We start from the raw sequence: 112728 nt of genomic DNA, 5'->3' as shown, positions 1-112728 counted from the left end.
CCTCGCCCTTTGGATTGGTGATTGAATCAACGTCTCGCAGTCTTCGAGGTCTGGCGGGCGAGTTGGGGCTGCACTTTCTCTCGCGGTCGCGCCTGGGAATCAAGGAATCCGAGGCGACGACCAAGAGCGAATGGGACGAATTCCTCTGACTTTTCGTCCCTAATCGATTGGGGCAAACACCTAACCGCCTATATGGGCAGGGCTCTCGCCGTGGCAATGTCCCCGATGATGCCTCTGGCCGTGTCTGACCGCTCTACCCCAGACACCCGCCGTTCACAAAGAACGTCCGCTATGCCGGGTCAGTGCCAATTTGAGCCGTCCGCAATGGCTTGGCTTCCAGCACCAAACTTTGACACACCTCTAGAACCAAAGTTGTTTTAACGTCGGCATCAGGCGACAAGCTTGTCCCGGAGAAATATAGCAAGGGGCTTGTCATCCTTGACGATGTGGTGTCGAAGCCATGAGGTGATGTAGTTGAACATCTCAGATTCAGCATCGGGATTTTTGAGTTCGACAGCACGTAGCAGCTCGCTCATACGATCAATAAATAACTTGTGGCTACCGCGATGGTCATCGGCACCAGCGTAGCAGTGCCGAGCCATTTCCTCCTCTTCTTCACCAAAATGCTGCTTCATTCGCTCAGCGACATCTAAGAGTAGGACGAGCGAATTCTGGCCGCCATCACCCGACATCATCTGGCGATAACATTCATTCACTTGATTAAACGAACCCCGATGATGCCGGTCGATGGCTTCAATGCCAGTGTCGAAGGAGACATCCCACTCCAATAGGGTCATGTGCTTCTTGTCGGCCCGCACTTGGGTTAGAAACCGGCCAACCTCGTGACGAAGGAACTCTGCCTGTTTGGAGAGGTCGGCAGAGGATTCTGCTATCTGCTCGGCGGCGGCCCCAGTGTCCCTGGCAGCCATCTCGACCGAACCGATGTTTCTCGATACCTCGTCCGTGCCGACTGCCGCCTGCTCAACGTTGCGGGCGATTTCGCCAGTCGCAGCAGTCTGCTGATGGACCGCCGCCGCCACAGCCGAACTCGTCTCACTCATTTCCGCGATAATCTTTGCAATGCGCTCGATGGCTCCGACAGCAGCATGCGTGCCTTCTTGAACTGCCAGGATTTGACCAGTGATTTCGCTGGTCGCTCTCGCGGTCTGGTTGGCCAAATTCTTGACCTCACCAGCGACGACGGCGAAGCCCTTGCCTGCTTCACCAGCCCGAGCCGCTTCGATTGTGGCGTTGAGTGCGAGAAGATTGGTCTGAGCGGCGATGTCGTTGATCAGTTGGACGACTTCTCCGATTTTGCCGACGGTATCAGCCAGCGCCAATACCTGTGCCGTAGTCTCTCCTACTTCTTCGCTGGCACGATCCGAGACGGTGAGGGAGCGTTCAACCTGATGTGCTATCTCATTGATCGATGACGTCAATTCCTCGGTCGCGGCAGCGACGGTTTCGACGTTGGCCGATGCCTGCTGGGCCGCCGACGCGACCGTGGTCGCCTGTGCGCTGGTCTCGGCTGCTGTGCCCGCCATCTGGCTCGACGCGGCTTGTAGTTCGGTAGCTGCCGAAGTGACGGTGTGGATTACCTGACCGACACTTTCCTCGAACGTGTCAGCCAACTGGTGCATTGCGGCATGCCGGTCCGCCTCGGCTCGACGTTTTTGCTCCGCTTGGTCGGCCTCTAGTTGCTTGACGCGCCCCAATTGATCCTTGAAGTGGCTGACCGACTTGGCCATGGCCCCGATTTCGTCGCCACGCTCGGTGAAGGGCACCATGACCGATATGTTATTGCCCGCCAACTCACCCATGACCCTCGTTATGCCCTCAATGGGGCGAGATACGGAGCGTGTAATCGCAGTCCCGATAATCACCATGGCTGCAAAGCCGACCAGCATGACAAGGTTCAGCATTCGGCTAACGGCATTGCCAATCGACTCAGCTTGATCTGTCGATGCGACCATCCCGGCGTGTGCCTGTTCCACCAGTTCTGTGATGACAGGAGCAATAGCCGCGTAGCTCTCGCTCAGGGATTTGGTCGTGGCAACGAGATCGAGAAGCCCAGCAGCAGCAGCCTTGAAATCCCGCTGGTAACTGCCGATCCGATCAAGCACGGTCGGGCGTATGTTAGTCGGAATTACCGAAACTGAGAGGGCCTTTCCAAACTCGGCAACCCGGGTGTCAATCTCGTCAATGTATTTCGGATCAAGTCTGGCAAGAAAATCCTTCTCGTGACGACGCATCATCAGCATGAGGTTGGCCAACCGCAGGTCGTCATGGTCTTTTAGGATGGTTTCAGCATCATGGACAGATCCCCGAAGGGTTCCCATCAGGCCGTCCTTTTCCGTTAGACCCACTCGGGTCCAGCCCGCAGCAGTCTTGGCGAACAGATTTTCATAGTTGGCGAGACCTCGGCGCACCGTCTCGACCTGTCCTCGTCGTGGGTCCTGTGGAGCCATAGCCGACACCATGGAATCCAGGGCTGCATGAGCGAGTTTTAAGGATTTGCCATGCTCTGCGACATACTTGGCATCTTTACGCAGCAGAAAGTCCTTTTCGTGGCGGCGGGCATTGAGCAAGGCGCGATCCATCTCCGCTGCCTGCCCACCTATAATGCTTTCTTTGGTAGCCACAGCCTTTGAGGCTTCAATGGATGCTCCTCCAATCCAAAGAGACGCGGCACAGACCAGTAGGATGATACCGGCCAGACCGACAAGTGAGCCAATCTGCATTTTCAGCGAAAATTTGCTGAGAATGCTGCCCATTCCCCCACTTCCCGTCATGTCACTTCCTCGCACTCAGGTCATCTTTTGGATTGAAACCCTATATAAACCATTCGTATTAACCCGGTATATTGCGGTGGTAAATACCTATTAAATGATGACAAGCCGTCAGGCAAAGGGAATGCGCCCCATTGCGTGAGGATTGCTGCAAGATATATTGTTATAGTTGATAGTATTTGGCGCAGTATCGAACCAAAACGCCTCACTCGGTGTCAGTAACGCTGCTGCGTTGCTGATCAAAGGCCGAATTGGGTCATCAACCGGCATAGCGGCCGTTCTCACCGGACGGCCGTTGTCGGCGGGGAAGCGGTCTACGCCGAGGCTCATCGACGCCAAAATTGTCGCCATTGTCGAGGCTATGGCCAAGGGCTGATCATGACCTTCCAGCTCGATGCTGTCGCCCTGCCCCTGGAAGGCATGACCGCCTGCGTCGCTTATGCCGCTATCGACATGGGCGCGCGTGGCGTCTACCTCGACCCTACCTATTCCGACGCCCTGGCCGAGCTGCAGGCCCTTGGCTTCGCCTTCGAGGCCGCCGGGCCGTCATACCCTGGTGGCCGGTGCCGGTTCCGCCTGCGGCGACATTGCCGGGGCTGGGAGCTGCACCGACCCTGGCTTACGGAATCGTGGTGGCGCGAGGCGGTCGGAGCTTGACTACATCACCTGAATCACGGGCACGCTTTTCCCAACCCCGTGCACGGCCATGACAACGGTGTTGTTTTTGGTGTTCCAGATATCAAGGTTATAGCTCGCATCAACGGACTTGAAGGCGCTGACCAGTAGGCGAACGACCTCTTGGGCTTCGACTTCGCTCTCAGTTCCACGCCGACCGCTGATAGTGATTTCATACTGCATGATATGCCTCCACCATGACTCTACGCCCTATTGGGCCGAGACGGTGGGAATACCGAGGTCGCCTTGATGCCGCCGAAATTTCCGCTCAGGGTCAAGGGCGGAAAAATTGACCCCGTCGCCTAGTGGGACATTTGATCATGCGCTACCCCTCCGCCCTTGCCGTCGCTGTCCTGGCCCTGCTGATCGCCGCCCGCGTTTTCGGGGCCGATCTGCCTGCCGTGGGGACACGGACCATTGGGAATCAGCACTATCTCGTTGACCGCAACGGCAACACGGTCGGCCAGCTTAAAGAGCTGTCGCCCGGCAACTGGCATGTGGTCGATACGCGCGGCATGACCGTGGGCACCGTCACCGGGTCGCCGGGGGTGCCGCCAGTGGTGACGGGGCCGGTTCGGCGGTAGCGGCCGCTGTTACCTATAAGGCCGTGTTACCTGTAGCGTTACCTATTGGGTCTCAATTAGGCCGAAAACGACCCTAAAAACGAGCCGATTCGGGCAAGGAAAAACCCTGCTAAGTCATTGACCTAGCAGGGTTTTCTGAATTTGGTGGGCGCACAAGGACTCGAACCTTGGGCCAGCTGATTAAGAGTCAGCTGCTCTACCAACTGAGCTATACGCCCTCAGTGTCTCCGGTTTCGGGCCAGAGGCCCCCGCCGGAGGGCCGCTTTATAGGTCGAACGCGGGGAGTGTGCAAGTGAAAAATTCAGGCTTGCGCGCACTCTTTGCAACGGCGTCATCCAAGCGTAAAACCATGTCCATAATATCACGTCCCGAAAGGGAAGGGGGAGTTCTGACATGACCGAGAGCACCAAGTACCTGCTGTCCGAGGACCGCTTGCCCAAGGCCTGGTACAACCTGAATGCCGATCTGCCTGTTCCGGCCCCGCCGCCGCTTCATCCCGGCACCGGCCAGCCCATCGGTCCCGATGATCTGGCGCCCATCTTCCCCATGGCGGTGATCGCCCAGGAGGTGACCGCCGAGCGCTGGGTTGATATCCCCGAACCGGTGCGCGAGGTCTATCGCCTGTGGCGTCCCTCTCCCCTGATCCGGGCGCGCCGCCTGGAAAAGGCTTTGGGCACGCCCGCCAAGATCTATTTCAAGTATGAGGGCGTTAGCCCGGCGGGAAGCCACAAGCCCAACACCTCGGTGGCGCAGGCGTTCTACAACAAGCAAGAGGGCGTCAAGCGCATCGCCACCGAGACAGGCGCCGGGCAGTGGGGGTCTTCCATGGCCTTTGCTGGCTCGCTGTTCGGCCTGGAGGTCGAGGTCTTCATGGTCAAGGTCTCCTATGACCAGAAGCCCTATCGCCGGGCTCTGATGGAGACCTATGGCGCCACATGCATCGCCAGCCCCTCCAACCTGACCCATGCCGGGCGCGCCATCTTGGAAAAGGATCCCAATTCCAACGGTTCGCTGGGTATCGCCATTTCCGAGGCGGTGGAAATCGCCGCTTCGCGCGATGACACCAAATACGCGCTGGGCAGCGTGCTCAACCATGTCTGTCTGCACCAGACCATCATCGGCGAGGAAGCCATGATGCAGATGGAGATGGCCGATGACAGCCCCGATGTGGTCATCGCCTGTACCGGCGGCGGCTCCAACTTCGCCGGTCTGGCCTTCCCCTATATCCGCGAGAACCTCAAGGGCGGCAAGACCCGTGTCATCGGTGTGGAGCCCGCCTCCTGCCCGACGCTGACCAAGGGCCTCTACGCCTATGATTTCGGAGATACGGGCAAGCTGACACCTCTGGTCAAGATGCACACGCTCGGCGCCACCTTCATGCCGCCGGGTTCCCATGCCGGTGGGCTGCGCTATCACGGGATGTCTCCCATGGTCAGCCATGTCAAGGAACTGGGCCTGATGGAGGCCCGCGCCTATCACCAGACCGAGTGCTTTGCCGCCGCCGTACAGTTCGCCCGCGCCGAAGGCATCGTGCCTGCGCCTGAATCCTCCCACGCGGTCAAGGGCGCCATCGACGAGGCTCTGCGCTGCAAGGCCGAGGGCAAGGCCGAGACCATTCTGTTCAACCTGTCTGGCCACGGCCATTTCGACATGCAGGCCTATACCGACTACTTCGCTGGCAAGCTGAAGGACAACACCTATGCCGAGGCCGACCTGCAGGCGGCCCTGGCGGAATTGCCGAAGGTGGGGTGAGGTTCCTCATTGGGCTATCGCCCAAACCCATCCGGGGCCAATGCCCCGGACCCCATTTTAATTCATGAATGGGGTTTGGGGCCCTTGGCCCCGTGCAGCCCCAACAGGGCAAACGACGCACTCTTAAGTGCGGTCCCGAAGGGACGAGCGAAGCGAGCAAGCGGGTATGGGCGGCAGCCCATGATGAATGGGAGTTACTCCTTCTTCTTTCCGAAGGCGGAGAACAGGCCGCGCAGGGCATCACCGGCCTTGAACTTCTTGGGGGCGTCGGAACTCTCTCCGGCGCCCTTGGGATTCAAGGCCTTGCCCAGGCCCTTTTCCACCAGCCAGCGCTGAAGGTCGTTGATATCCACGGCCTTGTTGGGCGAAGCCAGAGGCCCGTCCAGGCGCAGTCCCAGGGCCGGAGCGCCGGGCGCGGCCAGCTTGAAGGCGATCTTGGAGGAAATGGTCTCCTGCGGCAGATCAATGGTGGCGATGCCGGTGGCGCCGCCGCCTTCGGCCACCAGGGTCAGATCGCGGCTGACCACGATCCCCTTGTCGGCGTTGAAGGTTCCCGACAGGCTGGAAAAACGCGATTTCCCCCCGGACAGCCCGGCCTGGACCAGCCCCAGCAGGCTGCCCAGATTTTCCATGTTGCGCATGCGGGCATCCATGGCGGCGAGATCGAAACCGGCGACTTCGCCATCATTGACGTCCACCCGGCCATTGCCGCTGAGGCTGGCGACCAGGGCGGCGGGGGAGGTTCCGGCCGCGGCGAGACGCAGATCGGCGCCCAGGGTCCCTTTTTCCAGCTTCAGGCCGCCAGCAGCGGGCTTGACCTGGGCGAGGTCGGCGCCCTTGAGATTGGCCGAGAGCGTCAGGCCATTGGCGGCCAGCCGGGCGGCGGCGGCCATCTCACCCCCCAGCAGACGGGCCGAGAAGCGGTCGAGATCGGCGATTCCCTTGGCCAGGCCCAGATGGGCGCGTGGCTGATCCAGACGCCAGCCCGATACGGTGACGGTCTTGGCCTCCAGGCTGAGATCGGCGTCCAGGGATTGCAGCCAGCCCAGGTCCAAAGCTGTCCTCGACCAGGAGGATGAACCGCTGGACAGGGCTGCGGGAATGATGGGCGGCGGCGGCGGGGCGGCATAGCCGGTGCGCCGCCGGGGTTTGCTCTCCTCGCCCTTGTCTTGGTTGGGGGCGGGCAGAAAGGGGTCGAGGCCGATGGCATTACCCGCGAGATTAGCGGTCAGTTTGGGCTGTCCCTCCAGGGAGAGGCTGGCCTTGCCGGTGATCTGGGCCTCGCCAGCCTTGGCCTGAAGATCGGTGAGGGTGATCAGGCCGTTGGCGCCCTCCACATGGGCGCTGACCGCCAGTTCCCCGTTGCCGCGCGGATGGTAGCCTGGCGCCAGGGCGCGGATGGCCTGGGCGAAGCCTGCGGCCCGCAAACTGGCGCCGCCATCGATCCTTCCATCGCTCAACACGCCGTCGAAGCCCAGCGCCAGTCCGGGCAGACCCAGTTCCGCCTTGAGCGGGATGGGAAGGGCCAGACCCGCGCTGATCATGCCGGTGACGCGGCGCTCGTCCAAATCCAGGGTCAGGGCATTGAGCGCCAGCCGGTTCTCGGCCAACTGGACCTTGCCCTCCAGTTTCCCACGGATCGGGGCGGCGGAGGAGCCGAGGCTCAGCCACTTGCGTAGTTCGGGCAGGTTGCGGCTTTCGGCTTTCAATGTGCCGTCAAAACGCGGGCGGCCCTCGGGCGTGACCATTGAGCCGGTCAGCTTGATGAATCCGGCGCCGGGTAATTTGGCCGAGGCCTGGGACAGGGTCAGACGCTCGCCCTCCAGCAGGGCGTTGATCTGGATGTTGGAAATAGTCTCGCCCCGCCATTTCAGGCGGCCGATGCCCACATCCAGATTGGCGGCAAGGCCGTGGGGAAGCTCGAAGGGCTGGGAGGCGGCGGGGGAGGGCTGCGCGGTCTGCTGCGGTTGGGACGCGGGCGTGGCCGTGGTTGTGGCCGTGGCGGATTTGGGCTGCTCTGTTTTGGCGGAGATTGCCGCGCGCCGGGAGTCCAGGTCGAAGCTGTCGGCCCGCAGTGTGACATCCATCAGGGCCGGTGCCGTCAGGCTGGCGACCACGCTGCCGGTGATGGTCGACTCGCCTAAGATCACGCCCAGATCGGAAATCACCACTTCGTCGGGCGACAGGCGCAACTCGGCCTGGGCCGACAGCGGGGCATCGGGTAACTGGGCCGAGCCGGTGAAACGGGCCAGCGAGGCCAGGGACACGTCCAGCTTGCCGCTCAAGGCCCCCTTGCCGAAGCTTCCGTCGAAACTGGCCCCACTTTCCAGGCTGGGCAGGGAGACGGCGGCCTTTAGCGGAGCCATGGACTCGGTGGAGGTGGGGCGCCGTCCCTTGGCTTCCAGAGTGGCGGACTTGCCCCACAGCCGGGCGCTGCCACTGATGGCGAAGCTTTCGCCAGTGGTGACGGCGCGCAGGCTCAAATCCACCAGGGGACCGACCCGGCCGCCCTCCATGACGACGTCGTCCAGTTGGGGCCGTCCGGCCAGCAGGGAGCCCAGGGAGAGGCCCAGGCGCACCCGGTCGAGTGAGGCGGTGCCTTCCACGGCCACCGCAGCCAGTGTGACGGCGGGGCTGGGCAGGATGCGCAAGGAGATGGGCCCGGCCACGGTGACCTTGCGCCGCAGCAGGGCCGAGGCCTCGGTCTCGATGCGCCCGCGCCAGGCATCTCCATCCATCAGGGCGGGGGCCGCCAGGACAAGGGCCAGCCCACCGGCGATGAGCGCGGCGGCGATGGCGGTGGGGGGGCTGACCGGCAAGCGGGACAAGGGGAGCCTCACAGGATCAGGGACGGGGCAATCATCCATACCCCGAGAAGGCCCGCTCCGACCAGAACGAAGCGGCGGTTCCAGGTTCGAGATACCGTCTTGACCGATAGATTGCCGCCGCTCCCACCGGAGTGGTGCAGATGGACTGGGCCCACGCACCCAGCATGCCGCCGGTCACGATGACGGGGCGGCGAAGCGTGAACGCGGCGCGGGCAGGATTTTGGCCGGGCGCGGCAGATCCTTCATCAGGCCGGGCCCGTTCATCATGGCGAAACCGCCCAGCACGGCGCCGACCACCACCTTGCGCCGCCGCACGCCCCACACGCTGACGCCCAGGTCCAGGGCGGCGGCTTCGGTCTTCACGCGGATGAGGGCGGCCAGCAGATGGTCGTCGTCGGTCTTGTCGGCATTGGGCAGTTCCGCCAAATCGATGCTGATGCCCGAAGCCCCGGCCAGGGCGGCGCGGTTCAAGACCGGATTGCTGAGCGGCACGCGGATCATGACCTCGCGGCACAACGGGCGGATGGCGGTGACGGCCTCGGACAGGGAAACCGGCGCCAGATTGGCGGGCAGCCCGAAAAGGTCGATGATCAGGCCTTGGGTTCTGACCTCTTCGGGAATGTCGGCGAAGGGGCCCAGGACGGACAGGCGGGCGCTGGTGCCCAGCGAGCCCCAATGCAGCGGCACCACGATGCGGACCGGGCTGGCCTCGGCCATGGCCGCCTTGATGCCGCGCACCGCCGCACCCGCCACGAAGCGGTCGAGGATCGGGATGCAGTCCTCGCCCAGGGCGGGATAGGCGCGCGAGCCCTCATAGGCCGGACGCCCCGGCTCGTCAACGCGCAGCACCTGGGCGCGGTAGGCGCCGATCACCTCGCCCTCTTCCATCCAGGTGGGGCGCCAGACCATGGACAGGGCGGCATCGCCCGGCATGGGCGGGGTGGCGTCCAGCCCCGGATCAATCGTGGAGGGGCCACGCTCCGCGGCCACGGCCTGCCAGTTGGGATCGCTTCGGCTCTGCTCGCCCGTTTGCATGGCGGTCCACTGGGGGCCGGACTGACGGGCTCGGACCGGATCGTCGGAAGAAGGGGCAATGGGGGCGCGCTCCGGCTCGGCCTGTTCGGCGATCACGGCGCGTGTTTCGGTTACGGCACTGGCCAGGGCTGCCAGATTCAACTGGCCGTCCTCGGTCAGGGCGTCCTTCAAGGAAATTTCCGCCGCCAGGGCCAGGGGGCGGTCGTGGCCGGTGAACTGGCTGCCCACCAGACGCGTCCCCAGATCCTGGGCGATGCGCACGGCGTGGCGTCTTGCCTCGGCGGGGGGTGTGTGGCGGAACACCAGGACGAACAGGTCCGAGCCCTTGCGGCCATAGACATTGCCCGCGCCCAGGTGAAGATTGATGACACCTTCGGCGATCAGCATCACCTTTTCGGCGATGCGGGCCCATTTGTCGCCCACCGCCTCGTGGAACTCCACCAGGGAGATCAGGTGCAGCTTGGTCTGGAAGTCGCCGTCATCCTCGCCCAGCAGCCCTTCCAGGGCCAGGGAGAAGGAATCGTCCACCAGGGATGCCGGGCTGGCCGCCACAGGCTTGGCGACCGGTTCCGGAGCGGGCTTTGGCCCACCTATCAGGCGGCCGATGGCGGCCAGCGGCCGGGTGAAGGCACTCAGCACGCCAGTATTGCCGGATGCCTTCCCCTTCTTGACCATGAGCCCGGCCTCAAGCCTTGAAGTATTTGGCGGCCAGTTCGGCGTATTTTTCGGCCGAAACTGGGAAGAAGGCCATTTCCTCATCGCTTAGGGAGCGCAGCATTCGGGCCGGATTGCCGCCCCACAACTCGCCCTTCTTGACGCGTTTGCCCGGCGTCACCACCGCGCCAGCCGCCACCATGCCTCCGGTTTCCACCACGGCGCCGTCCAGCACCACGGCGCCCATGCCCACGAAGCAACCGTCTTCCAGGGTGCAGGCGTGCAGGATGGCGCCATGGCCGATGGTGATGTCCGAGCCGATATAGGTACCCAGCTTGCCGCCGGTGACGTGAATGATGGTGCCGTCCTGGATATTGGTGCGTTCACCGATGCGGATCTCGTGCACGTCGCCCCTGATCACGCAATTGAACCACACCGAGGTTCCGGCCCCGATCACCGTATCGCCGATCACCACGGCGGTGGGGGCGACGAAAACGTCGGGGGCGATGGTGGGGCTGACGCCCTGGAAGGCAAGGATGGTGCCGCTCATCAAATCCTCACGGGAACATGGGTTGCTGGGCAAGCGCGGTGGCCTCGGGGAGGCCGAACATCAGATTCATGTTCTGCAGCGCCTGGCCCGACGCGCCCTTGACCAGATTGTCGATCACCGAGGTGATGATGATCCGCCCCGGCACCCGGTCGTCGAAGGCGTTGATCAGGCAGTGGTTGGAGCCGCGAACATGCCGAGTATGGGGCACCACGCCCTCGGGGACCACCCGAACGAAGGGCTCTCCGCCGAAGGTCTTGCTCAGATGGGCCCGCAGATCGGCGGCCTTGGCGCCGTTCTTTGTCTTGACGTAGATGGTCGACAGCATGCCCCGGCTCATGGGGATGAGGTGGGGCGTGAAACTGACCAGGACCGGCTTGCCAGCGGCTTGGGACAGGCCCTGTTCGATCTCGGGGGCGTGCCGGTGGCTGGCCACGCCATAGGCGTGCATGCCCTCGGTCACCTCGGTATAAAGATTGGCCTCCTTGGCGGCGCGGCCCGCGCCCGACACGCCCGACTTGGCGTCGATGACGATGTCGCTGGCCTCGATCAGCCCGGCCCGCAGCAGCGGTATCAGCGGCAACTGCACCGAGGTGGGATAGCAGCCGGGATTGGCCACCAGCCGCGCCTTGGCGACGCTATCGCGGGCCAGTTCGGTCAGGCCGTAGACCGCCTGCTTCTGCAATTCGGGAGCCCGGTGCTCATGGCCATACCACTGGGCATAGGTGTCCACATCGAACAGCCGGAAATCCGCCGACAGATCCACCACCTTGACCGAAGCGGGCAGGGCGGCGATCACCTCCTGGGTGGTGCCGTGGGGCAGGCAGCAGAACACCGCGTCCACGGAGCTGAAATCCACCTGATCGATGGCGACCAGATTGGGAAGCGACAGCCCGCCCAGATGGGGGAAGACCGAGTCCATGGATTGGCCCGCCTTGCGGTCGCCGGTCATCACCTTGATCTTGAAGGAGGGATGCAGGGCCAACAGGCGCACAAGCTCGGCGCCGGTATAGCCGCTGGCCCCTAGAATGGCGATGGATACGTCCTTCATGATGACCCTACTTCCTTGAAACACGGGGGATCGGACGATAGCAGGCCCAATTCGGCGCGACAACCGCGCGAACTTGACGTCTCCATTGCGGTGTTGTGAGTCCATGTTTGATGACACTTTCGCCATCGGCTGCTGATGTGCCTCCCGGGCGGGAGGAAAATTCCGGCCGGGGCCTCGTATTTTGGAATGGGCCTTTGGCAAGTCTCGCGCTACCGTGGCCGAGAACTGTTCCAAATCGGAGGGACCCTATGGCTAAGATTTTTTTCGCGCTGACTTTGGCTTTCGGCGTTCTGGTGGGAAGCATGGATGCCCGTGCGGCGGGCGCCATAGCCGTCGATGACGCCGATGCGACCAAGGCCAGCGAAGTTGGCTTCGGCGTCGGCACCGGCGCTACCCGCGAGGAGGCCGGCATCGACGCGGTGCGCGAGTGTAAGAAGGCTGGCAACAGCAGCTGCAAGGTGGCGGTGCGTTACGACACTTGCGGCGCCTATGCCACCTCCAAGGACTACACCGGAGTGGGCTGGGGCAGCACCGAGGGCGAGGCCAAGGCGAACGCCCTCGAAGCTTGTGGCAAGGGATGCAGGGTGGCCGTTTCCGACTGCCAATAAATCCTGATCACTGCTTTGTCGGACGGGGCATGGGTGGCTCTTCGGCTGCTGGCCCCGTTTCGATTTTTTGGGCCTCCACCTTGGGCGCTTTTTCCGGGGCCGCCTTTTCCGGTGCGGGCAGGGGCTTGGCCTCCACCTGGGGCAGAGGCACAGCGCTGTCATTGGGGGCTGGCCTGGCCTGAGCCGGGGCAGGCGTCTCCGTCTGCGGCGTCACCGGGGCCGGGGCGAGGGGCGTGGGTGCGGCCGGTTCGGTCTTGGCCACGGGGATGGCGCCGCTTTCCAGGCGGGGCAGCATGGCACTCATCACATTGGTCGCCAGATTATGGGCGATGACCGCCAGCTTGGGCGGTTTGCGGCGGCGTTCATAACCACTGGACGTGGCCTTATAGCGTTGGTCGGCGCGTTCGGGGCCGAAGCTGTCGTCATCCTCGTCGGGAAGGTCGAAGCCGCGCGCCGAGGCGGTGGCCTTGCCGGTCTTTTGCCATTCCTTGAGCGAGCGGCTGTTGACCATGCCGAGAATCCGTCCCGTCTTGACGTCGACGATGCGGGCGCGCAATTCGTAGCCCGTGGTGGACTGGGCCGAATTGGCCACCAGCACCTCGATCATCACATCGGCCATGGTCTGCATGGCCATGACTTCCACCGTCTTGGGGTCGATCTCCTCGGCGCCCGCGCCCATGATCCGGGTGATGGTGGTGCGGTCGACGATCTGGGCATCGGCTTGCAGGAAGGGCGCCATGAAGCCGTCCTGGAACTCCCAGTCCCAGGTCTCGTCGCGGGCCGGGCGTTCGGCTGTGTCATCGGCGCGGCGCTGGGTCTCGGTGACGCTTTGGCGTCCGCCCGACTGTTTGAGGGTGAGGTCGCCCTCGGTGGAATTGCGGGTCTTGTCGGCGGTGACGGTGCGGCTTTCCGAATACCACTGAGCCAGGGTATCCGACAATTGCCGGTTCCACCAGATGGTCAGGCGCGGCCGCCCGCCCTGGGCATAGGCATCGCGGAAGCGGGCGATGACGTCTTCCTGGGGGGCGAAAGGATTGGGCCTGGGCTGGGTCTGCTCCGTGACCTCGCCGCCGTCGCGTACCGGAGGCGCGATCTTGGGCGGGGCCTCGTAGGGCGGGACCTTGGCGCCCACGGTCTGGGCCGAGGCGGGAAGGGCGACCAGCAGGGCGAGGGCCGAAACGGCCAGAAGACGGGTGATCATTTGCCTTCCCTCATTTCAATCATGTAGCCGTCCACACTCTTGTCGCCCAGGGATAGCTCGCGATAGGTGTTGGAGGTGCGTGCGGGCAGAATCAGACGGCGCCAGGCGCTGACCGGTTCGCTGGCCGCGCCGTCATTGGCGTAGAACTGGGTGCGGGCCTCGGCATTCAAGGGGAAGTCGGTGCAGTTGACCACCTGGGCCACCACCTCCACCGTCCCCGTCTGGGTACGCCGGGCCGCGATGGAGCGCACATAGAGCTTCCGGATAATGTTGGGATCGGTGATGTTCACCGAGTTCATGGGCATTTCCTTCAGCGGCGAGGTGGAGTCTTCCACCATGGCCGGGCCAGGGACCAGATCGCGTTGGCTGGCCACGCGCGACATGTCGCAATGGGGCGCCGGGTCCAAAGAGGCGCAGCCGCCGAGCAGCAGAAGGCCGAAAGCGGGAACGAACAGGCGCTTCATGAGACTCACTCCTTAGACTTGGCTTCCGCCGCGGCAGCCTTGGCTTCCATGGCGGGAATGATGATGGGCGAGGCCATCACATCGGGGGGAACGCTGTTGGGAGCGCGGGGATTGCGCGGAATGGCCGATCCGTGCCGCGCCCAGGCGATGCCGCATTTGCCGACGCGCCGGATGGGGCTGTGCACGGTGTCCAGCGTGGTGCCGCCGGGCGACTGGAATTCGACGGAGAGGGTGGTGACCTTCTCGGGCAGGGCTAGGGTCAGGCCCTGGACCCGGTCCGACAGATTGTCCCAATAGCGGGTGTCGGCCTGGGATTCCACGGCGCTGGCGAACAGCTTGGACAGACCGCCGATGACGGCGAGGCCAGCGCCTGCCATGGCGGCGCCTGCCTGGACCTGTTCGCGGGCCTGACGCTGTTCCTTGGTCTCGCGCCGTCTGGGTGGGCCGTTATCGACGGCAACCTTGGCGGCCAGAACGGCTCCGATCAACGCCACATTACCCACCGTGTCGGCGGTGTCCTTGAATTCGGCCTTGCCTTCCAGGATGGAATCGAAGGGCCGCCCGCCGCGTGTCGAGGCCTGGCGGAAGATGTCTTCCAGCAATATGGCCGATTCCTGAGGGTGGTCCTTGGGGCGGTCGGGATCTGTCCAACTGATGCGGGCGGTCTCGGTGCTGCCGCTGCGCTTGATCTTGAGACGCGGCCCGTCGGAAATCTTCACTGGCGCGGTGCCGGTCTCCACCAGGACCAGCACATTGTCCTTGGCCCGCGGCAAGGGGGCGTCCTTGTTGATGGCGCGGAATTCGGCCCAGTCCTCGGCGGCCAGGGATTCGTTGTCGCGGCAATGGGCGGCCCAGCCTTGCAGGAAGGGCATCAGGGCGAAGTCGGCGCGGTATTGGCTTTCCTCGGCGAAGGCGTCTTGCAGCATGCCGCCCTTGAAGCTGGCCCGCGCATTGTCGTAATCGCCCGCCCGCAGATAGAGCAGGCCGCGATAGTAATAGGCCATGGCCCGCTCATAGGGCTCGCCTTTGAAGTCCTTGACGGCCTCCTTGGTCCACAGGCCGCGCGCCTTGCGGGCCTCCTCGTTGTCGGCGTAGATGGCCTCGATGCCCTGAAGGGCGTCGTCGAGCAATTCCGCCGCCAGCGGGTCCCGGCCCATGGCGAAGCTGGCCAGCCCCAGGCGCATGTCGTTGAGCACCCTGTTGCGCTGGCCCTGGGCCTGGGCGATGAAGAAATGGCGGCGCAATTCCGTGGGTTTGTCGTCCAGATAGGCCTGGACCACGGCCGGGGCCGGGCTGGCCTCCTGCTCACGCGTGGTGACGCAGCCCGACGCAAGGCCCGCGATGACCATGACGCTTAACCAGATGGGCCGGGCGGCCATGGGAGTGATCCCTAGCGATAGATGATGTCGTCCTGGGCGGCCTTGGCGAATTCGTAGATGCCGCTCCAGACGATGTCCGAGGATTCCAGGTCGACCATCTCGAAGATGATCTGGTTGTAGCGCTGCATCATCCCGGTCTTGGGGTCGCGGGAATCCAGCGAGGTGATGCGTCCGCCCAGTCGGTAGTCGCCGCCCTTGGGGGCATGGGCCGAGGGCAGGGTGGCCTTGTCCACCACGCCCTGGCGCTTCAAGTCGCGTTCCTTGGCCACCATGTCGGCATAATGGCGGCCGACGAACTGCATGCGGCCAGCGGCCGCGCGGTTGAGGCCGACGCGCAGCCGGTCGGTGATGGAGTTCTTGTTCAGCCGCGACGAGCTCTCGTTATAGAAATACTCGGAATCGATGATCACGTTGGGCGGTGTCTGGGCATTGGCCAGACGGGGCTGGGACAGCATGTCGCGCATCATTTGATCGGTCATGCCGATGATGTCCTGGGACTCGATCCCCACGCCCTTGACCGGGCCGACGCTGCCAGGATCGATATAGACGCTGGGGCTTCCGGCGGTGTTGTCGACGCTTTGACAGGCGGACAGGGCCAGTCCGGCGACGAAGACGGAAGCAAGGGCGGGCAGGCGGCGCATGGCGAAAGTCCTCGATGCTTGGGAACCGATGATAGAATCACCTGGAATTGGGGCGATGATATGGCATTCCCCGCTCTCACGCATCACGCTTCCGCAAACCGGCGCGGGCGGTTAGTATCGGGGCCATGGACCGGGCGGAGTCCGAAGATCGAGGGGATGGCGGCACCGTGTCGGAAACAATGTTCGCTCTGCTGGTCGAGGATTCGGCGACTCAGGCCCTGCTGACGCTTGCGGAGCTGGAGAAGGTTCCCAACGTCAAGGTTGACCATGCCGTGTCACTGGCCTCGGCCTTGGAATTCATTCACTCCAAGCGTTATCACGTCGTCTTTCTCGATCTGACCCTGCCCGATTCCGTGGGCGATGAGACCGTGCGGCGGTTCTGCGGAGCCGCCCCGGAACTGGCCGTGGTCGTTCTGACCAACCACGATGACGACCAGCAGGCGCTGATGGCGCTGGAACAGGGTGCCCAGGACTATCTGCTGAAGGCCCGGCTCGACGCGGAATCCCTGTCGCGGTCCTTCCGTTATGCCATCCACCGAAAGCGTGCCGAGATTCTGGTGCGCGAAGCCCGCGATGCGGCGCTGGAAGCCAATCGTCAGCTCGAACGCCGCATGCGCCAGATCGATTGCCTGTACAGCGTGTCGCGCATCCTGGAATCGCCGGAACTGCCGTTGCAGGTGGCGTTGGAGCAGGTGGTGGCCAAGGCGCCCTCGGCCTGGCTCAAACCCGAAACCATCGGTGTCCGTCTCACCTGCCTGCCCGGTCTGCTGCCAGCCGGTCTGGTCCAGACGCCCGATTTCAGGGAAACCGCCTGCCGTCTGGAAGCCCAGGTGTTCGCGGGCAGCCGCCCGGCTGGGCGCATCGAGATCTGTTGGTTCGAGGCGCCGCCCGCCGAAGGTGACGAGGCCTTTTCCACGTCCGAACGCGAATTGGTGCGCGAACTGGCGCGCCGCATCGGACTGGCGCTGGAGCGCGCCGTGGTCCAGAAGGAACTGATCCAGCTTGCCACCACTGACTTCCTCACCGAGGCCTGCAACCGGCGGCATTTCATGCAGAGCACGGGGGCGGAGATTCAGCGCGCCGGGCGCTATGGCCGTCCCATGTCGCTGCTGATGATCGATCTCGATCACTTCAAGCACATTAACGACGAGCGCGGCCACGCCGCCGGTGACGAGGCGTTGAAAGCCTTCGTGGTCATGGCCCGCGACCTGCTGCGCGATCAGGACATTATCGGCCGCATGGGGGGCGAGGAATTCGCCATCGCCCTGCCCGAAACCGCCATGAACCCCGCCCTGGTGGTGGCCGAGCGTCTGCGTATCCGTTTGGCCGGTTTGCAGGTGCCTGTGGGGGGCGGCGAGCCCATCAAGCTTTCCGCCAGTTTCGGAGTCGCCGAATGCAAGGTGGGAGCGGGCGAGGGGCTGGAGGCCTGTCTCAGCCGGGCCGACGCGGCCCTCTACCGGGCAAAGGCCCTGGGCCGCAACCGGGTGGAGCCCGCCGAATAGGGCGGATCAGGTTGCCGTCGTTCCAATGGTGAAGACGAAGCAGGTACCACCACCGGCATTGTCCTCGATGCGGATGCGCCCCGCATGGTGTTCGACGATCCGCTTGCACAGGGCCAATCCGATGCCGCCGCCAGGAACGGCATCTTGGGTGTGCAGGCGCTTGAAGATGACGAAAACCTGCTCGCGATAAGAGGGCTCTATGCCGATGCCGTTGTCGCAGACGCGGAACTCGGCGGTACCGTCGGACAGGATTTTACCGGAAACGGAGACGCGTGGCGGGCGGTCCGCCGATCGGTACTTGATGGCATTGCCGATCAGGTTCTGGAACAGCTGGGTGATCTGCAACTGGTCGCCGATGATGGGCGGCAGGGGGGAGACGTCCACCTCGGCCCCGGCCTTGCTGATCCGGGGGGCCAGTATATCCAGGACCTCGGCGAGGATGGTCTGGGTATCGACCGGCTTTAAGCGGCGATCTCCGGCATCGATGCGGGCATAGTCCAGCAGGCCCTCCACCTGCCGCATCATCTGCTTCACTCCCTTGAGGATGAAACCGAGAGCTTCGCCCCCGTCATGGCCCAGCGATTCCCGGTGCCGACTGTCCAGAAATTGGGAGTAGCGCACCACCATGGTCAGAGGTTCGCGAAGATCATGGGAAGCGGCATAGGCGAAGCTTTCCAGATCGGTATTGGACCGGGTCAGCGCCTCGACGGTGCGGGTCAGCTTCTCTTCCGTCTCCTTGCGCTCGGAAATATCGCGGACCACCACCAGGACACGCTCCACATCACCATCCAAACAGGCGCGGCGAATGCCGACCTCGGTCCAGAACAGCGATCCGTCCTTATGACGGGAGTACCACTCGAAGACCTGCGGCTCGATGGCCGAGCGCGCGATCCTGTCCAGTGCGTGTTCCTGATCATAGGGCGCCACCCCCTGGCTGAACCGTTCCACGGGAAGGGTGCGGAACTCGTCGGCTGTCCAGCCGTACATTTCCTCCGCCCGGCGGTTGACCTGCAAAATGGCCCCGCTCTCGGCATCGTGAATGAAGATGGCGTCGTTGATATTGTCGAAGATGGTGCGGAAGCGGGATTCGCTGGTGGCCAGATCGCGGGTCCTGGCGGCCACCTGGCGGCGCAGAGCCCAGACCCAGGCCGTCAGCAGCAGGCCGAAGGCCAGGACGGCCAGGCCGGAAGTGCGAAGGTTGCGCAGAAGCTCAGGGCTCATGGGGGCCGTGATGCTTTGGCCCTGCCAACGGTCCTCGATGGTGCGGCGTTCGGCGGCGGAGATGAGGCTGAAACCCGATTCGACCGCTGCCTTCAATTCCTCGCGGTTCTTGAGTATGGCCCAGTGAAATTCCCCGGAATAAAGCGGTTCCGTCGTCCGAAAGCGATCGTGAACACCTTTCTTGATCATGAGATAGGTGGCTGGCGGCTGGTCGACGCAGAGGGTCTTGACCTCACCCTTGGCCGCCGCGTCGATGAGTGTGTCGTAACTGGAATAGCGGCGGAACGAATCGATCGCCCTGTCGCGCAGATATTCGATGCAGGCGTCTCCGTCCTTGACGCCGACGGTGAATCCCCGCAGCGAGGGAACATCGGAAATTCCCGACAATTCGGCGGAAAAATAGATGGGAACCGGGATGGTGGCGTAGGGGGACGAGAAGTCGAAGAACTTGTCGCGCTCCGGGGTGCGGAACAGGGTGTCGATGATGTCGGCTTCGCCCGCGCCAATGCGCCGCTGCGCCTCGGCCCAATCGGTGGCCTCGATGATGAGCTCGATGCCGGTCTTTCTGGACCACAGGGTCCACAGATCCGGCAAGATACCCTTCAGCCGGTTTTCGGAATCGCGAAAGACATAGGGGGGATAGTTGTCATCCATCACCACGGTGAGGGCTTTTGCCTGGGCCGGGACAGCAGACAGCAGGCACAGGGCCAGCGCAAGGCCGATCAGGCGAAGGATTCGCCCCCACCCTGTCTCGCCTTCGCCGTTTGCGTGGGCCGCGACCAATGCCATCTCCATTCCCTTGGTATGGGATCGTACATGAGACGACCAGGGCCGGTCAAAGACGGCGCAAGGTCAACCATCCGGTGCGGATATAAAGCCAGGGATACTGGTCGGCCATGCGGCGCACCTGCGTCAGGCGCCAGGCCAGCAACCCGATGACGCAAAGCACGGCGCTGTCCAGCAGCCAGCCGCTCAGGGACAGCAACTCACCCTCGAACAGGGCGAAGCCGAGGAAGCGGTCGGCGCATCCCAGCATCATCGTATAGGGAATGACTTGCCGGTACGGGCGCCAGGTGACGGCCAGGGCCTGTCCGGTCATGAAGGCGCAGCCACCGAACAGGACCAGGGTCAGTCCGATGAAGACGGGGATGGAGGTGATCATCCGTGTCCTCCCCCCAGATAGTGGGCGCGGATTTCCTCATTGGCCAGCAGCTCGGCGCCGGTGCCGCTCAAGCTCACCTTGCCGTTGACCATGACATAGCCGCGATGGGCCAGCCGCAGGGCGTGGAAGGCGTTCTGTTCCACCAGGAAGACGGTGACGCCCTGTTCGCGGTTGATCTCGGCGACGATCTCGAAGATCTGGCGGACCACCAAGGGCGCAAGGCCCAGCGACGGTTCGTCCAGCAGCAATATCTTGGGCCGGCTCATCAGGGCGCGGCCGATGGCCAGCATCTGCTGCTCGCCGCCCGACAGGGTCCCGCCGCGCTGATTCAACCGTTCCTCCAGGCGGGGGAAAAGGCTCAGCACCCGCTCCAGATCCTTGGCGAAATGGGCGGGGTCGCCCATGGCCGCGCCCATCTGCAGGTTTTCCAGCACGCTCATGCGGGCGAAGATGCGGCGTCCTTCCGGCGAATGCGCCAGGCCGCGCCGCATGATGTGGTGGGTGGGCAGGGCGGTAATATCCTCGCCCGCCAGGATGACGCGGCCCGCAGTGGCGCGGGGATTGCCGCAGATGGTCATCAGCAGAGTGGTCTTGCCCGCCCCATTGGCGCCCACCAGGGCGACGATCTCGCCTTTGGCCACCGAGATATCGATTCCGTGCAGTGCCTGGATACGGCCATAGCCCGAATGCAGCCCCTCGATGCGCAGCATCAAACGGCCTCCTCTTCGTCCGGTTCGCCCAGATAGGCGCGGATCACCGCCGGGTCGGCCTTGATGGCTTTCGGCTCGCCCTCGGCGATTTTCTTCCCGTAATCGAGCACCACGATATGGTCGGAGATCTCCATCACCACGCTCATATCATGCTCGATGAGCAGCAAGCCGATGCCGTTCTCGTCGCGGATGTCGAGCAGCAGGCGGTTCAATTCCGCCGATTCGCGCGGGTTCAGTCCGGCGGCGGGCTCGTCCAGGCACAGCAGGACCGGCCCGGTGCACATGGCGCGCGCGATCTCCAAGCGGCGCTGATGGCCGTAGGGCAGGCTGCCCGCTTCCTCGTCGGCAAGGGAGGTGAGTCCGACCTTGTCCAGCCAGTGCCGCGCCCTTTCCACCGCCTGGGCTTCGGCGTGCCGGTAGCGCGACAGGCCCAGAAGCCCGGCCAGGGAAAAGGCCGAAGCCCGCATCAAGGTGGTGTGCTGGGCGACGATCAGATTTTCCAACACGCTCATTCTCGCGAACAGGCGGATGTTCTGGAAGGTACGCGCCACGCCCGCCTTGGCGGCGATGGCGAAATCGTCCAGGCGCTCCAGCAGAACGGGGCCCGAGGGGTGATCCAGCGTCATGCGCCCCACCTGGGGCTTGTAAAAGCCGGTGATGCAGTTGAACAAAGTGGTCTTGCCCGCCCCATTGGGGCCGATCACCGCGGTGATTTCCTTCGGCTTGGCCGAGAACGACAGATCGTTGACGGCGAACAGGCCGCCGAAGCGCATGGTGACGTGTTCGACGGTGAGAAGCGGGGCGCTCATTTCGCCTCACCCAGCCGGATGGTGGGCTCGCGCGTCGACAGCAGACCGGCGGGCTTCCACAGCATGATCAGCACCATGGCCCCGCCGAAGGCCAGCATGCGAAATTGCTGCAACTCGCGGAACCATTCGGGCAGGCCCACCAGCAGCAGGGCGGCCAGCACGATGCCGATCTGGCTGCCCATGCCGCCCAGGACCACGATGGCCAGGATCACCGCCGATTCGATGAAGGTGAAGCTTTCCGGGCTGATGAAGCCCTGGCGGGTGGCGAAGAACGATCCAGCGAAGCCCGCGAACATGGCACCCGTGGCAAAGGCCGAGAGTTTCACCAAGGTGGGGTTGATGCCTAAGGACCGGCAGGCGATCTCGTCTTCGCGCAGCGCCTCCCAGGCCCGGCCCACCGGCAGGCGGCGGATGCGAAGCGTGATGACATTGGTCAGCAGGGCCAGCGCCAGGATCAGGAAATACAGAAAAGTCACCCGGTGATCGGCGGAGTATTCCAGGCCGAAGAATTCAGCGAAACCCCGGCTGCCTTCGGGCGGAACCATCTTGAAGGACAGGCCGAAGAACGAGGGGCGCTCGATGCCGGAAATGCCGTTGGGGCCGCCGGTGACGTCCTGCCAGTTCTGCAAGATGACGCGGATGATCTCGCCCAGACCCATGGTGACGATGGCGATATAGTCGCCGCGCAGCCGCAGCACGGGAAAACCCAGGACCAGGCCGAAACTGGCGGCCAGCAGCCCGGCCAGGGGCAGGCAGACCCAGAAGGACAGGCCGAAGGTCTGGCTGAGCAAGGCATAGGAATAGGCCCCCACCGCGTAGAAGGCGACGAAGCCCAGATCCAGCAATCCGGCCAGTCCCACCACGATGTTCAGGCCCCAGCCCAGCATGACGTAGATGAGCACCAGTGTGGCCTTGTCCACCAGATTGCGGCCCGAGAAGGGCAGGAAGGGCAGGACCAGGGCAAAGGCCACCATGGCCCAGCCCACATAGACCATGGCGGCACGTGGCGGCGCGGGCAGGTGGGGTCCGCGACCGGCCAAGGCCAGACGGAGCAGACCCATCAGCAACCGGGCCAGGGCCACCAGACCGGCCGCCCAGACAACCCAGTCGAGGCGTCCGCTTAAACTGAGGCCGGTGGCTCCGTCTTCGAGGCGCACGCCCAGCATGGGCAGCGCCATGGCGGCGGCCACCAGCCCGCCCAGCAGGGCATCCACCACCAGGGTGCGGATGGTCTTGCCCGCCATGTCAGATCTTCTCCACATCCGGACGGCCCAACAGGCCGGTGGGACGGAAGACCAGAACCGCCACCAGGATGCTGAACGTGGCCACATCCTTGTATTCGATGGAGAAATAGGCCGACCAGAAGGCCTCGATCAGTCCGATCAGCAGCCCGCCCAGCATGGCGCCGGGCAGCGAGCCGATGCCGCCCAGCACGGCGGCCGTGAACGCCTTGATCCCGGCCAGGAAGCCGATATAGAAGTCGATCACCCCGTAATAGAGAGTTACCATCATCCCGGCCACGCCCGCCAGTCCGGCGCCGATGACGAAGGTGGTGGAGATTACCCGGTCCACATCGATGCCTAAGAGCGAGGCCATCTTCATGTCCTGCTCGCAGGCGCGCTGGGCGCGGCCCAAGGCGGTGCGGGTGATGATCCAGGTGAACACGGCCATCAACGCCAGGGTCAGCGCCATGATGACCATCTGCATCCAGCTGAGGCTGACTACGAAGCCGCCGCCATCCATCAAGGTGATTCCGCCCTTGAACACCGGCGGCAGCGGCTTGGCCCGTGCGCCCTGGGCTTGGGCCACGAAGTTCTGCAGCATGATGGACACGCCGATGGCCGAGATCAGCGGCGCCAGGCGCGGCGCCGAGCGCAATGGCCGATAGGCCACCCTTTCGGCCGTCCAGCCCCACAGCGCGGTCAAGCCCATGGCGGCGAACAGGGTCAGGACCAGGGCCAGGGGAACCGAGGTTCCGAGAAGCGTGGTGGCGGCCAAAAAGGTGATCAGCGAAATGAACGCGCCCACCATGTAGATGGTGCCGTGAGCAAAATTGATCATGCCCAGAACGCCGTAAACCATGGTGTAGCCAAGCGCCACCAGACCATAGATCGCGCCCAGCGTCAGGCCATTGATCAACTGTTGGAGAAAATACTCCATCCACCCCCCAGGCTGCGGCACTCATTTCACGCGGAATGCTAGGAACCTACTCGGACGGGCGGGCGTGTCAACTGTGAAGGCCCGTCCCATGGTCGAGCATGTGGTTTTTGCCCCTTCTAATCCATACCAAAGATATATTCCATTAGTAATTGTGGAAGAGTAGCATCTGAAATACTGGTTTTGTGGAAGGGTCAATCCATGTTCGATCGCCTCACCATCGCCAGGAAGCTGGCCGTTGCCTTTGGCCTGATTTTGGCCGTGGTGATGGGCTTGTCCTTCTTTGCCATCAACCGGCTTGCCGCCGTCAACCAGTTATCCACGGACATGGACGAGAACTGGCTGCCCAGCGTGGATGCCTCGCGGGAGCTGGACGGCCTGCTGGCCAAGCAGCGGGCGACCGTGTTCCGTCACATCCTCACCACCGATGACGCCCAGATGGCCGAGGTCGAGAAGATTCTGGCCGCCCAGCACAGCGAATTCGTCAAGGTCAGGGACCGATACGCCAAACTGATCTCCTCGCCCGAGGAAAAGGCCAATTTCGACGCCTGGGTCAAGGTGATGGGCGACTACGATGCCATGACGGCGCGGACGCTGGATTTGTCACGCAAGAACGAGAACGACAAGGCGAAGGAGGTTGTACTCGGCAGTCTCCAACTCTATGCCGATGCCCAGAAACACGCCACGAAGGCGGTGGAGATCAATCTTCAGGGCGGCAAGGACGCGTCTCATGCCGGGGACATCATGTATGACCGCTCGCGGCTGATCATGATCATCGCCATCGTTGCCGTCGTCGTCTTGGTGGCTGTTTTCGGCATGATGCTGCGCAACAGCATCGCAACTCCCATCATCGCCATGACGGCGGCCATGGGACGGCTGGCCGAGAAGGATTTCGCGGTGGTCATTCCTGCGGTCGGGCGCACTGACGAGGTGGGCGGCATGGCCGCCGCCATGCAGACCTTCAAGGAGAATATGCTTCGCTCAGAGCAGTTGGAAGCAGAACAGCGCGCCGCCCAGGAGAGGAATCTGGCGCGCGGCAAAACCATCGAGAGTCTGACGCGCAATTTCGATGAGGCGGTTTCCTCCATGCTGAACGCGGTGTCGGTGGCCTCCACCGACATGGAACACGCCGCCCAGGGCATGAGCGCCACCGCCGAACAGACCAGCCGTCAGGCGGTGATGGTGGCCGCCGCCACCGAAGAGGCGTCGTCCAGCGTGCAGACGGTGGCCTCGGCCGCCGAGGAATTGTCGTCTTCCATCCACGAGATCGGCCGTCAGGTGACCCAGTCCTCCCAGGTGGCCCGGATGGCCGCGGACGAGGCGTCCAAGACCAATCAGACGGTGACGGGGCTGGCCGAGAGCTCGGCCCGCATCGGCGACGTGGTCAAGCTGATCAATGATATCGCGTCGCAGACCAATCTGCTGGCTCTCAACGCCACCATCGAGGCGGCCCGTGCGGGCGATGCTGGCAAGGGCTTTGCCGTGGTGGCTGGCGAGGTCAAGAATCTCGCCAACCAGACCGGGCGGGCCACCGAGGAAATCAGCCAGCAGATCTCCGCCGTGCAAGAGGCCACCCGTCAAGCGGTGGACGCCATCGGCGGCATCGTCAAGCGGATCGAGGAGATCAACCAGATTTCATCGGCCATCGCCTCGGCGGTGGAGGAGCAAAGCGCCGCCACGGCGGAAATCGCCCGTAACGTCCAACAGGCGGCCTCGGGCACTCAGGAGGTGTCGGCCACTATCGGTGGAGTGACCAGGGCTGCGGAGGATACCGGAACGGCGGCTTCCAGCGTGCTGGGCTCGGCCAAAACGGTCAATCAGCAGGCCGATTCCCTGAAAGGCGTGGTGGCCAATTTCCTCAGCGGCGTGAAGTCGGCCTGATGATGTCATGCCGACGGCTTTGGAACCGCCGTGTTCTGATCATCCCGAGCGCAAGCGAGGGATCTCCGCCTGGAGCGCCGGTGCGGGTTCTGAAATACTCTGCCAGGACGAGATCCCTCCGCCCGTGGGCGTCGGGATGACAGGTCAAATCAAAGTGGCGTCCATCTTAGATGGGTCTTGACCTTCCAGTGACTGGAAGGTCAAGACTGGTGGCATGGATCGGAAAACCGAGGATGCCCCATGACCAGTCAAAGCCTGTCGCTTCCCGTCAAGGGCATGACCTGCGCCGCTTGTTCCACCCGTCTGGAGCGGGTGCTGGGCAAGGTGGCCGGTGTGGAACAGGCCCTGGTCAGTCTGGCGGCCGAACGGGCCGATATCCGCTTCGATTCCGACAAGGCGGGACCTGAGGATCTGGTCTCGGCCATCGTCAAGGCGGGCTTTCAGGCCGATCTCGCCCAGCAAGGCGACGAGGACCTTGACCGTGAGGAGGCCGAGCACGCCGCCGAATCCGCCCATCACCTGCGTTTGCTGCTGCTTTCGGCCCTGCTGACCCTGCCGCTGATCGGCCAGATGGTTCTCGACATGGCGGGGCTGCACGTCATGATTCCGCCGCTGATCCAATTGGCTTTGGCCGCGCCGGTGCAGTTCTGGATCGGGGCGCGCTTTTATACTGGAGCCTGGGCCTCCCTCAAAGGAGGCGCGGGCAATATGGACATGCTGGTGGTGCTGGGCACCTCTGCCGCCTTCGGCCTGTCGGCCTGGCATGTGGTGGCGGGCGATGCCCATCACGGCAATCTTTATTTCGAGGGCGCCTCGGTGGTCATCACCCTGGTGCTGCTGGGCAAACTGCTGGAGGGGCGCGCCAAGCGCTCGGCGGCGGGCGCCATCCGCGCCCTGATGCGGCTCAAGCCCGATACGGCGCGGGTGGAGCGCGACGGCGTGGTCATGGAGGTTCCCGCCGCCCTGGTGGCGGTGGGCGAAGTGGTGCTGATCCGCCCCGGCGAGCGCGCCCCCGTCGATGGCACGGTGGTGGATGGTCTCTCCCAGATGGACGAATCGCTGATCACCGGGGAAAGCCTGCCGGTACCGCGTGGCCCCGGCGATGAGGTGGTGGCCGGTTCGGTCAATGGCGATGGATTGTTGCGAGTCGAAGCGACGCGGGTGGGGGCTCAATCCACCATCAGCCGCATCATCCGCATGGTCCAGGGCGCTCAGTCCGCCAAGGCTCCGGTGCAAAAGCTGGTGGATCGCATTTCCAATGTCTTCGTGCCGGTGGTGACGGTGATCGCCGCTCTGTCCTTCATGGGCTGGTGGCTGATGGCGGGCGATATGCAGACCGCCTTCGTGGCGGCGGTGTCGGTGCTGGTCATCGCCTGCCCCTGCGCCCTGGGCCTTGCCACCCCCACAGGTATCATGGTCGGCACCGGTCTGGCGGCGCGGCATGGTATTCTGATCAAGGACGCCGAGGCGCTGGAACTGGCCCATAAGGTCCAGGTCATGGTGTTCGACAAGACCGGCACCTTGACCGAAGGCCGCCCGGCGGTGGCCGCCATCCGGGCCGCCGATGGTAACGAGGCGGAACTGCTGCGCCTTGCCGCTTCGGCCCAGCAAGGCAGCGAGCACCCCCTGGCCCGCGCTCTCCTGGCCGCCGTTCAGGAACCCGTGGCGCCGCTGTGTGCCTTCCGCAGCCTGCCCGGTCGGGGTCTGGAGGCGGAGGTGGAAGGGCGCAATCTGCTGATCGGCAGCCGCCGTCTGATGGCCGAGCGGGGCATCGCTGCGGGTGCCCTGGCCCTGCCCGCCGAGGCGGAGGAAGCCCTGGGCCGCACCCTGATGTGGGTGTCCGAGGGGCCGCGCATGCTGGGCTTCGTCGCCGTGGCCGATCCCATCAAGCCCAGTGCCGCAGGCGCGGTGGCGCGGCTTAAGGCCTTGGGCATCGAGACGGTGATGCTGACCGGCGACAATGCGCGTGCGGCGGATGCCGTGGCGCGGGCCGCAGGCGTGGACCGGGTGCTCTCCGAGGTGCTGCCCGAGGATAAGGAAGCGGAAATCCGCCGCATCAAGGATTCGGGCAAGGTGGTGGCCATGGTGGGCGACGGCATCAATGACGCGCCCGCCCTGGCCGCCGCCCATATTGGCATCGCCATGGGGACCGGCACCGATGTGGCCATGCAGGCGGCGGGGATCACCCTGGTGAAAGGCGATCCGGCCCGCTTGGCCGAAGCCATCGCCATATCGCGCGCCACCACCTCCAAGATCCGCCAGAACCTGTTCTGGGCCTTCGCCTATAATGTGGTGGCCATTCCGGCCGCCGCCCTGGGGTTGCTGACCCCGGTCATCGCCGGGGCGGCCATGGCCATGTCCTCGGTCTCGGTGGTCTCTAATTCCTTGTTGCTGCGCCGCTGGAGGATGACATGAATATTGGCGAGGCGGCCCGGCGCTCCGGCATTTCGGCCAAGACCATCCGCTATTACGAATCCGTGGGATTGATCCCCGAGGCTGGGCGTACCGCGTCGGGCTACCGCGCCTATACCAGCAATGAAGTGGAGACGCTGCGCTTCATCCACCGGGCCCGCTCCCTGGGCTTTTCCGTGGGCGACGTGGGCGGGTTGCTGGAATTGTGGCGCGACCGCAGCCGGGCCAGCGCCGACGTCAAGGCCATCGCCTTGAAGCATGTGGCCGAGATCGAAAGCAAGATCGCCGATCTCGATTCCATCCGCCGCACTTTGCTGGACCTGACCACGCGGTGCTGCGGCGATGATCACCCCGATTGTCCCATCCTGGAGGAGTTGGCGACCGCGCCATGAGGCTTTGCGCCTGCGACGGATTCGCCTTACAAGAAAGGCTGCTTCAAACGGGGTGACGACACAGTGGGACGGCGCGACGTCAGACGGATGCTGATGGGCAACAAGGTGCCGCTGTGGGAGCGTCCCTCGGTTTTGGTCGGCTTGATGATTGCCGTTCTGGTGGCCGGTGTCGGGATCGGTCTGGTCCTGGGCCTGTGGTCGGGGAAGTCGGCCAAGACGCAGATGGCCGGGGCCGAGCAGGCGCCCGCCCCGGTTATCTCCGAGACGACCTCGCCGCCTCCGCCTCCGCCGCCATTGCCTTCGGCCAATGAGGAGGCGGATGACGGCCGTCCGCTGTTGCAGCCGCCGCCACCCCGGCCCGATCCCGGCTCGTCCGAGGCGCTGGAATTCGGGCATGCCTCCGATGTGGTTTCTCTGGTTCCCGCGCCTGCGCAGCCCCCAGCCAGTCCAGAGGTCAAACTGCCTCCGGCCGGAGCGGCGGTGTGGCTGCGCAATGCCCTTCCCGTGCCCAAAACCGGGGGCAAGCCGGTCATCGCCATCATCATCGACGATCTGGGCGTCGATCGCCGCCGCAGCGAGCGCATGGCCCAGTTGAAGGGGCCTTTGACCCTGTCCTACATGACCTATGCCGAGGATGTGGCGCGCCAATCCCATGATGCCAGGGCGCATGGGCACGAACTGATGGTCCATGTGCCCATGCAGCCGCAAAGCGCTTCCTATGATCCCGGCGCCGAGGTGCTGGAAGTAGGCCTGCCGCCCGAAGAGATCCGCCGCCGTCTGGATTGGGGCCTGTCACGCTTTGACGGCTATGTGGGGATCAACAACCATATGGGTTCGCGTTTCACCTCCGATGCGGCGGGCATGCGGGTGGTGATGGCCGAGTTGCGCCGCCGTGGCCTGGCCTTCATCGATTCCGTGACCTCGGAACATACGGTGGGTGCGGAGACGGCGCGCCATTACGGTGTGCCTTTCGCGGCGCGCCATGTCTTCCTCGACAACGACCAGGGTGTGGCACATGTGCGCGCCCAATTGGCCAAGACCGAGGCCTATGCCCGCAAGCATGGGGCCGCCATCGCCATCGGCCATCCCCATGACGGCACCATCGAGGCCCTGGCTGGGTGGCTGCCGGGGCTGGAAGCCCGCGGCTTCGCGCTGGTTCCGGTCAGCACCATCATCCGCATGGGCAACGGGACGTCATCTTCCCCTTGACCTTCCATCGGCTGGAAGGTTCACACTGGCTGCCAGTGCAATCTTCATGAGGAATCCATCATGTCCACCACCTATCGCGTCACCGGAATGACCTGCGGCGGCTGTTCCAAGTCGGTGACGGCGGCCATTCTGGAAGCCGCTCCCGGTGCCAAGGTCGAAGTGGATCTGGGCAACAAGGCGGTCAGCGTCGATGGCGCCAGCGAAGCCCAGGTCAAACAGGCCGTCGATGCCGCCGGTTTCGGCTTCGAGGGCAAGGTTTAGCCTTCGGTCAGGCTGATGCTTTCGGTCTTGGCCAGACGGCGCAGCGCCTGCGCCATCTCTTCCAGCGCATCCATCTGATGGTCCAGCCAGGCCCGTCCCAAGGGACCATTGAGGGACCAGGCGGCGCAAGATGCGGTGCGCGACGCGATCTCGCAGTCGCAGGACCTCAGAATGGCGTCGATCTGGCGGCGGCGAACCACCGGCGGCGCCAGATCGAGGAAGGCCAGCTTCAGCCGTATTCCCACCTGTCCGAAGGGTGACAGCGGGGCCGTCAGGGGCTGGGCGACCAGATCATGAAGACGACGGCGGCCTTCACCCGTGATGGCCAATCGCGTGGAGCGTTCCACCGGATTGAGCAGTCCTTCTTCCAGCATCTGGTCGATGGCCTCGAACACCAGTTGCGAAACCGGAATCCAGGTGGAACCGGCCAGGGCGCCGACCGCGCTGGCGGCATCGTCCGTGGAAAGGGGGCCGCGCTCGACGGCGCCCAGGACCGCCAGCCAGATATAGTCCCTGGCCGTCATGGACTGACGTCCCAGGGTCGTCCTGCTTTCTATAAACCCCATCGCGCCCTCATAAATGCAAATGCGAGTGAATCGCAATATGTCGGAGGCCCGTGGGATTTGCAAGTTCCATCGCGGGCATTTGGCCTTTGAGGCGAAATGCGCCTATGATTGTTCTCCGTCAAGGAGAAGCTCCCATGCCTCCGTCCATGATCCTCTGGCTGGTCGTCGCCGTGGTGGTGGCGATCATTCTGGCGAAATCCATCTGCATCGTACCCCAGACCCAGAAAGGCGTCGTCCTGACCCTGGGGCGCTATACCGGCACGCGCGAGCCGGGGCTTCAACTGGTCATTCCCTTCATCCAGACCCTGTTGCCGGTGGATATCCGCCTGGCGGTGATGGAGGTGCCCACCCAGGACGTTATCAGCAAGGACAATGTCTCGGTTAAGGTGACGGCGGTGGTCTATTACCGGGTCAGCAATGCCATGAAGGCGGTCCTCGAAGTGGCCAATTACCGCGAAGCGGTCAGCCAGTTGGCGCAGATCACCACCCGCTCGACCCTGGGATCGCACAGCCTCGACCAGTTGCTGGGCCAGCAGGAAGATCTGAAACAGGCCATCCGCCGCATTCTCGACGAACGCACCGAAACCTGGGGCGTCGAGGTCCAGAACGTGGAAATCCGCAGTGTCGATCTCGATCCCAACATGATCCGCGCCATGGGCCAGGAGGCCGAGGCCGAACGCGGGCGCCGCGCCCGCATCATCACCGCCCAGGGCGAGTTCGAGGCCGCCACCAAACTGGCCGAAGCCGCCACCTTGATGGAGGGCAAGCCCGGCGCCATGCTTCTGCGCTATCTGGCGACGTTGAAAGACATCGCGGTGGAGCATAACTCCACCATCATCTTCCCCATTCCCTCTGACATCATGGCCCCGGCGGCCCAGGGGCTGAACGCCGCGGTCAATAAGCTGGTGGCGGATTCGGTGGGGAAGGGGTGAGGTCGTCTATTGGGCGGCCGCCCAAACCCGCTTGGAGGGGACCTCCAAACCTCCCTTATTCTTATCAATAGAATCAAAAGGGGGTTCGGGGCATCGCCCCGATTGGGGTTTGGGGCAAAAGCCCCAATAAACCCCTATTGCTTCACCAGCGTATAATCGATGGCGTCCTCGGCGGCGCGGACCAGGGCGCGGGCCTTGTTCATGCACTCTTCATGCTCGGAGAGCGGCACGGAATCGGCGACGATACCGGCTCCGGCCTGGACATACATGGTGCCGTCCTTGACCAATGTGGTCCTGAGCGCGATGCAGGTGTCCATGTTGCCGTTGCCGTCGAAATAGCCGATGGCTCCGGCATAGAACGAGCGGCGCTCGGTCTCCAACTCGTCGATGATCTCCATGGCGCGGATCTTGGGCGCGCCCGAAGTGGTGCCTGCCGGGAAACCGGCCATCAGGGCGTCCATGGCGTCGCAGCCCTCGCGGATCTTGCCTTCCACGTTGGAGACGATGTGCATGACGTGGGAATAGTATTCCACACCCATCTTCTTGGTGACCTCGACCGAGCCGATGGAGGCCACCCGGCCCACATCGTTGCGGCCCAGATCCAGCAGCATCAGATGCTCGGCCAGTTCCTTGGGATCGGCCAGCAGATCGGCGGCCAGTTCCTCGTCCTCGGCGGCGGTCTTGCCCCGGCGGCGCGTTCCGGCGATGGGCCGGATGGTGACCTTGTCGTCCCTGAGACGGACCAGGATTTCCGGACTGGAACCCACCAGCTGAAACTCGCCCAGATCCAGGAAGAACAGGAACGGGCTGGGGTTCAGGCGGCGCAGCGAGCGGTAGAGCGAGAAGGGCGGCAGCCGGAAGGGCACCGCCAGGCGCTGGGACAGCACCACCTGGAAGATATCGCCAGCGGCGATGTATTCCTGGGCCTTCTCCACCATGCGGCAGTAATGCTCGGGCGAGACGCTGGGAACCGGAATGGGCAGATGCTCGTTCCTGGGAAAGCCGAGATAGGTGTGGGGCAGGGGGCTTTCCAGGGATTCCACCACATGCTCCAGCCGCTCCCAGGCCAGATCCCAGGCCGCCTGGGCATCCATGCCCGCGCGCGGCCAGACGGGGGCGACGGCGGTCAGGGTGCCGTTGACGTTGTCGAACACCGCCATGATGGTGGGGCGCATGAAGATGCCGTCGGGCACCTTGATGGGATCGGGATTGGCGTCGGGCAGCTTTTCCGCCAGTCGCACCATGTCATAGCTCATATAGCCGATCAGTCCGGCCGACATGGGGGGCAGATGGGGCGGCGTTTCGATGCCGCATTCGGCCACCAGGGCGCGAAGTGAGTCGAGCGCGCCCGACTTGGCGGCGACGGGGCAGGGCTGGAACTCCCCGGTCTTGGATCGGGCGTTGCGATTGATCCAGGCCTCGTTGCCGACGCATTTCCACAGCAGATCGGGCTTCATGCCAAGGATGGAATAGCGGCCACGCACCGCGCCGCCTTCGACCGATTCCAGCAGAAAGGCGTTGGGCTGTCCCCCCGCCAGCTTCATGAAGGCGGAAACCGGGGTTTCCAGATCGGCCACCAGAACCCGCCAGACCACCTGGGGCCTGCCGCTGTCATAAGCTTCGGCAAAGGCGGAGAAGTCGGGCTGATGGGTCATGATAGGCAGGCTACTCTTCGCGGGTCAGTTGGGGACGGTCGACCTTGACACCGATGGAGGCGTTCAGCGCCGCGATGTACTGGTCGGCGATATCGGTGGCTACCGCCTGGGACACCCGCTGGCGCGCGGCCTGGGTCAGGGCGGGATTGGCATTGATGTCGAAAGCGATCACGGAATTGAGGCGGGCCACCACGGTGCCGCCCTGGACCGGGGCGGTGGCGACGCCGCCCGGCTGAGCCTTGAACAGTTCGGCGATGATGGTGGGGGGCAGGGAGGAGCCCTCGCCCGGCTCGCGGATGAAGGGCTTGGAGGTTTCCAGCTTGGCCCCAGCCGATTGCGCCACCTGGGAGGCCGATTCACCGGCCTTGATGCGGTCGGCCAGTTTCAGGGCCTTGTCGCGGGCCTGTTCCTGGCGGCGTTCGGCCTGCCAGGTGGCCACCACATCGGCCTTGATATCGGCCAGGGGCCGGGGCGCGGGCGCGGTGACGCCATCGACGCGCAGCAGGAAGTAGCCGTTATTGGGCACTTCGGTCAGCGGGCTTTCGGTGTTCTGGTCGGTGTGGAAGGCCACGTCCAGGAACTGGTCGGACTTGGGCAGATCGGCCACCGGCTTGCCGTTGGCACCGCGTCCCTGGGCATCCACCGCCGCGATCTTCATGGTCTTGAGATTGTGGCGCTTGGCCGCCTCCTCCAAGGTGGCGCCGCCGCCCAGCGCGTCTTCCACCCGGTTGGCAAGCTCGGACAGGCCGTCGGTGGCCTTTTCCTTGCGCATATCCTGTTCCAGCTGGACCTTGACCTCGTCGAAAGACCGGGTGCGGCCCGGCTGGACCTGGGTCACCTTGACCACATGCCAGCCCAGCGCGGTCTTGACCGGCTGACCGGTGGCGCCCGCGCGGAGCTTGAACACCGCCTCCGCCAGACCTTCGGGAAGGTCGTTCTTCTCGACAATGCCCAGTTCGATGATATCGGTATTCAGCGCCTTGGCCACAGCGGCCAGATCCTTGCCCCCGGTCACCATATCGGTGGCCTTGGCGGCGGCCGAGGATTCGTCGAACACGATCTGCGACACGGTGCGGCGCTCAGGGGTGGAGAATTCCTCGATGCGCTGCTGATAGGTCTCGCGCACCATCTCCTCGTCGATGTCGATGGCGTTGGCCACATCTGCGGGGCGCAGCAGCAGCACGGTCAGCGCCCGGTATTCAGGCGCCATGAAGCGGCTGAGATTGTCCTTGTAATAGGCATCCAGGCTGGCCGCGTCGGGCGCGGCGGGCAATGGTGTGGATTCGTCCCTGATCACGAAGGTTTCGGCCACCCGGCGTTCCTCGCGCCAGGCCAGCAGCGGATTGGTCAGCGCCTGGGGCGCGCTGATGCCCGCAGCGACGGTTTCCACCATCTGGTTGCGCACCATATTGGTGCGCTCGGCCTTCATGAAGCTGTCCTCGGTATGTCCCACACGGGCCAGGCGCGAGCGGAAGATGTCGCGTTCGAACTGGCCGGTGGGCCCCTTGAAGGCCGGGTTGGAGGCCACGCGGCGCAAAATGGTCTCGTCGGTGGCGGCCAGGCCTAAGGACCGCGCCGCCTCATCGATCAGGGTCCGGGCGATGAGAGAGTCGATGGTGCGGTCCAGCATGCCCATCTTGCGCGCGTCCTCAGGGGTCAGCTTGCCGCCGAACAGGGGCTGCAGACGCTCCACTTCGCGCTTGAACTCGCCCATCACCTCGGTGGCCGACATGGATGTGTGGCCGATCTCGATGGCCGGGCTGCGTCCCACGCCCCCGCGCACCACGTCGCCAGCACCCCAGGCCACGAAGCTCAGGGCCAGCAGGGCGAACAGCAACCTGACGATCCAGGTCTTCGAGGCAGTACGGAATACGTCGAGCATGGATTGGGCCGAGTCCGGAAATAGTTGTTGGGACGGGCCGGAAACCGGCCATCGCAGAGCAGCGCGCATAATAAGGAGGGGGCAGGGGGGCCGCAACATGGAAGTGGGGTCTCGGGTTCCGCATCGAACGGCATATTCAACGCCGAGGCGACGAAATCTTGTTGCGGAAAAACCCTGGAATCTGTGTATATAATAAAAATCGAAGGTAAGCCGGTTCTTATAAGCTGGCGCCAACCATAAGAATGCAGGGGAGCCCATGTCGTCCAAGCCGCTCTATGTGATGCTGTGCTCTGGGGAGCACGAAAAGATCCAGCTGGCCGCCATGGTGGCCTCGGTCGCCGCCGTCTCGGACCGGCCCGTGGAAGTGTTCGTCACCATGAACGCCATCCTGGCCTTCCAGCGGGGCAAAAGCCCTGCCGAGCGCTATTACGGCGGTCACTTCCACGAGATGTTCAAGACTCAGAACGTACCGGATGCCGTGGAACTGTTCGGCCAGGGCAAGATGCTGGGCGAGATGAAGATGTGGGTCTGTTCCATGGTGCTCGATATCAAGCATTGGGAATGGGACAAGGACCTGACCGAGGACCTGTTCGACGGGCCTTTGGGGCTGACCAAGTTTCTCGCCGATGCCGAGAACGGCGAACTCATCACCATCTGAACCACGTCCATACAAAGAAGGAAGAACATCATGGCCGAACGCCAGAAGATTGACGCCCGCGGCGCTTTTTGTCCGGGTCCGCTGATGGAACTGATCGCCGCTCTCAAGCTGGCCTCCATCGGTGACGAGGTTGACGTGTGGTCATCGGACAAGGGCTCTGCCGCCGATATTCCCGCATGGTGCGCCAAGGTCGGACATGGCGTGGTCGAAACCACCGAACATGACGGCTATTGGAGCGTCGTGGTGCGTAAGGCCAAATAGGCGTACAGTATCATACTAATTCCGCCTTAAAGGCGGGGCAAATGCCGCGAAGACGGCATGGATTAAATATTGCTACATCAATACTCTCGTAGGGAGGGAGTTCATGTCGAAGACGATTCTGATCGTCGGCGGGGGGCTTTCGGGCACCATCGTCGCCAATGGTATCTGCCGTCAGATGGGGGCGGAACTGCGTTCCGGTGCACTCAACATCACCATGTTGGGCACCACCGAGACCCATATGTATCAGCCGGGTCTGCTCTATATTCCCTTTGGCCGCATGCGCGAGGCGGAACTGTTCCGCGATCAGCGCAAAGTCCTGGACAAGCGCGTCAACTTCTTCGTCGATCCGGCCAAGAATATCGACGTGGAGAAGAATCAGGTCACCACCGAGGCCGGGCGTACCTTCAAGTACGACTATCTCGTCCTGGCCACCGGTTCGCGCATCATGCCGCAGAACATTCCCGGCATGACGGAGGGCGGCCATTGGTTCTACGACCTGGACGGCGCCCGCAAGCTGCGCAAGGCCTTGAACGAGTTCCAGGGCGGCAAGATCGTCGTCAACGTCAATGCTCCGCACAAATGCCCGGTGGCGCCGCTGGAAGTGGTGTTCATGCTCCACGACTTCCTCAAGGCCAAGGGCCTGTGGGACAAGACCGAGCTGACCTACACCTATCCCATCGGCCGTCTGCACGCCCTCGAACCCGTCGCCCATTGGGCCAAGCCGGAATTCGAGAAGTTGGGCATCAAGTCCGAGACCTTCTTCAACACGGAAAGCGTCGATCCCGAGAAGAAGACGCTGAAGTCCATGGAAGGCTCGGAACTGCCCTATGACCTTTTGATCACCATTCCGCCCCACCAGGGCTCGCAGGTGATCGACGATTCGGGTCTGGGCAAGGGCGGCTGGGTGCCGACCAACACCAAGACCCTGCACCGCGAGGGCTCGACCAATGTCTTCGTGGTCGGCGACACCACCAATATTCCCATCTCCAAGGCCGGGTCCACCGCCCATTTCGAGGCCGACGTCACCATCGACAATCTGGTGTCGCTCTGTCAGGAGGGGACCTTCGCCCGCGAATATGACGGCAAGGTGTTCTGCTTCGTCGAGACCGGTCTGGGCAGCGGCACCTATGTGTGGTTCAACTACACCACGCCACCCAATCCGGGTCCGCCGTCCCAGATGATCCACTGGTTCAAGCTTGCCTATAACCGACTGTACTGGCTGTCGGCCCGCGGCCTGCTCTAGGAGGGGCGTCATGAACGAACTGCCCAACGACATGGCCCGCCTGGCCCAAGGGGTAAAGGACGCTTTGTCCGATTCCATGGTCGAGCGCCTGACCAGCACCGCCGGCAATGCGCTGGAAGTGGTGGACAAGCTCAACGAGCCCGACGTCAAGGAAGGGATCATCTCCTTGCTTGACGCCGTCGGCACTTTGCAGCGCACCGGTGCCCTGCAAACGGTGATCGATGCCCTGTTCATGATCCACGCCATGCGCTCGGCGGCCACCGATTCCATGGTGGACCGCGCCTTCTCCTTCATCGAGCACATGGCCAACAATCTGGGAACCGAGGACCTGGCCACCCTGGCTCACGAGGCCAAGGGCGCCATGGAAGACGCCATCGATTCCTGCAACATTCCCGGCGGTGGTGGCGGCCTGCTCGGCACCATGCGCATGCTGTCGCAGAAGGAAACCCAGGAAGCGCTGCGCTTCATGCTTTCCTTCTCGTGTTCACTCAAGAAGCGCGCCGTCTATCTGGCGAAAAGCCCTCAGGTCTGAGAGCGATCCAGGCGACATGGCAAGGGGCGGGGCCGGAAAACGGCTCCGTCCTTTTTTGTTCGGTACGATGCCTGCCCGAAAGAAGCGTGCATTTACCGTTCCGCCACATATCGCAAAAACTTTGGTCATATTTAGTACGTATTGTCCGACGAAGCTAGGATGGCCGGAGGGACCGCGAAATGGGGCGTAATCAGTGGCGGGCGACCATTGCCAGGGTAGAGGCGGAACTGTCCGCCGAGCATGACGAGATGGCTGTGATGCTCTCCAGTCTCCGGTGCTATTTTGCCGCGGCCGAGGTCGGAGACGAAGCGATCCGCATTCTGCGGCGCCTCAGCGATTATTCCCGAGGGCATTTCGCCCGCGAGGAGGCGTTGATGGATCTTTGCCCGTCATATTCCGAAGCCTCGGTCCATCGGCAGGCCCACGAGCAATTCCTGACCCGTGTGGAGCGGCTGATGGAGATCCGCGATCTTTCCGGCGAACTCTCGGCGGATATGCCGCATATGATCGAGCAGTGGTGGCGCGGTCACGTGGATGTTGTCGACCGGATATTGATGGAACAATTGCAACAGCAATTCTCCGTCGATCCCCAGAGCTTGTGCGTATCGGGCTGAACCGACGCCATTGCATCCATATCCGGGCCTTGAACCAGGATCCGGCGGGGCCGGTCTAGGCCAAGCGCGCCGCCCGGCCCGTTGTAACTCCGGTCATGAGTCCTATTCGTTGTAGATTGCTCTTGCGTGCGGCGATGCCCGCGCCCACACTTCGCCCAACTTTGGGGGCCATGGGGCGGTGCGGTGAGCAAGGTTGAGATGACACCTGATGAGGTGTTGCGGATTGCCTCCATGCATGCGGTGCGCGGAGAGTACGAGACGGCCCTTTCGCTTCTGCGGCAGTTGCACGCTTTCATACCGGACGACATTCAGGTCATGCGTGCCCTTGGGATCGTCCTGGCCAATTCGGGGGACCATGAGGCGGCGCTGCCTTTCCTCCATCAGGTGGCGCAGCGGCAATGCACGCCCGATAACGTGATGGGGCTGATCAAGGTGCTGGGCGCGATGCGCCGCTTTCCCGACATTGATCATGTGTGTTCCGTTGTCTGGCCTCATATCGGCGATGAATTGGCGTTTCTGGGCGAATGGGGCTATGCCAACCTTTTGATGGAGCGTTTCGACCGGGCCTTGGAGATTCTGGGCAAGGCTTTGGCGCTCGATCCCCATTTCAGGCCTGCCTTGCACAACGGCGCATCCGCCTTGGTCCGCTCGGGACGGGGGGAAGAGGCGGTCAGCATGTATAGCCGACTGGGCCGGGCTTGGGCGTCGACGGAGGCCGTTGCGCGCGATTTCGTCGGAGAGTACGCCGCCCTATCGCAATCCTATGACGACAATCCCCTGCATCACTATTTCTCGGCGCGGCTGGTAAGGCTTGTGCAGGATGCGCGCCCCGAGGCCATGCCGGACTCCGTCCTCGAATTGGGGTGCGGCAGCGGGTTGCTGAGTCAGGCCTTGCCCCAGAAGCCGGACAGGCTGGTGGGAATCGACATTTCCCCCGACATGCTTGCCAGGGCGCGGACGCGGGGGGCCTATTCCTCCTTGTTGTGCGGCGATCTGGTGGAGGTCATGGCCGGTTTGGAGGAGCCTTTCGACGCGGTGATGTCGGCTGGCGTCCTTTGTTATCTTCCTGACCTGCGCAAAGTGTTCGCGAATGTGGCGCGGCTGTTGTCGCCGGGCGGGGTATTTGCATTCTCCGTGGATCCGGTGGGCGATGATATGGAGATCGCCGAAATGGAGCCCGGCGAGTTCGCCCATAGCCGCCCTTATCTTCGGGCCCTGGCGGCCGAGACTGGCCTGACCGAAATTCGGATCGATATCGACCTGCACCGGGGTGCGCCGGGCTTCTGGTGCTCCTTCGGAAAAGCCGGGTAGCCGCCCCAGCCTTTCTGGTGGTATATGGCGCGCAGTCATTTCGCTTGAGGCAAGGGGAGAGTCCGCCATGACCAATCGACGCAAGCTGATCGCCGGGAACTGGAAGATGAACGGGCTGAAGGCCGATGGTCTGGCGCTGGCCAAGGGCCTGGCCGACAAGCTGGCGTCGGCCTCGCCCAATTGCGACATGCTGGTCTGTCCGCCCTTTACCCTGATCGCCCCCGTCGCCGATGCCCTGGCCGGGTCCAAGCTGGCGGTGGGTGGCCAGGATTGCCACGCCAAGACCTCGGGCGCTCATACCGGCGACACCTCGCCCGCCATGCTGGCCGATCTGGGCTGCAAATACGCCATCGTCGGCCATTCCGAGCGCCGCACCGATCACGCCGAGACCGACAATGTGGTCAAGGCCAAGGCCGCCGCCGCCCTGAGCGCGGGCCTGGTGGCCATCGTCTGTATCGGCGAGACCCTGGCCCAGCGCGATGCGGGCCAGACCATCGAGGTCAACCGCTCCCAGCTCAACGGCTCCCTGCCCGAAGGCGCCAATGCCGCCAATACGGTTATCGCCTATGAGCCGGTCTGGGCCATCGGCACCGGCCGGGTCGCCACGCCCGCCCAGGCGCAGGAAGTGCATGCCGCTATCCGCGCCGAACTGGTCAAGCTGGTGGGCGCGGCCGAGGCGGGCAAGATGCGCATCCTCTACGGCGGTTCCATGAAGCCGGACAACGCCAAGGAATTGCTGGCCCTGCCCGATGTGGATGGCGGCCTGATCGGCGGCGCGGCGCTCAAGGTGGCGGATTTCTGGGCCATCGCCGAGAGCTGCTGAAGATCCCGGTTGGTGGGAAACGGCTTGCGCTGCTGAACCACGAAGGCGCGAAGGCGCATGAAGAAGAGATCGAATTCTCCTTCTTTTTTCCTTCATGCCTTCGTGCCTTCGTGGTGAATCTGCTGGCTGGGACGGCGAAGCGTCAACAGCACGGAACACTATCGTCAGCCTCCTGGGATGACAGGTGTATGTGCGAAAGCTGAGGATAAGAGGTGCGGGGAAGGAACTTTGCACTAGCCTTCCTCCCTCTCCGGGGCTAAAAACGCCTGCAACAAATCCTTCGCGCCCTCTGGCCGGTTCCGTATGGGGCCTGGTTCTGGGCGGCTAATTATCCGGTGGCTCATCCATGGACGTCTTTCCGATCATCCTCGTCATTCACCTGATCCTCGCCGTGACGCTGGTGGGCGTGATCCTGCTTCAGCGCTCGGAGGGCGGGGCCCTGGGCATCGGCGGCGGCAGCGGTGGCGGGCTGATGACTGGCCGGGCGGCTGGCAATCTGCTGACGCGGACCACCGGCATCGTGGCGGCGGCGTTCTTCGTGACCAGCCTAGGGCTGGCCCTGCTGGCCAATTCGCGGACCGGCGGCGGCTCGCCCTTCGACAAGCTGAACGAGACCACGGCCGTTCCCGCCGCTCCGGCGGCTCCGGTCGAGCCTGCGGCTCCCAGCGCACCGCTGTCGCGCTAGGGTCCGTCGGACCAAGATTTCAAGGGGGCGTCGCCGCCCGGCCAAGGGGCGGGCACGGCGTTTGGGGAAACGAAAAGCGAGGGCGAAAGTCCGATGACCCGTTTCATCTTCATCACCGGTGGTGTGGTTTCCTCGCTTGGCAAGGGCCTGGCCTCGGCGGCGCTGGGGGCGCTGCTCCAGGCGCGTGGCTTCAAGGTCCGCCTGCGCAAGCTCGATCCCTATCTCAACGTGGATCCGGGGACCATGAGTCCCTACCAGCATGGCGAGGTCTATGTCACCGATGACGGTGCCGAGACCGACCTGGACCTGGGCCATTACGAGCGCTTCACCGGCGTGGCGTCGCGCAAGAGCGACAACATCACCACCGGGCGCATCTATTCCAATGTGATCGCCAAGGAACGGCGCGGCGACTATCTGGGCGCCACCGTCCAGGTGATTCCCCATGTCACCGACGCCATCAAGGAATTCGTCAAAAGCGATCTGACGGACGAGGATTTCTGTCTGTGCGAGATCGGCGGCACGGTGGGCGATATCGAAAGCCTGCCCTTCCTGGAAGCCATCCGCCAGTTGGGCAACGAACTGGGCCGGGCGCGCACCATGTTCGTGCATCTGACCCTGGTGCCCTATATCCCCTCTGCGGGCGAGTTGAAGACCAAGCCCACCCAGCATTCGGTCAAGGAATTGCTGTCGGTGGGGATCCAGCCGGACATGCTGATGTGCCGTTGTGACCGGGAGATCCCCGAGGGCGACCGCAAGAAGATCGCCCTGTTCTGCAACGTGGCGCCTGCCGCGGTCATTCCGGCGCTGGACGTGGATTCCATCTATCAGGTGCCGGTTTCCTATCACGAGCAGGGCATGGATGCCGTCGTCTGCCGCCATTTCGGCCTGGACGCGCCCATGCCGGATTTGAAGCGCTGGACCACCATCGTCGAGCGCATCCGCCAGCCCGAGGGCGAGGTCACCATCGCGGTGGTCGGCAAGTATATCAGCCTGCTCGACAGTTATAAGTCTCTGGCCGAGGCGCTGTACCACGGCGGCATCGCCAATAACGTGCGTGTCAACCTGAACTGGATCGACAGCCAGATCTTCGAACAGGGCGACGTGGTCCAGCATCTGGAGCCCTGTGACGGCATTCTGGTGCCCGGCGGCTTCGGCGAGCGCGGCGCCTTCGGCAAAGTCGAGGCGGTGCGCTTCGCCCGCGAGCGCAAGGTTCCCTATTTCGGCATCTGCTTCGGCATGCAGATGGCGGTGATCGAGGCGGCGCGCAATCTGGCCGGTTACAAGGATGCCAGTTCCACCGAGTTCGGCCCCTGCGACAATCCCGTGGTCGGCCTGATGACCGAGTGGATGAAGGGCAATATGCTGGAAAAGCGGGCCGCGTCCGGTGATCTGGGCGGCACCATGCGTCTGGGCGCCTATGAATGCGACCTGAAGCAGGGCTCGCGCGTGCGCGAGATCTACGGCCAGGGCCGCATTTCCGAGCGCCATCGGCATCGCTACGAGGTCAATATGGGTTATCGGGCCGATCTGGAGAAGACGGGTCTGTCCTTCTCCGGCCTGTCGCCCGACGGTGTGCTGCCCGAGATCGTCGAGATTCCGGATCATCCGTGGTTCGTCGGCGTTCAGTTCCACCCGGAACTCAAGTCCAAGCCCTTCGATCCGCATCCGCTGTTCACCAGCTTCATCGCGGCGGCGGTCCGTCAGTCGCGTCTCGTCTAGAGGCCCGCTCCATGACCCAGACCCGCCATCACGTTGCCGTCAATGATGTCATTCTCGGCAACGATCTGCCTTTGGTGCTGATCGCCGGTCCCTGCCAGATGGAAAGCCGCGACCACGCCCTGGAATGCGCCGAGGCGCTGAAGACCGTCGCTTCCGAGGCCGGGATCTCGCTGATCTACAAATCATCCTTCGACAAGGCCAATCGCACCTCGCTGGCAGGCCGTCGCGGCGTGGGATTGGACAAGGCCCTGCCCATCTTCGCCGAGATCAAGGCCAAGTTCGGTCTGCCGGTGCTGACCGACGTCCATACCGAGGAACAATGCGTCATCGCCGCCAAGGCGGTGGACGTGTTGCAGATTCCCGCCTTCCTCTGCCGCCAGACCGATTTGCTGGTCGCCGCCGGGCGCACCGGGGCGGTGATCAATGTCAAGAAGGGCCAGTTCCTGGCGCCCTGGGACATGGCCAATGTGGCCGCCAAAATCGAAAGCACCGGCAATTCGCGCATCCTGCTGACCGAGCGCGGGGCCAGCTTCGGCTATAACACCCTGGTCACCGATATGCGCGGCCTGCCCATCATGGGTAAGACTGGCTGGCCGGTGATCATGGACGCCACCCATGCAGTACAGTCGCCGGGCGGACAGGGCAATTCCTCGGGCGGCGACCGCCGCTTCGCTCCCGTCCTGGCCCGTGCCGCCGTCGCCATCGGCGTCGCCGGTGTCTTCATCGAATGCCATCCCGATCCCGATCATGCGCCGTCCGACGGCCCCAACATGATCGCTTTGAAGGATATGCCAGCCCTGGTCGACGTGCTGATGAAGCTCGACGCCACCGCCAAGTCCTATCCCGTTTCCTTAGACTGATCCCAATAATTCCCAGGGGAGAGTTCCGATGACCGCCATTATCGATATCCACGGCCGCGAAATTCTGGATTCGCGCGGCAACCCCACCGTCGAGGTCGACGTCGTGCTGGAGACCGGCGTGATCGGCCGCGCCGCCGTTCCGTCGGGCGCCTCCACCGGCGTTCACGAGGCCTGCGAACTGCGCGACGGCGACAAGAAGCGTTATCTGGGCAAGGGTGTGCAGAAGGCCTGTGACTCGGTCAACGGCGAGATCTACGACGCCCTGTCGGGCATGGATGTGGAAGACCAGATCCTCATCGACAAGACCATGATCGATCTGGACGGCACCCCCAACAAGTCCCGCCTGGGCGCCAATGCCATCCTGGGCGTGTCCCTGGCCGCCGCCAAGGCCGCGGCCGAGGAATCGGGCCTGCCGCTGTACCGTTATGTGGGCGGCGCCTTCGCCTCCATCCTGCCGGTTCCCATGATGAACATCATCAATGGCGGCGCGCATGCCGACAATCCCATCGACATTCAGGAATTCATGATCATGCCGGTGGGCGCCTCGTCGTGCTCCGAGGCCATCCGCATGGGCGCCGAAGTGTTCCACGCCCTGAAGAAGACCCTGAAGGATGCCGGTCACAACACCAATGTGGGTGACGAAGGCGGCTTCGCGCCCAACCTGAAGAGCGCCGAGATGGCCTTGGACTTCATCATGAAGTCCATCGAGACCGCCGGTTACAAGCCGGGCGACGACATCATGCTGGCGCTGGACTGCGCCTCCTCCGAGTTCTTCAAGGAGGGCAAGTATGTCATGGCGGGCGCCAAGAAGACCTACGACCAGAAGGGCCTGGTCAAGTTCTACGCCAAGCTGGTGGGCTCTTACCCCATCATCTCCATCGAAGACGGCTGCGCCGAGGACGATCTGGTGGGCTGGGAACTGCTGACCGACGCGCTGGGCGCCAAGGTGCAGCTGGTGGGCGACGATCTGTTCGTCACCAACCCCGAGCGTCTGTCCATGGGCATCGACAAGGGCTTGGCCAATTCCATCCTGGTCAAGGTCAACCAGATCGGCACCCTGTCCGAGACCCTGGAAGCCGTCGATATGGCCCATAAGGCGGGCTACACCGCCGTCATGAGCCATCGTTCGGGCGAGACCGAGGATTCGACCATTGCCGATCTGGCGGTCGCCACCAATTGCGGCCAGATCAAGACCGGCTCGCTGTCGCGTTCCGACCGTATCGCCAAGTACAACCAGCTGATCCGCATCGAGGAGCTTCTGGGCTCGGCCGCCCGCTATGCCGGCCAGACCATCATGAAGCGTTAGGCTTTCACTGACCGAAATGCCGACGGCCGGGCAGGAAACTGCTCGGCCGTTCTCATCTGTGGCGAGGCTGAACCGGCCATCGACAGACACGGGTTCGGCCATATAATATTTCCATGATCCTTGAGGCCGGGCCGCCTTATGGTCGGTGCCCATTTCCGAATGGTTGGCAGATTGCGTTCCTCCGTCCTGATCCTCTTGTTTCTCGCGGCTGTTACGACGCGCGGGGCATTCGCCGCAGCCGAAACAAGTGATTCGGTCGGTCCGGCTGTCATCGTCGCCGCCTTCAATGATGCGCCGCCCATGGCCTACACCACGGCCAAGGGCAGGCTGGACGGCGCCCTGTACCGCGTCTCGCGCTCGCTGTTCGCCGCCGCGGGCATTCCCTGGAAGGGAGCCTCCTACCCAGCCCCGAGGCTGGTCAAGGGCTTGCAGGATGGAAGTTTCAATTTTTCCATGCTGGTGCGCATGCCCTTCCTGGACGAGTGTTGCCTGGTCAGTTCGGAGCCGGTCATCGTTCAGGAGCCAAGGGTCTATTTCCTGGGCGGTACCGCTCCGGTCGCGCGCAAGGAGGACCTTGCCGGGCACAGCCTGATCGTCGTCAACGGCTATACCTATGCCGGGATGATTTCCTATTTCCGGGACCCGGCCAATCGGGTGGAGCTCGAAGTCGCGGAAAACCTTGATTCCGCCTTTCGCATGCTGGCCGCCGGACGGGCGGAATACCTGCTGTCCTACGAGGCCAATGCGCGGGATTCCCTGTCCTATCGTCCCATCGCCACTCTGGATTCGCGGGTCATCGGCCGCACACCGGTCTATCTGGTCCTGTCCAAGACCTATCCCGATGCGGCGGCGACCATGGCTCGGCTGGAAAAGCTGGTCAAGGCCATGAATATTCGGGCTCTGATGGCTGGGGACTAGCCGCCTTGGCCTGGTTTAGCGTCCATGGGAAGCGGCGGGTGGGCGTCAGGATGGTGGTTCTCACCATCCTATTCAGTTCGGTCGCGACGCTGATCATCACCGTGGTACAGCTGTTTTCCGACTATCGCCAGCAGGTCGAGGATCTCGAGCGCCGTCTGGACGAGGTCAGGGTCTTGTTGCCGTCTTTCGCCGCCGGTGTCTGGACGTTCAATGACCGGCAAATTCAACTGGGGCTGAAGGCTCTGGTCGATTTGCCCGACATCGAGGCCGCCTCCATCGTCACCGTGACCCGAGACTCCCTCTGGAGTTTGGGAACCCCTTCATCGCCAGCGGTGGAACGCGTCTATGCGTTAGATTATGACGCCAACGGTTCCCGTCGGCCGCTGGGAACCCTGACGGTCCAGGCCAGTCTGGATTCCATTTATCTTCGCGTGGCGAAGCGCGCTCTGGTCCAGGTGGGGAGCAACGCAATCAAGACCTTCCTGGTGGCGGGCTTCATGCTGCTGCTGTTTCGCAAGCTGGTGACCGAGCGTCTGGTGCGGCTTGAGGGACGCATGGAGAATCTTGCGCCCCAGATGAATCTGCCGTCCCTCGACGGTGACCGGCCCATCCGCAAGGACGGGGATGAGATCGACCGGCTGGACGATGGATTCATCGCCATGGCCGATCGGCTGTCACGGGCAGTCCGCAGATTGGTCCAGGCGGAATCCGATCTGCGGCAAGCCAATGCCGACCTGAACCAGAGGGTCTCCGAGCGTACCCGCGACCTGGAAGCCGCCAACCATTGCCTGAGCGAAGCCAAACGTCGGGCGGAGGCCGCTGCCGAGGGCGAGCATCGTATGCGCCTCGAGCTTCGCAATTTTCTGGGCATGGTTTCCCACGAATTCCGACTTCCCCTGGCCATTATCGGCGCATCGGGCCAATTGCTGTCGCTGCAAGGAGAGCTTGGCCAAGACTCCAGGGAGGAGGTCGGCAAGATTCACCGCGCGGTGGGACGGCTTACCGCCCTACTGGACGTTTGTCTGACCGACGAGCGCCTTGACGCGGGTGAGATGATCCTGCACGCCCAGCCGACGGATATGGCGGCCCTGATCGGGGATCTGTGCCGCGATTTCGCCAGTGCCATGCCGGGCCGGATCTCTTTCTGTGGCGGTGACGCGCCTCTCGTTGTTGTGGCGGATGGCGCTCTGCTGCGGATTGCGGTTTCCAATCTCTTGGACAACGCCATCAAATATTCGCCATCGGATAAGCCGGTCACCGTCAGCCTGGATCGGAGGGGGACGGGACTATCCATCCGCGTCCAGGATCATGGAGTCGGCATATCGCCCGACGACAAGGACCTTATTTTCCATAAATACTTCCGCTCGACCTTGGTGAACGGGGTCCGGGGTGCCGGTCTCGGGCTCTATATCGTCAAGCGCATCATCGACCTGCATCAGGCCGCCATTGTCGTGGACAGCGAATTGGGGGGCGGGACGGCGGTAACCATTCATTTGCCCCACGCCGAGGGCTGCGTTACCGGAGCCTGAACATCACGGTGACGTCGAAAGCGATTTGATGCGTGCCTTCGCCGGATGTGGGGGGAGGATCGAACGGGGCCGCCTGTTCCACCGCCTGGCGGGCGGCCTGGGTCAGATGAACCGAGGCGACCGCGAGATTGACGATATCGAGCAGACGCCCGTCCTGTCCCATCAGGATGCGCAGGCGCACATCTCCCTCTTCCCGCCGCCGGAGGGATTGCGGCGGATAGACGCGATGGCGGGCGATGAGGTCGTGCAGGCGCCCGGCATAGACGCCGTAACTGATCGAAGACGCCTCTGCCGTCTTGGGGGGCGGGGCCGAGATCGGCGGCGCGGCGGCCTCCATGGCCGGGGCGGTCTCGCCCTGGGGAAAAGGCGCGGCGGAGACGGCTGGGCCGCCAGGGGCCGCGGGCGGCGGCGTGGCCGGTTTGGTTCGGACCCTGGCCGCCGCAGGTTTCGGCGTGGGAGCAGGGGGCTGGGCCTCGGGCTCCGCCCTTGGCGCCGCATGAGGGGATTCCTGGGGGCGGGGCGCTTCGGAAGCGATCTCGACGACCATGGATGCCGGGAATTCCTCGGGCGGTGCCGGTACCGCTTTATCGAGAAGAATCATGGCGGCGGCCAGATGAAGCGCGGCGGACAGGGCTATGCCCGCCTGGCCGAGCAGGGCCGGGGGGATCACGCCGCCGCGATCTGTGCACGCCATGCCCAACTCGTGGACCTCCGCAGTCATGGGGCCAATATGGCATGGCCCTAAAGCCGGGAGTATTCGACTTATGGGCACGAGCCCCCGCCCGGCGATGGCCTGGGCAATGGACCAATTGCCAATAGGCGTGACGGACGGGCTTGCCGATAATCGCCGCCATGAAAGCCGGGTCCGGGCCGTCGTCCATGACCCTTAGACAAGGTGGGTCGATGCTGGTCCTGGTCGCTGATCGTCATCCGCTGTTCCGCGAGGTTCTGCGCACCTTGATGGAGGTGGCGCTGCCCTCCGCCAGGTGCCTGGAGGCGGCCAGCGTTGCCGACGTTCTCGACGTGCTGGCTGCCGGTGATGGCGTCCGCCTGATGCTGGTGGATCAGGCGCTGAGTGATTCCGATGGGCTGACCGGACTGGTGCGCCTGTCCATCGCGGCGCCCGATGTCCCGGTGATTCTGTTTTCATCGGTGGAATCGGCGGCGGTGGCCTTCCACGCCCTGGTCTGCGGCGCCGCTGGCTTCATTTCCAAATCCCTGACCCGAGAAGAGATGTTGCAGGCCATCGCCGTGGTCCTTGACGGAAGCACCTATCCGCCGCTGGTGGATGCCAAGGGACGCCGCCGCTCGGAATCCGGCGAAAGGGTCGATACCTTGACCGTGCGCGAGCGCATGGTGCTGGAAGCCTTGGTTCGGGGGTGCTCCAATAAGCAGATCGCCTATGAATTGCAGGTTTCCGATACCACGGTGAAGGTCCACGTCTCCTCGGTGCTGCGCAAATTGCGGGTTCATTCCCGCACCCAGGCGGTGATCAAGACCAAGCGGATCGAAGACGATGAGGGCGGCGCGCGGATGACTGCCCAGAACACGGCGCGGGCTTACTGAAGCCCTCTCGCGCCTCGAGTCAGATGGGAAATCAGGGCCCGCAGACGGGCGGGCTGGACCGGCTTGGGCAGCATGGACAGCCCCAGCTCCTTGAGACTGGCCCGCAAGGCCGGGGTCCGGTCGCTGGTGACCACGAAGGCGGGAAGTCCGTTGCCGAAGCGGACCCGCAACTCACCGATCAGCATGACGCCGTTGCTGCCGTCGCCCAGATGGTAGTCGGCGATCACCAGTTGCGGTGCCGGTTGATCCGCCGCCAGCCAGATCTGCAGGTCCGCCCGTGACCGGATGGGGGTGACCCGGCATTTCCAGGCGCTGAGCAGGGCGGTAATGGCCTCGAGCCCGCTGGGATCGTCATCGATGGCCAGAACGGACAGGCCGCCCAGCGCATCGCGGTCGGCGGCCATGGTCGCCACCTGGCTGGGCAGCGCTTCCATGGTGGCGCGTTCGGCCACCGGCACGCTGATGGAGAAGCTGGAGCCCACGCCCAGGCGCGAATGCACCGTGATGGGATGGTCGAGCAGGCGCGAGATGCGCTCGACGATGGCCAGTCCCAGGCCCATGCCCTTTTCCCGGCGGCGGCCGGGCAGTGCGACCTGCTGGAATTCCTGGAAAATCTCGGCCAGCTTTTCCTCGGGCACGCCGATACCGGAATCCCAGACGCCGATGAGCAGGCGGTTGCCGCTGCGCTTGCAGCCCAGCAGAATCCGGCCCTTCTCGGTATAGCGCAGGGCATTGGACAGGAAGTTGCGCAGAATCCGGGCCAGCAGGCGCGGATCGCTGCGAATGGCGGCCCGGCAGGGCATGACCCTGAGATCAATGCCGTTGTCGCGGGCCTGGGGCAGGTATTCCTTGCGCAACTGATCCAGCAGGGGGGCGACTTCGAAATCGGCGAAATCGGCGGTCATCACGCCTGCGTCCAGTTTGGAAATATCGAACAAAGCCCGCAACAGACCGTCGATGGCTTCCAGGGCGTTGTCGATGCTGGACACCAGATCGCGGTTATTGCGGTCCATGCCGTCATGTTCCGCCAGGGCGGCCACGAACAGGCGCGCGGCGTTGAGGGGTTGATGCAGGTCGTGGCTGGCGGCGGCCAGGAACTTGGTCTTGGAGGCATTGGCCAGTTCAGCGGAAATCTTGGCCAGATGCAGCGCCTGATTGGCGGCGCTCAGTTCCGCCGTGCGCTGATCAACCCGGCGTTCCAGGGATTCGTTGGCCTGTTGCAGTTCACGGGCGGCGATCTTCAGGCGATGTTCGGAATCGCGCAGCCTGATATCGGCCAGCTTGCGTTCGGTGATCTCGCTATAGGTGTTGACGAAGCCGCCATCGGGCATGCGGTTGCTGGCCACATCGACGATGCGGCCGTCGGACAATTGCCGCTCGAAGGCGCGGGGAAGGTTGGTCAAGGCCGCCGCGATGCGGCCCGCCACATAATCGAGCGGATCGCCGGGGCCGTATTCGCCCCGCTCGGCATTGATCCGCAACACTTCGGAATAATGGGTGCCTTCGTGCACCAGCCCGTCGGGGAAGCGATGCAGATCGATATAGCGCTGGTTCCAGGCCACCAGCCTCAGGCTGCGATCGAACACCGCGACGCCCTGGGTCAGGCTTTCCAGGGTGGCTTGCAGCAGGACGGATTTTTCCGCCAGTTCGCGTTCGCGCCGCTTTTCCTCCATCTCCTTGATTTCGGTGATGTCGGTATATAGCGAGACGGTGCCGCCTTCCTGGGTGCGGCGTTCGTTGACCTGGACCCACCGGCCGTCATTGAGGCGGTAGATATACGAGCGGCCGGGATGATGGTGATAGGCGATGCGCTCGGCCGCCCATTCCTCTTCGCGGCCGATGGCGTCGCGGATGGCGCCGTTGGCGACGGCGGTATGGATCACCTCGGCGAAGGGGGTGCCGACCCGGACATTCTGGCCCAGGACCTTGAGCAGGCCCACGTAATTGCTGTTCCACAGCACCAGCCGGTCATCGGAATCGAAAAGGGCGAAGCCTTCCGGGACGGTCTCGATGGCATCTCGCAGGCGCTGCTGAGCCTTCTCGGCGGTTTCCTTGGCCCGCGACAGGTCGGCATTGACCGATTCCAGCTGGCGCAGGGCGGCTTCCAACTGAATGGTCCGTTCCTCGACCCGCCCTTCCAGGACGATGGAGGCTTGGAATAGGGAAAAGGCGTTGCCCTGCCAGTCGGTGGCGCGCTCGACACGGTCCATCAGAACCTTATTGATCTTGCGCAGCTTCTCGTTCTCGGTCCGCAGCCGAGCCAGTTCAGCAGCCTCGGCGGCAGCGGATTCGGGGGGCGCCGTCATCGCCGGGTGCGGCCCAAGGCCACGCCGGTGAAGGTCTGATTGACGTGCATGGCGTTGAACTGCTCGCCATAGGTGTTGAAGCCGACCACGTTATTGGCGATCAGCAACTCGCCCATGCGCTTTTTCATCTGGGTCCGCTCCATTTCCAAGGAGCGCAGCACGCATTCGCAGCCGATGATCAACTGCGGCGGCCCGATCTCGGCCTGAAGATCGTCGAAGACCTGGGCCAGATTGTCGTAGGGCTCCACGGTCTGGGCCACCGACAGGACCAGACCCTCGTCGATGGCGCAGAAGAAGGACAGCGAGCCGTCGGGATTGACCTTCTGGATGGAGCGGACGTAATCGGCGCCGCCCACCCGCACCACCACCGGATGGGTGGCGAAGATCATGGGGGTCAGCTCTTCCACTTCCATGCCCAGCATGCGGGCGAATTCGCGTCCGGCCGGTTCGGCGTTGATCTCGGTCACGATGCGGTGCAGCGGATCGGCGCCGGTAATCACCATCTTGGTGTCCGAGCCGACGAAATGCTGGGTCTTGAACACCCGGAAGGGATAAGGGGTGTGGACCAGGACCAGGGCCGCCATATCCGAATGGAAACAGCCGTCCTTGTAGACCCAGGTGCGCCGGAACTCGAGGTCGTCACCGGCCGAGCCACCGAACAGGGGGATTTCCCCCAACCCGGCATGCAGGGCGGACAGGACCGAATCCTCGGCGCTGGACATGCCGTCGATCATCAGCATGGCGAAGGTTCCGCTGGCGAAATCGGGCCCCTCGGTCTGGGCCATGCGGGCCAGAACCTCGCGCACGGAATCGAGGCCATGGCTGAAGGCGAATTCGGACAGGCGGTCGATATGCACCGCGTCGGCATGGCAGGCATCGCGGTTGAGGGACAGGCCGGTCAGCGATCCGGTGCAATAGCCCTGTGGGGTGATTTCACCGGCCGTGGTGCAGCCCAGCGTCAGCGTATCGCCAAAGGCCTCGGCGATGGCCGGGCCCAATTGCTCGAGGTCGTAGGCGGGCGAGCAGAACAACAGCACCAGCGCCGTGTCGGGCTGGTCGATCTGGGCGCGCAGTTCCGTCACGGCCTGGTGGGCGTCCGCTGCCTGACTGAACCCGCGCTTCACTCCGTATTCGGCGGAATTCACCTCCGCGCGCGCTCCCTCGCTCCGCCTGTTGGCTCCCGGCGGTTTCGCCGAATGTACCATGCCCTGGCGCAGAATAGTATTTCCGCGGTTGTACGGTGCGCGTTCATTGGGGGGCATGGATGGGGCGCCCTCAGTTCAGGAGAAGGCCGTGCGCCCCGCCGACCATCAGCCCAAGCAGCGGGATGGACAGCAAGGTGTTGACCCTGGCCGACAGGAACGTCACCCGCGAGCATCTCACCCGTTCTTCGAAAGGGGCGGCGACGAAGCCAAGGACCTTCTTCTGGTGGGGCCACAGGACCAGCCAGAGATTGGCGACCATCAGGGTCCCGATCCAAAAGCCAAGGCCGATGGGAGCGGCGGCGCCCGACAGGCTCAGCGCCTCGGTCACGATACCGGCGCGGGCCAGCATGGCCAGACCGGTGCACCACACCACCACCGAAGCCCAGCGGAAAGTCCCGTGTTCGCGCGCCAGGCGGGCCTGGAAGTCATGGCCCGTCGGATCAAGCCCCGAACCGTCCCCGGCGAAGGGGACGAAATGGGGGCGCGAGATGAAATTGGCGTAATTGTGCCCGATCCATATCAGGGCGCCGCCCACATGAATCCAGCGCAGGGCCAGATCGATCAGGGCGGAGGAAAGGGCCATCACGGATGGCCCAGGGCCATCAGGCGCAGGGCGATTCCCGCCACCAGACTCAGAGCCAGGCCGCAGGCCAGTGTCCCGCCAATGGAATCAAGGATACAGCGGTGCGGGAAGGGAGGAGGAGTCATAGAGCGGCTCTTCTCGACAAGGGCCATGGGAAGGGAGCCTGTGCGAACTCCCTTCCCACCAATCCTCAGCGCACGAAAACGTAGGCGGTGACTTCGAAGCCCATGCGCAGATCGCAGTAAGCCGGCTTTTCCCACTTCATGGCAGATCCTCACGGTTGGAGAGAGAGGGATACACGAGACGACTTTATGCCGGGTGGCCCAGGGCCGAAATTGCCAATAGGTCTAAGGCCATCTAAACGATGGGGGCGCCATAGCCCCAGGAATAGGGAACCGGGCCGGACAAGGCCACTTCGTCGCCATCGTCGAGTTCGCGGTCCAGATTGACCGGGGCGCCAAGCTGGCGGGTGACGTCCTTGCCGTTCACCAGCACCAGGAAGATCTTATCCCGAGGCACATGAAAACGGGCTGCAAGCTCGCCGATCACGGTTCCGGCAGGCACGTCCAGGCGCAGCGGCGCCGAACCACCGGCGTAAGGCGACAGGCTGTTGAACAGCTTCACCGTGACGCTGATGGTGGGAGCAAGGCCGGAATTGTCGCCAATACCAGGAGATGAAATGCATGTATTGAGGCGTGCCGTCATGATCGGGGTCATTCTCCTGCCGAACAGGGCTTGATGAAGGGGTTAGCCTGCGGCCCCGGCCTTGCGCATGACCAGCGGACGGGAATTGCGCTGGGGCCGGTGCGCCTCGATGATCGCCTGATTCACCATATGGTGGAAGGGCGATTTCGAGCAGGCCGGGTCAGGATTGGCGGCATCGCCTGTCAGCAGATAGGACTGGCAGCGGCAGCCTCCGAAATCCTTTTCCTTCTCGTCGCAGGACCGGCACGGTTCCTTCATCCAGCCGTCGCCGCGATAGGTCTTGAACGCCGGGGAGTCCCGCCAGATCCATTCCACCGAATGATCGCGCACCGACGGGAAGTCCAGACCTTTGAGGATTCGGGCCTCCTGACAGGGCAGGGCCAGACCGTCCGGCGCGATGGTCATGATGATGGCGCCCCAGCCGTTCATACAGGCCTTGGGGCGGCCGTTATAGTAGTCGGGGATGACGAAATAGACGGTCATCTTCTTGCCGACCCGCTCGCGGAAGGCGTTGATGGCGGCTTCCGAGGCCTTGAGCTCCTCCAGGGTCGGCATCAGTTCGTCGCGGTTGACCAGGGCCCAGTTGTAATACTGGACATTGGCGAACTCGACGTAATCGACACCCAGTTCCAGGGCCAGTTCCAGGAAGGCGGTGGCATGGGCGATGTTCTGGCGCACCACGGGAATGTTCAGCACCACGGGAAAGCCCTGGGCCTTGATCTCGCGGATCATCTCGATCTTGTGATTGTGCACCGGAGCGCCCACCAGGGCATTGGTGGTCGCCGCGTCATGGGATTGCAGGCTGACCTGAATCTGCTTTAGGCCCGCCTCTTTAAGCCGCGCCAGACGCTCGGCGCTGAGACCCACGGTGGAGGTGATCAGATTGGTGTAGTAACCCAGCCGGTCGGCCTCGGCCACCAGTTCCTCGAGATCGGGGCGCAGCGCGGGCTCGCCGCCGGTAAAGCCCAGTTGCAGGCTGCCCAGGGCGCGGCTTTCGGCCAGGACCCGCTTCCACTCCTCGGTGGACAGCTCGTCGGTGATGGAGCCGAATTCCAGCGGGTTGTTGCACCACGAGCATTGCAGGGGGCAACGATAGGTCAGTTCACAGACCAGCCACAGCGGTTTGCCCTGCCCATCAAGCCTTAACGCGGGTCCAGCACTTGTCATTGGAAATCTCCAGGAATGCCAGGATATCGGCGGCGATGTCCTCTTCGGGGCATAGCGCGCTGAGCTCGGTGATCAGCGCGCCGACTTGACGGCCGCCGACGCAGCGCTTCAAGATCTCGCCCGCCGACGAGTTCAGCTTGACGATGCCTTCAGGATAGAGAAGGACATGAGCCTGTTCCGACTCTTCCCAGCGCAGCAGGTATATTGGGTTGACCTCAATAATGTCCGTCATGAGTATTTTTGATTCGTCGGACATTAGTTGCCTCCGGCGCATTAGACCTATTGCGTATGGATGGATAATGGAATGATTCCTATAATCCAGCATCGCATTGGCCTGCATTGTGTTTGGCTGGCTGCCGGTGCGGCAATTGGCAATAGGTCTAAGGCCCAGGGAAATGGCGGAGACGCTTGAGTTTGCCGCGGCTTTGGCCTCGGTCATTGGGGGAGGGCTGGAACTGGTGCTGGCCCGTCGCGCCCTGATCTGGCTGGGGCAGCGCTCGGAGGGGCGCGTCCAGGCCCTGGAAAGCGCGCGGGTGCGGCTTGCGGCGGGGCGGGCCCTGGGCTTGGCCGCGCTGGCTTTGGCCGTGGCCCTGGGCGGCGCACGGCATATTGCCGAAATTTGCGGCCCCATCCTTGTTCTGCCTGCGGTGTTGGTTCTTCGCACCGTCCTCGACCTTCCCTTTGCCGCCTGGGGGTGGCTTGTGGCCGGACGGTGGAGCCTGGCGGGGTTTTGCCGCGAACAGGCGCGGCGTCTGGGCCGTGAACTGGCGGCGATGCTTCCCCTGGCGGCTTTGACCGGTGCGGCCGTGGAACTGGGCGGCGGCTGGCTTGCCGCCTGGGTGGGGCTGGCCCTGGCGTTGCTGTGGCGGGAATGGGTTCCCGCCGCTGGCCGATGCTTGAGCGCGGCGCCTTCTCCGCTGGCCGGACTGAGCCATCTTGAGGGGGTGACGGTCTGGCTGTCCGATGAAGGACGGCGAAGCGGACAACTCAACGCCCGTGCCGAGGGGATCGGCCGCCAGCGCCGCATCATCCTCAACGACACCCTGGTCGAAGCCTTGCCCTTGGATGAGGTGACGGCTGTCCTGGCCCATGAGGAGGGCCATCTCGTTCATCGTCACCGCGAGCGGCTCTTGCTCTGGCGGTTGGGTCTGGGGCTGGCGGCATTGTGGATTGCCGCGCCTGACGGTGTGGGGTTGGCCGTTCTGCTGGCCGCCTTGCCGATGCTCATCCTGCCGGTAAGGCCGCTGGAGGCGCTGCTGATCCGTCGCTGGGAGGGGCAGGCCGACAGCCATGCCGCGGATAAGGCCGGGGCACCGGCTTTTATGCGTGCGCTGGAGCGCCTTTACGGCGCCAATGCCACGGCACCGGCGCCAGAACCCCTCTGGGCCTTGTGGCACCATCCCCATCCCTCGCCCTCGGCGCGTCTGGCCGAACTGGGCCGGTATTCGACCAAGGTGGGGATTGCCGCCGCCGCCAGGCCGGGAGCAGGCTGAGCCCTCGCCGGGGAGGAGGGGATGCGACGTCTGCTGCTTGTGCTGTTGCCGCTGCTGATCTGTTGCCAGCCCGCCTGGGCGCGGCTGAACCACCGCGATCTTGCCGCCATGATCACGCCGCCGCTGCAACTGGGGGCGCCCGACCCGGCCTTGCCCATCTGGACCTTGCTGGACGGCGGCGGCGCCTTCACGGGATATATTTTCGAGTCGAAGGATTTGGCGCCCATTCCCGGTTTTTCCGGGGCGCCCATCAATCTCCTGATTTCCATGGACCGCAACGGCACCTTTTTGGATGTCCGTCTTCTCGACCAGAATGAGCCGGTCTTCGTGAGCGGGCTGGGGCCGCGTCCCCTGTACGAATTTCTGCGCCAGTACACCGGCCTGTCCCTGGCCCATAACATCAAGGTGGGCGGCGCCCACGACCAGGGCCGCGACACCAGCGCCAATACCTGGGTGGACGGGGTCAGCAAGGCGACCGCCTCGGTGCGCATCGCCAACGAGACCATCCTGGCCTCGGCCCTGATGGTGGCGCGCGAGAAGCTGGCGGCCATCGCGCCCAAGCCCGCGGGGCGGCCCCGCCCTGACGCCTTCAAGACCATGTCGTGGGACGATCTGGTGGCCGCCGGGCTGATCGGCCATCTGCGCCTGGGCCGGGCCGAGGTGGAAAAGGCCTTTGCCGGAACCGGCTTCGCCGAGGAGGGCGACGGCGCAGAGACGATGATCGATCTGTATTTCGCCGATCTGGGGCTGCCGGTGGTGGCGCGCAATCTGCTGACCGAGGATACAAGGCGGCGCATGGCCCGGCATGTGGAATCCTGGGAGGAGCCGGTGCTGGTTCTGGCCTCCGGCCCGCTCTCCATCACCGGCGAGGACTTCGTGCGCAATTCCGTCCCCGACCGGCTGATGCTGCGTCAGGCGGGCTTTCCCATCAGCCTGCGCGACGCTGATGTGGAGCCCGTTCTGCAACCGGGACTGCCGGGTTTCGCCGAAGGCCTGATCCTGCGGGTCGATACCCGCCTGGGCTTTGATCCGGCATCGCTCTGGAGTCTGGGCGTGAGAGTGGTGCGTCGGCACGGCTATATGCGTACCGAAGTCGCCGCCCGTGACTTTCCGGCCGCGTATCATCCCCCGTCCGAACTGTTCCTGATCCCCGAGGTGGTGGCCCCGGCGCCGCCCTGGCTGTCGTCCTGGAGCGGGCGCTGGAGTGAAATCACCGCTCTTCTGGGGTTTCTGGCGGCCCTGACCGCCGGTTTGGCCGGGCGATCGCCTTGGCTGGCCCGGGCGGGGCGGCTGTGGTCCTGGCGGATGGCGGCATTGCTGGTGACCCTGGTGTTCATCGGCTGGTACGGTCAGGGCCAGCTTTCCATCGTCAATCTGACCGCTTTGATCACGACGCTGCGCCAGGGCGGGTCGCTGGCCTTCTTCCTCTACGATCCCTTCACGGTGATCGTCTGGCTCTATACCCTGCCGACCCTGCTGGTCTGGGGGCGGGGAACCTTCTGCGGCTGGCTGTGCCCCTTCGGAGCCTTGCAAGAGGTGGCGGGCGAGTTGGCTCTCGTCCTGAAGCTTCGGCAGCGGCCCTTGCCCGCCCGTCTGGGCTTGGTGAAATACGCGGTGCTGGCCGTGGTCCTGGCCTCGCTGGGCTGGGAAGGAGCCACTGACAAGGCGGTAGAGGTCGAACCGTTCAAGACCGCCATCACCTTGGGCTTCGACCGATCCTGGCCCTTCGTCGCCTATGGGCTGGCGGTTTTGGCCTTGGGGTTGGTGGTCTACAAGGGATATTGCCGGGTGCTTTGTCCTCTGGGCGCCGCCTTGGCCCTGATGGGACATTTGCGGCGATGGGACTGGATATCCCGGCGCGATTCCTGCGGCACGCCCTGCCGACTGTGCGAGGTGCGTTGCCGCTATGGCGCCATCGCCCGTTCGGGTCGTGTGGCCTATGACGAGTGCTTTCAATGCCTGGATTGCGTTTCCATCCACGACGATCCCGGCACCTGCGTGCCGCTGGTTCTGGCGAAGCGCAAGGGACGGCCTTGTCCCTAGGTCTAATGGCTGCCCCCCCGAGGGCGGTGCTAGCCTCGCCGCAAATGGATGTTCATAGGGGAGACCTGGACAGATGAGACATTTGCGTGGTTGGGCTCTCGCTTCGGCGGCCCTGGTGTGCGCCGCCTTGCCCGTCCGGGCCGAGACGGTCGAGGAAGCGGCGGGCAGGCATGTGTTCGATCACTGCAAGGCCTGCCACTCCGCCGATCCGGGCAAGCAGGGCTTTGGCCCCAATCTGCACGGCGTGGTCGGCCGCCCGGCGGCCTCGTTACCCACCTTCATGTATTCCGAGGCGCTGAAGGCCTCCGGGCTGATCTGGACCGAGGACAATCTGCGCGCCTGGATCGCTGGCAATGACAAGCTGGTTCCCGGCACCCGCATGCGCCATGTGGCCATTACCGACCGCGCCGAGCAGGACTATCTGATCGCCTATCTCAAGACCTTCGGCGATTCCATGGGGCCGGAACAGGCGCGGGTGCTGTTGGACCGCGCCGTGGGCAAGGTGAAGAGCGACGGCCCGGACAAGGCCTTCGCCGCCTTCAACGATCCCAAGGGCGGCTTCGTCGCCCGCGATCTCTATGTCTTCGTGTTCGACATGAAGGGCAAGTACATGGCCTCTGGCGGCAATCCCAAGCTGACTGGCACCGACGCCTCCAAGCTTCAGGATGCCGAGGGCAAGGCCATCGTCAGCGAGATGATCAACATCGCCAATTCCACCGGCAAGGGCGAGGTGGATTATATGTGGCTGAACCGGGTCGATAATCAGGTGGAAAAGAAGCGTTCCATGATCCAGCGGGTCGGCGATTACATCGTCGGTGTCGGCTATTACTTCCACTGACGGCGTGCCGCGCGGTGCTTCAAGGCCCGCGCGGCTCCACCGGCACCAGGGGAAGATCGGCGAATTCCCATCCGTCGGTGCCGTCGGGATACCAATGGACCCGCGAATAACCCAGTTCCATGGCCCGGATGGCGGCGTTCCAGCTCATCCAGCAATCGATGATGCAAAAGAACATCAGTGGCCGGGTGTGGTCGCCGCCGCTCAGATCCCGCAATTGGGCCGCGAACCAGACCCGCATCTCGGGTGACAGATCGCCATAGCCGGTATTGGCCAGCCAGACCGCGCCGGGCAGGCTGAGATGGGGCCGGGGCAGCAGCCACGCGCCGCCATCGGGCCTGCGCGGCGCGGGCAGCACGTCGATGGCCACCACTGTGCCCGCTTCCATCAGGGCCTTGGCATCGGCGGTATCGACGGTGACGGCGCCGGGCAAGTCCAGCGGCGTCGGAGCGCGGTAATCGCCGCTGCGGTACTGCGCCGCCTGGGCGGGCGGGCAGAGCAGCAGGGCGGCGGCGAGAAAAAGTCGCTTCATGGGGCCATCATCTGGCGGGGAGGTGGGGCGCTCCCATTGGCAATAGGTCGAATACCGCCGTTTTGCGCCGCTGCTAGACTGGGGGCAGGAGAGTTCCCCCATGCGCCTGTCCATGATCGCCGCCCTGTTGCTGCTGATGGTTATGCCCGCCCGGGCAGCGGAGACCATCCGGCTGGGCCTGCTCAGCTTCGGCACGGTGCAGTGGGAGATCGAGACCATGCGGGCCCGCCGCCTCGATGCCGCCCACGGGCTTCGGGTCGAGCCTGTGGAACTGGCCGGAAAGGACAGTGCCTCGGTGGCGCTGCTGGCCGGTTCCGTGGACGCCATCGTCGGCGACTGGCTGTGGGTGTCGCGTCAGCGGGCCATGGGCCATGATCTCACATTCATTCCCTGGTCGGTGATGACCGGCGCCCTGCTGGTGCCCGAGGCCTCGCCGGTCACCTCCCTGGCCGATCTGGAGGGCAAGCGGGTCGGCATCGCCGGTGGTCCCCAGGACAAGGGCTGGCTTTTGCTGCGCGCCCTGGCCAGCCGCCGCCACGGCCTGGATCTGGACCGGGCGGTGGACAAGGCCTTCGCCGCGCCGCCGTTGCTGGCCCAGCAGATGGAGGCGGGGCGTCTGGACGCCTTGTTGACCTTCTGGCAGGCGGCGGTGCCCCTGGAGATCAAGGGAATGCGCCGTCTGGTGGACGTGGCCGCCATTCCCGCCCAATTGGGGATCGCCTCCAATCCCCCGCTGCTGGGCTGGATCTTCCACCGGTCCTGGGCCGATGCCCATGATTCCGAGATCAAGGCTTTTCTGGCCGCCGAGGCCGAGACGCGGGCCGCCATGTGCGCCGAGGGCTTCGACTGGTCCGCTCTCGATTCCCTGACGCGGGCCGCCGAGCCCCGGCTGCGCAACGGTTTGCGGGCCGGGTTCTGCGCCGGAATTCCCGCCGCCTGGGGGGAACAAGAGCGCCGGGAGGCGGAAAAGGTCTTCGCCATCCTGGCCCGATTGGGCGGCGAGGATCTGGTCGGCCCCTCGCCCATCTTGCAGCCGGGCACATTCTGGACCGCCCGGTGATGGGGCGGCGGCTGGGCTGGCAATTCCTGTCCTTTCTGTCGCTGGTCCTGGTCTGGCAGGGCCTGGCGGTCATGGTGCCCGCGGCCACATTGCCGCCGCCCGCCGAGGTGGCGGCGGTGCTAGTCAAGGCCTTGCTGAAGGGCGATCTCGGCCATCATCTCGCCATCACCCTGGCCCGTGTTCTGGCGGCCTTTTTCCTGGCGCTCGGTCTGGGTACAGCCATGGGCATCGCCCTGGGACGGTGGCGGGGGCTGGATCGGGTCTTCGACGCCTGGGTGGTGTTCTTTCTCAACCTGCCGGCCCTGGTGACGGCCATCCTGTGCTTCGTCTGGTTCGGGCTGACCGAAGGCGCCGCCCTGGCGGCGGTGGTGCTGAACAAGATTCCGTCGGTGGTGGTGACCCTGCGTGAAGGGGCGAGGGCCCTGGAACCCGCCTATGGCGATCTGGCGGACCTCTACCGTATCGGCCGCTGGCGATGCTTGCGTCATGTCGTGCTGCCGCAACTGGCGCCCTATCTCATGGTGGCGGCGCGGTCCGGTCTGGCCTTGATCTGGAAGATCGTCCTGGTGGTCGAACTGTTGGGGCGCAGCGACGGAATCGGCTTCAAGCTGCATCTGTTCTTCCAAGGCTTCGATGTCGCCGGAATCCTGGCCTATTCCCTGGCCTTCATCCTGGTGGTCCAGGCCATCGAACTGGCGGTGCTGGCCCCCCTGGAGCGAAAGGTCTCCCGCTGGCGTGACTGAGATGATCCTGGCTCATATCAGGGAAAAGCGCTTTGGCGGCCGGGTGGTTCTGGCCGGGCTGAACGTCGAGGTCTCGCCCGGCGAGGTGGTGGCCGTGATGGGGCCGTCGGGCTCGGGCAAGTCCACCTTGTTGCGCATCCTGGCGGGGCTCGACCGTGACTTCGTCGGCGAGGCCGTTCAGCCTTCGGTCCTGGGGATGGTGTTTCAGGAGCCCTGCCTGCTGCCCTGGATGAGCGTCGCCGCCAATATCGCCCTGGTGGCGCCGCGCCTGGGCCCCGAGGCCATCGAGGCGGGTCTGGCGGCGGTGGGTCTGGCCGGGAAGGGGGAACTTCTGCCCCGGCAGATGTCACTGGGCATGGCCCGCCGCGCGGCGGTGGCCCGTGCCCTGGCGGTGGAACCCCAGGCCCTGTTGCTGGACGAGCCCTATGTCTCCCTCGATGCGGAGTCGGTGCGGCTGACCCGTCGGGCCGTGGAGGATTACCGTGCCCGCCGCCATCCGGCGGTGGTCATGGTCAGCCATGACGCCGCCGATCTGGACGGTATCGCCTCGCGGGTGATTTCTATTCCATGACCCGCCGGGCCAGGAAGCCGCGCGACGGGTCATAGCCCCAGACCGCCAGGGCGGAAAACACCGCCAGACTGCCCAGGACCCAGGCCAGGGACGAAGGCGACACATCCAGGTAAAGGGCGAAGCGGATGGCCTCGACCGCATGGGTAAAGGGGTTGAACTGGGCGAGATGGGCCAGGAGCGGGCTGGATTCCGCCACCTTCCACAAGGGATACAGGGCCGAGGACAAGAAGAAGGCGGGAAAGATCACGAAATTCATCACGCCCGCGAAATTCTCCAACTGACGGATGGCCGAGGACAGAAACAGGCCCGCCGCGCCCAGCATCAGCCCGGTCAGGAACAAAACCGGCAGCGCCGCCACATAGCCCAGCGCCGGAACCTCGACCCCGAAGGCCAAGGCGGCCAGCAGGAAGACATAGACCTGGACCAGGGAGACCAACGCGCCTGCGATCAGCTTGCAGGCCAGCAGCCACCAGCGCGGCAGCGGGCTGGTCAGCAACACCCTCATACTGCCGGTCTCGCGGTCATAAACCATGGAGAGCGAGGTCTGCATGCCGTTGAACAACTGCACCATGCCCACCAGACCGGGCAGGATATAGACCTCGTAGGTGATGTAGCTGTCATAGGGCGGCGTGATGGCCACGCCCAGGGCGGCCCGGAACCCGGCGGCGAAGATCACCAGCCACAGCATGGGCCGCAGCAGGGCCGAGACCATGCGCTCTTTCTGACCCATGAAGCGCAATCCCTCGCGGATCAGGATGCCCCACAGGGAGATCAGCCAGATCATGACGGTCCCTCCGACAACAGCCTTTGGACGGCGCCTTCCAGATTGGCGGCGCCGGTGCGCTCCATCAGGGCGCGCCCCTTGCCTTGGGCGCGGATCCGGCCCGATTGCAGCACGATCACCGGATCGTCGGCCTCGGCCTCGTCCATGAGATGGGTGGTCCATAGCACCGCCAGACCCTCGTCGCGGCACGATCGGCGCAGATGGGCCAAAAGCGAGCGCCGCGAGGCGCTGTCCAAGCCGACCGTCGCCTCGTCGCAGACCAGCAGCGCGGGCTGATGCAGCAGGGCGCGGGCCAGTTCCAGCTTGCGGCGGTTGCCGCCCGACAAGGCGCGGGCCGGGCTGGACCACGCGTCTTCCAGGCCGAAGCGGGCCAGGGCCAAGGTAAGGGCTGCCTCGGCCCGGCTTCCTCCCATGCCGTGCAGCGCGGCGGCATAGCGCAGGTTCTGGGCGAGCGTGAGGTCGAGATCCAGGGTGGATTGCTGGAACACCACGCCCAGCCGGGCCAGGGCTTTGCCGGGATGGCGGCCAAGGTCGTGGCCGCCGATGGCGATGGAGCCCGAACTGGGGGCGTACAGGCGGGTGATCAGGTTGACCAGGGTGCTCTTGCCCGCGCCATTGGGGCCCAGCAGCATGGTGAAGCATCCGGCCGGAACCGACAGGCCGATATCGTCCAGGGCGAAGCCCGAGCGATAGCGGTAGCCAAGCTGGGACAGGGCCAGGGCGTCGGTCATGGCCTGATCGCCACGCCCCAGGGATAGCGCCCGACGGCGATGGTCTTGACGACGCCAAGGCTCTTGGTGTCGATCACCGAGACGTCGCCAGAAATGCCGTTGGTCGCCAACAACTTGGAGCCGTCGGGGGTCAGGGCCAGATGCCAGACCCGGCGGCCCACCAGAATGTATTTCACCACCGTCAGGGTCTTGGTGTCGATCACCGCCACATGATTGGCCGGGCCCAGCGCCACGAAGGCCAGGGCGCCGTCCGCCGAGAGTCTAAGGCCCACCGGCTGAATCTTGTCCTTGGCTATGCCGGGAATGGCGAAGGAGATAGTCTGGCGCTCGGTCCGGCTGGCCGTGTCGATGACATGGACGGTACCGCCGATCTCGGCGGTGACCCACAATGTCTTGCCCGTGGAATCGAAGGTGGCGAAACGCGGCCGCGAGCCCACGGCGGTGTTGTCCAGCAAGGTCAGACGGTCGGCGTCCAGCCAATGGACCATATTGGTGGTCTCGGAGGTGTTGACGGCGATCTTGCCGTCGGGGCTGACCGCCATGCCTTCCGGCTCGATGCCCACATCCACCTGACCGATGACCTTGCGGCTGTGGACGTCGATCACGGTGACCACGTTGTTGTTCTCGTTGGCGACGTAAAGACGGCGGCCATCGGGGTGCAAGGTGAATTGCTCCGGGTCCTCGCCCGAGGGCAGGTCGTGAATCAGCTTGAGGCTGGCCAAATCCATCACCTGGATGGCGTCGCTGTCCGAGGCGCAGATATAGAGATGCTTGAAGTCGGGTGACAAGGTGATGCCGCGCGGACGGCGTCCGACCTTGACCGTCTGGGTCACCGCCATGGTCTTGATGTCGATCACCGAGATAGAATTGTCCTTCTCGTTGGAGACATAGGCGGTCTGGGCGAGGGCGGTGCCGCCCCACGCCAGCAGGACGGCCGTCAGTGCAAGACGCATAGGTTTTCCCCTTTGTCGGTGCCCAGGGTGTCCAGATCGGTGATGGGGTGCAGTAATCCCTCCTGGGGGGCGGCGGCCACCACGGCCCTGGCCCAGCCCACCAGCATGGGCTGGCGCAACTGGCCGTCCCAGGGGCGGAAGCTGGCGGTGCGGCCCTTATAGACCGCCAATGCGAAGTTTTCGGCCCGCAACGTGGCCTCGATGCGTTCGGGATCGGTGGCGCGGGCGCGCATGGCCGCCTCGCCGATGGCGCGGCCCGCGGTCCAGGCGGCGAAATCAAGTTCGGTCATGGCGCGGTGGTTCTGGGCCCGAAAGCGGTTCTGCAATTGGTTGGCGCCCCATTGGTCATGGGCCGGATGCCAGGCCGAGGCGCCCAGCCCCTGGGTTCCGGCCACCGGGCGCGGGTCGAAGGTGTTGAACATGGCCGTATCGCCGAACTCGCCCGTCTCGTCGGCGACCATTAGAACGTCATAGGACCAGTCGCGGGTGAGGGCAGCCACTTCGCCCTCGGCATTACGCTGGGCGTCGCGGGTGAAGGTCCAGGGCTTTTCCGCCACGATCCGTGCCCCGAATTTGCGGGCGGCGCGGCGCAGCGCGGCGGCGCGAAGCCCGTCCTCGGGGGCGGGGCCGACCAGAAGTGCCCACTTCTTCCAGTTCCGCCGCACCAGGAGCTGCGCCAGGGCATCGGCCTGCATGGCCCGGCTGGGAATGGTGTGAAGCAGGTTGCGTCGGCACTGGCCCTCGCGCAAGGAATCGTCCTCGGCTCCGGAATTGAGGAACACAAGCCCTGCGGCGGCGGGCAAGGCCGCCAGCGTCGAGAGCAGCGGCGCCGGAAGATCGGTCACCACGAACCGGATGCCCGATTGGGCCAGCCGGACCAGGGCGGGTTCGGCCTCGGCTTCATTTGTCAGGGTGATCGCGTCCAGGCGGTAGCTCTGGCCAAGGAAACGGCCCCCCGCATTGTTGTCGGCGATGGCCTGGCGCAATCCGGCCAGGCCGAGATCGGCGGGGGGTGGGCCGTCGAGAACAGTGACAGGGCGATCGGAGACGGGCCGCAATCCCAGCCAGCCGAGTCCGATCTCGGCCGCCTCGGCGGCGGTCGTGACCATCAGGATCGCCAGGGCCAGTCCCATTGCTCGAATCACATCGCACCCCGTCCGTCCTTGGACCGAAAGCCCAGTCTAGAAGGGGGGAGGGGAGGGGCAAAATTGGACCTTTGTCCAATGGCGAAACGGGGGCAAACGACCGGAAATCCGGGAAAATTGTGCCAAGGTCCAATACAGCCCCTTGCCCGTCGCCGCTACCATGCCGTCCAACGAGTTTTGGTGCGAAGGAAGGGACCATGTTCAGTTTCATCGGACGTTTGGGGCTGGTGGCCCTGCTTCTGGCTGGTGTCGCCGGTACGGCTCTGGCCCATGGTGACGTGACCCCCCAGGCGGTGAATACCGAAGGCCTGAAGAAGCTGGGTGACAAGTGGCAGAAGGAAAATCCCTATCGCGGCAACAAGCGGGCCATCGAGATCGGCACATCCGCCTTCAATCAGAATTGCGCCCGTTGCCATGGATTGGGCGCGGTGTCAGGCGGCATCGCCCCGGACCTGCGCTATCTGCCCGAAGGTCTCGAGGGTGACGAGTGGTTCCTGGAGCGTATCCGTGGCGGCGCCGTGCGCGATGGCCGCGTCTACATGCCCAAATTCGAGGGCGTGCTGAGCCAGGAAGCCATGTGGGCCATCCGCGCCTGGCTGGAAACCGTTCGTGAGAAATAGGCCCATGATCCGGTGCCTTTTCATCCTTGCGGGACTGTTGATGGCGTCGCTGGCCTCGGGCGGCGGCGCCTCGGCAGCCAGTCTCGACGACATCCAGGCCAAGGGCGAATTGACCGTGGCGGTCTATCGCGATTTCCCGCCCTTTTCGTCGCGCCAGGGCGGCAAGCTGGTGGGCATCGATATCGATCTGGCCAAGGCCCTGGCCAAGCGCCTGAAGCTCAAAGCCGGTTTCATGGAGCTGACGGCGGGCGAAAGCGTTGACGACGATCTGCGCAACGCGGTGTGGAAGGGCCATTACCTGGAACGCCGGGTGGCCGATGTGATGATGCATGTGCCCAATGACCGGGTCTTTGCGCTTCGCAACAACAACGCCGTCATCTTCGCCCCCTATTTCCGCGAGCGGGTGGCGGTGGCGCGTAATCCCGACAAGGTGACGGCCCGAGACGACGTCACCGTCTTCGAGCGCGAGCGGGTGGGGGTCGAACTGGCGACCCTGGCCGACGTCTATCTCACCAATCAATTGGGCCACCGCTTTGTGGCCAACGTGGTTCACTTTCCCAATCTGGGGGCGGCTGCCCAGGCCCTGGCCAAGGGCGAGGTGGCGGCGGTCATGGGTAACCAAGCCGAATTGACCAGCGCCCTGAGCGCCCATGGCAAGCGCTTTCCCATCGGCCCCATGACCGCGCCCGGCCTGACCCAATCCACCTGGGAATTGGGGCTGGCGGTCAAGGACAGCAACCGGCAGCTTTCCCATCCGCTTGACGACGCCATCACCCGGATGCGGGCCGACGGCACCATCGCCGCCATCTTCAAGCGGTATGGCCTGACCTATCTGCCGCCGGAGGGCTGAGATGCTCCGCCCGGTCCTTGCCGCGCTGTTGGCGATTGTCCTTGCCCGGCCCGTCTTGGCGGCCGAGGCCCCCGATCCGCTGGACTCGCCGCTTTGGCCGGAGATCCGGGCCCAGGTCCTGGGGACGGGGGCGGTGGTCTTCGATGCGCGCGTGGTGGTGACGGCTCCGGCTTCGGCGGAGAATTCGGCGCAATTGCCAGTGATGGTGCGGGTCGCGGGGCTGGGCAAGGTGCAAAGCCTCGTCCTGTTTGCCGATTACAATCCCATCCCCAAGATCCTGGCCTTGCGCCCCATGGATGCCGAGCCCTTCGTGGCGACCCGCTTCAAGATCAATATGGCAAGCCCGGTCCGCGCCGCCGCCCTGGCCGAGGATGGAATCTGGCATGTGGGCGGGGTTTGGGTGGACGCCGCAGGCGGCGGCTGTACCTTGCCCTCGGCGGCCTCGGCCAATGCCGAATGGCAAAGCCGTCTGGGCGAGATTTCGGCGCGGGCCTGGACCATCGCCCCGGCACTCAGCCGGGTGAAGCTGCGCCTGATCCATCCCATGGATACCGGTCTGGCCGCGGGCATTCCCGCCTTCTATCTCGAACGCTCCACCTTCTCCGGTGCGGATGGCCGGGTTCTGGCCGAGGTCGATACCTTCGAGCCGGTGTCCGAGAATCCGGTGCTGAGCCTGGAACTGCATGGCGAGGCGGGGCCACAGGGCTTCGTCTATACGGGCCGGGACATGGGCGGCAACGAGTTCCGGGGCCGCATCCGGGTGGGAGGGCCACGCTCATGAGAGCGCTTGTCCTTCTCCTGGCCGTCCTGCTGGTGCCCGGCCTGGCTCAGGCCGAGGGGCGCCACTACGGCCTTGTTGCCGAGCGGGTGGCGCCCGACACCTATGTCTTCGTCGGAATGCCCGAGAACTTCTCGGTCAAGAATGGCGGCAATATCGTCAATACCGGCTTCATCGTCACCAAGGCGGGCGTGGTGGTGATCGATACCGGTCCGTCCCTGCTGTATGGCCGCGAAATGCGCGAAGCCATTGGCAAAGTCGCGCCTTCGCCGGTGATCCGGGTGATCAACACCCATCTCCATCCCGATCATATCTTCGGCAATCAGGCCTTCACCGATGTGGGGGTGGAGGCGTCGCCCGCCACCATTCACGGCGAGGAGGTCCAGGGCAAGGCCTTCGCCGACAATATGTACCGCATGGTCGGCCCCTGGATGCAGGGCACCGAGCTCAGCCCGCCGGTCAAGGAGACGCCCCGCGCGGTCCAGACCGTCGGCGGCCATCGCCTGGAGATGATCGCGCTGTCCGGCCACACCGATGCCGATCTGATGGTGCTCGATCACAGCACGGGGGTTTTGTTCGCCTCGGACTTGGTGTTCCTCGATCGGGCGCCGACCACGCCGCATGCCGATATGGAGGGCTGGCTGGCGGCCCTGGATGAGGTGGGCAAGCTACCCTTTTCCGTCCTGGTTCCCGGCCATGGCCGCCCCGAGCGCAGCCGCCGCGCCATCGCCCAGACCCGCGACTGGCTGATCTGGCTGAACCAGACCCTGAGCCATGCCGCCGAGAACGGTCTCGACATGACCGAGGCCATGGCACAGCCCATCCCCGAGCGCTTCAAATCCCTCGCCCTGGCGCGGGAGGAATTCGTCCGCTCGGTTTCCCACCTTTACCCGCGCCTGGAACAGGCGGCAATGCGGAGGGCCGAACCATGATTCGTATCCTGGTGCTGGGAGCAGGGGCCGGGGGCGGCTTTCCCCAGTGGAATTGCGGTTGCGACAATTGCCAGCGGGCGCGCTCGGGCGATATGGCAGCACCGGCCCGCACCCAATCCTCCCTGGCGGTCAGTGCCGACGGATTGCGTTGGGTGCTGCTCAACGCCTCGCCCGATCTGGCCGCCCAGATCAAGGCCAATCCGGTTCTGCATCCGCCCGTGGGTGGGCGTGGTTCGCCCATCGTTGCGGCGGTGGTGACCAATGCGGATGTGGATCATATCGCCGGTCTGCTCACCTTGCGCGAATGCCATCGCTTCGCCATTCATGCCACCCGTCGGGTGGTGGGGGTTCTGGGCGCCAACGCCATCTTCAACGTGGTCAATCCCGCCTTCGCGCCGCGCATCGCCGTTTCTCTCGAAGAGCCCACGGCCATCCGGGATGCCGACGGCATCGCCACGGGCCTTAGCGTCACCGCCTTCGCCGTTCCGGGTAAGATCGCCCTGTGGCTGGAAGATCCCGACGCCCCCAATTTCGGCAGTGTGCCCGAGGATACGGTGGGGCTGGAAATCAGCGACGGCGAGTGCAACCGCTTCTTCTATCTGCCCGGCTGCGCCTCGCTGCCGCCCGAACTGGCCGAGCGTCTTCGCGGCGCCGATCTGGTGGTGTTCGACGGAACCACCTGGACCGACGACGAGATGATCCGGAAAGGATTCAGCAACAAGACCGCGTCCCGCATGGGGCACATGGCCATGAGCGGCGAGGACGGCACCATCGCCGCCTTCGCTCTCCTGGACGTGAAGCGGCGGGTTTTCGTTCACATCAACAACACCAACCCGGTTCTGCTGGCCGATTCGCCCGAGCGGCAGGCGGCCGAGGAGGCGGGTTGGGACATCGGCTTCGACGGAATGGAGATCACCTTATGACCACACCGATGACACCGGATCAGTTGGAAGCGCATCTGCGCGGCATGGGCGCCGAGCGCTATCACAACCTTCATCCCTTTCACAAGATGCTGCACGGCGGCAAGGCCACGCCCGGCCAGGTGCGGGCCTGGGCGTTGAACCGCTACTATTATCAGGCCATCATCCCCATCAAGGATTCGGTGATCCTGTCGCGGATCAAGGACCCCGACATCCGCCGCGTCTGGCGCCAGCGCGTGGTCGATCACGACGGCGAGGCGGTGGGCGAGGGCGGCATCGCCCGCTGGCTCAATATGTGCGAGCAGTTGGGCCTGGACCGCGATTACGTCGTCTCGACCGAGGGCCTTCTTCCCGCCACCCGCTATGCCTGCGACGCCTATGTGGATTACGTGCGCGACAATTCAGTCCTGGCGGCCATCGCCTCGTCGCTGACCGAGCTGTTCGCGCCCGATATCCACAAGGAGCGCATCGCCGGTTTCCTGCAGCACTACGACTTCGCCAATGACGTGACCCTGGCCTATTTCAGGAAGCGCCTGGACGAGGCGCCCCGCGACGTTCGCTTCGGGCTGGCTTGGGTCAAGGAGAACGCCAAGACCGTCGAGCAGCAGCAGCAGGTCATCCATGCCCTGTCGTTCAAGCTGGACATGCTGTGGGCTCAGCTTGACGCCCTTCACCTGGCCTATGTGACCCCCGGCATGATCCCGCCGGGAGCCTATATTCCCGAGTAGTTATCGGGGCTTAGCCTGGGGAGCGGGGCGCATTGGACCTTTTGGTAATTGCGCCCCGATCTCGGTCAAATAGTATCCACATACCATACGGCAAGTTATCGGCTTTGGTAACGGAAGGCTGATTGAATGAATTGCCGTGACAAATACTTGCGATGCCCGCCGTCTGGGCTGATCGGGGAGGACTCGAAATTATGAGCTTCAAACGAAATATTGCGGGCGCCGTCAGTGCCGTCGCTCTGCTTGCAGCCTTCAATGTGAGCGCCAAGCCGGTAACCGATGCCGACATCGCCAATGATGCCAACAATACCTCCGAAGTCCTGACCTACGGCATCGGCACCCAGGGCCAGCGTTTCAGCCAGCTGGACAAGCTCAACACCGACACGGTGGCCAAGCTGACGCCGGTATGGGCCTATTCCTTCGGCGGCGAGAAGATGCGCGGCCAGGAAAGCCAGCCGCTGATCCAGGACGGCACCATCTACGTGACCGGTTCCTATTCGCGCCTCTTCGCGCTGGACGCCAAGACCGGCAAGCACAAATGGACCTACGAGGCCCGTCTTCCCGACGGCATCATGCCCTGCTGCGACGTCATCAACCGTGGCGCGGCGCTCTATGACAATCTGGTGATCTTCGGAACCCTGGACGCCAAGCTGGTGGCCCTGGACAAGGAGACCGGCAAGGTCGTCTGGAAGAAGGACATCGAGGATTACAAGGCCGGCTATTCCTTCTCGGCCGCGCCCCTGATCGTCAAGGGCAAGATCATCACCGGCGTGTCGGGTGGCGAATTCGGCATCGTCGGCAAGGTCGAGGCACGCGATCCCAAGACCGGCGAGCTGATCTGGTCGCGTCCCACCGTCGAGGGCCATATGGGCACGCTCAACGGCAAGGAGAACGGCATCACCGGCACCACCAATGCTTCCTGGCCCGGCGATATGTGGAAGTCGGGCGGTGCGGCCACCTGGCTGGGCGGAACCTACGACCCCGAAACCAACCTGATTTTCTACGGTACCGGCAATCCGGCGCCCTGGAACAGCCATACCCGTCCCGGCGACAATCTCTATAGCGCCTCGACCCTGGCCATCGACCCCGATACCGGCAAGATCGTCTGGCATTACCAAACCACGCCCCATGACGGCTGGGATTTCGACGGCGTCAACGAGCTGGTCTCGTTCGATCTGGTCAAGGATGGCAAGACCATCAAGGCGGGCGCCAAGGCCGACCGCAACGGCTATTTCTTCGTGCTCGACCGCACCAACGGCAAGTTCATCAGCGCGACGCCCTTCGTGAACACCATCACCTGGGCCACCGGCTTCGATTCGGCGGGCAAGCCCAAATTCGTTCCCGACAACCGTCCTGGCAAGCCCACGGCCGATGGCAAGGGCAAGTCTGTCTTCGCGGCTCCGGCCTTCCTGGGCGCCAAGAACTGGATGCCCATGGCCTATAACCCGGACACCAAGCTGTTCTACGTCCCGGCCAATGAATGGGGCATGGATATCTGGAACGAGCCGGTCACCTACAAGAAGGGCGCCGCCTATCTGGGCGCCGGTTTCACCATCAAGCCGCTGCACGACGACTATATCGGCGCGCTCCGCGCCATCGATCCGGCCACCGGAAAGATCGTTTGGGAATACAAGAACTCCGCCCCGCTGTGGGGTGGCGTGCTGACCACCAAGGGCAATCTGGTCTTCACCGGAACCCCCGAAGGCTTCCTCAAGGCCTTCGATGCCAAGACCGGCCAGGAATTGTGGAAGTTCCAGACCGGCTCGGGCGTGGTGGGTGTGCCCGTGACCTGGGAAATGGACGGCGAGCAGTATGTGGCCGTCGCCTCGGGTTGGGGTGGCGCCGTGCCGCTGTGGGGCGGCGAGGTCGCCAAGAAGGTCAAGGACATCAGCCAGGGCGGCATGCTTTGGGTGTTCAAGTTGCCCAAGTCCTAGTGTTATGATCCTCCCGTCAACTGGGGTCGGGCTTGCGCCCGGCCCCGCTTTCTCTGGAGGTCTGGCTGTGCGGGTACTTATCGCAGACGACCATCCGTTGTTTCGCGACGCTCTGCGTCATGTGGTGGGCCAGTCCTTCGATTCCGCAGACTGTCTCGAGGCCTGCGACTTCAATCAAATCGGCCCTTTCCTTGATGCAGACGAGCCGCTGGACCTGATTCTCCTCGACCTCAACATGCCGGGCATGGACGGGTTCACCGGCCTGCTGCGCCTGCGCGAAGATCTTCCTGACACTCCCATCATCGTGGTCTCGGCCAGCGAGGAAGAGGATGTCATCGAGCAGGCCCTGGCCTGCGGCGCCGCCGGTTTCATTCCCAAATCCTCGTCCAAGGAACGCATGTGCGAGGCGGTTGGACTGGTGATGAGCGGCGAAATCTTCCGGCCCGAGGAGATCTTCGGAACCAAGGCCAAGGTCATCGATCCGCTGCTGGAGGAAAAGCTTGGCTCGCTCACCCATCGCCAGCGCATGGTTCTGTCCCTGCTGGCACGGGGGAAATCCAACAAGCAGATCGCCTACGAGCTGGATGTGACCAACACCACGGTGAAGGCGCATATGACCGCCATCCTGCGCAAGCTCAAGGTCACCAGCCGCACCCAGGCGGTGATTGTCGCCAGGCAGATCGGCCGCTTCTGACCCACCCAACCCATCTTCGCCATACAGGGCGCCGCAATCTGATTGCGGCGCCTTTTTTGTCGCTTCGTACATAAGTACAAGTGTTGCCATTTTGGCGTAGTACTATACTGTATGTAAGTACAGACGTTGTGCGTTGCAATATTGTTGCCTGTTTGTATTACGACTATTACCTATCTTATTTGTTCTCGTCTCATGACATAGCATCGCCCCGATATTGCCACTCGCCAGCGAGCGATACAGGGGGTTTGCTATGCGCAGAATTTCTTTGTTCTTAACCACGGCACTGTGTTCAGTCGGGGCGGTCTCTGCGCTTTCCCCTTCGGCGCAGGCCGAAATCGTCCTGATGGGCAACGACCCCGCCGGCTGGGTCTTCTCGGTCGACGGCTTCGTGAACGTTTTCGTCACCAATTCCACCAGCGACTCCGCGCCGTCCAAGAGCGGGCGGACCTATCGCAACGTCGCCTATTCCATCGGTTCGGGATCGAGCAATGCCGGTAACGGCATGCATGTGATCTCGGGCTTTGTCCCCGAGACCTTCGGCTTCAACGTCAAGTCACCGGACCTGGACGGCAACAAGCTGACCGCACGCCTGTCGCTGCAGACCAGCGTCAACAACCCCGGCAGCCACAACTGGGACGGCGATGGCGCTTCGGGCGGCACTGTCGGCCTGATCCGTGAAGCTTTCGCCACCTATGGCGGCAAGTGGGGCGAGGTTCAAGGTGGTAAGTCGCTGGGTATCTTCGGCGGCCAGGCCATCATGAACGACATGTACATCTTCGGCGTCGGCGCGGGCCTGAATTCCAAGGGCCAGGGCTATAACGCGCTGAACACCACGGTGGGCGGCATCGGCTACGGCTATACCTATGCCGGTTGGAACGGCAATGTCCGCTATACCACCCCGGCCTTCGCGGGTGGTTTCAAGGCGACCGCCGGTATCTTCGAGCCCAATGCCATTGGCTCCGATGCCTCCAATGCCGTATCGGGAACCAAGACCACCGTGCCGCGCTTCGAGGCTGGCGTGAACTGGGCGGGCAAGCTGGGATCGGCGCCCACCGCGCTCTATGCCAACGGCACCTGGCAGCAGGCGGGCCTGACCGGCACGCCGACCCTGATCACCGGCCAGACCTATACCGGCAACGCCAAGAACGTCTACGTGTTCGGCGGCGAAATCGGCGGCAAGGTCTCCATCGGCAGCGTGGATCTGGTGGCCCACGGCTATTACGGCGAAGGCATGGGCCTGTCGGGCGCCCAGTTGTCCTTCGACAGCATCGACGCCATGGGCAACACCAAGGCCGGTTACGGCTTCTACGCCCAGGCTGGCTACAATTTCGGCCAGGGCACCACGCTGTCGGCCCGTTACGGCGCTTCCTACGTGGACCAGACCAAGTACGAAAAGGCCGAGAGCCTGGCCACCGCCAGCACCGTCACCTACACCATGACCAGCAAGGACATGGCCGGTGTTCAGCTGCGTCACGAGATCAACAAGTGGATCCGTGTGGTGGGCGAATACAACTACGTGACCAACAACTGGTCCGATGGCGCCAGCCAGAAGGAACAGATCGGCGCTCTCGGCGTCGTGGTCACCTACTAAAACATACTGAAAAGCGCAGGAGATACCCATGTCCCGGAACCTTCGTAGCCCAATCTATGCTTTGGTTCTGGGATGTGCGGTCCTTGTCGGGTCCCCGCCATCCGTTGCTCTTGCGGACAGTGCGGGGACCACTTTGTGGGAAGCCCGTTGGCAGCATGTCCGCCTGATCGCGCGCGATGGCGGCGGCGGCAATGCTCATCCCGTCACCTTGTCCAAATCCGATATCCGCAACGGCCTGGCGCAATTGCGCCTGGACAACGGCGATGGTGAGCCGGTGGAACTGCTCACCGCCGATGAGCGCGTCTTCGTGGCCGAGCAACTCTCCAAGGCCCTGGCCAAGGCCGGCCCCGATCAGGATGTCAGCATCGCCACCATCGGCATGCGCAAGACCATCCTTGGTCTGAACGAACCCCGCCTGACCACGCTGCGTGCCTTCATGGGAACGGATGGCCTCAATCTCATTCTAGGTGAAGCTCAGACCGAGCCGCCCAACGATACCGGCACCTATCAGAAGGTGGACCCCCGGCTGGTCTCCTTGGTGGAGGGCCGCCGCGCCGCTCCCGCCAGGGGCGACGCCCGCTGGAAGATTTCGTCCGCGGCCAATTCCGCCGTCGCTCTCCGCCGCTCGGACTGGGCCGTCATTCCCGCCGCCGCCATGGCGGTGCCCGAGCCCGGTTCGGAAGCGGCGCAAAAGCAGGCCCAAACCCAATTGGAGGAAATGCAGCGCCAGATGCAGCAGATGCAGCAGCAGATGAAAGCCGCGCCCGCTTCTACCGCCGCCCCCGCTCCGGCCTCTCCCGCGCCCGCCGCCCCCGTGGCGGTGGAAGATCGGCTGCGCACCCTCGACCAGCTGAAGGCCAAGGGTCTGCTAAGCCCGAAGGAATATGCCGCAAAGCGTAAGCAGATCATCGATTCTTTCTAATAAATCAATGATGTAGACCAAGGTCGAATTGCCCGGTTGCCGAGCCTTGCCCAAGATCGCTCCATGTCATGGGAGGCATGGATGGGCAAGAGGGGCGTGCTGTTTTGCGGGACGGCGCTTTGGGTTGTGGCCCAGGCTGCCGCCTGGGGGCAAGAGGTGGTCAAGGTGCCCATGGTGGACGTCATCGGCGTCTCGCCCGTCCCCGGCACCGGCATCAGCCGCGATCAGATGCCCAGCAATGTCCAGGGCCTTGACGGCGACGTGCTGGATCGCGCCAAGGGCGCCACCGTTTCCGACCTGCTGGAACGCCGCCTCGGTTCCGTCTCGCTGTCCGATACGGGCGGCAATTCCTTTCAGCCCAGCCTGTCCTTCCGCGGATTCAACGCCTCGCCGGTGATGGGCGAGCCCCAGGGACTGGCGGTCTACCAGAACGGCATGCGGGTCAATGAGAGCTTCGGCGATCTGGTCCACTGGGAGATGATCCCCACCTTCGCCGTAAACCGTGCCGACATTCTGCCCGGCGCCAATCCGGTCTTTGGATTGAACGCCCTGGGCGGAGCCATGGTCATGGATATGAAGACCGGCTTTTCCTTCCAGGGAACGGAGATGATGGCCGCCGGAGGTTCGTTCGGGCGCTACAAGGCCGTAGCGCAACACGGCGCCAAGGCGGAGAATTTCGGCTTTTACGGCGGCATCGGCCATATGGGAGAGGAGGGCTGGCGGCAGCGCTCGCCCTCCGAGCTCAGCCAGATGTTCGGCGATGTTGAGTTTCGTGGCGAGCGGTTTACCGGAGGGCTCAGCCTGTCTTTCGGCAATTCCGATCTGACCGGCAACGGCCCCAGCCCGGTGGAGCTGCTGCATAACAGCCGTAGCGCCATCTTTACCTCGCCCGACACTTCGCAGAATCGTCAGATCAGTCTTTCCGGCCGGGGCAATCTGGAGCTGACCGATACCCTATCCCTGCAAGGCGCCGCCTATTTCCGCAATGTCAGGCACCGCACCTTGAACGGAGACGCCAATACCGCTGGCGCCTGTTCGTTCGACGCCACCATCTTGTGTTCTGATCCCAACGGCGCCGACGAGGCGCAGCTTACCGATATCAACGGCAACACCGTGCCGGTGAGCGCCAAGGGCAGCGGCATCATCAACCGCACGGAAACCAACACCAACTCCCTGGGCGCCAGCCTTCAGCTCGCTCTGGACAAGCCTGTCTGGGGATTGCGCAACACCCTGATCACCGGCCTGTCCGAGGATGAGGGCCATACCCGCTATCACAGCGAAAGCGAGGTGGGCTCGCTGCAAGGCGATCGCAGCATCGGCGGCAGCGGGGTGATCCTCGGCACCTCCACCTACTGGACGGATATCAGCGCCCATAACCGCACCATCGGCGTCTATTTCAGCGATACCCTGTCGCTGACCGACCGTCTGACCCTGACCATGGCGGGGCGCTATAACGCTGCCGAGGTGGTGCTGGAGGATCGCTTCGGCACGGATCTCAACGGGCGTCACATGTACGAGCGTTTCAATCCTGCTGCCGGTCTGACCTATCAGCTGTCGCCCGAGCTGACCGCCTTTGCCGGATATGGCGAGGCCAATCGGGCGCCCACCGCCGCCGAATTGTCCTGCGCCGACGCCGCCAAGCCCTGCCGTTTCCCCAATGCCTTCCTCTCGGACCCGTCGCTGCGCCAGGTGGTGTCGCGCTCGGTGGAGACGGGGTTGCGCGGCCGCAGCGAGGCTGCGGACAAGTCCTGGTCCCATGCCTGGTCGCTGGCCGGTTTCGGCACCCAGAACCAGGACGATATCCTCTTCGTGGCCTCGGGCCAGAGCACGGGAACCGGCTATTTCCGTAATGCCGGACGCACGCTCCGGACCGGTCTGGAGGCTTCCGACCGGGGGCGCTTTGGCCCCATGGGATGGTTCGTCAACTATTCGCTCGTGCGCGCCACCATGGATAACGACGTTACCTTGCGCAGCCCCAACAATCCCGGCGCCGATGCCAACGGTAATATCTTCGTGCGCCGGGGCTCGCCCTTGCCTGGTATTCCCATGCACAGCCTGAAGATGGGCGGCAGCTATGAACTGACCGATGCCTGGCTGGTGGAGATGGATGCCGCCTTCTATTCCTCGCGCCGCCTGCGGGGAGACGAGGCCGGGCTGGGGCGCCGTCTGGGCGGCTACGAGGTTTTCAACGCCGAGACCGAGTACAAGCTGGCCGACTTCGCCTCGGCCTTCCTTCGGGTCGATAATCTGCTGGATCGCCGCTACGAAAGCTTTGGCCTCTATGGCAGCCCCACCAGCGTATTCTCCTCCTTCTCGGACAATCAGTTCCGCACGCCGGGCGCGCCCCGGTCCTTCTGGGCTGGGCTGCGGGCCAGGTTCTAGACCATCGAACGTCAAATATGACGCACGATGGTCCAGATTATGTTTGCCCCTCGCCGGGCGCGCGCTTGACTGGCGGCTGGTCGCGGCATGCGCCAGATTTGGCGCGCGCCGCTCTAAGCGAACGGTCCCGCAGGCGGTGGACCCTGGCGGTCCAGTTCGGCCATTTCCGCATCGGTGAAGACGCGCGAGCGGGTGTGGAAGGCCTTGCCCTCGGGGCCTTCCAGCGAGAAGGTGCCCCCGGTGCCGTCGATCACGTCGATGATCAGCTGGGTATGCTTCCAGTATTCGAACTGAGCCTTGCCCATATAGAAGGGCACATCGCCGATCTCGCCCAGGAAGACGTCGCCCGCCCCCAGCGTCAGTTCGCCGGGTAGGAAGCAATTGGCCGCGCTGTTGTCGCAACAGCCGCCCGACTGGTGAAAGAAGAGCGCACCGTGTCGGCGTTTCAGAGTCTCGATGAGATCAAGGGCGGTTTGGGTGGCGATGACCCGTGCGACCATGGGGAACCTCCCAGAAAAAAGCGCCCGGCGGCAAGCCGGGCGCGTCAAGGCGTCAAAGGGGAGCGAAGTGCCGCCCGGCCATCAGAAGAAGCCGAGCTTGCTTTCGCTGTAGCTCACCAACAGGTTCTTGGTCTGCTGGTAGTGGTCGAGCATGACCTTGTGGGTCTCGCGGCCGATGCCCGATTCCTTGTAGCCGCCGAAGGCCGCATGGGCGGGATAGGCGTGGTAGCAATTGGTCCACACACGCCCGGCCTTGATGGCCCGGCCCATGCGGTAGGCCACGTTGCCGTTGCGGCTCCACACGCCCGCACCCAGGCCGTAGAGGGTGTCGTTGGCCAGTTCCAGGGCATGGGCCTCGTCCTTGAAGGTGGTGACCGCCAGGACGGGGCCAAAGATCTCTTCTTGGAAGATGCGCATCTTGTTGTGGCCCTTGAACAGGGTCGGCTGGATGTAATAGCCGTCGTTCAACTCGCCGCCCAGATAGGCGCGCTCGCCGCCGATCAGCAACTGGGCGCCTTCCTGCTTGCCCAGGTCCAGATAGGACATGATCTTGGTCATCTGCTCCTTGGAGGCCTGGGCACCGATCATGGTGTCGGTGTCGAGCGGGCTGCCCTGCTTGATGGCGGCGACGCGGCCGAGGACGCGGTCCATGAACTTGTCGTAGATGGATTCGTGGATCAGGGCCCGCGACGGGCAGGTGCAGACTTCACCCTGGTTGAAGGCGAACAGGACCAGGCCTTCGATGGCCTTGTCGAAGAAGCCGTCATCGGCCTGGGCCACGTCGGGGAAGAAGATGTTGGGCGACTTGCCGCCCAGTTCCAGCGTCGCCGGGATCAGATTGTTGGCGGCGGCCTGGGCGATGACGCGGCCGGTGGAGGTGGAACCGGTGAAGGCAATCTTGGCGATGCGCTTGGAGGACGCCAGGGGCATGCCCGCCTCGCGGCCATAGCCGTTGACGATGTTCAAGACACCCGGCGGCAGCAGGTCGGCGATCAGCTCGGCCAGGATCAGGATGCTGATGGGGGTGGATTCGGCGGGCTTGAGGACCACGCAATTGCCGGCGCCCAAGGCGGGGGCCAGTTTCCAGGCGGCCATCAGGATGGGAAAGTTCCAGGGAATGATCTGGCCGACCACGCCCAGAGGCTCGTGGAAGTGATAGGCGACGGTGTTCTCGTCGATATCGCTCATGCCGCCTTCCTGGGCGCGCAGGCAGCCCGCGAAGTAGCGGAAGTGGTCGACCGACAACGGAATGTCGGCGGCCAGGGTCTCGCGGATGGGCTTGCCGTTATCCACCGTCTCGGCATAGGCCAGCAGTTCCAGATTGGCTTCCAGGCGGTCGGCGATCTTGAGCAGGATATTGGCGCGTTCGGCCGGAGGGGTCTTGCCCCAGGCATCGGCGGCGGCATGGGCGGCGTCCAGGGCCAGCTCGATATCCTCGGCGCCCGAGCGGGCCGCCTTGGTATAGGCCTTGCCGTTGATAGGCGTGATGACGTCGAAGTATTCGCCCTTGACCGGGGCAACCCACTTTCCGCCAATGAAATTATCGTATTTGGCCTTGTACTGGACCTTGGCGCCGGAAGTGTTCGGAGAGGCGTACAGCATGGTGGCTCCTCATGGATAGAGCGGTGAAAACAAGCCGTTGCCGAGGGCCCATTGGCGCGATGGCGCCGATATCAGGGCTTGGCATCTGCTATGGATACCGCGTGCTGAGGGAGACTTTCCATGCGACCTTGGTCGAATTTTCCGGTCAATAACCGTAAAAATTCACAGGAAATCGCATCGCAGCGCCCTTTTCCTAGAAAAAGAGCGGTCGCCGTGGTGACGGGAGTTCTATTGCGGGGAGATGGTGACCTTCACGTCCACGGGCGGGGCGGAATAGGGGGCCGAACTCACCAGGATGGCGGCCCCCGCCTGGGCATAATCGGCGGCATTGGCGGCGGTGACACCGCCAGCGGCGGCAATCAGGATGCCGCACGGCCCGACGCGTTCCGTCACCTCCGCCGTCTGAGCGGGGGTGAACTTCTCCAACTGAATGACATCGGCCCCGGCCGCGGCGGCAGCCTCCGCCTCATCTTGTGAGGTAACCTCGACCACCACCTTCTTTTCCGGGCAGGCGCGTTTCAGGCGGCTGATGGCCTCGGCCAGGGTGGTCTGGCCCAGCAGGGCCCGATGTTCGGGAAACAGCAGGATCGAATCGGAAAGCCCCAGGCGATGGGGGGTGGCGCCTCCCGCGATGATGGCCTTGATGGCCACGGCCTTGGTGCCGGGAAAGGTCTTACGGGTGCAGGCGATCACCACATCGGGGCGCACCGCGCGGGCGGCGGCGACCATGCCGGCGGCGGAGGTGGCAATGCCCGAGGCGTATTCCACCAGGGTCTGGGCGACCTTCCATCCCGTCAGAATGGCATCGGCCGGACCCGTGGCCGACAAAAGCACATCCCCGGCCGCCGCCTGGGTGCCGCTGGCCGCGTTCAGCGTGACGGTGCAGCCCAACCGGGCCAGGATGCGCGCCGCTTCCTCGGTGGAGGAGGCGACCAGGGCTCCGCCCGCCCGGAACACCATGACGGTGGGAGTGCCCGACAACCCCAGCGAGCGGGTGGTGAGATCGCCATGAGGCGCATCGTCGAGGATAAAGCGGTCAAGCTCGGCATCGGTGATATGGAGCATGCCTAGTCCTTCCCCCCATAGCATTCGCTGTAATCGGGACAGATGTCGCAGACCGGCGATTTGCACACATAGACTCCCTCGGCCATGCACATCTCGCGGTAAAAGAACTTCTTCCAGCGCATGCCGTTGACATTGCGCGCCGCCACCTTGGGGAAATGGCGGTGCAGCATGTCGGACAGTTCCTTGCGGTTTCTCAGGCCCAGGCTGACCCACAGATGTTCGGGCTTGAGCGAGCGCCGCGCCACCACATGGGCCAGCCAGTCCTCGATCTCGTCGCCCCGGGCGCGCCCGTCCAGCAAAAGGGCGCGGTAATCGGGCTCCTCGATGGAATCCTCGCCCGCGTTGGCATCGCTGCTCACCAGATCGCCGAGGGCGTAGGCATGCGGAAAGACGGCATCCAGCAGGCGGGCGAAAACAGAGCGCCCGAGCCCCAGGGCCTCGGTCAGGGGGGCGTGGCCCTCGCCCCAGGCGGCGGCGATGACCGAGGCCAGTACATGGCGGTCCAGGGGATCGACCGCACTTTCGGCGGCCATCAATCTTTCATAGACGGACGGGTCCTTGATCTTGGCGGTCTCAAAAGTCATCCGTCGATGTTTTCCCGTCGATAGCGCTGCTCCGCCTGGCGGAGCCACAGGGGTGGTTGTCCCCTCATTCCATCACGCAAAGCCTCCAAAGCCAAGGCGATGGGTTCTCCCGCAAATTTGCGGATGGGTATCACATGGGTTCGGGCCAGTCCGAATTCACCGTCCGGGCCCACATCGGCCACCAAGGCCAACTGGCAGCCTTCCATGGCCTTGAGGCGCGGCGCCAGTTTGGAGTGATCGCCATCCTGGCGCCCGGTGGGAAAGGTTGCCATATCCAGATAGCAATACCCTTCCGCATCCACCTCATAAATCATCAGATGCCGGGCCCAGCCGAGATGGGCATCGATGCGGGCCAGATCCTGGGTGGCGATGGCGATTTTCATGGCGCCCCTCCGCCCTAGTTGATCTTGAAGCCGTATTTGGCGAAGACGCCCTTGGCCTCGGGGCTCTTGATGGCGTCCAGCAGGGCCTTGGCCGCCGGGGTTTCCTTGCCCGCGATCAGGGCGAAGGGATAGACGATGGGATCGTGCATGGTGTCGGGGAAGACTCCGACCACCTTGACCTTCTTGGAGACGGCGGCGTCGGTGGCGTAGACCACGCCCAGCGGCACCTCGCCGCGTTCGACGAAGGCCAGGGCGGCGCGCACCGAATCGGTCGCGGCGATCTTGGACTCGATGGCCTTCCACTGCCCGGCCCGCTCCATGGCCTGCTTGAAATAGAGGCCCACGGGGACGCTTTCGGGATTGCCAGTGGCGATGCGGCCTGTTCCCGCCAGGACGGCGATGTCGGTCTTGGCCGTCAGTTCGATCTTGCCCTGCTTGGCGTCAAGGGGGGCAATCAGAACCAGGGTATTGCCCAGCAGATTGAAGCGGGTTTCGCCGTTGATCAGCTTCTTGTCGGCCAGATAATCCATCCACTTCAGATCGGCGGAGGCGAAGACCTGGCCGGGGCCGCCCTGTTCCACCTGCTTGGCCAGGGCCGAGGAGGCGGCGTAGGACGGGACCATCTTGTGGCCGGTCCTGGCGGTGAAGCTCTCGCCGATTTCGTTCAGGGCATTGGTCAGCGAGGCCGCGGCAAACACAACCACATCCTCGGCATGGGCCCGGGCCGTGACAGAGAGGGAAAGGGCAAGGCCGGCGACGGCCCCCAGCAGGCGCTTGATCGGCATCGGGTCACTCCTTGGATCGGAACGAAATGTAGTTAAGGTATATAGCGATGTGGCCCATTCGGCAACCAGGAATGGGAGGTATGAAAAATTGTATGAGCGTTCAATCCATAGGATTATTTGGAGTGTAAATTTGTCCGTCCAGGGTTGTTATAAATGCGCGCCAAATCATTTTCGGTATTTATCTCGACAATATAGCGGTGTGTTGCGGCGCGGTTTGTGTTTATCTCGCCAGGTCGTTTTGTATTTCACTTTCATAACGGTCTGGGCTGTAGTCCATTGACAATGGTTGTATTGACTGTGCGCCGAATTTAAATAATGTGATGTTTGGGCCGTTGACCGGTCCATTTCAATTTCAGTCGGAGATTTTCCATGAAGCTCAGCGCGCGCAACAATCTGAAGGGCAAGGTCGTGTCCATCGACAAGGGGCAGATCGTGGCCAAGGTCAAGATCGACGTGGGCGGCCAGTTCATCACCTCCCTGGTGTCCAACGAGGCCGTCGATGATCTCGCCCTCAAGATCGGCGACAATGTTCAGGCGATCATCAAGTCTTCCGAAGTGATCATCGGCAAGTAGTCCGCCACAAAGGGTCCATGGCTCAAGGCCCCGGTCTGAAATGCCGGGGCCTTCGCTATTTCGGCTGAGGCCTTGCCCTGCTGGGAGCCCTGGACCGCCAAGGCCGAATCATCCGGGCGGCGGTGTAAGTCAGGGGAGGGGCGACTTTGGCGCCTTCTTGCACTTGGCGCGTCCCATGCCGGTAATCCGGCATTCGGTGATCTCATCCCACAGACGGATGACCAGGAAGATCTCCGTGCCGCGATATTCGATCAACACATTCTGAAACGATGAGGTTTCCAGGATCGGGCGTGCCGTCAGGTCGCGGAAGACCAGGAGGGGACAAGCCTTGACCCGATCGCAGATGGCCACCGATTCCAGGCTGATCAGAGTCGTCCCGCGCGAGCGTCCGACGCTGAGCCTCAAGGGGCGTCCCGCCGCCTTGGCCTTGGCGAAATGGGCGCGGCCCCATTTCTCGGCCGCTTCCAGTTCGGGGGAACTGGCGTCATAGGAAAATTCGATGAAGATCTTGTTGCCTTCGACGGTTTCGGCGCGGGCAGGCAGGCAAAGCAGCAAGAGGAACGCGGCGATCGCTGCCCGGATCACTGGGCGATCTCGTGGAACTTGCCGAGGTCTAGGGCGCGGCGGCCGTCGGGCAGGGTGGTAAAGACATCCACGAAGTGGCCGCCCCAGATGATCTCGTCGCAGGAATAGGCGTGCCGGGCATGGACGTTCTGGGCGAAGGCCTCGTGATGCCCGGTGAACAGCACCAGAAATTCCGAATGGCTGTTGCGCAGCGTCTCGTCGGTCTCGCCATAGATCGGACTGTGATGGTCGATGGGGTGCATGACCGTCCAAGACAGCGAGAAGATGGGCGAGCGCGACCGGGTCAGAGTCAGATCATGGAAGCGGCGGAACACCATGCCTTCCTGGCTGATTTCGCTTCGGACCAGCACCAGATGGACGTCGGCCTCGATGATCTGCTCGATCCTGAGATTGGCCAACCGCATCATCAAGGTGGGTTTGCCCTCGAAATCCGAGATCACCATGCGGGAACTGAACAGCACCCCTGCGGTGGGGCGCGTGAAGCGGGCATAAATCAGGCTGGCCGCCACCGCCAGACCAAGCATGCCGCACAGGGCTTCGAGGGTGACCAGGGTATTGGCCAGCGGCCCGATGGGAATCAGCTTGCCATAGCCGATGGTGGCCATGGTCTGGACGCTGAAGAAGAAGGCGTCGGTGAACGAACCGGGGCGGGCATTCTCGATGACGTCGCCGCAGGCCAGATAGGCCAGGGCGAACAGGGCGTTGGTGACCAGATAAAGGCCCGTGATGAGGGTGATGAAGACCGGCCAGGAGACCGTCAGCAAGTCGTGGTAATGGTCATCCAGCCAGCCGCGCTTTTCCAGGCCCAGGCGCGTGATGTTGCTCGAGCCGTCGGAATTGAGGATGCGGGGCTTGCGGGCTGGCGGTTTCATGCCTCCCGTCATGCCAGAGACCGCGTAAAAAGTCGATGATCTCGAAGTCCTTGCAAAAGGGGGTGTGGCTTCGGGTAGTGTTCCCGCCGCACCGGCCTGTCCGAGGTATTCCTGTGTTCAAGCTTCTCGCCCGTATCGGTATCGACGGTTTCCTGCTGGGGTTGGTCTCCATGGTGGGGCTGGCCTGGGTTTTGCCCGATTTCGGCAAGAGCGGCGGCCATCTTTACATGGATAGCATCACCGTTTACGGCGTGGCCCTGGTCTTCCTGCTCTATGGCCTGACCTTGCCGCCCGAGCGCATGAAGGCCGGACTGATGAACTGGCGGCTGCATCTGGTGGTTCAAAGCTCCACCTTCGTGCTGTTTCCCGCCCTGGCCTGGGGTGCGGCCCTGGCGCTGGATGGACGGATCGGCTCCGAGCTGATGCTGGGCTTCTTCTTCCTGGCGGCGCTGCCATCGACCATTTCGTCCTCGGTGGCCATGACCTCCATCGCGCGGGGCAATGTGGCGGGGGCCATCTTCAATGCGACCTTGTCCAGCCTGCTGGGCGTGGTGCTGACCCCGCTTTGGGTCAATTGGTATCTGTCGTCCAGCGGCGCCTCGCTGGATCTGGGCCGGGTTCTGCTCAAGATCGTGCTGCTGGTCCTGCTGCCCATCGTTCTGGGCCAGGTCCTGCGGCCTTGGGTGCGGGGCTGGATCGAGCGCAACGTGTCTTGGCTGAAATCCCTGGATCGCCTCACCATTTTGCTGATCGTCTTCAACTCCTTCTCGGATTCGGTGGCCGAGGGAATCTGGGACGGACAGGGCGGAGGATTCGTGGCGCAAGCGGTGGGGGGCGCGGCCCTTCTCTTCGCCTTCGTCTTCCTCCTGCTGCGTCTGGTGTGCAAGGCGTTGGGTTTCAACCGCGAGGACGCCATCGCCGGCGTGTTCTGCGGCACCAAGAAGTCGCTGGCCACCGGGGTGCCCATGGCCAAGATCATGTTCGGCGCTTCGCCCGCTTTGGGACTGATCATCGCGCCGACCATCCTCTATCACCTGATCCAGCTGATTGCCGCCGGGATCATCGCCCGCCAGTGGCAGGACGAGGTGTGATCACGTCTTCTTAGGCTTGGGCAGAAACGCCGCTCCGGCGATGCCCAGTCCCGCCACCACCGCCGCCATGGCGAAGGCGCCGGAAAAGCTGCCCCAGGCATCGGCCATCCAGCCCGCCACCGCTGGGCCGCAGATCTGGCCGAGCGCGAAGATCAGGGTGATGGTGCCGAATGAGGCCGCCGCCTGTTCCGGCCCGAGATAGTCGCCCACCGCCGCCGCCATGATGGAGGGCACCGCCCAGACCACCAGCCCGAACAGGGCGATGGAGGCGTAAAGGAACGGTTCGGGCAAGGGCAGCGCCACCAGCACATAGGCCGTGGCCTGGCAGGCGAAGACGATCATCAATCCGGCGCGGCGTCCGATGCGGTCGGACAGGCCGCCAAACACCGGCCCCGAGGCCAGGGACAGAAATCCGATCCACGACCAGAAGACGCCTGCGGTGGATTCGGGAAATCCGCGCTCTTGCACCAGGGCGGTGACGATGAAGGTGGCATAGATCACATAGGTGAAGCCGAAGGCGGCATAGACCGCACCCAGATGGGCCAGGATGCGCCGCTTGGCGGCGGGCGAGGGGGCGGCGGCACAGACGGAGGTGGGGGTTCCGGGCTCGGCCGAGACCAGTCCGGTTACCGGTTCGAGCCCCATTTCGGAGGGATGATTGCGCAGTACCAGAAGATCGATCAGGGCCGTGGTCAGGACCATCAGGCCGATCACCATCCAGGCAAAGCGCCAGCCCTCGGCGCCATACGCGGCATTGATGGCGGGGATCAGGATTCCGGCGGTCATGATGGCGAAGCCCGAGCCGATCACCACGAAACCGGCGGCGCGGCCCCTGACCCGGCGGCCGAACCAGTGGGCGATCAGCCCCATCACCGGTACATTGGCGGCGCCGCTGCCAAAGCCGGTCAGGACGTAGAGCCCCAGCACCTGGCCAAAGCTTCCGGCCCAGGATACCGCGATCATGGACAGCCCCACCAGGCCGAGCCCGGCCACCACGGTCTTGCGCGCCCCCCAGCGGGCGACCATGCGCCCGCCCAAGGTCACGGCGGCCATATAGCCGATGAAATTGCCCGTCGAGATCCAGCCCATCTCGCTGCGCGACAGATCCAGGGACAGCCCCATGGAGGGCAGCAGCATGCCAAGGGCGAAGCGCCCCAACCCCAGTGCCGCGAACAGGCCGATGCATCCGGCAGCTACGATGGCCCAGGCGTAATGGAAGGGCAGGCGGCGGATGATGGGATGGTCGGACATTGTTGGTCCTTGCAACAAAACTCCTGGCACCTTGGCATGCCCGCTCCGGCATGCCAAGTTGATTGCGACACGCGAACCGATCTGCCCCAAGGACATTTCATGCCCGACTACGACTACGACCTGATCACGCTGGGCGCCGGTTCCGGCGGCGTGCGGGCCTGCCGCATGGCGGCGGCGGCGGGGCGCAAAGTGGCGGTGGTGGAAAGCAGCCGGGTCGGCGGAACCTGCGTCATGCGCGGCTGTGTGCCCAAGAAGCTGCTGGTCTACGGCGCCCGCTTCGCCGAGGATCTGGCGGATTCCTTAGGGTTTGGATGGAGCCTGGAGGGCGCCGATTTCGATTGGGCCCGTCTGGTCGCCGCCAAGAATGTCGAGTTACAGCGACTCGAAGGCGTCTATATGCGCCTGCTCAAGGAGCCCGGCGTCACCGTGGTGGAGGGCAAGGGCCATCTGCTCGATGCCCATACGGTGCAGGTGGGGCTTCAGGTCCTGAGCGCCGAGACCATCCTGGTCGCTACCGGGGGGCGGCCGTCGCTTCCCGATGTGCCGGGCATCGAACATGCCGTCACCTCGGATCAGGCCCTGGATCTGATGCAGTTGCCCGAGCGGGTGGTGATCGTCGGTGGTGGCTATATCGCCGTGGAATTCGCCGGAATCTTCAATGCTCTGGGCGTGGGCGTCACCCTGGTGCTGCGCGGTGACACTCTGCTGCGCGGTTTCGACGCCGATATCCGAGCGACTTTGGCCGAGGAGATGGGGAAGAAGGGCGTGGAACTGCGTACCACCACCCAGGTGCGCGCCATCGAGCGACGCGGCCACGGCTACTGCGTGCTGCTCTCGGACGGCGACAGCCTGGAGGCCGATCTGGTGATGTATGCCACCGGACGGGTGCCCAATACCGAGGGGCTGGGACTGGAAAAGGCCGGTGTGGTGCTCAATTCCAAGGGCGCCGTCATGGTCGACGCCCTGTCGCGGACCTCGGTGCGCAATATCTGGGCGGTGGGTGACGTCACCGATCGCGTGAACCTCACCCCCGTGGCCATCAACGAGGCCATGGCCTTCGTGCGCACGGCCTTTCTGGGCCAGTCTACCGCCATGGATTACGACAACATCCCCTCGGCGGTGTTCTCCCTGCCGCCGGTGGGGACGGTGGGGCTGACCGAGGCCGAGGCGTCAAAACGCTATGGCGCCATCGATGTCTATCTGTCGCGCTTCAAGCTCATGCGCAACATCCTGGCGGGGCGCGAGGAGCGCACCATGATGAAGCTGGTGGTGGACCGGGCCAGTGACCGGGTGCTGGGCGTCCATATGGTGGGTTCGGATGCCCCCGAGATTGTCCAGGGCTTTGCCGTGGCGCTGAAATGCGGGGCCACCAAGGCCCAGTTCGACGCCACTGTGGGCATTCATCCCACAGCGGCGGAGGAACTGGTCACCATGCGCGACAAGCGGGCGGACTAGAGCGCCCGCCCGGCGCTCCAATATCAGCCCGTGCGGACCCTGGACAGGAAGGTGTTGACCTCGGAACTGAGCTTTTCCGAGTTCTTGGACAGGTCTCCGGCGGCGACCAGCACGTCATTGGCGGCGGCCCCAGTGCTCGATGCCGCTTCCGACACGCCGCCGATATTGGAGGAAACCTCCTGAGTGCCTTGGGCGGCCTGCTGGACGTTGCGGGCGATTTCCTGGGTGGCGGCCCCTTGTTCTTCCACCGCCGAGGCGATGCCCGACGAAATCTGGCGCACCTGTTCGATCACCGTGCCGATGCTGCCGATGGCCTCCACGGCGCGGCGAGTCTCTTCCTGAACGGCCCCGATCTGGTTGCTGATTTCCTCGGTGGCGCGCCCCGTTTGGTTGGCCAGGTTCTTCACCTCGTTGGCGACCACGGCGAAGCCCTTACCCGCATCACCGGCCCGCGCGGCCTCGATGGTGGCGTTGAGCGCCAGCAGGTTGGTCTGAGACGCGATATCGTTGATGAGGTTCACCACCTCGCCGATCTTGTCTGCGGCGGCGGCCAGCCCCTGGACCATGGTGTTGGTCCGGGCGGTCTCGTCGGAGGCGGTCTTGGAGATCTGGGCCGCCTGGGCAACCTGACGGCTGATTTCGCTGATGGAAGACGACAGTTCCTCGGCGGCCGCCGCGACGGTCTGGACATTGGCGGTGGCCTGCTCGGCGGCGGCGGCCACGGTGGAAGCCTGGGCGTTGCCCTGATCGGCGGCCGCCGACATTCCCTGGGCGGTGGCCTGCATTTCCGTGGCCTGGGCGGCGACGGACTTGACCAGACCCATGACGGCGGCTTCGAAATTGTCGGCCATGTTGAGCATGGCCTGGCGGCGTTCGGCTTCGGCGCGGGCCTTGGCTTCCTCCTGCTCCTTTTGCATGGCGGTGACGCGGATGGCGTTGTCCTTGAACACCTGGACGGCCTGGGCCATCTCGCCGATCTCGTCCTTCTGGCCGGTGGCGGGAATGGCCACGGAAGTGTCGCCACCCGCCAGGATACCCATGGCCCGGGTCATGGCATTAACCGGTCCGGTGATGCCGCGGCCGATCAGAAAGGCGGCGCCGATTCCTAAGATGAAGGCGATGATTCCGGCCGTCATCACCGTGGTGCGGGCGGAATGAACGGCGGCGGAGGCGCGCGGACCCAATTCGTCCTGCTGGGACTTGAGGCCAAGCTTGAATGCCTCCACCAGATCGGCGACTTTCGGTCCGACCTTGTCGAGAATCTCGTGAACCAGCCGCCTGCGCTCAGTGTTGGTGGCGTGGAGTTCGGCATAGCCGGTGATATAGGCGTCCAGGGCGGTTTGAGCCTGGGAGGCAAGTTGCAGCCGACGGCCGGACAGGCGTGGCATGATTTCACCCAGAACCGAACCCGCGCCGTTCAGTTCGGCCAGGACGCGCTTATGAAAGTCTTCGGAACCGGCGATCAGAAACTTCTGGGCGTAGAGGCGGGCGATAAGTGAGTCGCGCAGCGCCGTGCCGACGCGCACCGCCATATCTCCGTCGCCGTCCTTCATGGAGGCGTCCATCAGGGCGGTCAGCGCCTTTTCCAATTCCGGCCCGGACTTGCCCAACCGGTTGTCGGTCAGGTCGTTTTCCTTCTTGCGCAGATCGGCGACCTTGTCGAAGGTGGCGGTATAGAGATCCATCTCCTTATCGATGGTCTTAATCTTGTTGATCTGATCCGGGTCGTGAACGTCTTTGAGCAATTCGGCGATGACGGCATCGGCGGTCTTGGCCGCGTCCTTCAGGTTGGTGATGTCGTGTTCGTCGGCATTGATCAGGAAGTCCTTGGCGTCCAGGCGGATTTTCAGCACATTGGCTTGAATTCGGCCGATGCTGTTGGTCTCGCGCGCGATGCCGCGATAGGTCTGGAAGTTGTCGTCGGCGGTTCCCAGGCTGTTATAGCCCATGATTCCCACGAGTCCCAGAAGTGCCAGGACAGCGCCGAACCCGAAATTGACCTTGGCAGAGATCCGAATATCCGACAGTGCCATCTTGCCCTCCAGTACCGCTTCCGTGAACAACCAGCCATGGCATACGTCTATGCCGTATGGCGCATAGGGTGTTCTACCTACACCAGGGGTAATACCTGGGCCATTGCGAGTCAATAGCAAAGTGGCCGCCAATTGGATTGAAATTCGCAGAAATGTTTTGATTAAAATGCTGGTTAAGATGTGTCGGTAATGCATTTACAGAGTTCTATTCTATGTGGAGTTTTATGGAAATCACATATACGCATTTAGAACTTGTGTGAGGTGGATATGGAGTGCGACTTTCCATTGTGGAGGCCGCCGTCTGAAGGTGATAATTTGATCATTCAGGCGACCTATGGCTGTCGTTATAACCAGTGCAGCTTCTGCTCCATGTACAAGCAGAAGGTCTTTCGTGCACGACCTTTGGATGGTGTCTTTGCCCATATCGACGAGGCGGCCCGCGAATGGCCCGAGGCTCGCAGGGTCTTCCTGGCCGATGGCGACGCCTACTGTCTGCCCACCGAGGCCCTTGCCGCCATCTGCGATCATCTGGCTTTGCGCTTTGCGGATTTGCAGCGCATTTCCGCCTATGCCACGCCCTTCGATATTCTGGGCAAGAGCGAGGACGATATCGCCCTGCTGAAGGCGAAGCGTCTGGGCCTGGTCTATCTGGGGATCGAGTCCGGCTCGGACATGGTGTTGAAGCGTATCGCCAAGGGCTCGGCCAAACAGATGGAATCAGCCCTGGCCAAGGCCCGCCAATGCGGTCTCAAGGTTTCGGCCACGGTGATCCTGGGTCTGGCGGGGAAGAATGGCTGGGAGGACCACATGGACGGTACCGCCGATCTGGTCAATCGGGCGCCGCCGGTCTATCTCTCGACCCTGCAACTGGGATTGGAGACCAATGTGGCGCCCCGCTTCTTTGAACGCATGGGCGAAGATTTCCAATGGCAGGACGATCGCGGCGTGCTGGTGGAACTGCGCCGTCTGCTCGAGCGTCTCAATCCGCCGTCGCCGGTGATCTTCCGCTCCAACCACGCCAGCAACGCCCTGGCCCTGGCCGGTAATCTGCCCCGTGACAAGGACAAACTGCTGGCCCGCATCGACGCCGCCCTGGACGAGGGAGCGGGGGTGCGGCCCCGGTGGATCAGGGGGTTCTGAAGGAAAAGTCGCCGCCCTGAGGCCGGGCTGCCGCCCGCGCCCGCATGGGGCGATGCCCCATACCCCCTTTGAGTTTCAAATGAGGAGAGGGTTCGGGAGGCCATGCCTCCCGATGGGGGGATCGGGGGCAATTGCCCCCGAAATCTTTCTAGGCCTTGCCGATTCGCCGCGCCGCCGCCAGCAGCAGGGCGTCAGAGCCGCGCGGGCCGATCAGCGACAGGCCCACCGGCAGGCCGTCCACCTTGCAAAGCGGCAGGCTGATCTGCGGGCAGCCCGCCATGCCCGCGATGGTGGTCAGGCTGACCATGCGATGGCGGATCTCCCACATCACCGAGCGGGGCGAATGAACGGGCGGCGCGGTGACCGGCGTGGTGGGCAGCACCAGCACGGCATTGCCTTCCAGCGCTTCCTGGACCCAGCGCTTGGCACGCAGGCGGAAGCCACGGGCCGCCGACAGGGTGCGTTGCGACACCTTGGAACCGCGCAGGAAATTATCCGCCACTTCGAAGCCGAAGCGGGGATTGGAATTGTTGATCCACTCGCCGAAACGCTCCCAGGCCTCGCGGCCCTGAATGGCGTTCTGATGCTCGACCCAATCGGCCAGCGGCACCGGCGAGACCTTGCGGCCGCGGGTGATGGGGGCGACGGCGTCCTTGATGCGGGGCAGGGCGGCTTCGATGGCGGCAGCCACGGCCGGGTCCGAAGCCTCCATGGCGTCTTCCAGCACCACGGCCTGGGCAGGACGGACGTCCTTGATCTTCTTGCGCAGCAGAGCCTCGCCCATCAGGCCGAGGATTTCCGCGTCATCGGCCAGCAGGCCGACGGTGTCGAAAGTGTTGGATTGGGACAGCACTCCGTCCATGGGGATGGTGCCCAATGTGGGGCGCAGGCCGTAAACGCCGCAGAAGGAGGCGGGAACGCGGGTCGATCCGGCGGTGTCGGTGCCCAGCGCCATGGAGGCCAGGCCGCCAGCCACGGCCGCCGCCGACCCGCTGCTCGAACCGCCGGGCACATGGCCGGGAGCGCGCGGATTGTCGGGCGTGCCGTAATGGGAATTGTCGCCGAAGATGCCGCGCGTCAGTTCGTCGGTATGGGTCTTGCCCACCAGCCGGGCGCCGGATTCCAGTAGGGCGCTGACCGCCCAGGCGGTCTGCTTGGCCGGTTCGGCCAGACGGCGCCAGTCAGGATTGCCCGCCCCGGTGACATAGCCCGCGACGTCGAAGACGTCCTTGGCCGCGAAGGTGAGGCCAGCCAAGGGGCCGGACTTGGCTCCGTCGATATAGACGTCACCGCCCAGAGCAAACGCGTTCAACGGATCATGCATGTCAGATGGCCCCTGCTACCTCGCCGACGAAGCGGCATGTGAGGGAAAATACCAGATCACCGGAGCGGGTCCAGTGGTATGGCGGCATTGCGGGGGTGCTTGTGGGGCGGGGCTGGCGGTGGAGCCCGGCTATTCCGCCGCCGCTGGCTCGGCGGCCTTGAGGTGGTCCTTGTAATACTTGATCTTGCGGGCCGCATCCAGGGCGGGGGGCGCGAAAAAGAAGCCCTGGGCGTATTCGACGCCCACATCCTTGAGGATGTTCAGCATCTGGCTGTCCTCGACACATTCGCCGATGGCGGTCATGCCCAGGTCGTGGGTCAGGCTGACCATGGCGCGCAGCACCGAGCGTCCACGCTTTTCCCGCGCGTCGAAAATATAGTCGCGATCGATCTTGACGTAATCGGCGGGCAGAATCTTCAAGATGTCGAAGGCCGCGCCCCCCGATCCGAAATCGTCCAGGGACAGGCGCACGCCCATGCGCTTGATGCGGGCCAGCAGGCGCCTGGCCTCGTCCAGATTGTAGATGCGGGCCACATCGGTGATCTCGAGAACCAGACGGGCGAGGACCGGCTTGTTCTCCTCTAAGATCTTGACCAGCGAGTGATAGAAAGCGGGATTGCCCAGCGAGGTTCCCGACACGTTGACGGCGACGGAGGCCAGGGCCGAGATGTCGGTGGCGGCCTTCATGGCCAGAAGGGCCTTCTTCACGGCCATCAGATCGAATTCGCCGATGACGCCCACATCGGTGGCGAAGGGAATGATCTGCGACGGCGCGAAGAAGCCCTTGTCATGGGCGATGCGGCCGAAGGCCTCATAGGCCAGCACGGTGCCGGTGCTGACATTGACCATGGGCTGGAAGAAGAAGGCCAGCTTGTCGCTGCGGATCATCTTGCGGAAGTTGCGCACCCGGACCAGGGTGTCCTCCACCGCGATCTTGGCGCCCTCGGCCAGGGATTTGATGGCGAATTTGGCGCTGTCGCGCACGAAGCCGTTGATGATGTAGTTCAGCGCCTTGCCCAGATCCTCCTCGGACATGGCGGAATCGTCCATTTCCAGCGAGGCGCTGTGGACCTTCAGCGAAGCGCCCTTGACCTTGCCGCTGAACTGGCGGAACACCTCGTCGACCTTCTCTTGCACATGGCCGGAGGTGACGGTCTGGTCATGCACCAGACCAAAGGCCCGTTCGTTGAGGGCCCCGGCCGATGACTGGCGGACGGAACAGCCCTCCAGGGCGGCATGGAGCGTGGACAGGAAGCTTTGCAGCAGAGCCGGTTCGGTGGCTCCGAATTTGGACGCCGACAGGTCGAACATGGTCAGCGTGTAGTCCTCGCCCAGGCGGTTGGCCTCGTTCAGGCGCTGGCGCACCATATCGACGAAGCGCACCCGCGGATCGGCGGTCTGGCCCGGCTGATCGGTTTCACTGCCTGCGATGGGCGAGACGCGCGACAAGACCAGATGATAGCCGGTGGGGAATTGGGGCAGCTTGATGCCCGCCATGCGCATGCGCGAAACGGCGCCCGTGGCTCCGACCATGGAAAGCGGCGTGTGATCCAGCCGCCCGGAATTGCGCAGCCGCTGGATGGAATCGGTGAATTTGTCCTTGTCGCGTGGGAAGATGAAATCGGCCAAGGGGCGGCCCAGCAGTTCCGAATCGGAAATGCCGTACAGCGCCTCGCCCGCACCGGCCGAGTAGGTGACGACGTCCTCGTCGTTCATCTCCAACAGCAGGTCGGCACCGGCAAATGCGAAGGCAATAAACCGATCCCGCTGCAGCTTCAGCTTCTCAACAAGTGACGAATCCCCGCTTCCCATGGGCTTCCCGACCTTCCGATGATTTGTCGATCAAGGCACTCTACCCCCAAAGCTAAGTTACAAAATGACACATATCGTTTCAAGATGATTACGCAAATCGGGCGGGTAGGCATACCTTAGGGATGGACGGCGCGGACAACTGGCCGGAAGGCATCGGCAGAATGTCTTGAATTCGTCAATAAGCAATTCGGTACTCAATTGCGTAATTTTTTCGTGGCGTAATGCATTGCTCTCGGGTTAAATAGCTCATTAGATAGGCTACGCGGCGGGACAAGCCGTGAGCTGCTTCTGGGAGGAAAATGAATGCGTAACCTCGTGAATTGGGGCGCGGCGGCTGTTGTTGTTGCCGGTTGCTCCGCCTTTGCCGGACAGGCCGGCGCCGCCGATCCCATCAAGATCGGCTCGATCCTTTCCGTTACCGGTCCTGCGTCGTTCCTGGGCGAGCCCGAGAAGAAGACGCTGGAAATGTATGTTGAGCGCATCAACAAGGAAGGCGGCGTCATGGGCCGCAAGATCGAGTTGGTGGTCTATGACGATGGCGGCGCGGGCGAGAAGGCCTCCACCTTCACCAAGCGCCTGATCGAAAGCGACAAGGTCGATCTGCTGATCGGCGGCTCCACCACCGCCACCACCATGGCCGCCGTGCCCTTGGCCGAGCGCAACGAGGTGCCCTTCATCTCGCTGGCTGGCGCCGTGGTCATCGTCGATCCGGTCAAGAAGTGGGTGTTCAAGACCCCCCATACCGACAAGATGGCCGCCGAGAAGGTATTCTCGGACATGAAGAAGCGCGGCATCACCAAGATCGGCATGATCTCGGAGGATGCGGGCTTCGGCAAGTCGGGCCATGACCAGTCCAAGCTGGTGGCCGGAAATTACGGCATCGAGATCGTCGCCGACGAAATCTATTCGCCCAAGGATCCCGACGTCACCGCCCAGCTGACCAAGATCAAGAATGCGGCGGGCGTCCAGGCGGTGTTCAACTTTGGCTTCGGCCAGGGGCCGGCCATTGTCACCAAGAACTTCAAGCAGCTGGGCATTGCTCTGCCGCTGTATCAGTCCCACGGTGTCGCCTCCAAGGACTTCATCAAGCTGGCTGGCGATGCGGCCGATGGCGTCCGTCTCCCCGCCGCCGGTCAGGTGATCCCGGAGCAGCTGGCTGCCACCGATCCGCAAAAGCCGGTGGTGACCGCCTTCAAGAAGGATTACGAGACCGCCTTCAAGTCGGATGTCTCCACCTTCGCCGGTCATGCCTATGACGGCTTGCAGATCGCCCTGGCCGCCATCAACCGCGCCAAGTCCACCGACAGGGCCAAGGTCCGCGACGAGATCGAGAAGACCTCGGGCTATGTGGGGACCGGCGGTCTGGTTTCCATGAGCCCGACCGACCATATGGGCCTGTCGCCGTCGGCTTTCCACATGTTGGAAATCCGTAAGGGTGATTGGGTTCTGATCGACTGATCCCATGGTTTGCTGGCGGCCGTGCCCCCCTTGCGGGACGGCGTGGCCGCCAGATGACCCCTGCCTTAAGGGAGTTGGGGAAGCATGTTCGCCGCATTCCTGCAGTATCTGTTTTCCGGGCTGACATCGGGCGCCATCTACGCGCTGGCCGGTCTCGGATTCGCCATCATCTACAACGCCAGCCATGTGATCAACTTTGCCCAGGGCGAGTTCATCATGATTGGCGGCATGGCCACCGCCACCATGGTGGCCGCGGGAGTGCCCGTCTACCTGGCCATCCCCCTGGCCATGGCCGCCTCCATGCTGGTCGGTGTCGCCATGGAGAAGTTCGCCATCGAACCGGCGCGCAATTCGGATGTGGTCACCATCATCATCATCACCATCGGCGCCTCCATCTTCTTGCGCGGCGCCGCGCAGATCATCTGGGACAAGGAATTCCATTCCCTGCCGGCTTTTTCGGGCGAGACGCCCATCGCCGTGCTGGGCGCCACCTTGATGCCCCAAAGCCTGTGGGTGTTTGGCATCTCGGCCGTGGCCATCGCCCTGCTGTGGTACTTCTTCAACCGCACCATGTTCGGCAAGGCCATGCTGGGCACGTCCCACAACCGTCTGGCCGCCCAACTGGTGGGCGTGGCGGTGAAAAAGGTGCTGCTGGCCAGCTTCGCGCTGTCGGCCCTGCTGGGCGCGGTGGGCGGCATCGTGGTCACGCCCATCACCTTCACCAATTACGAAGCAGGCATCATGCTGGGGCTCAAGGGCTTCTCGGCGGCGGTGCTGGGCGGATTGGGCAACGGCACGGGCGCCATCGTGGGCGGCCTGATCGTCGGCATCGCCGAGGCCATGGCGTCGGGCTATCTGTCCTCGGCCTATAAGGACGCCATCGCCTTCATCATCATTCTCTTCGTTCTGTTCTTCATGCCCAGCGGCCTGTTCGGCAAGCGCGGCACGGATCGGGTGTGACGCCATGAATCTTATGACAGCACGAACCGGCGGGCTGGCGGCCCTGGCGATCTTCATCACCGTCGCCCCCCTCGGCTTTTCCAACAGTTATTTCTACGATGTCGGCGTCAACGCCATGTTCAACGCCATCCTCTGTGTTGGCCTGAACCTTCTGATCGGCTATGCCGGGCAGATCAGCCTGGGCCATGCCGGGTTCTTCGCCCTGGGGGCCTATGGCAGCGGCATCCTGACCGAGCGCTACGGCATGCCCGCCATCGGGGCGCTGGTCCTGTCGGCATCGGTGGTGGGCGTCCTGGCCTTCGTGGTGGCGCGGCCCATCCTGAAGCTGAAAGGCCATTACCTGGCCATGGCGACTCTGGGCATCGGCATCATCATCCATATCGTGTTGAAGACCGAGGCCGGTATCACCGGCGGTCCCGACGGCATGAGCGTGGGCAATTTCAAGATGCTGGGCTTCACCGTCAAGGGTGACCAGATGTGGTACTGGGTCACCGGCGTGCTGCTGGTCCTGGCGGTCTGGCTGTCCTTGAACCTTATCCAGTCGCCGGTGGGCCGGGCATTGCGGGCCGTGCATGGTTCCGAAGTGGGAGCCGAGGTGGTCGGCGTCGATACCTCCAGCTACAAGGTGCTGGTCTTCGTGGTTTCGGCGGTGTTCGCCTCCATCGTCGGCTCGTTGTTCGCCCATAAGAACGGCTTCATCACGCCGGATATCTCTAGCTTCTTCCATTCGGTGGAACTGGTGACCATGGTGGTGTTGGGCGGCATGGCGTCCATCTATGGCGCGCTGATCGGCGCGGTGATCCTGACCCTGTTGCCCCAGCTTCTGGCGGCGGTGGAGCAGTACGAGGCCATGATCCTGGGCGCCATCATGATGGGCACCATGATCTTCATGCCCAAGGGTCTGCTGCCCAGCCTGCTTGCCAGTCTCAAGCGCCGGGAGGCCGGGAAATGAGCCTTCTGAAAGTCGAAAAGCTCTCCAAGGAATTCGGTGGCGTCCATGCGGTCGAGGATCTGACCTTCTCGGTGGAGGCGGGGCATATCCACTCCATCATCGGCCCCAACGGCGCAGGCAAGACCACGCTGTTCAACCTGATCACCGGCGTCTATACGCCCAGTTCGGGCCGGGTGCTGTTCCAGGACCGTCTGGTGTCGGGCATGAAGCCCTATGAACTGGCCGAACTGGGCATGAGCCGCACCTTCCAGAACCTGCAGATCTTCTTCAACATGCAGGCCATCGAGAACGTCATGGTCGGCCATCACCTGCATCTGGACCGCCGTTTTCTGCCCTCGCTGCTGCGCCTGCCCAAGGTGACCCGGCGCGATCGCGAATGCCGCGAATACTGTGCCGGGCTGATGGAGTTTGTCGGTCTGGCCAAGTATGTGGACGCCGATGCGGCCTCCATGCCCTATGGCGCTTTGAAGCGTCTGGAAATCGCCCGCGCCCTGGCGGCCCGGCCCAAGCTCTTGCTGCTGGACGAACCGGCGGCGGGGCTGAACGCCACCGAAAGCCGCGAGATTGACGAGGTCATCAAGAAGGTGGCCGCCACCGGTGTGACGGTGGTGCTGGTGGAGCACGACATGAAGATGGTGATGGGCATTTCCGACCAGATCACGGCTCTGGATTACGGGCGCAAGCTGGCCGAGGGAACTCCGGCCGAAGTCCGCGCCAATCCGGAAGTGGTCAGCGCCTATCTCGGCACCCACGGCTGATGGAGACGGGAATGCTGCTCGAAATCTCCAATCTCACCAGCCATTACGGCCGTATTCAGGCGCTGAAGGGCATCGACGTCCAGGTCAGGGAAGGCGAACTGGTGGCCCTGGTGGGCGCCAATGGCGCGGGCAAGACCACCTTGCTGCGCTGTATCTCTGGCGTTCAGCCAGTCACGGGCGGAAGCATCAAATTCGCGGGCGAAGACATCACCAAGATGGCGCCGGAAAAGCGGGTGGGCCTCGGCATCAGCCAGTCGCCCGAAGGCCGTCAGGTGTTCGGCCCCATGTCAGTGGAGGACAATCTGCGCCTGGGCGCCTATCGCCGCCATGGCCCCGATATCAAGGCCGACATGGACCGCATGTACGAGATGTTTCCCATTCTGCACAAAAAGCGGGACCTGCCGGCCGGAACCCTGTCGGGCGGACAGCAGCAGATGCTGGCCATCGCGCGGGCCCTGATGGCCAATCCGCGCGTCCTGCTTCTGGACGAGCCCAGCATGGGCCTGGCGCCGCTCTTGGTCGCCGAGATCTTCCGCACCATTCAGGCGCTGAAGGAAGCCGGAATGACCATCTTCCTGGTGGAGCAGAACGCCTATGCCGCCCTGGCTATCGCCGATCGCGGCTATGTGCTGGAAACCGGTGCCGTGGTGCTGACCGACGACGGGTCGCGTCTGCTCAATGACGACAAGGTGAAAGAAGCCTATCTGGGGCTGTGACGGCGGCCCCGCTCCGGCTTCGGAGAGCTTGATCGCCGTCAGCGTCCGCTGGCGGCGATTTGCTTCTGAGCGGGTCCCAGATCGTAAAGACCGGCCGCAGGAGAAAACAGGATCGCGATGGCCAGGGCGCCCAGGCCCACGACGCCCAGCGTGATCCAGCTGCGCAGATTGATATCGTTCGGATCTATAGAGGAATCGTACATGATTTCAGCTCGCTACGTAAATTTCCCTACCCTAAGGAGGTATAAACTATCCTGAAGGAGTAGGTAGCGGATTCCTGACTCTAAAATCCACTAGAATCGACCGCCTTAGACCAAATTCGTAGGCGCGGATTTTGCAGCGCAACGTGATACGAAACTTGCTTTCAGGCTTTAAAAAATGTAATAGGTAACCAGATACCGAATTAACCGGCCGAGACGAGCCGGAAGGTGCTTAGAGCTTATCGGGAGGATCGGGACACCATGCATGAAGTGCGCCTTCATGGCCGTGGCGGACAAGGTGCCGTCTTGGCTTCCGCCATTCTTGCCGCCGCTTTGGTGGAGGAAGGGCGACACGTCATGGCCATTCCCGCCTTCGGCTTTGAACGCCGCGGCGCGCCGGTCGTGGCGTTTCTCCGTCTCTCCGATACGGTGATTCGCCGTGTCACGAACATTTACTCTCCCGATATCGTGGTGGTGATCGATCCCACTGTGGCGCGGGCCGTGGATGTGTTCGCGGGGATGCCCAAGGGCGGCACTCTGATCCAGGCCACGGGAAAGGCGCCCGGGGATGTGGACGTGCCGGATCTGGTGGGCAGGGTCGCCACTTGCGACGCGGTGCGCATCGCCATGGACATTTTCAAACGCCAGATCACCAACACCATCATGCTGGGCGCCTTCGCCAAGGCGACCGGGCTGGTGAGCGTGGAGGCCCTGGAGCGGGCGCTGGAGGAAACCCATTTCCGCGACGCCGGACTGAAGCAGAACGTCGAGGCGGTGCGGCGCGGCTATGCCGAGACCACCGTGCTTGATCTCGGCAAGGAGAAGGCGGCATGAGCCTCAGAAATGTTCCCGACAATATGTGTCCCATCGCCACCGAGTACACCACCATGCTCACCGGCGATTGGCGGGCTCTGCGTCCGGTTGTGGACCGCGAGCGTTGCGTCAAATGCGCCACCTGCTGGCTGTATTGCCCGGTGCAGTGCGTGGTCGAGAAGGCGGCGTGGTTCGACTTCAACTACGACTTCTGCAAAGGCTGCGGCATTTGCGCCGAGGAATGTCCTCACCGTGCCATCAAGATGGTTGAAGAGGCGGAGGGGTGACCATGAATCAGCTCCCAACGACTACGGGAAAAGTCATCGTCTGCGACGGCAACGAAGCCGCCGCCTGGGGCGCCTGCCTGTCGCGTCCCGACATGGTGGCCGTCTATCCCATCACGCCGCAAAGCTCGCTGGTGGAGTATCTGGCCGAATTCATCGCCGACGGCCGCATGGACGCCGATCTGATGGATGTGGAGGGCGAGCATACCGTGCTGTCGGTACTGCACGGTGCGGTGCTGGCCGGGGCCAGGACCTATTCCGCCACCTCGGCTCAGGGCCTGGCCTTCATGTTCGAGCCCTATTTCCGCACGCCGGGCCTGCGCCTGCCCATGGTGGTGTCGCTGGTCACCCGCGATGCCGTGTCGCCCACCTGCGTATGGGGCGGCCAGCAGGACGCCATGACGGTGAAGGAAGTGGGCTGGATCCACATGTATTGCGAGACCCAGCAGGAAATCCTCGACACCATCCCCATCGCCTACAAGGTGGCCGAGCATCCCGACGTGATGTTGCCCGTCAACGTCAACCACGATGGCAACTACCTGTCCTATGGCGTGGCGCGGGTTGAGTTGCCCCCACAATCGGTCGTCGATGCCTTCTTAGGGGAAAAGCAGGTCAACTGGCACGCCTGTCTCGACCCCGAGCGCCCCATGGCGGTGGACCCGCTGACGGGCGGGGCGGGGGGGATCGGGCCTTCCATGTTCGTCAAGTACAGGAAGGGCATCTGCGCCGGAATGCAGGACGCTCTGCGTGTCATCGAGGAAGCCCACGAGGATTGGGGCAAGCGCACCGGGCGCTATTGGTCGCCCTTGATCGAGGAATATCGCATGGAGGATGCCGAGGTGGCCCTGGTCACCATCGGCTCCATGACCGGCGCCGCCAAGGACGCGGTGGATACGGCGCGCGAGGCTGGCCGCAAGATCGGCCTGGTCAAGATCAAGACCTTCCGTCCATTCCCCGCCGCCCGCATTGCTCAGGCGCTGTCCAAGGTCAAGGCCATCGGCGTGGTCGACCGGTCAGTCAACTTCGGCTGGAACTGCGGCCCCGTCTTCCAGGAGGTGTTGGCCGCCATGTATGCCCAACCGGTCCGTATTCCCATGATGAGCTTCATCGGTGGTCTGGCTGGTGCCGACATCACGGTCGAGCATTTCGCGACAGTGGTGGAGCGCACCTTCCGTCTGGCCGGAGGCGAAACGGCTGCCGGTCCTGTGTGGCTGAACGAGAACGATTGAGGTTGATGATGCCCGAGGCCAAATACCTTCTCGTCGGTTCCAGCCACGCCGCCCTGGAAGCGCTGCGCGCCATCCGTCTGGTGGACCCGGACGGCTCCATGGCCATGCTGACCCGCGACGAACGACTGCCCTATTCGCCCACCATCCTGCCCTATGTGGTGTCGGGACGGTCGGGTTCCGACAAGGTACTGCTGCGCGACCCCGCTTTTTTCGCGGCCAATAATTGCGCCTATGTGCCTAATGCGCGGGCCGTGTCCCTGGACCCCAAAGCCAAGGCGGTGACCCTGGAAAGCGGCGAGGTCTGGCGCTACCAGTCCTTGCTGGTCGCCTCGGGCGCCGCTCCCGCCATTCCGCCGGTCAAGGGGCTGGACGGGGTGAAATACCATGTGCTGCGCAGTCTGGCCGACGCCGAAGGGTTGCGGGCCGCCATGGGCTCGGCCAAGTCGGCCGTTGTGCTGGGCGCCGGTCTGGTGGGGCTGCACGCCGCCGAGAATCTGGCCGAGGCCGGTCTGGCGGTCACGGTGGTGGAGATGCAGGACCACGTCCTGCCCGGCTATTTCGACGCCAAGGCCAGCACCCGCATCGAGGAGGCCTTCGCCAAGCATGGCGTGGACCTGAAGCTCGGCCACCGGGTCACCGAGGCGTCTGCGGGCAAGCTCACACTGAGCGACGGCACGACCATTGCGGCCGACCTACTGCTGGTGGCCACCGGCGTTCGTCCGGTGACCGACTGGCTGGAAGGCTCGGGGGTCTTGGTGGACAAGGGCGTGGTGGTTGATGAGGCCATGCGCACCAATCTGGACGGCGTGTGGGCGGCGGGCGACGTGGCCCAGGCCACCGACTTCGCCACCGGCGGCAAAGCGCTGATCGGCATCATTCCCACGGCGGTGGAGCAGGGCAAGATCGCCGGACAAGGCATGGCCGGAGATTCTTATCGCAAGGATTATGCGGGCGGATTGCCGGTCAATACCTACCGCTTCTTCGGCCGGGTGGCGCTGTCCATCGGCCGGGCCGCCGCCACCGAAGGCGTGGAGGCGGTGGAAAGCGAGGCGGGCGCCTATCGCCGCGTGGTGATGGAAGGCAACCGGCTGGTGGGCTATGCCAGCGTGGACGAGCCCTTCGACGTCGGCATCATGGGCGAACTGATCCGCCGCCGTATCGATTTGACCGAATGCAAGGACGCCTTCCTGGCCCATCCGGTGGAAACCGGGCGGCGCCTGATGAGCGAGCAGTGGAGGTAGCAATGGGCGTGGCATTCGACAGCATCAGCTTCAAGGCCTCGCTCTGCGATGGCTGCGGCGACTGCATGACGGCTTGTTCCGAGGCCAAGAGCGGCGCGTCCCGAATCTCCATCGTGCCCGGCGCCAAGGCGGGCGGATACGAGGCGGCGCTATGCCGCCAGTGCGGCGATCCCAAATGCGCCCAGGTCTGTCCCTCTGGCGCCCTGGACAAGGACGGCGGCAACGGGGTGATCGGCTGGGATGCCGCCAAATGCGTGGACTGCCTTCTGTGCACCGCTGGCTGCGTCTATGGTGGCATCGCGGTGGATCCCAATGTTTCGCGCGTCGCCAAATGCGACCAGTGCGACGGCGACCCGGCCTGCGTCAAGGTCTGCCCGACAGGTGCGCTGGAATTCCGCAAGGCGGGAAGCATCTTCAACGAATACGGCGCCAAGGAAGACCTGTTCGTTCCCGGCCTGTCCGGTTGTCAGGGCTGCAATTCGGAACTGATCATGCGCCATGCCATGCGCAAGATCGGCCGCAACTCGGTGCTGGCCACGCCGCCCGGCTGCATCCCCGGCATGGGCTCGGTGGGCTATAACGGCAAGACCGGCACCAAGGTTCCGGTGTTCCATCCACTGCTGACCAATACCGCCTCCATGCTGTCGGGCATCCGCCGCTATTACGACCGCATCGGGCGCAAGGACATCGTGGTCATGGCCCTGGCGGGCGATGGCGGGACCGCCGATTGCGGCTTTCATGCCGTGTCGGGCGCCGCCGAGCGGGGCGAGAAGGTGCTCTATGTGTGCGTCGATAACGAGGGCTACATGAACACCGGCATGCAGCGCTCGGGCACCACGCCCTATGGCTCTTGGACCTCGACCACCCCGGTGGGCGAGCATATGAAGGGCAAGACCCAGGACGCCAAGAACCTGCCGCTGATCATGACGGCGCATAAGTGCCGCTATGTGGCGACGGCGTCGACGGGCTACATGGAGGACCTCTACGAGAAGCTGGACCGCGCCATCGAGGCGTCGTTCGAGGGCTTTTCCTATCTCCACATCTATTCGCCGTGCCCGACGGGCTGGCGCATTCCGTCCAATAAGGTGATCGACGCCTGCCGCATGAGCGTGGACAGCAATTTCAATCCGCTGTGGGAATACACCAATACCACCGGGCTGCGCTTCACCCACTCGCCCGACAACGCCTATCCCATTACCGAATACGTCAAGATGATCGGCAAGTACCGGCATCTGTCCCCCGACCAGCTCGCCCACATCCAGGCCAAGGTGGACGAGCAGGTTGCGCTGCTCAAACTGATGGCGGCGGAGTCTTCTCCGCCTCCCGCGGCGCATCGGGCTCCGGCCGGAGCCTCCACCCCGGCCGGAGCCGAATCTTCCCAGCCCGCGAGGCGGGAGATTGCCAGGAACTGACCCTTTGCTCCCCGCTTCGGCGGGGAGTTTTTTTATGCGTGCTGCCGGCCAACCATGCGCGCCAGACCGGTGATGGCCAGCAACGTGGCGCCATAGGCTATCAACTGGCCGCCGCTGGGCCGGTCCATATAGCCGATCAGTGTGTGGAGCAAACGGCCGCCGATGCTGTTTTCAGGCAGCAGCCATGACGTGTCCCACAGGGGTTGTGTGGCAATCTCGATCAGACCGGCGGCGGACAGATACGTCACCGCCTGGGCGGCCATTCCGGCTGCCAGCAGAGTCACCAGCCAGGTGGTGACGGAAAACAGATGCCGCGCGGGAATGGCCAGCAGGCCGCGATAGAGCAGGGTGCCAACGGTGATCCCGGCTCCCAGGCCCACGGCGCAACCAGCCACGGTGGCCAGCTTGCCGCCGTCTTCGGAGGCTGATACGCCGAAGACGAACAGAACCGTCTCGGCCCCTTCGCGCAGCACCGCGACGCCCACCACCACGGCAAGAACGGAAAGCGGGCGCGAGCCCACCACCACGGCATGGCCGACCCGCTTCATCTCGGCGGCCATCTCGCGGCCATGGCTGCTCATCCAAACGGTGTGCCAGCCCAGCATGAGAACCGCCACGCCCAGGATCGAGGCGTTGAAAAGTTCCTGTCCCATGCCCGACACGGCCTCGGACAGCGCCCCGGCGGAACTGGCGATGATCGCCGAGCCCAAAAGCCCGCCCACGATGCCCGCCGCAACCCAACGGCGGCTGCCGGTCAATCCCTTGGTCGCGGCCAGGACGATACCCACGATCAGGGCGGCTTCGAGAACCTCGCGGAAAACGATCACGGCAGATGCCAGCATGGGGGGCCTCAGGCTTGAATCTTCGATGCGATTTCTCATCCATAGCACTGCGCGGTGCAAATGCGAGCGAATTGCATTAATCCCATACTTGTGATAGGTCATTGCAAGACAAATGTAAAGCCTTGAAAGATGCCGGTGTGATGGGGTGGTCGCCCCGCCCCATCGTGCTATATATGCAATGTGGATCTGCTGGCGAAGAACCGCCTGCAGATCCTCTTAGGATCCGAGGGGGCGATGCCGTTGCTGCGTAAGATCGAGGTGACCACCGGGGTTTGGTGGATCGAGGCGCCCCAGGCGGGTGTTTCAGTGTTGTGCGGCTGTCCCGCGGATGCGGTGAAGCATCTGATGAAGCGGGGCCTGATTGTTTCCACCGAGGTGAACGGCGTTCCCTTCGAGACCGGGCCCAACGTCATATTGCTGTCAGACGCCATGGTGCAGAATGGCAGCTTCTCCAATCTGGCTGAATTTCCCGTCCTTCAGATGCTGTATCGCCAGGGGATGATCCTGCCCGATCACCCCGGCAATACGGGCATCAAGCCCATGCTGATCGGCAGCGCCGATCAGGTTTCGGCCCAGATGCAGTATATCTATCGCGGTAATTACGGTCTGGTGACCGAGGAAGAGCTTGTCGAGGCCGGAGAGACGCCGGAACGGGCCCGTGAGCTGATGCGCATGAAGCTGCGCTTTGCTTTCGGCAATATCCGCCATCCCGGCGACTTGATCGACACCCTGGCGGTGGATAACGAGCCGGTGGAGATCAGAAACGGCGTCGCCGTGCGCCGCATGATGTTCAATGTCTTCGAGTTCAGCTATCAGGGCGAGACGGCGGTCGTCGACCTCAATCTTCCGTCCTTCGAGACCTATGAATCGCCCTATCCGCTGGGCTTTTACCGCCTTCGCCGCGAATATTTCGCGGTCATCCATTCGGGCGAGGGCGATGGTTGGGACATCAATCGTCCCTCCATGTCTTCCATCGTCATGTTCCAGGGCAAAGTCTATCTGGTGGATGCCGGGCCCAATATCCTTTACTCGCTCAACGCGCTGGGCATCGGCGTCAATGAGATCGAGGGGATCTTCCACACCCATTCCCATGACGATCACTTTGCCGGGCTGACGACCCTGATCCGTTCGGATCACAAGCTGAAATACTATTCGACGCCATTGGTCCGCGCCTCGGTGGCCAAGAAGGTGGCGGCGCTGCTGTCCATCGAAGAGGCGGCGTTTTCGGATTATTTCGATGTCCGTCCCCTGGTGGAAGGAGAGTGGAACTCCATCGATGGGCTTGAGGTCATGCCGGTCTTTTCCCCCCATCCGGTGGAAACCACCGTCTTTCACTTCCGCGCCATGTGGGAGGGGGGCTATCGCACCTATGCCCATTTCGCCGATATCTGCCGTCTGTCGGTTTTGCAGGGATTCGTCACCGACGATGCGAACGCGGCAGGCATCAGTCAGGCCATGTATGACAAGGTCGCCGCCGATTACCTTGTCCCCGCCGATGTGAAGAAGATCGACGTGGGCGGCGGCATGATCCATGGCGATGCCTATGATTTCCGTGACGACAAGTCGGGCAAGATCATCCTGGCCCATACCTCGCAGCGCAATACCCGCGCCCAGAAGGCCATCGGGTCATCGGCGTCCTTCGGCACGGTGGATGTGCTGATCCCATCCAATCACGACTTCATCTGGCCCTATGCCTATGAGGCCCTGGACGCCTATTTCCCCGGCATTCCCCGCCATCAGATCCGGGTGTTGCTCAACAATCCGGTGGTGACCTTCAATCCCGGCACCATCTTGGTGAAGGAGCGGATGGTCAACGATCACATCTATCTGCTGCTGTCGGGCAGCGTCGAGATGATCCCCATGGAGATCGAGATGCGCTCGGTCCTGTCGGCTGGGGCTTTGATCGGCGAGTTGCCGGGGTTGTTCGGAACCCCGGCCTCCGAGACCTACCGCGCCGCCAGCTTTGTCCAGGCCCTGGCCATTCCGTGTTCCTTGTATCTGGAATTCGTGCGCTACAACAATGTGTTCTCGGGCGTTTCGCGCCTGTTGGAGCATCGTGAGTTCCTGCTGCGCACCTCCTTGTTCGGTGAGGTGGTGTCGTCTAGGTCCTTGAACCGCATCGCTCAGGGAATGAGCCAGAAGAGTTTCGCCGCCGAGGCGCTGATCGAGCCCGGTCCTGGTCTGGTGGCCATGATGAAATCGGGAAGCGCTGGCCGCTTCCTGGGCGAACACATGTTCGAGACCTTAAAGCCCGGCGATTTCTTTGGCGAGGAGGTTGCCATTTTCGGCATCCCCAGCCTGCTGCGGGTCCGCGCCCTGGAGGGCTGCGAAGTCTATCTGGTTCCGGCCGAAACCCTGCGCGACATCCCGTCCGTGCGCTGGAAACTGTTCGAGGCCAGCACCAAACGGACTCGGACCATGGCCGAGGCGGGCGAGCATGCCCGCGTCCTGATCAAGTGGCACGAGGAGTATTCGGTGGGGGTGCAGCGCATCGATTCCCACCACAGACGCCTCTTCGAGATCGGCAATTCCGTTCTCGACATGATGGAGCGCAAGACGGACGACGCCGAGGTGGCCGAAACCATGGGCTTGTTGCGCGAATACGCCCGCTTTCATTTCAGCGAGGAGGAAGGGCTGCTGATCCGCTACAAGTACCCGGAACTCAGCGCCCATCGTGTCCGCCACGCCCGTCTGCTGGAGCAATTGACCGAATTGCAGGCCGCGGTGGCCGAGGGACGCGGCTATAATGAGGCCGAGGTGTTGACCTTCCTGCAGGAATGGATCGTCGGCCATACCTTGGCCGAGGACCGCAAATCGGCGATCTATCTCAATTCCAAGGGCGTTTATTGATCTGACGGCCCCTGCCGCGCAGGGCGTCTTCCCAAAAAGATAGAAGCCGGCGGGAGTTGGGGAGCCCGCCGGCTTCGTCTTGGGAGGGCCAAACCGAACGATTGCTCCAACGAGGGCATGCTGGAGCGATTCGGCTCGACTGGTTTCAGAGTACGTCCTCAGCCTGACAGGAAGCTGTCTACTCCGCCGCCTTGACCGCTTTCGGGTGATGGGCCTTATGCAGATCCAGCCGGTCCCATACGGCTGAGAAAGATTCCACCAGATGGGCCATCATGGCGTCGTCATGCAGCGGCGTCGGCGTGATGCGCAGCCGCTCGGTGCCCACCGGGACGGTGGGATAATTGATGGGCTGCACATAGATGCCGTACTCGTCGAGCAGCAGGTCGCTGGCCTGCTTGCAGAGCGCGGCATTGCCCACCATCACCGGAACAATATGGCTGACCGAGGGCAGGACGGGGATGCCGCGTTCGGCCAGCAGGCGCTTGGCCGTGGCGGCGCGTTCCTGGTGGCGGTCGCGGATCTCGGGATGGGCGCGCAGGAAGCGGATGGAGGCCAGGGCGGCGGCGGCCGTGGCTGGAGGCATGGAGGACGAGAAGATGAAGCCGGGGCCGAAGCTGCGCACATAATCGACGCAAGACGCCGAGGCGGCGATATAGCCGCCCACAACGCCCAAGGCCTTGGCCAGGGTTCCCTGAATGATGGTGATGCGGTCGCGCACACCGTCGCGCTCGGCCACGCCGGAGCCTTGCTCGCCATACATGCCCACCGCATGGACCTCGTCCAGATAGGTCATGGCGTTGTGGGCCTCGGCCACGTCGCAGATCTCGGCGATGGGGGCGATATCGCCATCCATGGAATAGACCGATTCGAATGCCACCAGCTTGGGCGTCTCTTTCGGATAGGCCGACAGCAACTGTTCAAGATGCTCGGGATCGTTGTGGCGGAACACCTGCTTGGCCGAACGGCCGTGGCGGATGCCCTCGATCATGGAATTGTGATTGAGCTCGTCGGAGAACACGACGCAGCCCGGAATGGTGGCGCCCAGCGTCGACAGGGTGGTCTGGTTGGCCACATAGCCCGAAGTGAACAGAAGGGCGGATTCCTTGGCATTGAAGGCGGCCAGCTCTTCTTCCAACAGCACGTGATAGTGATTGGTGCCCGAGATGTTGCGGGTTCCGCCCGCACCGGCGCCACAACGCTCCAGCGCCTCATGGGCGGCGGCGATCACCTCCGGGTGCTGCCCCATGCCGAGATAATCGTTGGAGCACCACACCACCACCTCGCGGACCTCACCATCGCGGTAGTTGAGAGCAATGGGGAAGCGGCCCTTCTGGCGCTCCAGATCGGCAAACACCCGGTAGCGTCCCTCGGATTTGAGGTCGCTGATCCGCTTGGTGAAGTAATGCTCGTAATCCATTCCTCTCCTCCCTCGGCCCGTCATCCCCCTCAATTTCCCTAAGGGCTTGGGCCGGTGCGCAGATCCTAGTGGATCAAAAAGCTGTGGCGCAAGTGTACAAGATGTAATGAGCCCGCGCTTTCGACTGAAGTATCACATAGTTATCCGAGACCAAGCGCGCCATGAGCTTCGTCAAGCGCGGCTTTGAACCGGCGCAGCATGTCCCCGATCTCCGCTTCCGTGATGATCAGGGGAGGGGCGAAAGCGATGGCATCGCCCATGGCCCGCAGGATGACTCCCTTGTCCTGTGCCCTGGCGACCACTTTGGCGCCCATGGTCCGTTCGGGCGGGAAGGGGGCCCGGCTGGTCTTGTCCGCCACCAGTTCCAGGGCTCCGATCAAGCCGATTCCGCGGGCCTCGCCCACCAGGGGGTGATCGCGGAACGACCCCAAACCCTCCTGCAGCACCGGCCCCACCTTGGCGATATGGGCCAAGATGTCGCGCTCGGCATAGATGTTCAAAGTCTCCAGCGCCACGGCGGCGGAAACCGGGTGGCCGCCATAGGTGTAGCCGTGGCCAAAAACCCCGATGCGCCCTGATTCCTCGGCGACGGGGCCGTAGACCCGCTCATTGACCATCAAGGCCGAAATGGGCGCATAGCCCGAGGACAAGCCCTTGGCCAGAGTCATCATGTCAGGGCGGATGCCAAAGGTCTCGGTGCCAAACATCTTGCCGGTGCGCCCAAAGCCGCAGATCACCTCGTCGACCACCAGAAGAATATCGTAGCGGTCCAGCACCGCCTGGATCTTGGGGAAGTATCCGGCGGGCGGCACGATGACGCCGCCTGCGCCCATCACCGGTTCGGCGAAGAAGGCGGCCACGGTGTCGGGGCCTTCGGCCAGGATCAGCGCTTCCAGCTCTGCCGCCAACCGGGAGGAAAAGTCTTCCTCGCTCTCGCCTTGCCTGGCGAAGCGGTAATGATGAGGACATCCGGCCCGCAGCACACCGGGAATGGGAAGGTCGAAGGAGCGCTGGTTGTTGACCAGGCCGGTCAGCGAGGCGGTGGCCACGGTGACGCCGTGATAGGCCTTCTCGCGGGCGATGATCTTCTTCTTATGGGGCAGGCCCAGCGCGTTGGATCGGTAGTGGATCAGTTTGATGGCGGTGTCGTTGGCTTCCGACCCCGATCCGGCCAGAAAAACCTTGGACATGGGGACGGGCGCCATCTCCAGCAGACGGGCGCACAATTCGACGCCCACGTCATGGGTCTTGTGGCTGAACAGGTGATAGAAGGGGAGGGTGCGCATCTGCCGCGCCGCGGCCTCGACCAGCCGCTCCTCGCCCCAGCCAAGCGACGTGCACCACAGCCCGGCCAGGCCCTCGATATAGTCCTTTCCCGCCTCGTCATAGACCCGTACGCCCTTGCCGCGGGTGATGACCAGCGGACCCACCTCCGGATGGCGTTTCAGATTGGTATAGGGGTGGAGGACCGAATCCACATCCTTCTCGGTAATGGTTCGGTTGCTGGCGCGCGTCGGCATGGGGCCTCTTTACGTTAGCGACGAGAGGCGCAGCATGAACCGCCCAACAGGGGGAAACAAGCCTCAGGGCTTGGTATGCGGTTTCATCTTATAGGCCCCGAGCATGGCAAGCCTCAGGGCTTGGTATGCGGTTTCATCTTATAGGCATAGACATAGAGGTCATTGTCGCCGGGTTGGCCGCCAGGTCCTTTGGTCTTGCGCGTGGTGCGAAAGAACTCGGCGACCTCGTGGGCTTCGAACTCGTCCTTGGCCAGGCGCGAGATCCAGGCATCGCCGCTTTGCTTCAGTTTGTGGCCGGAGAACAGCTTGATCTTCGGGCTGGCGGTAAAGCCCACATACCACTGCCCGAACTCGCCGCCGTTACGGCCGATGCAGTCTTCGATATCGTCAATGATTTCCGTTCGCGATTTCGCCGCCATAATCATCCCCATCCATAAATATGGCCCCAGGTCTTCATATAAGGGGCATGTGGGGCCACCACACAATAGGGCACCAACCCGATCCCTCCAGGGGCAGAAGGGGCTTGCTTCGGAACCTGCTCAGGCATAGGATGAAATTTCGTCTCCCCCACTCGGGAGGGACGGCCAGCCTCCAAATAAATGGGGTTGACGGCGTGGTTGGGCGGGTATAAAACCCGCCCCTCGCCGCCGGGAACCCTGGTGTTTTGGGTGGCGGGACGGCCCGGTCAACGGGTTTTGCCTTCGGGTAAAAAGAGCGGTTGACAGGGTCGGATGGGGCGCGTAAAACCCGCCCCTCGCCGCGACGAACCGGAAGGTTTTGGGCGGCGGGACGGCCCGGTCGGCGGGTTTTGCGGAGACGCAAAAAACTGGTTG

At 63.7% G+C, this 112728-nt stretch carries 108 protein-coding genes and 1 tRNA gene (1 of these 109 only partly in view); 58 read left to right on the top strand and 51 right to left on the bottom strand.

Features of this window, described 5'->3' with window-relative positions:
* On the top strand, positions 1-149 hold the final stretch of the coding sequence (locus CCC_RS21090) for a phage terminase small subunit P27 family (RefSeq protein ID WP_052472960.1). The gene continues 328 nt to the left of window position 1, outside the view; 149 of the gene's 477 nt are visible here — the last part of the coding sequence; its start codon lies beyond the left edge, outside the window; it ends in the stop codon at positions 147-149.
* Positions 150-389: 240 nt separating this feature from the next.
* On the opposite strand, the gene CCC_RS06555 is transcribed toward CCC_RS21090, so the two are convergent.
* Positions 390-2774, bottom strand: a complete 2385-nt coding sequence (locus CCC_RS06555; protein ID WP_082036529.1) for a methyl-accepting chemotaxis protein — start codon at positions 2772-2774, stop codon at positions 390-392.
* A 393-nt stretch (positions 2775-3167) separates the two neighbouring features.
* Between CCC_RS06555 and CCC_RS06550 the strand changes: the two genes are divergently transcribed.
* On the top strand, positions 3168-3446 hold the full coding sequence (locus CCC_RS06550; protein ID WP_041040379.1) for a hypothetical protein: 279 nt from the start codon (positions 3168-3170) through the stop codon (positions 3444-3446).
* Here the strand turns inward: CCC_RS06550 and CCC_RS06545 are convergent, their stop codons facing one another.
* The gene (locus tag CCC_RS06545; protein ID WP_041040377.1) at positions 3447-3647 is read right to left on the bottom strand and encodes a hypothetical protein; all 201 of its coding nucleotides are present in this window, start codon (positions 3645-3647) and stop codon (positions 3447-3449) included.
* A gap of 137 nt (positions 3648-3784) precedes the next feature.
* Between CCC_RS06545 and CCC_RS06540 the strand changes: the two genes are divergently transcribed.
* Positions 3785-4048: a hypothetical protein gene (locus tag CCC_RS06540; RefSeq protein ID WP_152619712.1), complete on the top strand. Its 264-nt coding sequence runs from the start codon at positions 3785-3787 to the stop codon at positions 4046-4048.
* Positions 4049-4190: 142 nt separating this feature from the next.
* Here CCC_RS06540 and CCC_RS06535 read toward each other — a convergent pair.
* Positions 4191-4266, bottom strand: a tRNA-Lys gene (locus CCC_RS06535).
* A gap of 175 nt (positions 4267-4441) precedes the next feature.
* On the opposite strand from CCC_RS06535, the gene CCC_RS06530 reads away from it, so the two are divergent.
* Positions 4442-5800, top strand: coding sequence for a TrpB-like pyridoxal phosphate-dependent enzyme (locus tag CCC_RS06530; RefSeq protein WP_009867833.1), 1359 nt, complete (start codon positions 4442-4444; stop codon positions 5798-5800).
* A gap of 194 nt (positions 5801-5994) precedes the next feature.
* Here the strand turns inward: CCC_RS06530 and CCC_RS06525 are convergent, their stop codons facing one another.
* From CCC_RS06525 to argC, 4 genes are all read right to left on the bottom strand, one after another.
* Entirely contained in the window at positions 5995-8628 is a 2634-nt protein-coding gene (locus CCC_RS06525; RefSeq protein ID WP_236686320.1) for an AsmA family protein, read from the bottom strand.
* A 174-nt stretch (positions 8629-8802) separates the two neighbouring features.
* Positions 8803-10338, bottom strand: a complete 1536-nt coding sequence (locus tag CCC_RS06520; RefSeq protein WP_009867837.1) for a hypothetical protein — start codon at positions 10336-10338, stop codon at positions 8803-8805.
* 10 nt (positions 10339-10348) lie between these two features.
* The gene (locus CCC_RS06515) at positions 10349-10867 is read right to left on the bottom strand and encodes a gamma carbonic anhydrase family protein (RefSeq protein ID WP_009867839.1); all 519 of its coding nucleotides are present in this window, start codon (positions 10865-10867) and stop codon (positions 10349-10351) included.
* Between the two features lie 7 nt (positions 10868-10874).
* Positions 10875-11918, bottom strand: a complete 1044-nt coding sequence (gene argC / locus CCC_RS06510; protein ID WP_201773291.1) for an N-acetyl-gamma-glutamyl-phosphate reductase — start codon at positions 11916-11918, stop codon at positions 10875-10877.
* Positions 11919-12163: 245 nt separating this feature from the next.
* Between argC and CCC_RS06505 the strand changes: the two genes are divergently transcribed.
* Positions 12164-12523, top strand: coding sequence for a DUF4189 domain-containing protein (locus CCC_RS06505; protein WP_009868449.1), 360 nt, complete (start codon positions 12164-12166; stop codon positions 12521-12523).
* 7 nt (positions 12524-12530) lie between these two features.
* On the opposite strand, the gene CCC_RS06500 is transcribed toward CCC_RS06505, so the two are convergent.
* Genes CCC_RS06500 through CCC_RS06485 form a run of 4 tightly spaced genes read right to left on the bottom strand, consistent with a single transcriptional unit; the run spans position 12531 to position 16208 of the window.
* Positions 12531-13724, bottom strand: a complete 1194-nt coding sequence (locus CCC_RS06500) for a hypothetical protein (RefSeq protein ID WP_009868448.1) — start codon at positions 13722-13724, stop codon at positions 12531-12533.
* Complete coding sequence (locus tag CCC_RS06495) at positions 13721-14188, bottom strand: YcfL family protein (protein WP_009868447.1); 468 nt, start codon at positions 14186-14188, stop codon at positions 13721-13723. Before CCC_RS06495 ends, CCC_RS06500 begins: the two co-directional genes overlap by 4 nt.
* A gap of 5 nt (positions 14189-14193) precedes the next feature.
* Entirely contained in the window at positions 14194-15567 is a 1374-nt protein-coding gene (locus tag CCC_RS06490; RefSeq protein ID WP_009868446.1) for a hypothetical protein, read from the bottom strand.
* An 11-nt stretch (positions 15568-15578) separates the two neighbouring features.
* Positions 15579-16208 (bottom strand): hypothetical protein, encoded by a 630-nt coding sequence (locus CCC_RS06485; protein ID WP_009868445.1) that lies wholly within the window; start codon positions 16206-16208, stop codon positions 15579-15581.
* A 167-nt stretch (positions 16209-16375) separates the two neighbouring features.
* On the opposite strand from CCC_RS06485, the gene CCC_RS06480 reads away from it, so the two are divergent.
* Positions 16376-17710: a sensor domain-containing diguanylate cyclase gene (locus CCC_RS06480; protein ID WP_041040370.1), complete on the top strand. Its 1335-nt coding sequence runs from the start codon at positions 16376-16378 to the stop codon at positions 17708-17710.
* Between the two features lie 6 nt (positions 17711-17716).
* On the opposite strand, the gene CCC_RS21085 is transcribed toward CCC_RS06480, so the two are convergent.
* The 6 genes from CCC_RS21085 to CCC_RS06450 are packed head-to-tail and all read right to left on the bottom strand — an operon-like array spanning position 17717 to position 23772.
* Positions 17717-19720 (bottom strand): ATP-binding protein, encoded by a 2004-nt coding sequence (locus tag CCC_RS21085; RefSeq protein ID WP_160295516.1) that lies wholly within the window; start codon positions 19718-19720, stop codon positions 17717-17719.
* A gap of 46 nt (positions 19721-19766) precedes the next feature.
* Positions 19767-20093: a DUF6867 family protein gene (locus CCC_RS06470; protein WP_009868442.1), complete on the bottom strand. Its 327-nt coding sequence runs from the start codon at positions 20091-20093 to the stop codon at positions 19767-19769.
* A complete protein-coding gene (locus CCC_RS06465; protein WP_009868441.1) occupies positions 20090-20803 on the bottom strand; it encodes an ABC transporter ATP-binding protein in 714 nt (237 codons plus the stop codon). The genes CCC_RS06470 and CCC_RS06465 overlap by 4 nt, the downstream gene beginning before the upstream one ends.
* Positions 20803-21612, bottom strand: a complete 810-nt coding sequence (locus tag CCC_RS06460) for an ABC transporter ATP-binding protein (RefSeq protein ID WP_009868440.1) — start codon at positions 21610-21612, stop codon at positions 20803-20805. Before CCC_RS06460 ends, CCC_RS06465 begins: the two co-directional genes overlap by 1 nt.
* Positions 21609-22856, bottom strand: a complete 1248-nt coding sequence (gene livM / locus CCC_RS06455; RefSeq protein ID WP_009868439.1) for a high-affinity branched-chain amino acid ABC transporter permease LivM — start codon at positions 22854-22856, stop codon at positions 21609-21611. Before livM ends, CCC_RS06460 begins: the two co-directional genes overlap by 4 nt.
* A gap of 1 nt (position 22857) precedes the next feature.
* Positions 22858-23772, bottom strand: coding sequence for an ABC transporter permease subunit (locus tag CCC_RS06450; RefSeq protein ID WP_009868438.1), 915 nt, complete (start codon positions 23770-23772; stop codon positions 22858-22860).
* Between the two features lie 198 nt (positions 23773-23970).
* Here CCC_RS06450 and CCC_RS06445 point away from each other — a divergent pair, with 198 nt between their 5' ends.
* The 5 genes from CCC_RS06445 (at position 23971) to CCC_RS06425 (ending at position 29924) form a co-directional block, all read left to right on the top strand.
* Positions 23971-25650 (top strand): methyl-accepting chemotaxis protein, encoded by a 1680-nt coding sequence (locus tag CCC_RS06445; RefSeq protein ID WP_041040368.1) that lies wholly within the window; start codon positions 23971-23973, stop codon positions 25648-25650.
* Positions 25651-25890: 240 nt separating this feature from the next.
* Positions 25891-28065 carry a heavy metal translocating P-type ATPase gene (locus tag CCC_RS06440; RefSeq protein WP_009869740.1) on the top strand — a complete coding sequence of 725 codons (2175 nt, stop codon included), beginning with the start codon at positions 25891-25893 and terminating at the stop codon, positions 28063-28065.
* Positions 28062-28454: a Cu(I)-responsive transcriptional regulator gene (gene cueR / locus CCC_RS06435; protein ID WP_009869739.1), complete on the top strand. Its 393-nt coding sequence runs from the start codon at positions 28062-28064 to the stop codon at positions 28452-28454. The genes CCC_RS06440 and cueR overlap by 4 nt, the downstream gene beginning before the upstream one ends.
* 63 nt (positions 28455-28517) lie before the next feature.
* Complete coding sequence (locus tag CCC_RS06430) at positions 28518-29663, top strand: divergent polysaccharide deacetylase family protein (RefSeq protein WP_041040366.1); 1146 nt, start codon at positions 28518-28520, stop codon at positions 29661-29663.
* A 60-nt stretch (positions 29664-29723) separates the two neighbouring features.
* Positions 29724-29924 (top strand): heavy-metal-associated domain-containing protein, encoded by a 201-nt coding sequence (locus tag CCC_RS06425; RefSeq protein ID WP_009869737.1) that lies wholly within the window; start codon positions 29724-29726, stop codon positions 29922-29924.
* On the opposite strand, the gene CCC_RS06420 is transcribed toward CCC_RS06425, so the two are convergent.
* The gene (locus CCC_RS06420) at positions 29921-30448 is read right to left on the bottom strand and encodes a COG1695: Predicted transcriptional regulators (RefSeq protein ID WP_009869736.1); all 528 of its coding nucleotides are present in this window, start codon (positions 30446-30448) and stop codon (positions 29921-29923) included. The two genes, CCC_RS06425 and CCC_RS06420, sit on opposite strands and share 4 nt — an antisense overlap.
* Positions 30449-30624: 176 nt before the next feature.
* On the opposite strand from CCC_RS06420, the gene CCC_RS06415 reads away from it, so the two are divergent.
* Entirely contained in the window at positions 30625-31422 is a 798-nt protein-coding gene (locus CCC_RS06415) for a slipin family protein (protein ID WP_201773287.1), read from the top strand.
* A gap of 134 nt (positions 31423-31556) precedes the next feature.
* On the opposite strand, the gene trpE is transcribed toward CCC_RS06415, so the two are convergent.
* Both trpE and CCC_RS06405 read right to left on the bottom strand, forming a co-directional pair.
* Positions 31557-33077, bottom strand: coding sequence for an anthranilate synthase component I (gene trpE / locus CCC_RS06410; RefSeq protein ID WP_009869733.1), 1521 nt, complete (start codon positions 33075-33077; stop codon positions 31557-31559).
* A 10-nt stretch (positions 33078-33087) separates the two neighbouring features.
* Positions 33088-34959 carry a peptidyl-prolyl cis-trans isomerase gene (locus tag CCC_RS06405; protein ID WP_009869732.1) on the bottom strand — a complete coding sequence of 624 codons (1872 nt, stop codon included), beginning with the start codon at positions 34957-34959 and terminating at the stop codon, positions 33088-33090.
* A 256-nt stretch (positions 34960-35215) separates the two neighbouring features.
* Here CCC_RS06405 and CCC_RS06400 point away from each other — a divergent pair, with 256 nt between their 5' ends.
* The 13 genes from CCC_RS06400 (at position 35216) to CCC_RS06340 (ending at position 47418) form a co-directional block, all read left to right on the top strand.
* Positions 35216-35617 carry a hypothetical protein gene (locus CCC_RS06400; protein WP_009869731.1) on the top strand — a complete coding sequence of 134 codons (402 nt, stop codon included), beginning with the start codon at positions 35216-35218 and terminating at the stop codon, positions 35615-35617.
* 30 nt (positions 35618-35647) lie between these two features.
* Complete coding sequence (locus tag CCC_RS06395) at positions 35648-35878, top strand: sulfurtransferase TusA family protein (RefSeq protein WP_009869730.1); 231 nt, start codon at positions 35648-35650, stop codon at positions 35876-35878.
* A gap of 103 nt (positions 35879-35981) precedes the next feature.
* On the top strand, positions 35982-37121 hold the full coding sequence (locus CCC_RS06390) for an NAD(P)/FAD-dependent oxidoreductase (protein ID WP_009869729.1): 1140 nt from the start codon (positions 35982-35984) through the stop codon (positions 37119-37121).
* A 10-nt stretch (positions 37122-37131) separates the two neighbouring features.
* A complete protein-coding gene (locus CCC_RS06385) occupies positions 37132-37653 on the top strand; it encodes a hypothetical protein (protein ID WP_009869728.1) in 522 nt (173 codons plus the stop codon).
* 179 nt (positions 37654-37832) lie between these two features.
* Complete coding sequence (locus CCC_RS06380; RefSeq protein WP_009869727.1) at positions 37833-38267, top strand: hemerythrin family protein; 435 nt, start codon at positions 37833-37835, stop codon at positions 38265-38267.
* 198 nt (positions 38268-38465) lie between these two features.
* Complete coding sequence (locus CCC_RS21080; protein WP_152619711.1) at positions 38466-39578, top strand: methyltransferase domain-containing protein; 1113 nt, start codon at positions 38466-38468, stop codon at positions 39576-39578.
* A 67-nt stretch (positions 39579-39645) separates the two neighbouring features.
* Entirely contained in the window at positions 39646-40401 is a 756-nt protein-coding gene (gene tpiA / locus CCC_RS06370; RefSeq protein WP_009869725.1) for a triose-phosphate isomerase, read from the top strand.
* Positions 40402-40747: 346 nt separating this feature from the next.
* Positions 40748-41086, top strand: coding sequence for a preprotein translocase subunit SecG (gene secG, locus CCC_RS06365; protein WP_009869724.1), 339 nt, complete (start codon positions 40748-40750; stop codon positions 41084-41086).
* A gap of 93 nt (positions 41087-41179) precedes the next feature.
* Positions 41180-42805, top strand: coding sequence for a CTP synthase (locus tag CCC_RS06360; protein ID WP_009869723.1), 1626 nt, complete (start codon positions 41180-41182; stop codon positions 42803-42805).
* 11 nt (positions 42806-42816) lie between these two features.
* Positions 42817-43665: a 3-deoxy-8-phosphooctulonate synthase gene (gene kdsA, locus CCC_RS06355; RefSeq protein ID WP_009869722.1), complete on the top strand. Its 849-nt coding sequence runs from the start codon at positions 42817-42819 to the stop codon at positions 43663-43665.
* A gap of 28 nt (positions 43666-43693) precedes the next feature.
* On the top strand, positions 43694-44971 hold the full coding sequence (gene eno, locus CCC_RS06350; RefSeq protein WP_009869721.1) for a phosphopyruvate hydratase: 1278 nt from the start codon (positions 43694-43696) through the stop codon (positions 44969-44971).
* A gap of 171 nt (positions 44972-45142) precedes the next feature.
* Positions 45143-45889 carry a substrate-binding periplasmic protein gene (locus CCC_RS06345; protein ID WP_160295515.1) on the top strand — a complete coding sequence of 249 codons (747 nt, stop codon included), beginning with the start codon at positions 45143-45145 and terminating at the stop codon, positions 45887-45889.
* Positions 45890-45927: 38 nt separating this feature from the next.
* A complete protein-coding gene (locus tag CCC_RS06340; RefSeq protein WP_152619710.1) occupies positions 45928-47418 on the top strand; it encodes a sensor histidine kinase in 1491 nt (496 codons plus the stop codon).
* On the opposite strand, the gene CCC_RS22915 is transcribed toward CCC_RS06340, so the two are convergent.
* Positions 47405-48139: a TonB family protein gene (locus tag CCC_RS22915; protein ID WP_009869718.1), complete on the bottom strand. Its 735-nt coding sequence runs from the start codon at positions 48137-48139 to the stop codon at positions 47405-47407. The two genes, CCC_RS06340 and CCC_RS22915, sit on opposite strands and share 14 nt — an antisense overlap.
* Positions 48140-48321: 182 nt before the next feature.
* Between CCC_RS22915 and CCC_RS06330 the strand changes: the two genes are divergently transcribed.
* Positions 48322-48984, top strand: coding sequence for a LuxR C-terminal-related transcriptional regulator (locus CCC_RS06330; RefSeq protein ID WP_009869717.1), 663 nt, complete (start codon positions 48322-48324; stop codon positions 48982-48984).
* On the opposite strand, the gene CCC_RS06325 is transcribed toward CCC_RS06330, so the two are convergent.
* The 8 genes from CCC_RS06325 to pqqD all read right to left on the bottom strand — a co-directional run bounded on the left by CCC_RS06325 (position 48978) and on the right by pqqD (position 55206).
* A complete protein-coding gene (locus CCC_RS06325) occupies positions 48978-51290 on the bottom strand; it encodes a NahK/ErcS family hybrid sensor histidine kinase/response regulator (protein WP_009869716.1) in 2313 nt (770 codons plus the stop codon). The two genes, CCC_RS06330 and CCC_RS06325, sit on opposite strands and share 7 nt — an antisense overlap.
* Positions 51287-52435 carry a nitric oxide-sensing protein NosP gene (gene nosP / locus CCC_RS06320; protein ID WP_009869715.1) on the bottom strand — a complete coding sequence of 383 codons (1149 nt, stop codon included), beginning with the start codon at positions 52433-52435 and terminating at the stop codon, positions 51287-51289. The genes CCC_RS06325 and nosP overlap by 4 nt, the downstream gene beginning before the upstream one ends.
* A gap of 130 nt (positions 52436-52565) precedes the next feature.
* Positions 52566-53078, bottom strand: coding sequence for a urate hydroxylase PuuD (locus tag CCC_RS06315; protein WP_009869714.1), 513 nt, complete (start codon positions 53076-53078; stop codon positions 52566-52568).
* Positions 53078-53203 carry a hypothetical protein gene (locus tag CCC_RS22910; RefSeq protein WP_269078870.1) on the bottom strand — a complete coding sequence of 42 codons (126 nt, stop codon included), beginning with the start codon at positions 53201-53203 and terminating at the stop codon, positions 53078-53080. The genes CCC_RS06315 and CCC_RS22910 overlap by 1 nt, the downstream gene beginning before the upstream one ends.
* 65 nt (positions 53204-53268) lie before the next feature.
* Positions 53269-53343 carry a pyrroloquinoline quinone precursor peptide PqqA gene (pqqA, locus tag CCC_RS23030; protein ID WP_008618162.1) on the bottom strand — a complete coding sequence of 25 codons (75 nt, stop codon included), beginning with the start codon at positions 53341-53343 and terminating at the stop codon, positions 53269-53271.
* Positions 53344-53435: 92 nt separating this feature from the next.
* Positions 53436-53783 (bottom strand): MoaD/ThiS family protein, encoded by a 348-nt coding sequence (locus tag CCC_RS06310; RefSeq protein ID WP_041040354.1) that lies wholly within the window; start codon positions 53781-53783, stop codon positions 53436-53438.
* A 42-nt stretch (positions 53784-53825) separates the two neighbouring features.
* Entirely contained in the window at positions 53826-54950 is a 1125-nt protein-coding gene (gene pqqE, locus CCC_RS06305) for a pyrroloquinoline quinone biosynthesis protein PqqE (RefSeq protein WP_009869711.1), read from the bottom strand.
* On the bottom strand, positions 54919-55206 hold the full coding sequence (pqqD, locus tag CCC_RS06300) for a pyrroloquinoline quinone biosynthesis peptide chaperone PqqD (protein ID WP_041040442.1): 288 nt from the start codon (positions 55204-55206) through the stop codon (positions 54919-54921). The genes pqqE and pqqD overlap by 32 nt, the downstream gene beginning before the upstream one ends.
* A gap of 139 nt (positions 55207-55345) precedes the next feature.
* Between pqqD and CCC_RS06295 the strand changes: the two genes are divergently transcribed.
* The 3 genes from CCC_RS06295 (at position 55346) to CCC_RS06285 (ending at position 59324) form a co-directional block, all read left to right on the top strand.
* On the top strand, positions 55346-56443 hold the full coding sequence (locus CCC_RS06295; RefSeq protein ID WP_009869709.1) for a M48 family metalloprotease: 1098 nt from the start codon (positions 55346-55348) through the stop codon (positions 56441-56443).
* Between the two features lie 21 nt (positions 56444-56464).
* Complete coding sequence (locus CCC_RS06290) at positions 56465-58486, top strand: 4Fe-4S binding protein (RefSeq protein ID WP_009869708.1); 2022 nt, start codon at positions 56465-56467, stop codon at positions 58484-58486.
* A 73-nt stretch (positions 58487-58559) separates the two neighbouring features.
* Positions 58560-59324 carry a cache domain-containing protein gene (locus CCC_RS06285; protein ID WP_041040352.1) on the top strand — a complete coding sequence of 255 codons (765 nt, stop codon included), beginning with the start codon at positions 58560-58562 and terminating at the stop codon, positions 59322-59324.
* Positions 59325-59343: 19 nt separating this feature from the next.
* On the opposite strand, the gene CCC_RS06280 is transcribed toward CCC_RS06285, so the two are convergent.
* The gene (locus CCC_RS06280) at positions 59344-59853 is read right to left on the bottom strand and encodes a rhodanese-like domain-containing protein (RefSeq protein WP_009869706.1); all 510 of its coding nucleotides are present in this window, start codon (positions 59851-59853) and stop codon (positions 59344-59346) included.
* A 100-nt stretch (positions 59854-59953) separates the two neighbouring features.
* Here CCC_RS06280 and CCC_RS06275 point away from each other — a divergent pair, with 100 nt between their 5' ends.
* The 3 genes from CCC_RS06275 to CCC_RS06265 are packed head-to-tail and all read left to right on the top strand — an operon-like array spanning position 59954 to position 62227.
* Positions 59954-60913, top strand: a complete 960-nt coding sequence (locus CCC_RS06275; RefSeq protein WP_009869705.1) for an ABC transporter substrate-binding protein — start codon at positions 59954-59956, stop codon at positions 60911-60913.
* Positions 60913-61656, top strand: a complete 744-nt coding sequence (locus CCC_RS06270) for an ABC transporter permease (RefSeq protein WP_052472957.1) — start codon at positions 60913-60915, stop codon at positions 61654-61656. Before CCC_RS06275 ends, CCC_RS06270 begins: the two co-directional genes overlap by 1 nt.
* Position 61657: 1 nt before the next feature.
* The gene (locus CCC_RS06265; RefSeq protein WP_009867262.1) at positions 61658-62227 is read left to right on the top strand and encodes an ATP-binding cassette domain-containing protein; all 570 of its coding nucleotides are present in this window, start codon (positions 61658-61660) and stop codon (positions 62225-62227) included.
* On the opposite strand, the gene CCC_RS06260 is transcribed toward CCC_RS06265, so the two are convergent.
* From CCC_RS06260 to CCC_RS06245, 4 genes are read right to left on the bottom strand one after another with little or no spacing between them, the layout of a single operon-like run.
* Positions 62217-63011 (bottom strand): ABC transporter permease, encoded by a 795-nt coding sequence (locus CCC_RS06260; RefSeq protein ID WP_009867263.1) that lies wholly within the window; start codon positions 63009-63011, stop codon positions 62217-62219. The genes CCC_RS06265 and CCC_RS06260 overlap by 11 nt on opposite strands.
* Positions 63008-63742: an ATP-binding cassette domain-containing protein gene (locus tag CCC_RS06255; protein WP_009867264.1), complete on the bottom strand. Its 735-nt coding sequence runs from the start codon at positions 63740-63742 to the stop codon at positions 63008-63010. Before CCC_RS06255 ends, CCC_RS06260 begins: the two co-directional genes overlap by 4 nt.
* On the bottom strand, positions 63739-64695 hold the full coding sequence (locus CCC_RS06250) for a PQQ-dependent catabolism-associated beta-propeller protein (protein WP_041040350.1): 957 nt from the start codon (positions 64693-64695) through the stop codon (positions 63739-63741). Before CCC_RS06250 ends, CCC_RS06255 begins: the two co-directional genes overlap by 4 nt.
* On the bottom strand, positions 64680-65840 hold the full coding sequence (locus tag CCC_RS06245) for an ABC transporter substrate-binding protein (RefSeq protein ID WP_236686318.1): 1161 nt from the start codon (positions 65838-65840) through the stop codon (positions 64680-64682). Before CCC_RS06245 ends, CCC_RS06250 begins: the two co-directional genes overlap by 16 nt.
* 197 nt (positions 65841-66037) lie before the next feature.
* Here CCC_RS06245 and pedF point away from each other — a divergent pair, with 197 nt between their 5' ends.
* The 11 genes from pedF to CCC_RS06190 all read left to right on the top strand — a co-directional run bounded on the left by pedF (position 66038) and on the right by CCC_RS06190 (position 78188).
* Entirely contained in the window at positions 66038-66460 is a 423-nt protein-coding gene (gene pedF, locus CCC_RS06240; protein WP_009867566.1) for a cytochrome c-550 PedF, read from the top strand.
* 4 nt (positions 66461-66464) lie between these two features.
* Positions 66465-67310: a substrate-binding periplasmic protein gene (locus CCC_RS06235; RefSeq protein ID WP_041040347.1), complete on the top strand. Its 846-nt coding sequence runs from the start codon at positions 66465-66467 to the stop codon at positions 67308-67310.
* 1 nt (position 67311) lies between these two features.
* The gene (locus CCC_RS06230; RefSeq protein WP_041040345.1) at positions 67312-68091 is read left to right on the top strand and encodes a quinoprotein dehydrogenase-associated SoxYZ-like carrier; all 780 of its coding nucleotides are present in this window, start codon (positions 67312-67314) and stop codon (positions 68089-68091) included.
* A complete protein-coding gene (locus CCC_RS06225; protein ID WP_009867563.1) occupies positions 68088-69020 on the top strand; it encodes a quinoprotein relay system zinc metallohydrolase 1 in 933 nt (310 codons plus the stop codon). Before CCC_RS06230 ends, CCC_RS06225 begins: the two co-directional genes overlap by 4 nt.
* On the top strand, positions 69017-69943 hold the full coding sequence (gene pqqB / locus CCC_RS06220; RefSeq protein ID WP_041040343.1) for a pyrroloquinoline quinone biosynthesis protein PqqB: 927 nt from the start codon (positions 69017-69019) through the stop codon (positions 69941-69943). Before CCC_RS06225 ends, pqqB begins: the two co-directional genes overlap by 4 nt.
* The gene (gene pqqC / locus CCC_RS06215; protein WP_009867561.1) at positions 69940-70668 is read left to right on the top strand and encodes a pyrroloquinoline-quinone synthase PqqC; all 729 of its coding nucleotides are present in this window, start codon (positions 69940-69942) and stop codon (positions 70666-70668) included. Before pqqB ends, pqqC begins: the two co-directional genes overlap by 4 nt.
* 191 nt (positions 70669-70859) lie before the next feature.
* On the top strand, positions 70860-72599 hold the full coding sequence (locus tag CCC_RS06210; RefSeq protein WP_041040341.1) for a PQQ-dependent methanol/ethanol family dehydrogenase: 1740 nt from the start codon (positions 70860-70862) through the stop codon (positions 72597-72599).
* 67 nt (positions 72600-72666) lie between these two features.
* Complete coding sequence (locus tag CCC_RS06205) at positions 72667-73293, top strand: response regulator (protein WP_041040339.1); 627 nt, start codon at positions 72667-72669, stop codon at positions 73291-73293.
* 343 nt (positions 73294-73636) lie between these two features.
* Complete coding sequence (locus CCC_RS06200; protein ID WP_009870251.1) at positions 73637-74884, top strand: hypothetical protein; 1248 nt, start codon at positions 73637-73639, stop codon at positions 74882-74884.
* Positions 74885-75017: 133 nt separating this feature from the next.
* On the top strand, positions 75018-75806 hold the full coding sequence (locus CCC_RS06195; RefSeq protein ID WP_009870252.1) for an SHOCT domain-containing protein: 789 nt from the start codon (positions 75018-75020) through the stop codon (positions 75804-75806).
* Positions 75807-75887: 81 nt separating this feature from the next.
* Positions 75888-78188 (top strand): TonB-dependent receptor, encoded by a 2301-nt coding sequence (locus CCC_RS06190; protein WP_052472956.1) that lies wholly within the window; start codon positions 75888-75890, stop codon positions 78186-78188.
* Positions 78189-78301: 113 nt separating this feature from the next.
* On the opposite strand, the gene CCC_RS06185 is transcribed toward CCC_RS06190, so the two are convergent.
* From CCC_RS06185 to modA, 6 genes are all read right to left on the bottom strand, one after another.
* Entirely contained in the window at positions 78302-78688 is a 387-nt protein-coding gene (locus CCC_RS06185; protein ID WP_009870254.1) for a DUF779 domain-containing protein, read from the bottom strand.
* An 81-nt stretch (positions 78689-78769) separates the two neighbouring features.
* Complete coding sequence (gene adh, locus CCC_RS06180) at positions 78770-80290, bottom strand: aldehyde dehydrogenase (protein ID WP_009870255.1); 1521 nt, start codon at positions 80288-80290, stop codon at positions 78770-78772.
* A gap of 228 nt (positions 80291-80518) precedes the next feature.
* Complete coding sequence (gene modD / locus CCC_RS06175) at positions 80519-81355, bottom strand: ModD protein (RefSeq protein WP_009870256.1); 837 nt, start codon at positions 81353-81355, stop codon at positions 80519-80521.
* 2 nt (positions 81356-81357) lie between these two features.
* Positions 81358-81939 (bottom strand): nitrogen fixation protein NifQ, encoded by a 582-nt coding sequence (locus tag CCC_RS06170; RefSeq protein ID WP_009870257.1) that lies wholly within the window; start codon positions 81937-81939, stop codon positions 81358-81360.
* Positions 81936-82322: a NifB/NifX family molybdenum-iron cluster-binding protein gene (locus CCC_RS06165; RefSeq protein ID WP_041040337.1), complete on the bottom strand. Its 387-nt coding sequence runs from the start codon at positions 82320-82322 to the stop codon at positions 81936-81938. Before CCC_RS06165 ends, CCC_RS06170 begins: the two co-directional genes overlap by 4 nt.
* A gap of 14 nt (positions 82323-82336) precedes the next feature.
* Positions 82337-83107: a molybdate ABC transporter substrate-binding protein gene (gene modA / locus CCC_RS06160; protein ID WP_041040335.1), complete on the bottom strand. Its 771-nt coding sequence runs from the start codon at positions 83105-83107 to the stop codon at positions 82337-82339.
* A gap of 369 nt (positions 83108-83476) precedes the next feature.
* Here modA and CCC_RS06155 point away from each other — a divergent pair, with 369 nt between their 5' ends.
* Positions 83477-83680 carry a TOBE domain-containing protein gene (locus CCC_RS06155; protein WP_009870259.1) on the top strand — a complete coding sequence of 68 codons (204 nt, stop codon included), beginning with the start codon at positions 83477-83479 and terminating at the stop codon, positions 83678-83680.
* A gap of 129 nt (positions 83681-83809) precedes the next feature.
* Here the strand turns inward: CCC_RS06155 and CCC_RS06150 are convergent, their stop codons facing one another.
* Together CCC_RS06150 and CCC_RS06145 are read right to left on the bottom strand one after the other, a co-directional pair.
* On the bottom strand, positions 83810-84265 hold the full coding sequence (locus tag CCC_RS06150) for a hypothetical protein (RefSeq protein WP_009870260.1): 456 nt from the start codon (positions 84263-84265) through the stop codon (positions 83810-83812).
* Positions 84262-85137, bottom strand: a complete 876-nt coding sequence (locus CCC_RS06145) for an ion channel (RefSeq protein ID WP_009870261.1) — start codon at positions 85135-85137, stop codon at positions 84262-84264. The genes CCC_RS06150 and CCC_RS06145 overlap by 4 nt, the downstream gene beginning before the upstream one ends.
* Before the next feature lie 113 nt (positions 85138-85250).
* Here CCC_RS06145 and CCC_RS06140 point away from each other — a divergent pair, with 113 nt between their 5' ends.
* Positions 85251-86228: a bile acid:sodium symporter family protein gene (locus tag CCC_RS06140; RefSeq protein ID WP_009870262.1), complete on the top strand. Its 978-nt coding sequence runs from the start codon at positions 85251-85253 to the stop codon at positions 86226-86228.
* On the opposite strand, the gene CCC_RS06135 is transcribed toward CCC_RS06140, so the two are convergent.
* Entirely contained in the window at positions 86229-87479 is a 1251-nt protein-coding gene (locus tag CCC_RS06135; protein ID WP_009870263.1) for an MFS transporter, read from the bottom strand. It abuts the gene before it with no gap.
* 99 nt (positions 87480-87578) lie between these two features.
* Here CCC_RS06135 and gor point away from each other — a divergent pair, with 99 nt between their 5' ends.
* Positions 87579-88934 (top strand): glutathione-disulfide reductase, encoded by a 1356-nt coding sequence (gene gor / locus CCC_RS06130; RefSeq protein WP_009870264.1) that lies wholly within the window; start codon positions 87579-87581, stop codon positions 88932-88934.
* Positions 88935-88957: 23 nt separating this feature from the next.
* Here the strand turns inward: gor and CCC_RS22410 are convergent, their stop codons facing one another.
* Complete coding sequence (locus tag CCC_RS22410) at positions 88958-90967, bottom strand: HAMP domain-containing methyl-accepting chemotaxis protein (RefSeq protein WP_041040434.1); 2010 nt, start codon at positions 90965-90967, stop codon at positions 88958-88960.
* Between the two features lie 315 nt (positions 90968-91282).
* Here CCC_RS22410 and CCC_RS06120 point away from each other — a divergent pair, with 315 nt between their 5' ends.
* Complete coding sequence (locus CCC_RS06120; RefSeq protein WP_236686317.1) at positions 91283-92107, top strand: radical SAM protein; 825 nt, start codon at positions 91283-91285, stop codon at positions 92105-92107.
* Between the two features lie 148 nt (positions 92108-92255).
* On the opposite strand, the gene CCC_RS06115 is transcribed toward CCC_RS06120, so the two are convergent.
* Both CCC_RS06115 and CCC_RS06110 read right to left on the bottom strand, forming a co-directional pair.
* Positions 92256-93431 (bottom strand): amidase, encoded by a 1176-nt coding sequence (locus CCC_RS06115; RefSeq protein ID WP_009870267.1) that lies wholly within the window; start codon positions 93429-93431, stop codon positions 92256-92258.
* Between the two features lie 129 nt (positions 93432-93560).
* Positions 93561-95243, bottom strand: a complete 1683-nt coding sequence (locus CCC_RS06110) for a sensor domain-containing phosphodiesterase (RefSeq protein ID WP_009870268.1) — start codon at positions 95241-95243, stop codon at positions 93561-93563.
* A 303-nt stretch (positions 95244-95546) separates the two neighbouring features.
* Between CCC_RS06110 and CCC_RS06105 the strand changes: the two genes are divergently transcribed.
* From CCC_RS06105 to CCC_RS06085, 5 genes are all read left to right on the top strand, one after another.
* Positions 95547-96701, top strand: coding sequence for an ABC transporter substrate-binding protein (locus tag CCC_RS06105; protein ID WP_009870269.1), 1155 nt, complete (start codon positions 95547-95549; stop codon positions 96699-96701).
* A gap of 84 nt (positions 96702-96785) precedes the next feature.
* Positions 96786-97661, top strand: a complete 876-nt coding sequence (locus CCC_RS06100) for a branched-chain amino acid ABC transporter permease (RefSeq protein ID WP_009870270.1) — start codon at positions 96786-96788, stop codon at positions 97659-97661.
* Between the two features lie 4 nt (positions 97662-97665).
* The gene (locus CCC_RS06095) at positions 97666-98613 is read left to right on the top strand and encodes a branched-chain amino acid ABC transporter permease (RefSeq protein ID WP_041040329.1); all 948 of its coding nucleotides are present in this window, start codon (positions 97666-97668) and stop codon (positions 98611-98613) included.
* Positions 98610-99371, top strand: a complete 762-nt coding sequence (locus tag CCC_RS06090) for an ABC transporter ATP-binding protein (protein ID WP_041040327.1) — start codon at positions 98610-98612, stop codon at positions 99369-99371. The genes CCC_RS06095 and CCC_RS06090 overlap by 4 nt, the downstream gene beginning before the upstream one ends.
* 11 nt (positions 99372-99382) lie before the next feature.
* Positions 99383-100087 carry an ABC transporter ATP-binding protein gene (locus tag CCC_RS06085; RefSeq protein ID WP_041040325.1) on the top strand — a complete coding sequence of 235 codons (705 nt, stop codon included), beginning with the start codon at positions 99383-99385 and terminating at the stop codon, positions 100085-100087.
* 38 nt (positions 100088-100125) lie between these two features.
* Here CCC_RS06085 and CCC_RS22545 read toward each other — a convergent pair whose 3' ends face one another.
* A complete protein-coding gene (locus CCC_RS22545) occupies positions 100126-100290 on the bottom strand; it encodes a hypothetical protein (RefSeq protein WP_009870274.1) in 165 nt (54 codons plus the stop codon).
* 258 nt (positions 100291-100548) lie between these two features.
* Between CCC_RS22545 and padE the strand changes: the two genes are divergently transcribed.
* The 5 genes from padE to padI are packed head-to-tail and all read left to right on the top strand — an operon-like array spanning position 100549 to position 105266.
* Positions 100549-101121 carry an NADH-dependent phenylglyoxylate dehydrogenase subunit gamma gene (gene padE / locus CCC_RS06080; RefSeq protein WP_041040323.1) on the top strand — a complete coding sequence of 191 codons (573 nt, stop codon included), beginning with the start codon at positions 100549-100551 and terminating at the stop codon, positions 101119-101121.
* Positions 101118-101387 (top strand): NADH-dependent phenylglyoxylate dehydrogenase subunit delta, encoded by a 270-nt coding sequence (gene padF, locus CCC_RS06075; protein WP_041040321.1) that lies wholly within the window; start codon positions 101118-101120, stop codon positions 101385-101387. The genes padE and padF overlap by 4 nt, the downstream gene beginning before the upstream one ends.
* 2 nt (positions 101388-101389) lie before the next feature.
* Positions 101390-102613 carry an NADH-dependent phenylglyoxylate dehydrogenase subunit alpha gene (gene padG / locus CCC_RS06070; protein WP_041040319.1) on the top strand — a complete coding sequence of 408 codons (1224 nt, stop codon included), beginning with the start codon at positions 101390-101392 and terminating at the stop codon, positions 102611-102613.
* A gap of 5 nt (positions 102614-102618) precedes the next feature.
* A complete protein-coding gene (gene padH / locus CCC_RS06065) occupies positions 102619-103854 on the top strand; it encodes an NADH-dependent phenylglyoxylate dehydrogenase subunit epsilon (RefSeq protein WP_009870278.1) in 1236 nt (411 codons plus the stop codon).
* Between the two features lie 2 nt (positions 103855-103856).
* Positions 103857-105266 carry an NADH-dependent phenylglyoxylate dehydrogenase subunit beta gene (gene padI / locus CCC_RS06060; protein WP_009870279.1) on the top strand — a complete coding sequence of 470 codons (1410 nt, stop codon included), beginning with the start codon at positions 103857-103859 and terminating at the stop codon, positions 105264-105266.
* 32 nt (positions 105267-105298) lie between these two features.
* On the opposite strand, the gene CCC_RS06055 is transcribed toward padI, so the two are convergent.
* Positions 105299-106108, bottom strand: coding sequence for an FTR1 family iron permease (locus CCC_RS06055; RefSeq protein WP_009870280.1), 810 nt, complete (start codon positions 106106-106108; stop codon positions 105299-105301).
* 234 nt (positions 106109-106342) lie between these two features.
* Between CCC_RS06055 and CCC_RS06050 the strand changes: the two genes are divergently transcribed.
* Complete coding sequence (locus CCC_RS06050) at positions 106343-108958, top strand: bacteriohemerythrin (protein WP_041040317.1); 2616 nt, start codon at positions 106343-106345, stop codon at positions 108956-108958.
* Between the two features lie 178 nt (positions 108959-109136).
* Here CCC_RS06050 and hemA read toward each other — a convergent pair whose 3' ends face one another.
* The 3 genes from hemA to CCC_RS06035 form a co-directional block, all read right to left on the bottom strand.
* Positions 109137-110375: a 5-aminolevulinate synthase gene (hemA, locus tag CCC_RS06045; RefSeq protein WP_009870282.1), complete on the bottom strand. Its 1239-nt coding sequence runs from the start codon at positions 110373-110375 to the stop codon at positions 109137-109139.
* A 140-nt stretch (positions 110376-110515) separates the two neighbouring features.
* A complete protein-coding gene (locus CCC_RS06040; RefSeq protein WP_009870283.1) occupies positions 110516-111895 on the bottom strand; it encodes an aspartate aminotransferase family protein in 1380 nt (459 codons plus the stop codon).
* 113 nt (positions 111896-112008) lie between these two features.
* Positions 112009-112314, bottom strand: coding sequence for a hypothetical protein (locus CCC_RS06035; RefSeq protein WP_009870284.1), 306 nt, complete (start codon positions 112312-112314; stop codon positions 112009-112011).
* Positions 112315-112728 lie beyond the last annotated feature (414 nt).

The sequence above is a fragment of the Paramagnetospirillum magnetotacticum MS-1 genome, from assembly GCF_000829825.1.
In the GTDB taxonomy this organism is placed as follows: domain Bacteria; phylum Pseudomonadota; class Alphaproteobacteria; order Rhodospirillales; family Magnetospirillaceae; genus Phaeospirillum; species Phaeospirillum magnetotacticum.
This window is presented reverse-complemented; position numbering and strand designations above follow the sequence as displayed.

Excerpts from the sequence above, each read along its gene's own strand:
- CCC_RS06520 (WP_009867837.1), bottom strand. The coding sequence starts at position 10,338 with ATGGTCAAGAAGGGGAAGGCATCCGGCAATACTGGCGTGCTGAGTGCC.
- CCC_RS06270 (WP_052472957.1), top strand. The coding sequence starts at position 60,913 with ATGGGGCGGCGGCTGGGCTGGCAATTCCTGTCCTTTCTGTCGCTGGTC.
- kdsA (WP_009869722.1), top strand. The coding sequence starts at position 42,817 with ATGACCCAGACCCGCCATCACGTTGCCGTCAATGATGTCATTCTCGGC.
- CCC_RS06360 (WP_009869723.1), top strand. The coding sequence starts at position 41,180 with ATGACCCGTTTCATCTTCATCACCGGTGGTGTGGTTTCCTCGCTTGGC.
- gor (WP_009870264.1), top strand. The coding sequence starts at position 87,579 with ATGCCCGACTACGACTACGACCTGATCACGCTGGGCGCCGGTTCCGGC.
- CCC_RS06095 (WP_041040329.1), top strand. The coding sequence starts at position 97,666 with ATGAATCTTATGACAGCACGAACCGGCGGGCTGGCGGCCCTGGCGATC.
- CCC_RS21080 (WP_152619711.1), top strand. The coding sequence starts at position 38,466 with ATGACACCTGATGAGGTGTTGCGGATTGCCTCCATGCATGCGGTGCGC.
- CCC_RS06490 (WP_009868446.1), bottom strand. The coding sequence starts at position 15,567 with ATGGCCGCCCGGCCCATCTGGTTAAGCGTCATGGTCATCGCGGGCCTT.
- padE (WP_041040323.1), top strand. The coding sequence starts at position 100,549 with ATGCATGAAGTGCGCCTTCATGGCCGTGGCGGACAAGGTGCCGTCTTG.
- CCC_RS06405 (WP_009869732.1), bottom strand. The coding sequence starts at position 34,959 with ATGCTCGACGTATTCCGTACTGCCTCGAAGACCTGGATCGTCAGGTTG.
- CCC_RS06325 (WP_009869716.1), bottom strand. The coding sequence starts at position 51,290 with ATGACGGCGCCCCCCGAATCCGCTGCCGCCGAGGCTGCTGAACTGGCT.
- CCC_RS06035 (WP_009870284.1), bottom strand. The coding sequence starts at position 112,314 with ATGGCGGCGAAATCGCGAACGGAAATCATTGACGATATCGAAGACTGC.
- CCC_RS06530 (WP_009867833.1), top strand. The coding sequence starts at position 4,442 with ATGACCGAGAGCACCAAGTACCTGCTGTCCGAGGACCGCTTGCCCAAG.
- CCC_RS06485 (WP_009868445.1), bottom strand. The coding sequence starts at position 16,208 with ATGCGCCGCCTGCCCGCCCTTGCTTCCGTCTTCGTCGCCGGACTGGCC.
- CCC_RS06425 (WP_009869737.1), top strand. The coding sequence starts at position 29,724 with ATGTCCACCACCTATCGCGTCACCGGAATGACCTGCGGCGGCTGTTCC.
- pqqE (WP_009869711.1), bottom strand. The coding sequence starts at position 54,950 with ATGACAAGTGCTGGACCCGCGTTAAGGCTTGATGGGCAGGGCAAACCG.
- CCC_RS06555 (WP_082036529.1), bottom strand. The coding sequence starts at position 2,774 with ATGGGCAGCATTCTCAGCAAATTTTCGCTGAAAATGCAGATTGGCTCA.
- CCC_RS06100 (WP_009870270.1), top strand. The coding sequence starts at position 96,786 with ATGTTCGCCGCATTCCTGCAGTATCTGTTTTCCGGGCTGACATCGGGC.
- CCC_RS06185 (WP_009870254.1), bottom strand. The coding sequence starts at position 78,688 with ATGGTCGCACGGGTCATCGCCACCCAAACCGCCCTTGATCTCATCGAG.
- hemA (WP_009870282.1), bottom strand. The coding sequence starts at position 110,375 with ATGGATTACGAGCATTACTTCACCAAGCGGATCAGCGACCTCAAATCC.
- CCC_RS22915 (WP_009869718.1), bottom strand. The coding sequence starts at position 48,139 with ATGACTGCGGAGGTCCACGAGTTGGGCATGGCGTGCACAGATCGCGGC.
- CCC_RS06310 (WP_041040354.1), bottom strand. The coding sequence starts at position 53,783 with ATGACGGCACGCCTCAATACATGCATTTCATCTCCTGGTATTGGCGAC.
- CCC_RS06275 (WP_009869705.1), top strand. The coding sequence starts at position 59,954 with ATGCGCCTGTCCATGATCGCCGCCCTGTTGCTGCTGATGGTTATGCCC.
- CCC_RS06165 (WP_041040337.1), bottom strand. The coding sequence starts at position 82,322 with ATGAAAATCGCCATCGCCACCCAGGATCTGGCCCGCATCGATGCCCAT.
- CCC_RS06260 (WP_009867263.1), bottom strand. The coding sequence starts at position 63,011 with ATGATCTGGCTGATCTCCCTGTGGGGCATCCTGATCCGCGAGGGATTG.
- CCC_RS06330 (WP_009869717.1), top strand. The coding sequence starts at position 48,322 with ATGCTGGTCCTGGTCGCTGATCGTCATCCGCTGTTCCGCGAGGTTCTG.
- CCC_RS22910 (WP_269078870.1), bottom strand. The coding sequence starts at position 53,203 with ATGACTCCTCCTCCCTTCCCGCACCGCTGTATCCTTGATTCCATTGGC.
- CCC_RS06190 (WP_052472956.1), top strand. The coding sequence starts at position 75,888 with ATGGGCAAGAGGGGCGTGCTGTTTTGCGGGACGGCGCTTTGGGTTGTG.
- padI (WP_009870279.1), top strand. The coding sequence starts at position 103,857 with ATGGGCGTGGCATTCGACAGCATCAGCTTCAAGGCCTCGCTCTGCGAT.
- CCC_RS06450 (WP_009868438.1), bottom strand. The coding sequence starts at position 23,772 with ATGGAGTATTTTCTCCAACAGTTGATCAATGGCCTGACGCTGGGCGCG.
- CCC_RS06105 (WP_009870269.1), top strand. The coding sequence starts at position 95,547 with ATGCGTAACCTCGTGAATTGGGGCGCGGCGGCTGTTGTTGTTGCCGGT.
- pqqB (WP_041040343.1), top strand. The coding sequence starts at position 69,017 with ATGATTCGTATCCTGGTGCTGGGAGCAGGGGCCGGGGGCGGCTTTCCC.
- CCC_RS06200 (WP_009870251.1), top strand. The coding sequence starts at position 73,637 with ATGGGCAACGACCCCGCCGGCTGGGTCTTCTCGGTCGACGGCTTCGTG.
- CCC_RS06545 (WP_041040377.1), bottom strand. The coding sequence starts at position 3,647 with ATGCAGTATGAAATCACTATCAGCGGTCGGCGTGGAACTGAGAGCGAA.
- CCC_RS06090 (WP_041040327.1), top strand. The coding sequence starts at position 98,610 with ATGAGCCTTCTGAAAGTCGAAAAGCTCTCCAAGGAATTCGGTGGCGTC.
- CCC_RS06055 (WP_009870280.1), bottom strand. The coding sequence starts at position 106,108 with ATGCTGGCATCTGCCGTGATCGTTTTCCGCGAGGTTCTCGAAGCCGCC.
- CCC_RS06415 (WP_201773287.1), top strand. The coding sequence starts at position 30,625 with ATGCCTCCGTCCATGATCCTCTGGCTGGTCGTCGCCGTGGTGGTGGCG.
- CCC_RS06395 (WP_009869730.1), top strand. The coding sequence starts at position 35,648 with ATGGCCGAACGCCAGAAGATTGACGCCCGCGGCGCTTTTTGTCCGGGT.
- CCC_RS06255 (WP_009867264.1), bottom strand. The coding sequence starts at position 63,742 with ATGACCGACGCCCTGGCCCTGTCCCAGCTTGGCTACCGCTATCGCTCG.
- CCC_RS06235 (WP_041040347.1), top strand. The coding sequence starts at position 66,465 with ATGATCCGGTGCCTTTTCATCCTTGCGGGACTGTTGATGGCGTCGCTG.
- padH (WP_009870278.1), top strand. The coding sequence starts at position 102,619 with ATGATGCCCGAGGCCAAATACCTTCTCGTCGGTTCCAGCCACGCCGCC.
- CCC_RS06420 (WP_009869736.1), bottom strand. The coding sequence starts at position 30,448 with ATGACGGCCAGGGACTATATCTGGCTGGCGGTCCTGGGCGCCGTCGAG.
- CCC_RS06390 (WP_009869729.1), top strand. The coding sequence starts at position 35,982 with ATGTCGAAGACGATTCTGATCGTCGGCGGGGGGCTTTCGGGCACCATC.
- CCC_RS06210 (WP_041040341.1), top strand. The coding sequence starts at position 70,860 with ATGAGCTTCAAACGAAATATTGCGGGCGCCGTCAGTGCCGTCGCTCTG.
- modD (WP_009870256.1), bottom strand. The coding sequence starts at position 81,355 with ATGCTCCATATCACCGATGCCGAGCTTGACCGCTTTATCCTCGACGAT.
- trpE (WP_009869733.1), bottom strand. The coding sequence starts at position 33,077 with ATGACCCATCAGCCCGACTTCTCCGCCTTTGCCGAAGCTTATGACAGC.
- CCC_RS06115 (WP_009870267.1), bottom strand. The coding sequence starts at position 93,431 with ATGCATGATCCGTTGAACGCGTTTGCTCTGGGCGGTGACGTCTATATC.
- CCC_RS06380 (WP_009869727.1), top strand. The coding sequence starts at position 37,833 with ATGGGGCGTAATCAGTGGCGGGCGACCATTGCCAGGGTAGAGGCGGAA.
- CCC_RS06225 (WP_009867563.1), top strand. The coding sequence starts at position 68,088 with ATGAGAGCGCTTGTCCTTCTCCTGGCCGTCCTGCTGGTGCCCGGCCTG.
- CCC_RS22410 (WP_041040434.1), bottom strand. The coding sequence starts at position 90,967 with ATGGCACTGTCGGATATTCGGATCTCTGCCAAGGTCAATTTCGGGTTC.
- CCC_RS06550 (WP_041040379.1), top strand. The coding sequence starts at position 3,168 with ATGACCTTCCAGCTCGATGCTGTCGCCCTGCCCCTGGAAGGCATGACC.
- tpiA (WP_009869725.1), top strand. The coding sequence starts at position 39,646 with ATGACCAATCGACGCAAGCTGATCGCCGGGAACTGGAAGATGAACGGG.
- CCC_RS06465 (WP_009868441.1), bottom strand. The coding sequence starts at position 20,803 with ATGCTGCGCATCGAGGGGCTGCATTCGGGCTATGGCCGTATCCAGGCA.
- CCC_RS06470 (WP_009868442.1), bottom strand. The coding sequence starts at position 20,093 with ATGATCACCTCCATCCCCGTCTTCATCGGACTGACCCTGGTCCTGTTC.
- CCC_RS21085 (WP_160295516.1), bottom strand. The coding sequence starts at position 19,720 with ATGGCATTGGTCGCGGCCCACGCAAACGGCGAAGGCGAGACAGGGTGG.
- CCC_RS06505 (WP_009868449.1), top strand. The coding sequence starts at position 12,164 with ATGGCTAAGATTTTTTTCGCGCTGACTTTGGCTTTCGGCGTTCTGGTG.
- CCC_RS06290 (WP_009869708.1), top strand. The coding sequence starts at position 56,465 with ATGCGACGTCTGCTGCTTGTGCTGTTGCCGCTGCTGATCTGTTGCCAG.
- eno (WP_009869721.1), top strand. The coding sequence starts at position 43,694 with ATGACCGCCATTATCGATATCCACGGCCGCGAAATTCTGGATTCGCGC.
- CCC_RS06265 (WP_009867262.1), top strand. The coding sequence starts at position 61,658 with ATGATCCTGGCTCATATCAGGGAAAAGCGCTTTGGCGGCCGGGTGGTT.
- CCC_RS06280 (WP_009869706.1), bottom strand. The coding sequence starts at position 59,853 with ATGAAGCGACTTTTTCTCGCCGCCGCCCTGCTGCTCTGCCCGCCCGCC.
- CCC_RS06385 (WP_009869728.1), top strand. The coding sequence starts at position 37,132 with ATGAACGAACTGCCCAACGACATGGCCCGCCTGGCCCAAGGGGTAAAG.
- CCC_RS06230 (WP_041040345.1), top strand. The coding sequence starts at position 67,312 with ATGCTCCGCCCGGTCCTTGCCGCGCTGTTGGCGATTGTCCTTGCCCGG.
- CCC_RS06515 (WP_009867839.1), bottom strand. The coding sequence starts at position 10,867 with ATGAGCGGCACCATCCTTGCCTTCCAGGGCGTCAGCCCCACCATCGCC.
- CCC_RS06145 (WP_009870261.1), bottom strand. The coding sequence starts at position 85,137 with ATGAAACCGCCAGCCCGCAAGCCCCGCATCCTCAATTCCGACGGCTCG.
- adh (WP_009870255.1), bottom strand. The coding sequence starts at position 80,290 with ATGCTGTACGCCTCTCCGAACACTTCCGGCGCCAAGGTCCAGTACAAG.
- CCC_RS06135 (WP_009870263.1), bottom strand. The coding sequence starts at position 87,479 with ATGTCCGACCATCCCATCATCCGCCGCCTGCCCTTCCATTACGCCTGG.
- secG (WP_009869724.1), top strand. The coding sequence starts at position 40,748 with ATGGACGTCTTTCCGATCATCCTCGTCATTCACCTGATCCTCGCCGTG.
- pedF (WP_009867566.1), top strand. The coding sequence starts at position 66,038 with ATGTTCAGTTTCATCGGACGTTTGGGGCTGGTGGCCCTGCTTCTGGCT.
- modA (WP_041040335.1), bottom strand. The coding sequence starts at position 83,107 with ATGCCGATCAAGCGCCTGCTGGGGGCCGTCGCCGGCCTTGCCCTTTCC.
- CCC_RS22545 (WP_009870274.1), bottom strand. The coding sequence starts at position 100,290 with ATGTACGATTCCTCTATAGATCCGAACGATATCAATCTGCGCAGCTGG.
- CCC_RS06050 (WP_041040317.1), top strand. The coding sequence starts at position 106,343 with ATGCCGTTGCTGCGTAAGATCGAGGTGACCACCGGGGTTTGGTGGATC.
- CCC_RS06400 (WP_009869731.1), top strand. The coding sequence starts at position 35,216 with ATGTCGTCCAAGCCGCTCTATGTGATGCTGTGCTCTGGGGAGCACGAA.
- CCC_RS06155 (WP_009870259.1), top strand. The coding sequence starts at position 83,477 with ATGAAGCTCAGCGCGCGCAACAATCTGAAGGGCAAGGTCGTGTCCATC.
- cueR (WP_009869739.1), top strand. The coding sequence starts at position 28,062 with ATGAATATTGGCGAGGCGGCCCGGCGCTCCGGCATTTCGGCCAAGACC.
- CCC_RS06495 (WP_009868447.1), bottom strand. The coding sequence starts at position 14,188 with ATGAAGCGCCTGTTCGTTCCCGCTTTCGGCCTTCTGCTGCTCGGCGGC.
- CCC_RS06445 (WP_041040368.1), top strand. The coding sequence starts at position 23,971 with ATGTTCGATCGCCTCACCATCGCCAGGAAGCTGGCCGTTGCCTTTGGC.
- CCC_RS06315 (WP_009869714.1), bottom strand. The coding sequence starts at position 53,078 with ATGGCCCTTTCCTCCGCCCTGATCGATCTGGCCCTGCGCTGGATTCAT.
- CCC_RS06285 (WP_041040352.1), top strand. The coding sequence starts at position 58,560 with ATGAGACATTTGCGTGGTTGGGCTCTCGCTTCGGCGGCCCTGGTGTGC.
- CCC_RS06250 (WP_041040350.1), bottom strand. The coding sequence starts at position 64,695 with ATGCGTCTTGCACTGACGGCCGTCCTGCTGGCGTGGGGCGGCACCGCC.
- CCC_RS06440 (WP_009869740.1), top strand. The coding sequence starts at position 25,891 with ATGACCAGTCAAAGCCTGTCGCTTCCCGTCAAGGGCATGACCTGCGCC.
- CCC_RS06170 (WP_009870257.1), bottom strand. The coding sequence starts at position 81,939 with ATGACTTTTGAGACCGCCAAGATCAAGGACCCGTCCGTCTATGAAAGA.
- padG (WP_041040319.1), top strand. The coding sequence starts at position 101,390 with ATGAATCAGCTCCCAACGACTACGGGAAAAGTCATCGTCTGCGACGGC.
- padF (WP_041040321.1), top strand. The coding sequence starts at position 101,118 with ATGAGCCTCAGAAATGTTCCCGACAATATGTGTCCCATCGCCACCGAG.
- CCC_RS06540 (WP_152619712.1), top strand. The coding sequence starts at position 3,785 with ATGCGCTACCCCTCCGCCCTTGCCGTCGCTGTCCTGGCCCTGCTGATC.
- CCC_RS06295 (WP_009869709.1), top strand. The coding sequence starts at position 55,346 with ATGGCGGAGACGCTTGAGTTTGCCGCGGCTTTGGCCTCGGTCATTGGG.
- pqqD (WP_041040442.1), bottom strand. The coding sequence starts at position 55,206 with ATGTCCGACGAATCAAAAATACTCATGACGGACATTATTGAGGTCAAC.
- livM (WP_009868439.1), bottom strand. The coding sequence starts at position 22,856 with ATGGCGGGCAAGACCATCCGCACCCTGGTGGTGGATGCCCTGCTGGGC.
- CCC_RS06460 (WP_009868440.1), bottom strand. The coding sequence starts at position 21,612 with ATGAGCGCCCCGCTTCTCACCGTCGAACACGTCACCATGCGCTTCGGC.
- CCC_RS06500 (WP_009868448.1), bottom strand. The coding sequence starts at position 13,724 with ATGATCACCCGTCTTCTGGCCGTTTCGGCCCTCGCCCTGCTGGTCGCC.
- CCC_RS06110 (WP_009870268.1), bottom strand. The coding sequence starts at position 95,243 with ATGGGAAGCGGGGATTCGTCACTTGTTGAGAAGCTGAAGCTGCAGCGG.
- CCC_RS06085 (WP_041040325.1), top strand. The coding sequence starts at position 99,383 with ATGCTGCTCGAAATCTCCAATCTCACCAGCCATTACGGCCGTATTCAG.
- CCC_RS06040 (WP_009870283.1), bottom strand. The coding sequence starts at position 111,895 with ATGCCGACGCGCGCCAGCAACCGAACCATTACCGAGAAGGATGTGGAT.
- pqqC (WP_009867561.1), top strand. The coding sequence starts at position 69,940 with ATGACCACACCGATGACACCGGATCAGTTGGAAGCGCATCTGCGCGGC.